This is a genomic window from Tenacibaculum sp. 190524A05c (genome assembly GCF_964036595.1).
Taxonomy (GTDB): Bacteria; Bacteroidota; Bacteroidia; order Flavobacteriales; family Flavobacteriaceae; genus Polaribacter; species Polaribacter platacis.
Window position 1 is genome coordinate 2,088,530 of record NZ_OZ038523.1, and the last position, 115,343, is coordinate 2,203,872.

Below are 115,343 nucleotides of genomic sequence, written 5' to 3' on the forward strand. Positions count from 1 at the left end.
CCTAAATTATCATTTGCATAATTTTCAAAAACCATGGCCCATATATCCGATAATCCTTCATTCAATGCACCAGACTCAAACTCATAATCTAAATTTGAAGTAGCATTATTTATTCCATGAGCAATTTCATGAGCAATCACATCTAGAGTTGTTAGTGGAGTAAATTTTCCTGCTCCATCTCCATACAACATAAAACCTGCAGTATTACTTACTGCTCCCCATGCCGCGTTTGTCCAATCCGCATCATAATGAACCATGGATAATAATGCGCTATTTGATCCATTATAACTGTTCCAGTTATGCTCATTCTTCCAGTAGTCATATAATTGTGTTGTTCCCCAGTGAACGTCGATGGCATAAATATTATCATCTGTTGCCATTTCAACAGCAGACCAATTATTATCAGCATCGGTGAAGTCGTAAATTGGTCCGTTTACATAATCAGTTCCATTACGCATATCAACGGTAATGATACCTTTTCTATTTCCTAAACCTTGATTTGTTAAGTTCCACTGACTACTAGCTGCTCTTGTTTCGTCATTCAAAATATAATTGCTTCCATCTGATTTAGTTTCGAAGTTCACCGAACCTGTGTAAGCAGCAAAACCCGATGCTGAAGCAACTAAAGACTTTCCAAACCTTTTTGTACTTTGAGTATTATTATGCGAAGAATGATCATGATTTTCAAAACATGCAAATAGTTGGTTTTTATATTTTAATATATTCCCATTGTTTGCATCTACATATAAAACACCTAATTTCATAACTGGTTTTGTAGCTCCAACAGTTACCGCGTAGGCCAAATTAATTTCATCACTTCTTCTACTTGGTAATATAAGTAACTCTATTTTCGGCTTACTTAATTTGGTCAAATTATCACCAGGCCAAAACACAGTATTCCCCATATGTTTTGCCGCAATAGAAATAATTGAACTCTCTGACAACCTTGGTGAAGTATTTAAGCTAGTTACATCGTGATATTTACCGTTATAAGCATCAATCTCTCCATTCTTTTTATGAATTTTTACTTGCCCGTATTCAACTTTTAGTCCTTGGAAGTATTGTTGAAAAGTCTCATGGCTATTCTTTTGTTTATCGATACTAGATTTTTCTCTTCTAAATTCTGTGCCAGAGGACCCTTTAAATTCTGAGCTCAAAATACTTTGTGAACTTAGTTTCTTTTTTGACTTTCCTACTTTTGTTAATGAAACTTTCTTAAACATTTTTTGTTGTCCAAAAGCACTTGTAACAGCCACTAATGAAACAACTAATAGTAGTAATTTACATCTCATATGATTAGTTATTTAGGGATCGTTATTATTAAATACATCTGAAAAAGATGAGTTAATTCATTTCTTTGATCTCATTCTCAAGCTTTCTTAATTTTTCTAATACGCTTTCCAAGTCTTTTTTTCTTTCTTCTAGTTCTTCAATTGAAATAGATTTTTTATTCACTTTGGAAATAATAGTTCTAACAAAACTGATCATGATTTTTCTCTGCTTTTTCAGAGTGCTAAATAAGTGGCTTTACAAATTTTGAGAAAGTAAACAAGGGCGACAATTAGTAGACCTATAATCTAAATTGTGGAGACAAGTGAGGAGACAAATACTTAAAAAGAACAATTAATATTCTTATACAGAAAGGAATTTCTAGAATCTTTTCTGCTAGAACAGTTTAATAATTTCAAGATTCTTAGATAGTATTAATTAAATAGATTTAAGATATTTTTCTAAATCATCTTCAACCTCTAGTTCTAATTTCTTTCGAAGTCTATATCTTGATTTTTTTACAGCAGCAACTGTTGTGTATCGTAAACGAGCAATTTCTTTTCGCTCTAGTGATAAGCGTATGTACATACAAATTTCCAAATCGGTTTTAGTAAGATTTGGATGAATTTTCTTAATTCGCTGAACGAAATCTTTGTTTATACCTTCAATATCATTTTTTATACTCACAAGCTGAGTATCTTCTAGTAATTCTGATTTCAAATCTGCGATTAAGCTTTGAATAGATACTTTTTCGTCGGAAGCGGCAACTTTTTTCAAATTATCAACCATTCTTTCCTTTGACTTTATCTGTTGAAAAGTATCCTTCTTTAACGTTTCTATTTCTTCAATTTTATAATCAATATCAGACTTTAATGTATTAATATTTGAATAGAGTTGATTTAACAAACGCTCCTTCTCTGACTGAAACTTATGATTTAAAAACACATGGAAAATAATGTAGCATAAGAAACTATAATTGATTACAAATTTAGTTTGAATCACCATCATAGCAGTAAGTATATCATTCGTAAAAACAATAACCTGAACTACAAGAATAAGTAGAACCCATTTCGCATATGGTTTTTTATTTTTAATCGCGCAACTAATAATATAAAAACCTAAAATCATTGTAGTTAATCCATATACTTGAAAAAATGGAGCAACTAAAGTTCCGTAAAAGACTGGTGTAAAAAGGACATAAAGTATTCCCAATACAGGAATTAAATAAATTGTTCTTACAAGATTTTTCTTAATATACCCAGGGTATAATGAGGTATAGTATAATATAATTAAAGATAAACCTCCAAAATAACCTACATATCTCATTCTTTGAACTATACCGAATGAAATATTTGGAAAGAAACTATAAATTAATGTTTCTCCAACAAATAGTTGTCTAGAAACACCAATCAAACAAAACAATCCAAAATAGAGAAAGTACAACTCCTTGTTAAAGGTAAAGAACCAGTAAATTTGAAATACACCAAAAATGATAATTAAAAATGTTATCACACCTTCTATCAAAGGATTTGATTTTTGGTTAGCCGTACTTAACGATTTTGTTTGAATAACATTTTGAAGTGCTGGACCACCACCCAATCTACTATTGTGACCTGAAACCACAAATAGTATTTCCAGATTTTCTTCTTGTGGTAGTTCTGTATAGATTATTTGCCCGTAAGGAATTTCGTCTGTTCCGTTTTGAGATATTTTACCTAAGGTGACATGTTTCTTTCCATTAATCCAAATCTCACCGGCACCCAAAAGTCTACCTATATTCAGGACTAAACCTTCACTATCCTTTTTTTGCTTAATATTTAATTTATAAGTACCGTATCCTCTTTTTTCAAATCCTAATTTTGTCCAAACAGGCGAAGGCCATTCTACTGACGTTCCTTCTTTTAACAATGCAATGTCAAAATCACCTTCATTATTAATCGGCCATTGCTTCCAATAAAACAAACCGTCTCCCATCAGATTTACTTCTGGATTTTCATCAAAATTCCAATTTGTAAGATCTAAAACACCATTATGAATAGTTAATTCTCCATTATTTTGATTGCAACCAACGCAAAATAACAGTAACGTAAATAACCACAAGAAAGGCTTACTTTGTAAGGAAATATGGGAGTATTTTAAGTTTAGCATATATATTTAAAAGACGCTAAACAAAGTTATTCTTTTTAAAATAATTTTACAGTATAATGCTTCACTTTACACGAATGAATTACTACAATCAAGTTTGACTAGGAAAAAAAGAAAGAGTTAAACTGAATAAACTAAGATCAATAATTAATCAAAAATAAAATCTCCATCAGAAACTAAAAACAATCCTTCTTTGTTATCTAGTTTAACCAAAAATTTAATTCTGATAGAATTATTAAGGCTGTAAAGTGGAGTTAAAATGTATAGAATTTCTGCCTTAAAATAATTTTTCAATTTAGCTGTACCTTTTAGAATACAGTCTTTATGGTATACATATTCTCTTGTATATACAATTACATTTTGAGATGAATCATTTAAAATGGCTTCTTCTTCTATAAACTCAAAATGCAATTGATCAATCCTTTCTTTGTATTGTGGAAATCGTTCAAGAAAATCATGTATCCTATTGTAGTAGTCAATATTACAAATCATACTTTTAGGATTTAGTTGGTAAGTAATCTTAAATATAATGAAGAAAGACTAGTTATTTCCATATCCACATCATTTAGGGGGAATTTCCTTTAAGTTAAATGTTTTTCACATTTTTTTAATATAAATTTTAGACTTCAACTTTTGATACTAAAAACTAATCATCTAATTTTGTTTAAGTTTTCTTATGGTTTTATTAAACAATATCATATTCAATTCTTTAGACCTTAATAAACATTTGAAAACACAGAAGTAACAAATTAAATTTTCTAGTTGAATACCTGTGTTAAACTCCCTAACGTTTAATCATTATTAAACTACGAATCTTAAAGCGTGATAAATAAATAAAAGCAAGAATTAATTATGAGAATTCAAACAATCATCATTTTGCTTTTAATTCCATTAATGGGTTTCGCCCAAAGTAAGTTTACAATTAGTGGTACATTAAAAGACAAAGCAAATGGTGAAACCTTATTCGGAGCTACTGTATTTTTAAAAGGCACGAGCTTAGGAACTACAACTAATGAATACGGATTTTACTCACTTACAGCTCCTAAAGGAACATATACTTTAAGTGTTTCTTATGTTGGGTACTCTCCTATTGAAAAAGAAATTGAACTCAATGAAAATATAAAGTTCAATGCAGACTTAACAGAAGATACCAATGTTTTAGATGAAGTTGTTATTACTTCAGAAGAAAGTAAAAAAGTCGATCTACGAAGTCCACAAATGAGTGTGACAAAAATTAACTCACAAACCATTAAACAGATCCCAGTAGTTTTAGGAGAAGTAGATGTTATTAAATCTATCCAATTACTTCCTGGAGTTACCAACGCCGGTGAAGGAGCTTCTGGGTTTAATGTACGTGGTGGTGCAGAAGATCAGAATTTAATTCTTTTAGACGAAGCAATTATTTATAATGCATCGCACTTATTTGGTTTTTTCTCTGTATTTAATAATGACGCTATTAAAGATGTAAAATTATATAAAGGAGGAATTCCTGCGAGATTTGGAGGTAGAGTTTCTTCTGTTCTTGATGTACGTCAAAAGGATGGTAACAATAAAGAATTCAAACTAACTGGTGGAATCGGATTAATCTCAAGTAGATTGACCGCTGAAGCTCCTCTATTTGGAGATAAAGGTTCGTTTCTAGTTGCAGGTAGAGCTTCATATGCTAACATATTTTTAGCTCTTGCTGATAATGAAAATAGAGTTGGGTTTTACGATTTAAATTTAAAAACAAACTATCAAATTAATGATAAAAACCGTTTGTATTTATCTGCTTATTTTGGAAATGACGATGTAAACTTTACCAATTCTTTCTTTAATTCTTATGGAAACTTATCTGCCAACTTAAGATGGAATCATATTTTTAATGATAAGTTATTCTCGAACCTATCTGCTATTTACAGTCGATATAATTATGATTTACAACTTGAATTTGTTGGATTAGATTGGTTATCTAGAATTGATAACTACAACTTAAAATACGATGTTGATTATTACTTAAATGACAAACTAAAATTTGATTTTGGTGTAAGTGGAATTTATTACAAATTCAATCCAGGTGAAATTCGTCCGTTAACTCCAGAGTCTTCAATTAACGAGGATTTTCTTGACAAGAAATTCGCCACTGAAACTGGAATTTATGCTAGTTTGGAACACAAAATATCAAATAATATAACAGCAATGTATGGTTTACGATACAGTTATTTTAATCGTTTCGGTAGTCAAACCTTAAACACGTATGCTAATGATTTACCAGTAGTTTATAATTCTACATTAGGTATTTACGAACGTGCTGTACCAACAGGTGAAGTAAATTATGGTGATAAAGAAAGTATCGCAAGTTTTGACAACTTCGAACCGAGATTCGCATTATCATATCAATTAAATGAAAAGTCATCTATTAAAACAAGTTATAATAGAATGGCGCAATACTTACATTTAATTTCAAATACAACATCAGCTACTCCATTAGATATTTGGGCACCAAGTGGTGAGTTTTTAAAACCTCAAATTGCAGATCAATATGCAGTTGGATACTTTAAAAATTTCAAAAACAATATGTATTCTATTGAAACAGAAGCATATTATAAAACCGTAGATAATCGTGTAGATTACATTAACGGTGCTGAACTAATTGCTCAAAACACAATAGAAACGGAAATTTTAAATGGTGAAGCTAGAGCTTACGGTTTAGAATTTTTACTTAGAAAAAATAAAGGAGATTTAACCGGTTGGATTGCGTATACCTTATCAAAATCTGAACAAAGAACACCTGGCGGAGCAGCTGGCGGACCTGGTTTAAATAATGGTGATTGGTACAATACTCCTTTTGATAGAACTCATGATTTATCCGTTACAGGTAATTACAAACTAAATGAAAAATGGACGTTTAACGCAAATTTTGTTTTTCAAACAGGACGACCAGTTACCTATCCAAACGGACAATTTCAATATAATGGATTATCAATTCCTACCTATTCTACGAGAAATGCAGATAGATTACCTTCGTATAACCGCTTAGATGTTTCGGCTACTTTAACGCCTAGAAAAAATAAAAACAGAAAATGGCAAGCCGAATGGGTATTTGGTATTTACAACTTATACTCAAGAAGAAACGCTGCATCAATTCGATTTGGTGTTAACGATGAAACTGGAATAAACGAAGCTGAAAGAACTTCTATTTTCGGAATAACTCCTTCTATCACTTATAACTTTAAATTTTAAAAAAATGAAAAAATTAATATTCACTCTTTGTATCGCAATCAGTACAATTTTTTCATCTTGTACAGATATTGTTGACGTTGATGTTCCTAATGGTGGCGCAAGATTAGTAATCGAAGCTTCTATTAATTGGGAAAAAGGAACAGTTGGAAATGAACAGACCATTAAACTAAGTACTTCAACGGCCTATTTTGACAATAATCCTAATGTACCAGCAACAGGTGCTACAGTTATCGTAACCAAAGAAAATGATGGTTCACAATTTGTGTTTACTGATCAAAATAACGGTAACTATACAACAAATAGTTTTGTTCCTGAAATTGGGGCCGATTACACTTTAAACATCGTTTATAACGGACAAACCTATACTGCTAGTGAGACTTTAGTCGGTTTTACTCAAATTAATAGTGTAACTCAAGAAGAAGGATTTAATGAAGGAGAATTTCGTGTGCGTGTGTTATTTGATGATCCAGCAGATGAAGAAAATTATTATTTAGGCGAATTTGTTCAAGCAAACTTAGCCGTTCCAGCTTTATCTTCTATTCGAGATGAATTTGTGAATGGAAACGAGGCTTTTGTTTTGCACTTTGATGAACTTAATGTTCCAGGGACCGAAGTTGATATTAAAGTTTATGGAATCTCAGAACGTTTCTATTTTTATATTGAAGAATTAATTCGACAATCAGGAACTCAAGGTGGCGGTGGACCATTTCAAACCACACCAGCACAGTTAAAAGGAAATTGTATAAATATTAATGACCCGAATGAAGAAGTATTAGGATATTTTCGTTTGAGTCAGTTTGGAAGAACGAGCTATACAATTCAATAAGAATACACATTTTAGACCCTTTTAAAAGCAAGCCTTTACTTTACATAGTAATTCGCTTGCTTTTATTTTCTATAGAATTCTCTATTTCTACTATATTCTCTATTAAGCTTTCAACTGGTCTGCGAACAAAACTTTCAGCTTTTAAACCAAATTTCTCTAGCTCCTCCTTAATCAGCGATTGCGTATGGTACGCTATTGATCCTACAAAATGAATAGGTGCATTTTTAAACTCATTTGAATACGTTAAAATGTGATTTTGTATGAAAGCTATAATCCCTTTTCTGAGCATTTCAATAACAAAAGGATGTTCTACATTCAAGATTAAAAACCTTGCAAAACTTGCTAAATATTTGTTGGGGTATTTTGAATTATAAATTTTATCTAAAACTTTCTGAGGTTCCAACTTAAATGATTGCTCTAAAGAAACCCTCAAATCAAACGGTAATTGATTGTAATAATAACTTCTTAGTAACTCTTTACCAAAGTAATTTCCGCTTGCTTCATCCATTATAACATAACCCAATGATGGAATTTTTGTTTGTATGGTTTTTCCATCATAATAGCAACAATTCGATCCAGTTCCTAAAATAGCTATAATAGCAGGTTCATTTGTAGTTGCTAAAACCGCAGCCATTAAATCTTCTTTAACAGTGACGGTTATTGCATTTGAAAAATGTGTATTTAGAACTTCTTTTACTTTTTCTTGGCTCTTATTAGTTCCGCATCCTGCTCCATAGAAATATACCTTTTCTACTATTTTTCTTATGGAAGACAACTCTTTATTCTTACAAAGTAACTTCGCTATTTTCTCTCCTGATAATATATTCGGGTTTAAACCTTTAGTTCTTGTTCTTGAAAGATCATTGGTAATATTATCATATAATACCCAATCGCATTTTGAAGACCCACTATCTGCAATTAAAATCATTCCTCATTTTTTTAAATCAATACTATTATTTTAAATCAAATCGTTGATTCAAACATGTAGAGAGTTCTTTTAAAGTATCAATTATTACAATCTCTACATCTACAAATGGTGTTGAAAGCTCTTCTAACAAATCAATTACGCTATCTCTATCTTTCTTAGAAAATTTCTCACTTTTAATGGCAATCTTAATTTGATGAGATACTTCAGCTAATTTTTGATAATGTAACTCTAATCCAACTAAATTTGGTGATCTCTCTAGTTTTCTAAACTCTGAATACCCAGTTTCCCAACTATTCAGAAATGATAAAACATTCTCTTTATTCTTTAAATTCCCATCTAAGGTATACGCACTTACAGCTTTCTTAAATTCATAAGCATCGGGAGCATCAGCTGAACAAGCATCCGCGAATAACGTGAAAGGCGAAAAGGTTTTATATTCTGTTCCTCCTTCATTTCTGTTATAAATTTTCAAAGGTTCTGAAATTCCTGCTAGAATTTTTAAAGATGAAATATCTTGATTATTGGAAACGTTTCTTAGGATCACATCGATATTTCTAATATGAGTTAAACCGATTCTTTCCAATTCGTGATTTACATATTTTAGTCGTTTTCTCATATTCTCAATGTTAGTAATATGCTTTGGTGACCAAAACCTTTCTGCAATAGCCGCTGTTCTTGGCCATATGCGACTATCTATAGTTAATGGAGTAACCAATTCGCTCCACATTGTAACTTCACCTCCAAGAACTCTACTTTCTTCGGCTGTTGTTAAGTCAGCATTTGCAATTGGATCACATTTGTAATAATGATCAACAGATAACATTCTATCGATATAATAATCGTTAGATAAAATTGCGTGATAACCGTTTTTAAGCGCAGGAATTAATGTTCCGTTTTCAAAACCTTCGTTCTTTCCTCTCCAAGAATGAATTATGGCACTTTTTGGCATACTTGGAGTTCTGATTTCATCCCAACCAACAAGCTTTTTCCCATATTTTCTTAAGATTTTCTCGAGCTTTATATTGAAATACGTTTGAAGGTCATGGTTAGTTTTTAATCCATTTTTCTTTTTAAACTCCTGTATTTTTGAGTTTGCATCCCAGTGCTTGCCTTCATTCTCGTCTCCACCAATATGAAAGTATTCATCCGGAAATAAAGGAGCTACTTCTTTAAACAGATTGTCTAAAAACGTATAAACTTCGGGTTTAGTAGGATTTAATGTAGGATCAAAAACTCCTGAATATCTAACTATTTTATTATCGAAATTTTCGTCACTACCTAATTCAGGATAAGCAGTTAAAATTGCTGCTGCATGTCCTGGAACATCAATTTCTGGGATAACTCGAATCCCAAGATTGTTTGCATACGCCACTACATCTTTAATCTGCTCTTGAGTATAATACTCTCCATCCGAACCTAATTCATGCAGTTTGGGATATATTTTTGACTCGATTCTAAAACCTTGATCATCTGATAAATGCCAATGAAAAACATTCATTTTCACGAAAGCCATTGCATCTAAATTTCGTTTAATCAAGTCAACAGGTTGAAAATGACGAGACACATCTATCATTAAGCCTCGCCATTTAAATCGAGGAGCATCTTTTATATAAAACCCTTCAAAAACAAAGTTACTCCCGTCACTTTTAATTAATTGTAATAGTGTAGATAAACCTCTAACAATTCCAACATCTGTTAGTGCAGTAATTTCAATTTTATTATTATTTACAACTAGTTCATAAGACTCATCTGTATTAAAAGATAAACTCGCTTCCTCTTTAAAAACTAAACTTAAAGTCGTCTTTTCTCTATTATAAAAAGGAAATCCTTCATCTATAAAAACACCAGTTTTGTTGGCTAAATTTCTAAGGAATTTTGTTGCAGCTTTATACACTCTGCTTCCTTTTCTATTCATGCTAATTGTAAAATCTCTATCTAATATGGTTTTAGCTTTATTAGATTTTATCTCTTTTGGCCAAGGCATTAAATTTAACTGATCACTTAATTTTTCTTGTGAAAAACACGGTTTAACAGCAATGGTAAAAAAGAAAAGAGAGAATATAAAAATTGAAAATACTTTCATTACTTAAAAATAATATCGTTTAAACGCTTCGATTGCGGCATAATCTGCCATTCCTAATTGATGGTACTTTTTGGCTGTAAGTCTGTTTCTATCCTCAGCTCTAACCCAAAATTCTCTTGAATCATCACCTCTAAACATTACCTTATCTTTTTGAGATTGGTGGAAGAAAATCGCGTTACGTTTTTTAATTACTTGATCTGGACTCATTGGTACTGCCATATCGATTTCATGAGAATCCCACTCGAACCAAGCGCCTCTATATAACCATACCCAACAATCTTTAATAGCATCTTCATACTTCATTCTTTCCAAAGCCATAAACAAAGCGTCTAAACATACTTTATGCGTTCCATGTGGATCTGCTAAATCACCAGCCGCATAAATTTGGTGAGGTTTAATTTCTTCAATCAAACTGCACATGATGTCTATATCTTCTTCAGAAAGATTATTTTTCTTAACTGTTCCTGTTTCATAAAACGGAAGATTTAAGAAATGAACATTAGTATCTGGAACTTCTAAATATCTTGTAGCTGCTAAAGATTCTGTTCTTCGTATTGTTCCTTTTAAAGATCTAACTTCCTTAGAATCTATTGTATTTGAAGTTTTGCTTTGGATATCTTTTAACATTCCTTCAATCTTTTTAGTATCTGAAGTTAATGTAAGAGCCGTTTCAGCAAACTTTCGAGCATCTTCATCAGTAACAGCAATATTACCTGATGTTTGATATGCAATATGAACGTCATGTCCTTGTTGCACCAAACGGTCAAAAGTTCCTCCCATAGATATTACATCATCATCTGGATGAGGACTAAAAATTATGACTCTCTTTTTTGGGGGGAATGCTCTTTCTGGTCTATTGGTATCGTCAGCATTAGGTTTACCTCCTGGCCAACCTGTAATGGTATGTTGTAATTGATTGAATATACTAATGTTTAAATCGTAAGCACTTCCTTCTTTGGCTATTAAACCAGACATTCCATACTCGTTATAATCCTTATCTGTAAGTTTTAGAATTGGTTTCTTCACCTTTTCACTCAGCCAAAACACGGCTTTCTTTTTCAACTCATCTGTCCAAATACAAGAAGTAACTAACCAAGGTGTTTTTATTCTTATTAATTCAGAACTCGATTCTTCATCTAAAATAAAAGTAGCGTTCTTATGATCTTGTAAATAGGTAGCTGGAATTTGAGATGTAACTTGGCCTTCAATTGTTTTTTGAATAACCTTCGCTTTATTCAAACCCCAAGCCAAAAGAACAATTCGTTTTGCGTTTTTAATGGTATTAATTCCCATTGTAATTGCTTTCTTAGGAACATTATCTATTCCTATAAAAGCTGAAGCTGCATCTTCTCTAGTAATATGATCTAGAGTAATAACTCTTGTTCCCGAATTATAATGCGATCCTGGCTCATTAAACCCAATATGTCCTGTTCTTCCAATTCCTAATAGTTGAAAATCTAAGCCTCCTACCGCTTTAATTTTCAATTCATAGTCTATACAATATTGGTAAATATCTTCTGGAGAAATTGTTCCATCTGGGATATTAATATTTTCTGGAAGAATGTCTACATGATTGAATAAATGCTCATGCATAAAATGATAGTAACTTTGTAAATCATCTGGTTGCATTGGAAAGTATTCATCAAGATTGAAGGTAATGACATTTGAAAAACTTAGATTATCTTCTTTATGAAAACGAACTAGTTCTTCATAGACTTTAATTGGGGATGAACCTGTTGCTAATCCTAAAACGCACATAGAACCTTCGTCAGCTTTTTGTTTTATTAGCTCAGCAATTTCTAGTGCAACAATTTTTGAAGCTTCTTCAGAATCATCAAAAATAACATTGTGAATTTTCTCAAAACGAGTTTCTTCGAATTGACCTGCAGGTTTAAAAATTAAACTTTTCGTATTGTCCATTTTTGCATTTACAATCATTACTAATATTTTTTATCAAAATTATTTTATGGAATATGCTTACTTCAATTTTTTCGACAAACAACGCATTATCACTAATAAAAAACAGGTAAGAACAAACACTCTTGTCCTTACCTGTGATACAAAAGTATAATGGAAAAATTACTAATTATTAAAAGTTATTACTGCCAGTATCCCACCATAACCTAGTTCCTCCATTATCCGAACCATTTAAAAAGGTTCTAGCTTCTTCTACGTTATCTAAATTTGTGTTTACCTCAGAATTCACGAAATTGATTCTTCTTATTTGAATATTTGTATCTATAGCTCCTCCACTATTGTTTAACACAACAGGGAAAATTCTTGGGTAGCCAGTTCTTCTGAATTCACTCCAAGCTTCTTGACCATCAGGAAACATTGCGATCCATTTTTGAGTAATAATTTGCTCTAATTGACTTTCATTAGTAGCAGAATTATCAAAGGCAATTTTCACATCACTTCCATATGCAACATTGTTTGCTGCGTCTAGCGCATCAACAAAATCGTTAGGAGTACTGGTATTATCTGCTAAATATGTTTCTACATTCGCAACACCATGTTGTGTGAATGAAGCTCTTATTCCGTTATCGTAGTTTGTTTTTACATCTCCGGCTCCAGCCCAATTTCTAAGTCCTGCTTCAGCTTTCAAAAAATAAATTTCTGCAACTGTCATCCAAGTTTTACATTCAGTATCAACCACAGCTCCAATTAATGAATGGCTTGCATATTGAGATTTTGAAGTAATATCAATTCCTTGTCTTATTCCTTTATAATCTCCTAAACTTGCATCCGCTGGAGCATTAAAATATCTCTCGGCTCTTCCATCATTGAATCCTTTTAAAATGACTTCCATTTCGGCACTCATACAGATATCATTCCACGTTCCGCTTATTGTTGCGATCGGATGTCTAAATCCTGGTGTGTTGATTACCATATCTGATGTTAAAAAACCTGCATCACTTGCTAACGCTTTTTCACCTTCTGTTTTAGCTAAATTCCCATCAACATTAGAAACTCTAATTGCTAATCTTAATCGTAAACTGTTTGCAAAAGCTCTCCAAGAAGCAATATCTCCACCTAATTGAGATTGATCAAAAGGAATAAACTGACCATTTCCTTCAAATTCTTTTAAACCGTCAATTGCTTGATCTAAATCAGCGAAGAAAGCTTTGTAAGCCGTTTCTTGGCTATCATACTTTCCTGTAGTATCAAAATCATCAAACTGAGAATAACGAATTGGACCGAATACATCAGAAACTCTGTGCATTGCCATTACTCTCATGATATTTGCTAGGTACACGAATTTTTCACCTCCAGCAGAATTTGAAATCGCTACTTGATTCTTAATTTCTCTAACAAACGGCATTACACCATTTCCTCCACTTCCATCATAAGCATCAATCCAAATAAAAGCGTTCCAACCATCAACCAAGGCATAAGTTTGATTATTTATATTTCCAGCAAATGGAGTTGGACTAGTCATATATCCAGAAAAAACATCTCCATTTAAACCATGCTGTAATTGATAATTCCAAGCAGGTTCTGTTCTTATAATATTTGCGAATATTGGGGTAAATCTTGAACCAATATGATTATTCAATTGAGTTAAACTCTCTTGAGATATTCCGTTAGGATCTGTATTTATATTTTCAAAATCTCCAGTACAAGCATTGAAAATAATTACTATTATAAAAAGCTTTATATATTTCATTTTATTCTTCATTTTGTCTAAAAATTAATATTAACATTTAACCCTAAACTTCTTGTTGATGGCTGATTAAAAATATCTACACCTTGAAGTCCTAAACCTGTACTTGCCGTAATGTTAGGATCGAAAGGAGCGTCTTTGTATAAGAAAAACAAATTGTTTGCTATTAATGATAATCTGATACTTTCAAAGAATTCTGATTCAATTGGCAACTTATATCCTATTGATAATTCTCTTAAACTAACATTTGTAGCATCATAAACATATTCACCTAACATTCCGTCACGACCTCCAATTGCATTGTAGTATTCTTGTGCTGTGATTTGAGAAGCAACTCCGTTTTCATCAACAACATTTATTTGTCCACCATTTGTATTTCGAGCATCAGCAGTAGCTTGAGAAACTCCATATTTATCATTTACAGCTTCTGTTACACTTACTACATTTCCTCCAAACTTTCCGTCAATTAAAAATGAAAAAGAAAAATCTTTATAACTGAAAGAGTTGTTCCATCCTAATGTAAAATCAGGTTGAGCATGAGCTACGGTAGTAAAATCAGTTGATTGTAGTGTTCCAGAACTATTAATTACTGGCACTCCATTTTCATCTCTAACTAAAGACCTTGCTTTAATACTTCCGAAATCTTCTCCTTCGATTAAAGAAAACTCATAACCATTTACACCTCTTCCTGTAATAATTGCTTCTCCGTTTTGTAATGAAGGATGTACTGAAACCACTTTATTTTCATTCTGTGCAAAGTTTAGCGTAGAGTTCCAAGTGAAGTTATCTGTTACAATAGGTTTTCCATCAATAACTAATTCGACACCTTTATTTGTGATTTCTCCTGCATTTACAATATTTTGAGTGTATCCTTGTGGATTTGGTGCAGCTTGTATAAAGAAAATTTGATTTAAAGTTCTTGTGTTATAATACGTAAACTCAACTCCTAAACGATTATTTAATAATCTAAATTCAGCTCCAATTTCGAAAGATTTTTGTCTTTCTGGCTCTAAAGTTTCACCAGGAATTGGTGCAAAAGGCGCATTACTAATACCTGTGTTTGTAGAGTTTATTGAATTTAAGGGTACAGTTGCATATACAGGAATATCCTTACCAACTTCGGCATAAGAAACTCTAAGTTTTGCAAAATTGAAAACTTCAGGCAATTCGAACATTTCTGAAATTATTCCGGTTAAACCAACAGATGGATAAAAGAAAGAAGTACTATTGGTATTTACTAGTGTTGAAGACCAATCCGTTCTTCCCGTAACATCTAAGTATAACATTTTCTTGTAGCCAATATTCGCAGAACCAAAAATAGATTGCACTTCTCTATTCGCTACGGACTGTGCTATGTTGTTTGTATTTTGAAAATTTGCCAATGTAAAGACATTCGGAAAATTAAGTCCATTTCCATCTCTACCTGAGTCTAAAAATAATTTATCACCAATTTTAAACTTAGTTAAACTTGTTCCTAGTAATCCAGTGAAACTAATATCATCACTAAAATCTTTTGAATAATTTGCGATAAGATCGATATATTGTTGTGTATTCTCAGTTTTTTCTAAAATATACCTACCGTTATCTCCTGAGTTTACAGGGTCAGTACCTGCATATTGACGTTTATCAAAAGTGAAGAATGTTTTATCATAACTTCCTCTTGTTTGTATTGAGAAATTATCACTGATTTGATACTTAACAGATAAGTTTGTCAATACTCTTTGAGCTTTATCAAAACTTGGATTTCTATTAATTAACCAATACGGATTTTGCTGAATGTTTTCGTCAAATGAAGAAGCAAACTGATCGTAAATATTTCTTGACGTATCGAAATATTCGAATTTATCTCTATAGATATTTCTATCAATACCTACAGGATGTAAATAAACACCAGTCAAAGGATTAGAATATAATCCGTTTGTTGGTCTATTCCATATGGTTTGATCAGATAAATTAACACTTGCGGAAACATCAATTTTATCATTTAAAAACTTTGCAGTTTCTCTTAATGTAATTGAATTTCTTATTAATCTGTTTTGTGGAATAACACCAGATCCTAATGTGTTTGCAAAAGAAAAATACGTTTGAGCTTTCGCATTACCTGCTGTTAAAGACACCGCATTTATAGAAGTATATCCTGTATTAAAAAAGCCTTCAGCATCATTCGATAATCCTGAAGCATTAGTTCCCCAAGATTTTGGATCTGAAACTCTACCATTTTCAGCGATAGGATTACCTACAGAAGCCGATTGATATTCTGATTGTAATTTAGGTAAAGACATTACTTGATCCATAGTTATACTAGAATTCACATTAACTGAAAGTTTACCTTCTTTACCTTTTTTAGTTGTAATTAAAATTACTCCATTTGCTCCTTGACTTCCATATAATGCCGAAGCCGAAGAACCTTTTAAAACTGTAATAGATTCAATATCATCTGGATTGATTAAAGACATTGCATCTCCCCCATCTCTATTACCAGTTTGACTACCAAAAATATCAGTTCCAGGTTCAGCTCCGTTAGAACCATTACCTTGATTCAACATTGGAATTCCGTCTATTACATACAACGGATCATTATTGGTAGTTGATGCATTTCCTCTTAAAACAACTTTAGCAGTTCCTCCTAATCCCGATGAACTTCTATTTACAGTAATACCTGCTGATTTACCAGATAAACTGTTTAGAGGATTGGTTTGCTTTACTTTTGTTAGTTCATCTCCGCTAACTTCTTGAGCAGAGTATGTTAATGCTTTTTTCTCTTTTTTAATTCCCAAGGCAGTTACAACAACTTCATCAAGTACATTACCTTCTTGTAATACGACATTGATAACGTTATTATTTCCTACGGTAACACTAAAAGTTTCCATTCCAATAAATGAAAATTCTAAAATGTCTCCAGATTTTGCTTCAATAGTATATTGACCGTCAAAATCGGTTTCTACGCCTTTATTTGTTCCTTTAATTACTACGTTTACTCCGGGTAATGGTTCTCCATCACTTTTAGATGTTACCTTACCTGATATTTTAGTTTGAGCTATTGCCCCCCAAAAAGACATCAAAGAAAAACATAGAAGTAATAGTATTTTTTTCATATGTAAAAAGATTTGAAATAGTTCAGATAAAACTATGGTATTGTCCTGTTTGTAGAAAAAAAAATATCTGAATGACTTCAAATAAGGAACGAACTACATTATTTTACAGATAAGAAATAATTAAGACAGATATATTGCTTTTTTAAAAAAAAAATAACAGAAATACTATAATTTTATCAACGGTAATTTAATAATAACAGCGATTAATGAGTTTAAATTTCAATAAAGAAAATTATAAATCAATTCCTTTGAAATACCATCTTTTGTTTTGGAGTTGTTACTTTACTTTTAATATTATTAGATGGGGAAGTTATTTTGATGATTATATCTATTCACTCAAATCAAATCTTGTTGAGTTCCCAATACACATCGTTTTAGTGTACATAAATATTTATTATTTCATCCCAAAGTTCTTGGTAAAAAAACAATACAAAACCTATATACTTTGTTTGTTTCTTTCTTTGGGTTTAGTTTATATAATTCGAACTGGTCTAATTTATTTTTTAGTAACCGAAAATATATGGCCAGAAGCTTCGGGTAATCAAAAGGCTTTCACGTTTAATCATATTGTTGCTGTAATTATTGGTGAGTTATATGTTGTCGCATTGGTCACCACTATTAAATTAACAGTTGTCTGGATCAATCAACGAAAATATGTAGAAGAACTTTCTAAAGTGAATTTACAAACAGAATTGAAGTTCTTGCGAATGCAAATTCAGCCTCATTTTTTCTTTAATACTTTGAATAGTTTATACTCTTTAACCTTAGATAAATCAGATGAAGCTCCAAAAGTTGTTTTGAAACTATCTAACATAATGGAATATGTTATTTATGAAGCAAAAGAAAACAAAGTAAAGCTTTCAAAAGAAGTTAATCTGGTTCAAGACTATATTGATTTACAGAAAATACGTCATTCTAATAGTGTTGATATTCAACTTGAGATCAAAGGAGATTTAGAAAACGCAGAAATCCCTCCTTTGGTGTTGTTATCTTTTATTGAAAATAGTTTTAAACATGGTAAAAAAGATGGAGATTTTTATATCCATATTTATATTAAAAGAAAAAAAGATGGAGCTATCTTTTTCTCTGTAGAAAATAATTATGTATGTTTCACACCAGAAAAAAAATTGAATGGTGTTGGAAACAACAACGTGAAAAGAAGGTTGGATTTATTGTATGGAGAAAATTATAATTTAAATATTATAAAGGATAAGGCTAAATTTAAAGTAGAGCTACTTATTTTAAATCAGGACGAATTAAAATGAATTTAAACTGTATTATAATTGACGACGAACCTTTAGCAATAAGGGTAATTGAAAATCACTTAAAAGAGTTCAAAAACTTTTCGCTTATTGGAAAATTCAACAATCCAGTTGATGCATTACCAATGATTGAGAATAATGAAGTAGATGTTATTTTCTTAGATATTAACATGTCTAAAATGAATGGCTTGGCTTTTCTTAGAAGTATTCCTATTTCGTCATATGTAATCATTACAACTGCATACAGAGAATATGCCGTGGATAGTTTTGAGTTGGATGTTTTAGATTATTTAGTAAAACCTATTCCATTCAATAGGTTTATGAAATCTATCAATAAATTAAATCAGCAGATTTATTTAAGACAAAACGCACAGCAAGCACAATCGGAACCGGAGACCTTTATTTTTTTAAAAGTTGATAAAAAATTAGTAAAAATAAAATATCAGGATATCCTTTATATAGAGAGTTTAAAAGATTACATAAAGGTTTTTACTGTTGATAACAGTTTTCTTGTACATAAATCATTAACCAGTATCACGGAAGAACTTCCGAGTAAAAAGTTTCTTCGTATTCACAGATCCTATACAATTTCTTTAGACAAAGTAGATTCTGTAGAAGGAAATCTGGTAGAAATTGGAAACAAGAAGATTAATATTGGTCGTAAATATGTTAGTTTAACCAGACATATTATCCTAAATAGAGAGTAATTCGCTTAAAATCTATTCTTGGTCGTTTAAATTATGTCGTATGTAGATTTTATTTTTCTTCTTCTGAGATAGTTTCTAGTATTATATCCATAAAGGATGAATCTAGATGAATAAAAACTATCAAACAGCAATCTTAATTATTATTGGATTATTCTTCATATTCGGTTTTGTAACCTGGATAAATGGAGCATTAATTCCATTCATGAAAACCATAAACGAACTAACAGAAGCACAATCATATCTAGTTGCTTCTGCATCTTATATCTCATTTGTAATAATGGCCTTACCTGCATCCTTTTTAATTAAAAAAACTGGATATAAAAAAAGCATGTCTGTGGGATTAATTATAATGGCTGTTGGTGCTTTATTATTTATTCCTGCCGCAAATACCAGAACATATTGGTTATTTCTTCTTGGAATTTTTATACAAGGAACAGGAATGGCAATTTTACAAACTGCGGCAAATCCGTATGTTACTATTTTAGGTCCTATTGAAAGTGGTGCAAAACGAATTGCTATTATGGGGATCTCAAATAAAATAGCTGGAGCTCTTGGTTCTTTAATTTTTGGTTCTTTACTATTATCTGAAATTGATAGTGTCGTTGTAAAGTTATCTACAGTAAGCGATTCAGAAAAAACAGAACTATTAAATATAATGGCTGGCAACATTATTATGCCTTATATAATAATGGCTATTATTTTATTTGTGCTTGGTATTCTAATTCGTTGGAGTCCTTTACCAAATATTGATACCGTTGAAAGTTCAGATAAAGCAACAGAGAACACTAACAAAACTTCAATTTTTCAATTCCCTCATTTGTGGCTAGGTGTATTAGCATTATTTGTTTACGTTGGTGCTGAAGTTATTGCTGGAGATACTATTATTGCTTATGGGATTTCTTTAGGGATTTCTGTAACAGAAGCAAAGTTTTTCACCACTTTTACGCTTACCGCCATGATTATAACTTATGCTTTAGGAGCGATATTAATTCCAAAATATATTAGTCAAGGATTGGCGTTAAAAATAAGTGCTATTCTTGGAATTATTTTCACGATTTGCATTATAAACACTTCTGGTTTTACATCGATTTTATTTGTAGCTGCCTTAGGAATTGCAAATGCTTTGGTTTGGCCAGCAATTTGGCCTTTATCTCTAAAAGGCTTAGGTAAATTTACAAAAACAGCTTCTGCTTTGTTAGTAATGGCCATTGCTGGAGGTGCAATTATTCCTCCATTATATGGTAGATTGGTTGATAGCACTAAAGAAGATTTAATTACAAGTGGAATGAATGAGGCTAATGCTTTGGCAGAAGCATCAACAAACGGATATTGGATTTTAATCCCTTGTTATGTAATTATCTTATATTATGCTACATACGGACACAAATTAGGCAATAAACAATCATAAATGAATAGAATACAATCCATAGATGTTTTTAGAGGGCTCACCGTTGCAGCCATGATTTTGGTTAATAATCCAGGAGATTGGTCAACAGTTTACCAACCTCTTTTACATGCAGAATGGCATGGATTAACGCCTACGGATTTGATATTTCCATTTTTCATTTTTATAGTTGGTGTTTCTATATCATTAGCTTACAACAATAAAAAACCATCGAAAGAAATTTATCGTAAAATACTCATCCGAAGTTTAAAATTATTCGGACTAGGATTATTCTTAAACTGGTTTATCCCTAATTATCCTTTTTTCGAAAGCTATACAACAGTTAGAATTCCGGGTGTTTTACAACGAATCGGAATTGTTTTTTTCATTACTTCTATATTGTATATCAATTTTAGTAAAAAAGCTTTAGTCATAATTTCGGTACTGATTTTAGTTACGTACAATCTATTATTGGGAGTAGTTCCATTACCTAACGGTTTACTTCCAAGTTTTGATAGAGTTCCCAATAACTGGGCTAATTATATTGATGTAAAATTACTGGGGAATCATTTATGGAAACCAGACTATGATCCAGAAGGAATTTTAAGTACAATTCCGACTATTGTCAGCTGTTTAATGGGAATATTTATCGGAGAAGTTCTTAAGATACATAACAAACAGAAGTTACTTAAACTATTATGTATTTATAGTCTTTCCTTTTTAGCTTTGGGATATATTTGGAACAGCTTTTTCCCGATCAACAAATCTTTATGGACAAGCAGTTTTGTTTTGGTTACCTCAGGTTGGGCTTCATTATTTGTACTTATTATTTACTATTTGTGCGATGTAAAACAAAAATCTTACGGAACAATATTTACGTATGTAGGAATGAATGCCATTGGTATTTATTTTTTATCCTCTTTTATTTCTAAAGCATTCTACTTAGTGAAGATTAACGAACAAGAAAACGTTCATAGTTTTTTATATAACTACTCCTATAACAACATTATTGATAATGGTAATCTTGCTTCGTTGTGTTACGCGTTAACTGTATTGTTCTTCTATCTATCTCTAAGTTATATTCTATTTAAGAGGAAAATATTTTTCAAAGTTTAAAAACATCGAATGAAGTTAGTTGCAAAAAAATCACATCAAAAAACACAGGTATTTACCAATATTGAAAATCAGTTTTTTTCAAAGTTGATTAATTGGTCAAGTGGATATTTTGATTTATTTCTTCAGGAAGATTTAAAAGATAAACTAATCATTTATTGTCCTAACGGAAGCATAACTATTCAATATTACAGAGACACTTCAGCATTAAAATTAACCGTTGAAAATAAACGAATAGAAAATTGTATTGAATACTTTTCAAGGATCTTGCAACTCTATCAAAACATGAATAAAATTGAAAATCACCCTGATGTACAACCAAGCTTCAACACAACAACAACTGCAAAAAGACATACCGTATAAAACAAAAAATCGGAACTAAAATTAGTCCCGATTTTTAAATTTGTTGTTGATTTTACTTTCTAATAAGCTTGTGATTTTTAAGAACTTTATTTCCCTGAATAATCTGTAAAATATAAACTCCTTTAGATCTTACTTTAGGGTTAATAACTATAAATTGATCACTTTCTTTTGTTGAAATTAACTCTTCATAATACAGATTTCCACTTATATCTTTCACTACTATTTTTAAAGGAAACTTCCTTTCAACAGTATTTAATGATATCTTGATCTTATCAGTAAATGGATTTTGCAATACTCTAAATTCATCTTCCATTACAAGTCCATCCTTCCATTTTTCTACCTTCTTTGTAATGGTTTGAGCTTTGCAGTCATCAATATTTTTCCAAACATCATATCTATTTGAAAATTGTAAAGGATTATCTCCTCTAGTCCACCATTTTGCTTGATACAGTTTATCCATAAATCGCACAGAATCATTAGCAATATAAATAGCCTCTTCTTTCCAAAGTGGAATGTTAACACAATTGCTATCTCCATGATCTCCACCACCATGGTCTCCACCGTGATCATGATCACCTCCTCCTTGATCTCCGTCGTCACCATGATTTCCATCATCACTACTTCCTCCACCAGAAGCAACAACCTCTATATCACTAACGGAATAAAAAGCCTCATGACTATCGCTGTAATCTCGCTGCCAAACACTGTATAAAACAGCTCTTTTTCCAATGTAAGAATCCGGGATATTTGCTTTTATTTCTGTAAAATCTTCTGCCGGTCTCTTGCCTACGTGACCAATTTCCATCAAATCATCCCATTTGAGCGGTTTTGAAGGATCCCAATCTAAAGGTGTTATGTAAACTTTATAGTATTGAGTTTTATGCGGAGCTGTGTTTTTCCACTTCACATAAATATCTCCATAATTAACCTTAGTTGTAGTCCAATCCGATTGAGTTGGCCAACTGATTAGAGCATCTAAACAACTATATTTATCTGGATTTCCTCCACTGGCTAATTGTCCATCTGAAACAAAATCTCGATGCCTTCCATAATTGGTGTCTGGTTGTAATATTGATCGCCATTCATAAATAGAACTTCCACACGGTCCACAATTATTGGAATTCGGGTTATCATGACAAGTTTTAATTCTACTCTTAGGCCAAATAACGGTTCCATGAGAATAGATATTTTCATTTAAAAAGATAAAAATCAAACAAAATAAAAAGTATTTAAATGTTTGATGTAAATCGAATACAAATTGTTTTTGAAGTTTTGATTTCATGTTTTCGGGGGTTTATTTGTTTACACATAAATTACTCATTCACTACAGGTTACTGAAATTATTTATCTCAACAACAGCAATTAAAGCACGAACAACAGTAAAGAAGACATTCCGAATACTCGCACTACATTACTATTAATCAACACTTTGAGTTATAAATAAAAAAAGCCTCACAAGTGTGAAGCTTTTTCCATTATCAAAATCAACATTATTTGACCTTAATAAATTTCCCTGAATAGCTATTTGTAGTATTACTAATCGTAAAAAAGTATAGTCCGTTTTTTAATGAAGTAGCATCTAAGCGGTTTAATTTCTTTCCTTGATTTAATTTTGATTTTAAAATTACATTTCCTCTACTATCATAAATTCTTAATGTTGAAGCATCATTATTTTGAAAATTAGACAAATCGATCGTCATAAAATCTCTTACAGGATTCGGATAGGTTTTTAAATTAGAATCCATAAGGTTAGTTGTCCTACTAGATTGATTTAAATTATCCAGATAAAACCTATGACTTGATGAAAAGTTAGAATTATTCACTAAATCCCAATTGATAGACCACGTCATTATACCTCTAAAATCAGGATACGTTGAACTTGTTGTATAGGTTCTTCCAGAATAAGAAACTCCTTTAATTAAATAATCTAAAGCCTGTTGAACAACTGCTTCTGAAGTATAACCACTTCCTGCTGCTTGGGTAGTTGAAGGTAATCCTATTGCTACTTGATTTGGATTCAATCCTGGAAAAGTGAGTCCTGTTTGTGCGACTTTGAATCCTGTTATTAACATTTCTGCCATCGCCACATGGAAATCTGCAGTAGCCGGTTGATAAATATTACCATCAGCACCAAACATTGATCCTGTATTATAATGTTGTACATGGATGTAATCCATTTCATTACGTAATGCATGAATAACTGGTAAATAAGCTCCAAAAACTCCTGAGTAAGTGCTGTAAGCTCCCTGTACATAAGCCGTTTCTGGCGCCATACTTAGAACAAACGAATTACTACCGATATTAGTTATGATCTGCTTTGTAGCATCAATAAGATTAATAATTTTTGGTGTAGTTGGATTTCTAAAGTCGGTATCACCATTATTTAAGGATAAAGAACTTCCTTCTAAATCTATATCTAAACCATCAAATCCATACGTATTAATAATATTGGTCATAGAATTGATAAATTCACTCTTTTCCGTTTGATTATTCAATTCAACTCTTGCATTTGCACCTCCAATTGAAATTAATACTTTTTGACCTCTAGCTTTTACTAAAGCAACATCGTCAATAAATTCCTGTTGATTTCCTCCATATATTTCATACGGATCAAATTGCATATCTGCTGTACTACCTACTTTTGGTTCAGCAAAAGCAATACAAATTACATCCCAATCAGTTGACACTTCTCTCAACTTAGGGATTGTAGATCCATTATTAAAATTATGCCAATATCCTACCAAGATTTTCCTTGGAATATCTCCACCAGTATCACCAGTGTTTTTTCTAATAAGGACTTCACTCGAAGTGGTTTTGTTATTGTCATTATCCGTAGCAACAGCTGTTAGCAAATAACTTGAATCCTGAGCATTACTAATCGTATACGAATAAGGTGAAGTAGTATCTTCTCCTAACTTAACTGATCCATTGAAAAACTCAACCAGCGCGATTGTTCCATCATCTGTAGCACTTGCATTTATCGTAATACTACTATTTTCATTGTAAGTTGTTCCATTTAGCGGAGCTGTAATACTTACTTCTGGTGAAGTTCCGTTTCCTCCATTACAATCACCAGTTTTAGACCATGCATCTTGCCAATGCGCTCCTACACCAGGTTCATATGCCCATGCAGCATTTGAAGAACACCAGCCAGGAATATTACATTTAAATTTTTCTCCTCCATTCTCAACCTCTTGATCTTTACCATAGGAAGTACCAACTATGTATTGTGGAATTCCATTACATCCTCCACTATTCCCAGAACTAACTAAAATTGATACAGCTTGTGAAGTTGTTTTAGCACCATCATCATCAATAGCCACTGCAGTTAAAGAATATGTTCCTTCTGAAATATTATTGATAGAAAAAGTATAAGGAGTACTTGCAACTTCTCCAAGTTTATTATTTCCGCTAAAAAATTCCACTTTTGAAATTGTTCCATCCACATCACTTGCTTCTACATTTATAGTTATTGTTGAATTCACTTCAAATGAACTATTATTATTTGGGGAAGTTATAGCAACTGATGGAGATTGATTTCCTGTACCTGAGCCTCCACAATCTTTTATTTTTTCCCAAGGTTGTCCGCTACCAGTATGCGTATCTGGAGTTTGATTTTGAGTCCACCACTTAGCTTGATAATTTACATTATTGTAAACTACATTATCTCCTCCGTTATACACATTTGAAGCCAACCATTCTGGTATTCCTTGACATTCGTTGATAGTATCTCCATCGCTTACTGTAATTGAAATAGGAGAAGAAGTGGTTTTTGCATTCTCATTATCCGTAGCAATTACAGTAATTGTGTACGTCCCTTCACTTACGTTTTGCCAGTTGTATTCATATGGAGATGAATTGTCCTCTCCTAATTTAATAGTTCCATTATAAAACTCAACTTTAGAAATTGTTCCATCAACATCTGAAGCATTTGCACTTATATTTATAATCTCACCTAGATTGAAAACAGTATTATTATTTGGAGAAGAAATACTTACTGAAGGTGCATTATTTCCACCAGTTCCACCGTTAGCAAAAACTTCATTGATTTTGTTTACCAAAGGTGATTTCACATTTGACCATCTTTTTAACTTAGTCCCAAAAGAAGTAACAGATCCACTGATTTCTAAATCTCCATAAACAGTCCAAATTATAGTTCCTCCAAGATTATTATCATTAATAAACTGCGCTTTTATTCCTATAGATTCTTCATCATCATAACTTAAAAAGAAGTTTCCTTTGGTTAGATAAGGAACCTTTGCCTCGTTATCCCATTTTCTAACCCATCCACTATTTGGCGTTAATGCTTTTTGTTTGATAAAGTGATAATTTGGTGTTCCATCATAAACTTCTTTAGGCCAATTTGTAAAATCAGAAGCCGTTTGAATTGGTCCATCAGGCTGAATATTTTCTGATCTTTTTACTGTACTTGCATTAAGATCAGCATTACCAGTTGTTACAACTCCTCTTCCATAAAATGGAGCCCCAAAACAGATTTTACTTCTAGGAACATTTAATTCAACTAATTTATCTAAAGTAGCTTTCCAATTGAAAAATGAAACTTCAGCATTTGAATACGGATACACTGGAGCATTATGCCCTGTCTTGTTTGACCAACCTCCATTATAATCGTAAGTCATCATATTAAAATAGTCCATAGAACTTGATAGCTTACTCCAATTAAATCCTTCCAGTTTTCTTGGATCAGCTGCCATGGCTGATGTTATTAATTTATCTGGACCAATAGCTGCTCTTATTTCATCAACTAGATTCTCAAAGTTTGCAAAGTCTTCTTGAGAACCGGTAAAATTCATTCCAGAAAATGGACCAGGATATTCCCAATCCAAATCAATACCATCAAAGCCAACAGCGATTAGTTTTTTACAATCTTCTATAAATCGAGCTCTTTTTACAGGATCAGCAGCCATTTCAGGAAAGTGCTTACACATACTCCATCCTCCAATTGAAGCCATAACTTTTACTCCTTTTTGATGAGCCAATTCCAATAATCCGGGCGCACCATCTTCTTTATGAAGTGGTAAAGGAAGTGTTCCGCTCAATCCCCAAGTTGGATGATTCCAAGTATTTGAATTCAATTCAACTTCAAAACCTTGTGCTTCAGCACGACGTTTAGCATCTTCATTTATAAATTGAAGTGGTTCAATTTCTCCAAACAAAATATGCATATCCCAACTGCTATATATATCTGTAAAAAATAAATCACTTGGTTCTTGTGATACGCCATCTTGATAAATTTGTTTATTTCTATAATCTCCACTGTGTAGAGATCCATCTCTCGCTACTCCAAAAAAGGAATAGTTTAAAATTGTATACTTAGCATAATCAATATTCAAGTGAGTAAAAGCTCCCTGAGAAGGAAGACCAGCTTTCTCGGACTTCCAGGCGTCCCAATTAGTTATATAACCAATTATTTGTTTTTGATGATTTGAAGTAGTGGCAGATCCACCTGTATTTACTTGTGATACTAGAATAGAAGTGATCATAAGGAATAAAAACACTATTCCTCTACGAAAAAAATTCGGGGGGTTCATAAGATTTTAATTTTAGGTTAATTACTCGATTTTAACACTATCCTTTGGTTGTGCAAAATAAAATCGACAAACAACATTAAAACAGTAACAAATGACATTGAAAAAATAACACCTTAATAACCAGTGACATAAACCTAGTATTCTTTTAAAATAAAATACAGATACTTTATTTGAAAAGTTCAATAATGAGTGTAGAAATGAAAAAACCGATTCAAATTTGAATCGGTTTCTTAGTAGCGGGAGCTGGACTCGAACCAGCGACCTTCGGGTTATGAGCCCGACGAGCTGCCTACTGCTCTATCCCGCGATATTGGACGGCAAAGATACGGACATTTTTCAGATATATCCAAATAAAATTTAACCTTTTTTAAAAAAACTATATGACTCTTTTTATAATCAGCAGAATAAAAAAGACTTACCTTTGCTTTTATGACACATAAAGCAGGATTTGTAAACATAATCGGGAACCCGAATGTTGGAAAATCAACCTTAATGAATGCTTTAGTTGGTGAAAAATTATCAATTATTACCTCTAAAGCTCAAACAACCAGACATCGAATTCTGGGTATTGTAAATGGAGAAGATTATCAAATTGTATTTTCTGATACACCAGGTATTATAAAACCAGCATATGAACTACAAGATTCTATGATGGATTTTGTAAAATCTGCCTTTGATGATGCTGACGTTTTAATTTATATGGTTGAAATTGGTGAAAAAGAATTGAAGAATGAAGCGTTTTTCAATAAAATCATCAATAGTAAAATTCCTGTAATCCTGTTATTGAATAAAATTGATTTATCAAGTCAAGATCAAGTTCAAGAAAAAATAGAATATTGGAAAAAGAAAGTTCCTAACTCTTTTGTGTACGTAATTTCTGCTTTGGAAAAATTTAATGTAGAAACTGTATTCTATAAAATTATTGAACTACTACCAGACTCTCCTCCTTTTTATCCTAAGGATCAGTTAACAGATAAACCTGAACGTTTCTTCGTTAATGAAACTATTAGAGAGAAAATATTACAACATTACAAAAAGGAAATTCCTTATTCTGTTGAAGTTGAAACCGAAAGTTTTATTGAAGAAGACAATATTATAAAAATTCGTTCTGTAATCATGGTTGAACGTGAAACACAGAAAGGTATTATTATTGGTCATAGAGGAACTGCGATTAAAAGAGTAGGTACAGAAGCAAGGAAAAGTCTTCAACATTTCTTCGACAAAAAAATATATTTAGACTTATATGTTAAGGTAAATAAAAATTGGAGATCTAACGATAAACAACTACGAAGATTCGGTTATAAAGAATAACTTAACATTTATAATTTTAAACTAACAATCCTTTTTTGTTTAGATAACTTTTAAGTAAAGTTTTAAGATAAGTTTTGCCAAAACTATCAACCATGAAAAATTTATTTAAAACTTTATCAATAGCAATTGTTGTGTCTTTGAGTAGTTGTAACGATGACAACAATGGCTCAGCTCCAATTAATACAGAAGTTAACTTTCAATATGTACATACTATTAATGTAGGTGGTGAAGGTGCAGCAGAAATTTCTGCTTACGATTCAAAAACAAAAAAACTATTTGTTGTTAATTCTGAAGCGAAAGAAATTTCTGTTTACGATTTAAAAGATGTGGATGCTCCTTCAAAAGTAGGGTCAATTCCAGTAATGTCTGGTGCTCCAAACAGTATTAGCACTTATGATGGAAAAGTTGCCGTTGCCTTAGAAGATGCTGTAAAACAAAACAATGGAAAAATTGCTGTTTACAATGCAGAAAATAATGCATTATTAAACTCTTATACTGTTGGTGCATTACCAGATATGGTAACATTCTCAAAGGACGGTAAATTACTAATCTGTGCAAACGAAGGAGAACCAAACAGCTTGTATACTAATGATCCTGAAGGGAGTGTAAGTATTATTACCCTGGAATCAGGAAATGTAACTACATTAAACTTTTCTGCTTTTAATAGCCAAGAAGCTTCTTTAGAAAGTAACGGATTTAGAGTATTCGGACCAAATGCTGACTTAGCTAAAGATGTTGAACCAGAATATATTGCTGTATCTGATGATTCAAAAACAGCTTGGGTTTCTCTTCAAGAGAACAATGGAATTGCAAAAGTGAACTTAGTAACTAAAACTATCGAAGCCATTTATCCTTTAGGTTTTAAAAACTATAATGAAGCCGGAAATGCAATTGATCCTAGTAATAAAGATGATAAAAAGGAATTAAGAAATATTCCAGTTTACGGTATCTATCAACCAGATGCAATTACTTATGTCAATATTAACGGAACTGGTTACATTATCTCAGCGAATGAAGGAGATGCCAGAGAATATATTGATGATAAAGGAACAGATGATGAAAGTGACGATGAAGATGTCTTTGTAAATGAAGAACGAATCAAGAAAATTGATTTAGATCCTACTGCATTTCCTAACGCAGCAGAATTACAAAAAGAAGAAAATTTAGGAAGATTAAAGATTGCCTTAGATTTAGGTGATACTGATAATGATGGAGACTACGACAAATTATATGCTTACGGAGGCAGATCTTTTACGATTTGGTCTGAAAATGGAGCATTAATTTATGATAGTGGAAACACTATTTCTGAAAAAACACTAGAATTAACTCCTGCTACTTTTAACGATGATGATGGAAGAAGTGATGATAAAGGAGCAGAACCTGAAGCTGTTGAAGTGCTAAATATAAATAACGAACGTTATATTTTATTTGTTGGATTAGAACGTACTGATCAGGTACTAGTTTACGACATTACAAATCCATCAGCTCCAATGTTCTTATCTATATTATCTCATAATGGTGATGAAGCTCCTGAAGGATTATTAGTAATTCCTGCTAAAGACAGTCCGAATGGAAAGGATTTAGTATTAGTTTCTAATGAAGATAGTGGTACCGTAAGTATCTATCAAAACGTTCAGTAACTCGAACATATTTTTAAAATGATAAAACAACTATTGATTTTTAAATCAATAGTTGTTTTCTTTTATATAAACGCTACCTTTGCAGCATGAATAGTATTGTTGCAATCGTAGGAAGACCTAATGTAGGTAAATCTACCCTTTTCAATAGATTAATTAAAAGAAGAGAAGCTATTGTTGACTCTGTAAGTGGAGTTACTAGAGATCGTCATTACGGTAAATCGGAATGGAACGGAAAGGAATTCTCTGTTATTGACACAGGTGGATATGTAGTTGGATCAGATGATATCTTCGAAGAGGAGATTAGAAAACAAGTGCAACTTGCTTTAGATGAGGCAGATATTATTCTTTTTGTTGTTGATGTAGAACAAGGTATCACACCAATGGATGATGCTGTAGCTAAGTTACTTCGCCAGGTTGAAAAACCTTTATTTATGGCTGTAAACAAAGTTGACAATGCCATGCGTGCTGCAGATGCTGTTGAATTTTACAACCTAGGATTAGGTGATTATCATACAATATCCTCTGTTAACGGAAGTGGAACTGGTGATTTATTAGATGCTATTGCAGAAGCAATTCCTGAACCTGTTGAGGAAGAAGTTGAAAATGAATTACCTCGTTTCGCAGTAGTGGGTCGTCCTAACGCAGGAAAATCGTCTTTTATCAATGCATTAATTGGAGAAGATAGAAACATCGTTACCAATATTGCTGGTACTACAAGAGATTCTATTGATACGAAATACAATCGATTTGGATTTGAATTCAATTTAGTAGATACTGCTGGAATTCGTAAAAAATCTAAAGTAAAAGAAGATTTAGAATTTTACTCTGTAATGAGAGCTGTTCGTGCAATTGAGCATTCTGATGTTGCAATTGTTATGGTTGACGCTACTCGAGGATTCGAAGGACAAGATGAAAAAATATTCTGGTTAGCTGAGAAAAACAGAAAAGGAATTATAATTCTTGTTAATAAATGGGATTTAGTTGAAAAGGAAACAAATACAATGCGTGATTTCGAAAGGAAAATACGTGAAACTGTTGCTCCTTTTACTGATATTCCAATTGTATTTATTTCTGCTTTAACAAAGCAAAGAATATTTAAAGCAATTGAAACTGCTGTTGAAGTTTTTGAAAATAGAAAGCGTAAAATTCAAACTAGTAAATTGAATGAAACTATGCTGGAAATTATGCAACATACACCTCCTCCAGCAATCAAAGGAAAATTCATTAAAATCAAATATTGTATGCAGTTACCAACGCATACACCTCAATTTGCTTTTTTTGCTAATTTGCCTCAATATATTAGAGATCCGTATAAACGATTTGTTGAAAATAAATTGAGAGAACATTATAACTTTAATGGTGTTCCAATTAGTATTTATTTTAGACAAAAGTAATTCTTAGAATTACTTTTGTTCTGTTTATTCATCCAACTGAAAATCAATAGGTAAAAAGTACTCTACATTTACGTATTCATTATCTTTTTTACCTGGTAAGAATTTAGGAAGAAGTGTAATTAATCTTTTCGCTTCATCCTCTAATAACTTTCCATTCTCTGGGCCAGATGCTGTAATATTCTTAACATAGCCCTCTGTATCCACAATAAACCGAACCCAAACTCTACCTTCTACACCTTCAGAAGCTGCATCAAAAGGGTAAATTAGATTTTCAAGAACATTGTTTACAAAAGTCTCTTTAATACATTCTTGTTTTACTGATTCTGCAAAATCAGAACATCCAATAAAAACAGGTGCATCGATTAATTGATCGAATCGAACATAATCTTGGATTAACCCAGAATCATTAGCTTGGTAAAAATCCTTAGCGTTTTTATTCGGAGCTTTAAAGTTTATATACACCTTATGTCTAACTTCAGTTGTAACTCCATTATGTTTAGCTGGATTTAATTTCGGCAAGTTGGTGATTAAACGTTTTGCCTCATTTTCAAACAATGGGTATTTCTTAGCACTAACAATTTTAATGTCTTTAATTTCTCCACTTTTTCCAATAGTAAAAGAAGTCAATACTTTGTCCTCTATACCATTTTTAAAAGCTTCTTCCGGATATTTCAAATTCCCATTAATGTGCTTTTTAATCTTTTCGTTGAAACAATTCATTTCATTTTCAACTCCTACTGAAACACAATCATTAAACATAGGAATATTATCAACTTGATTAATGCTGAGTTTTTGGCTTGATGAAGATTTTAGATTCTTTTTTAATTTAAGAATATTAGATGACATTCTTTTTCTAACTACTCTTCTACGAGTAGAGATTTGCACGAATTCTTTCTCATTTGATTTCTTAAATTTTTCAATCGCGCATTTTCCAATGGTATGTAAATCAGTTACTTCATTTTCTGATGATGTACATACCTCTTTTTGTGCAGTTACATTTAAACACAATGCAACCACAAATAATCTTATACAATTCTTTAGATTCATAATATTGGGGGTAAAAATTTGTTTGATGAGCTCTAAAAACTCAATCTATCTTAAGAACTTTAATAATGTAGTAATGGTTATAACTATTAAACTCTCATTTTCTTAATTTCAATTATCATATATATTTAATATTTCGGGTCCTTTTATCTGTTTATTCCACCTTTACTTTTTCGTATAAATTGGTAATTTTATTAAACAACTTCGTTAACGTATTACTTAACTTATATATTTCTTGATCTTGATATCCTTGCTTAAATAATTTATCATTATTCTCCTTAACAGATTCCCATAAAACGGTTACATCTCCAAGAGCTTCATCAATTCTATCATTATTAAAACTAGATACTAGCAAATCATTTAATGCATTATCAAGTTCTGAATATACATTACGTAAAACACTTTCAGTTTTCTTGTTTTTTAAGTCAGGTTTATTGGCAAAATAGTACAATGCTAAACGCTGAGATAACATTCGTTGTCTACCAGCTTTATTAATAATTTGTTTCAATTCTGAATCTTCTTCAGCAACATAAGAATCATCCGAACTACCACCTTTAGATTCAAGAATTATGGCGTTAACAACATTGTTCGCATACTTAAGTATTGTTGAATTTGTGTTTATAATTTTTTCGGCATCCTTCTTATTTGGTGTAGATTCTATAAACTTTTTGTACTTCTCCCAAGTATCTTTTACTTCTGCAAGCTTATTCTTAGTAATTAATAAACTCGCATTCTTATCTAGAATTGAAATCTGCTTTTCGAATATAATCTTAGTAATTTTTAAGTTTTTCTGCGCTTTAAAATCATTCGGGTTGTCTAGTAAATACAAGTAAATCTTTCCCATTCGCTGCGTAAGCATACGTTGTTTTCCTGAAATATTTACAGCCTTATTAAATGATAGCGATCCGTATTTTTTATTCTGTGCATACGTTGTTAGTTGAGTAGCAAGAAAAAAAGTACATGCAAGAGCTATTTTAGTTAGATCTTTTCTCATAATTATAAATATAAAATGTGTTTATATACTAGTATTCTTTAATAACAAAAGTCGATATCTTACCGTCTGATGTTAAATGAAGTAGCATTAAAAGTGTTCCGTTTTCAAATTCAACGAGGTAATTTCTTTCTTTTTCTTCTTCTAAAATCAATTCATAAGAAGACATTACACCTTTATTATTATGCAAACTATCAATAGTTTTCTTAAAAGGAGTTGGTTTTAATTTGCCTTTTAGAGCATCATTAAACTTTTCATGAATTAATGTAGCCTTACCTTCATTAAAGGCTTTTTTAACTAATTCTAAAGTGTTTTTGTAGTCGTCTTCCGTTTGTGAATAAATAGAAAATTGAAAAAATAGAATACACAACGAAGTAAACAAAATCTTCATAAGCGGGGGGATATTTTGTTATAAATTCTTTTCTAAAATAGTGTATTTCAAACTACTACACAAATCACACCTTCGTTATTGTTAAAATCTCAGGAAAACCACCCTTTTTTTAAATTCCCATATAAATCAGGGGGTTCAGATTATTATTTTGATAATTGCATCAAAATTTAAGCTATCAAAAAATAACATAAATTAACTTTAATTAACTTTTTGAAAAATCGTTTTTTTTGTTCTTTTGGTTCGGAATTTAAAAACGAAGATAATTTTTCTATGAAAAAGAATAAGCGACTCCCTCACAAGCTATATTCAAAACAAAGAAATCACAATTGACTACATAAAAAGGACATTTGATTACAAATTATTCTTCAGAACTAGAAGAGTTGAATACATTTGCCCGCGTAAACTGAGAACTATGAAAAACTTATTTATTGCTATTGCTCTTATTTTATCTTTTGGTGCACATGCACAGTCCTATAAATTTAGGATATCAGGTAAAATTCAAACTGAGAAAGAAAAAATGCCTGTCGAAGCTGCTACTGTTCACTTAGAAAAAGTTAAAGACAGTTCTATTGTTTCTTATACTATTTCAGATGATAAAGGATATTTTGCTTTAGAAGGGAAAGCCTTTCATAAAGATGTAAAACTTTTTATCTCTTTTATTGGAATGGACAATTATAGTAAGCTTATTTCTTTAGATAAAACACCTGACGTAAACTTAGGCACAATCAATTTAAAGGAAGAGTCTAATATGCTTAATGAAGTAGTAATTAAATCAAGAGCTCCTATTACCATTAAGAAAGACACATTAGAATTCAACGTAAAGTCTTTTAAAACTAAAAAAGATGCTAATGTTGAGGATCTTTTGAAAAAATTACCCGGAGTTGAAGTTGATGAAGAAGGAAAAATTACAGTAAACGGAAAACCTGTAAATAAGATATTAGTTAACGGAAAACCATTTTTCGGTAATGATCCGACAATCACGACTAAAAACTTATCTAAAGAAATTATAGAAAAAGTTCAGATTACAGATACAAAATCTAAATCAGAGGCTTTTTCAGGTGAAAAAGGAGATGCCAATAATCAAACCATAAATCTTACCATTAAGAAAGAAAATAATAAAGGATGGTTCGGTCGTGTTTCTGCAGGTGGTGGAACAGATGAAAGATATGAAGGTGCGACAATGATAAATAGATTTGACAATAATCAACGTTTTAGTGTCTTAGCCAGTGCAAACAACATTAACTCTCCTGGATTTAGTTTTGGTGAAATTCAAAAAATGTTTGGAAACGGTAGTGGTGTATGGTTTAGTGGTAATGGATCTTTTAGTGTTGGAGGAAGACGTTTTGGTGGAGGAAGTGGAATTATCACTTCTAAAACTGCAGGAGCAACATATGCTGATGAATATGGAAAAGGATTTGATGTAAACGCGGATTACTTCTATTCTGGGAGTAACTCTAAAGATGTTTCTAGAAACAATAGAGAATTTACATTACCAGACAGAAGGTATTTTACGAACTCAAACTCTAATTCAGATAACGAAAATCACAATCACAGCATTAACGCTGAGTTAGATATAGAGATAGACTCTACATTCTTAATTAATGTAAATCCTTCGTTTATCTTAAACCAACGAGAAAGTATTTTTAACACATTCGAAGAATCTTTGGATGAAAACCAAGTTGTAACGAATGAATTCAATAGTAGTACATTCTCTACATCTGATGCTAAAAACTTTCAAAATAGAATTGACATTACAAAGAGATTTGGTGAAAAAGGATCTTTTATTAAAGCCACTGTAGAAAATCAAATCGATCAATCTGACGGTGAAGATTTTAATAATTCAACTATTAATATTTTTGGAACTACACCAAGCTCAGAAATTAGAAATCAAAAGAGCACAATAGATAATGAACTAAATAGTATTAGATCTCGTATTTCGTATCGAATTCCTTTAATCGCTAAGAAATTATTTATTGATACAAAATATCGTTTTAGAAGAGATGAACGAACAAATGTGGAAAGTACATTCGATTTTGACAATAACACCAATGACTTTACTATCTTCAATACTGATTTAAGTTCGAATTTTACTTATAATGATATTACTAAAACTCCATCTATTGATTTAGTGTATAATGTAAAAAAATGGCGTTTTAGCTTCGAAGTTGGACAAGTAAACCGAACTTTAGAAAATATTGATTTATTACGTCCGAATTTAAGCTTAGAAAAAGACTTCAATAATATTACATTAGATGGAACATTTAGATATCGTTTTGATTCGAAAGCATCTGTTTATTTCAATTATTCGTTAGACAACAACGCTCCTAGCCTTAACCAGCTGCAACCGTTTAGTGATGTAACTAATCCATCGAATATCATTACTGGTAATCCAAACTTAAAGCCAAGTCAAACACATAGAATCTATGCCAACTTTAATAAGTATAATTGGCAAAAAAGAACAGGCTTCTTTATGTATATGGGAGGAAGTTTAACTAATAATCAAATTGTAAACAGAACGAGCATTGATGATAATTTAGTTAGAACTTCTACATATGATAATGCTGATGGAGTTTATGATTTCTGGAGTGGTGCGAACTATAATAAAAACATAAAATTAGATTCTATTACAACAATTAATTTAAGATTAGGAACTAGAGTTAATGGTAATAGAAGTGTAAATATTTTAAATGATGTAGATAATATTGCTGAGACATTATCTGTAACTCCAAATATTGGATTTTCATTTAACTGGAACAAAATTGTATCTATTGAGCCGAGATATGATCTTACATTTTCTAAAACATCATATAATGTAGATTCTTTCTTAGATCAAGAATTTACAAGTCATAGAGTTCGTATTAGAACAAAAACAAATGTTCCTAAAAAATTAGAATGGAGAAACGACGTGAATTATACCTACAACCCGAATGTAATTGGCTTTAATCAGTCTGCATGGTTTTGGAATTCGACTTTAGCCTACTCTATTTTAAATGATAAAGCAACGATTACATTGAAAGCATACGATTTATTAAATCAGAATACCAATGCAAGAAGAATTGCAACAGCTAACTATATCGAAGATTCTGAAAGTACTGTTTTACAACAATACTTCATGTTAGGATTTAGCTGGAAATTCAACAGCTTAGGTAAAAAGGGAAAAATTCGAGACTATGATTTTAGTTTCTAACCGAAAAAAGCCATCGTTTTGATGGCTTTTTTTTATGCTTTTCATGTAACTTTTTGGCTATTAACACGACTAATCTAAACATTTCGTAAATTTGCAAATACAAAAAGAAGGGAAAAATGACGATAAGAAACTTCCATAGCAGTTCAGATTTAGAATTACCTCTGCATATAAATATTAGTTTTAAAAAGGTTTACGACCTTTTTAAGAAATACACTGATAATCAATACAAAGGACATCCATATCATGTTTCAGCTATTCAAATGGTTGAAGAAATTGATAAAATTCCTGAGTTAATTGAAGGATTTTCTGATTTTTCATTATTGGAAAAACATGAAGAAATCATTGATCTTGTTTTAGATCCTTTATTTCCTGAGATCTTAACTCAGAACGAAATTAAAGCAGCTACGGTTCCTTTCTCTTTTACTTGCTTTAAGTTCACAGAACGATTTGAAAATATTTTGGATAATGCTGGAAAAGATTATCTGTTTGAAGTTAGAAATTTTGAACCCGATGCAATGTACATTTATGCATGTACATTAATTCTCGGAACTATCTACGGACGTAATGTTGATTTAAAACGTCCTTTCTATTTTGATATACCAGATGTAAACACTGGTTTTACCAGACATTACAGAGTTGCTTTCAACGGAGACTTTATGGATATTACTCCAACTGAAAATGCACCTAAAATTACTGAAGACGACATCAAGTTATTATTAGATAACTTTGACAATATTGATATTTGGAGAGAAAAATTCCCTCCGAATTCTTACATATTTAAAGGTTTTGGAATTATGAACCTTTTTGATGTAACTACCGATGAAACCATTAATTCTATACAGAACAATTTAATTGGTAGAGAAGACGAATCAATGACAGAAAAAATCAGAAATAACCTGAGAGATTTCTTTGGTATTGGTGATTTAAAAGTTGGGTATTCAGTTTATGACATCGCACATTTAGACGAAGGACATGTCAAAGTAAAAAGATCTGAAAGTATTTTACTAACTGATGAAAGACAAATTACTTGTGAAAAATATTTCTGTAATCATATCATCAATAAAATATTTGTTGAGAATGAAAGTATTGTAATTTCAGATGCAGATCATTACAAAAAACTCTCTGGAGGAAATAACTTCTCTCTAAATTTAGAAGAAAAAGGAATTAAGAGTATTATTCTTATTCCAATAAAAACAGCAACAAATCAAGATTTGTTGTTACTTGAAATGGCTTCTCCGAGAGCTTATGAGTTAAATTCTGTAAACAAACAGAAATTAAAAGATATTATTCCAATGTTTAAAGCTGCTGCTGAACGTAATTCAGAAGAGTATTTAAATATTTTAGAAGCTACAATACAAGAATTTTACACTTCTATTCATCCTTCAGTAAAATGGCGATTCTATGAAGCAGCAGAGAATTATCAAAATGCTTTATTAGATAAGGATGAAGATGCAAAAATTGAAAAGATAGCTTTCCACGATGTGTATCCTCTTTTTGGACAATCTGATATTAAAGGATCTTCAATTGCCAGAAATACTGCTATCAAACAAGATTTAACAAAACAGTTAAATTCTGCTATTCATGTGTTAAGAGAAGCATGTAAAAAAGAGAGACTTCCTATTTATGACGAATTAATGTATCGTGTAGAAGATTATTTAATTGAAGTAAATAAAGGAATGAAAGCTGGTGACGAAGTTGCTATTCTTGACTTTTTAAAGCGTGATATTTACCCTGTATTTAATCATGTTAAAGAAATCAACGATGAACTTACACAAGTTGTAAATGAATATTTAGATCAGCTAGATGATAATTTACAAGTAGTTTATGAAAAGAGAAAAGACTACGAGAATAGCGTAACTAAACTTAACGATAAGCTTGCCAAGTTTATTGATAAGAAACAAGAAGAAGCTCAAAAAATATTCCCACACTATTTCGAACGATATAAAACGGATGGTGTAGAATACAATATGTATATCGGTCAATCGATCACGAAACAACATAAGTATGATTCTTTATACTTATACAACTTACGTTTATGGCAATTACAAACCACTTACGAGATGGAAAACGTTGCGTATAAATTAAGAGATAAGCTTGACCATGATTTACGTGTTGCGTCATTAATATTGGTGCATAGTAATCCTCTTTCAATAGAGTTTAGAATGGATGAAAAGCAATTTGACGTTGATGGGGCGTATAATATCCGATACGAGATTATAAAGAAAAGAATTGACAAAGCGCATATTAAAGGTACAACAGAAAGATTAACTGTTCCTGGAAAAATAGCTATTGTATATTCTCAAGATAAAGATGCAGATGAGTATTTAAAGTATATCAAATTCTTACAATCTAAAAACCAATTGGGAAAAGTTGAGCTTTTAGAATTGGAGGATTTACAAGGCGTTTCTGGATTAAAAGCAATTCGAGTTGAAGTAATTTACGAAACAAAAGAAGACGAAAAGTCTTCAATGTCCATTGATGAACTAATCAAGGATATGAAGTAAAACTACGCGAACTATTTACTTAGATTAATTGTGCAACTACTGAAGTTACATCAGTTCTGCTTTGCATGTGAAAAGCAATTGCAAAAGCAATTACACTCACTATAATTCCTATCATAAAAACGGTGTAAGTAGTTCGTAGTAAACTATATTTTCTATTTAATACTAAACCGAGGAAGTATAAATCTTTGGTTAAGGATCCGTATAAATAGTCTCTATCTTTCATCATTTCACTCATTCCCCATTCGAATTCTTGTAAACTCATTTTGTGAAAATTTCCAAAGAAAATAAGATTCACTTTTTTGTTGGCAATATCTTCTTTTGAGAATTTCCCTTGAGTAACGTTTGGTCGAGTTGCCAAAATTGAAAGCACAATTGAAACTACTGTAAAAGCAATAAATATTACACTCGGATAGATAAGATAACTATTTGAAGGATTATCAAGCTTAGGAATTAAAGTAGATAATGCCATAGATATGATAATTGCATTTACCGATAATAAAATATTGGCTTTCGTATCTGCAATATCGCTCAATGTGATGTGGTTTCGTAAAGCAACTCTAAACATAGTTTCAATACCACGTTCTGGCAATTCCACCTTTTCCTTTTTAAACTTAAGTTCTTCTTTCTTTTGAGATAACTTTTTATTCTCTTGTTTAATTTTTTTCTCAGTTTTAATCAGCTGAGCTAAATTCTTCGATTTTTGTTTTTCCCATTTTTTAACAGCTACATCTGTATAAAATCGATGTCCATTAGTTAAGAAATCTATGTTTTTATTAATCCAATCGGTTTCCTTAATCTTTTCATCAGTCAGCAATTCCATTTCTTTTTGAAGTAACTGAGAAAACTCATTGTAATTTTTACTTCCTAAATGAGAACAATCTGCATCTTTCAATAGTTTCTCTAACTTAGAACTCGGCGTAACATCTATTTTAGTTGCTAAAATTGTCTGATTAACCTCATCTATAAAACTAGCCTCTACTCCTTCATTTTTTAAAAACTCAGATGCTATTTTCACACTCTCATCTTCATGTTCTGCTCTATTTACTGTAAATCCTGTATCATGAAACCAAGCAGCGATTAGTAAGCGCTCTTTTTCTGATTCTTCTAGTTTTGCATCTTCTGCTAACTCAGAAGCTTTTTCAACAACGCGTAAAGTATGAGATAAGCTATGATAAACTAATTTCTTATCTAACTTTTCATTCAACGTGTCCATTACAAAACTTTCTGTTTTTTCTAGAAGAGTGCTCATAAATCAGTAATTTAGTTTAGTAAAAGTAACTAAACTTTAGCAATTTTAATAACGTAAGTTTTCTTACAATCTCACGACTAACAATTATGCTTACTTGGAAAAATATTATAGACTTTACGGTTAATGGGAATCCATTACCAGACAGAAGAATTGAAAAAACAGACGAAGAGTGGAAAGCTGAGCTTACACCAGAACAATTTATGATTACAAGACTTAAAGGAACTGAACGTCCTTTTAGTGGAGAACACTGTTCTTCTTTTAGCTCAGGTAAATACAATTGTGCTTGTTGTGGAACACCTTTATTTGATTCAACAATTAAGTTTGACTCGAGTTCTGGATGGCCAAGTTTTACACAACCGATAAAAGAGAACGCGGTAAAATATCATAAAGACACTACTCATGGAATGATTAGAGTAGAGATAGTTTGTAATACTTGTGATTCTCATTTAGGACATGTGTTTCCTGATGGACCAGAACCAAGTGGATTAAGATATTGTGTTAACTCATTATCAATTGAATTAGAAGATGAAAACTAAAATAGCTACAGTTGGCGGTGGATGCTTTTGGTGTACCGAAGCTGTATTCAATCAAATTAACGGAGTAGAGAAAGTAGTTTCCGGATATGCAGGCGGAAATGTTCCTGGTTATCCAACATACAGAGAAGTTTGTTCTGGATTAACTGGACATGCAGAGGTTGTTCAAATATCGTATGATCCTGAAGTAATTTCATATCAGGAGATTTTGATAATTTTCATGACTACTCATGATCCAACAACTTTAAACAGACAAGGAGCTGATGTTGGTACGCAATACAGATCTGTGATTTATTATACTAACAGAGAAGAGAAATCAGTAATTGAAGAGGTTATAAAGCAAGTTCAACCGTATTACGATAATCCAATAGTTACAGAGGTTAGCGAATTACCAACTTTTTATCCTGCAGAAGAATATCATCAAAACTATTATGCAAATAATAAAGAACAAGGATATTGCAACTTTGTAATTACTCCGAAAATCTCGAAGTTAAGAAAGTTGTATGCTGATAAATTGAAATAATTTAACTTGAAATTAGATTTTCTAAATACCTTATAGAATCTTTATGAGCTATACCATTAACTACAACTTCACCCGTATTTTGTATGGTAATGGTTAGCTTATTTTTAATATCAAGTTTATTAGCTAATTCTTTGTATCGGTCAGTAAAAAAGAAATAGCGTTGGTTACTTGAGCCTGACCATGGACGGGATAAGTCGTGTAATTTTTCTATATAAGGGCCATCAACAAAAATATCGCATAGTTCAAGAAGCAAATGATTTGTTTTATCTTTTCTCCTTTTGATATGTTCTATTGTGTAACCACTAAAAATCATTACGGACAATTTAGTATGACTCTTGATTTTTTTAATTAATGAGTACAGCGCTTTGTGTTGATCAAATGGTTCTCCTCCAAAAACGGTTATCCCTTCAATATCCTCTTCTTTATTTGCAATAATATCATACAATTCATCAACCTTAATTTCTATTCCATTTTCTCTTTTCCAAGTTTGTGGAACAAAACAATTATCACATTGTATGCTGCATCCTTGAACCCATAAAACAAAACGTTTCCCTGGACCTTCAACCTCTGAAGAAGTGATATATTTATGAATATTTAAAACCATTTTATAACTCTAACCTTCTTCCTCTAAATCTTTTTCTGGATGTATCCTTTGGCTCTTCATTTTCTCTTTCATCACACGTAATTTTCTCTTGAATATTCTCTTGAATATTTTCAGAAATATCATTTCTAGTATAAAAATTCAATATTGAACTATAACTACCATTATCTTCTCTTTCTTTCACCAAATACTTGGCTTGTACCATTGAAATTCCTGATAATGTTGCAAAATCTTCCTCAGTTGCACTATTAACATCTAATAAACTGACTTCTTTTTCAACACTAATTACACCAGTATTTTCATCAGTTTCATTGATTACATCTTCTAACAAATTATTCGAATCCAATCTTCTTTCATTTTTTAAAAATGATGGTCTTTTTTTCGAAATATCTTTTATCGATTCCACATAAGTATGAGTAGTTTCAACTGAAAAAAACGAATAAAATACTGCCAAAATGCATAGTATATAAATAATTCTTCGAGCGTACCAAAAGAGTCCTTCTTTTCGTACTGGAAAATCAAGAATTACCTTTTTACCAGGATTATCTCTTTCATAATTGGCAACTTGTAAATGGTATAATTTATCTAAATGATTTTCTAAGGTATCTCCCGATTTATTAGTAATAAAATATGAGGTAAACACTCCTGACTCTACTTCAATTTTATGAATCGTTTCATTATTATTACTATCCTTTTTAATTTCATGATACCCATTATTTAATTCTGTAGTTACTAGAGAATATTTTGGGTTTATAGTTGAAAAATAATCGTTTCCGTAAAAAAATTTTAAATCGTCAACGTCATCCACCTTATAGAAGGATTTCATATACTCTTCGTTCGTTTTTTCATCTATTTGAACAGCATAATAGTAAGCTACAAATAATAAAATAGTCCCTAAAATTAACTTATAACTACCGCTAAATAAAGAGAAGAAAATTGCCACAATTGCATTGGCATAAGGCACAAAAGCTAGGACTAAAATGATAATAGCAATTAAACACATAACGAAAAATAATATTAAAAATCTAGTACTCTACCTCTTCGTTCATTTGAATCAGAAGCATCATCATCGTCTATATTATTTTCAACAAAAAGGAATTCTTTTAACTCATTTTGTAAATTCTGAGAAATGGAGTTTCTATCAAAGAAATTAGAAAGACTTATATATTTTCCATTTTCATCCCTTTCTTTAATAAAATACATCGCTTGAATTTTAGATATAGCTTTTAACTCAGCAAACTGTGCTTCATTTGCTTTGTTCACATCTAATAATTTTAGCTCTAAGTTTAAGTCTTTTTCACTTTTCTGAATTAAATCTTCAACCTCTATGTTTGCATTTACTTCATTCTCTACAATCGCTTCAACCTCTTTTGATGGTTCGATACTAATTTGTGGATCTTTATTTATCAATACTACTTCATCTTCTTTCTTTCTTCTCAATGTAAAAAAGCAATGAATCATAGAAATAATTATAATAAAAGGAGCTATTGTTCCATAGTAGGAACGATAAACTAAATCTGGAAAAACTACTTTTTTATTAGGGTGATCTTTCTCGTAATTCTTTAGTTGTTCCTGATATAATTTCTTTAAACGATCTTCTGTTAAACTCCCCTCTTCATCTAATATCAAATACGATTTGAACTTACCCTCTAAGACCGTTATTTTGTGGACGAAATTCTTTCCTTCTTTTTGCTTAACCTCTTCATGATAACCATCTGAAAGATCTGTTGTAGTTAAACTATATTGGGGGAAACGTATAGAAATATCATCAAAATAAAACACCTCTAAATCTTCTATTTGTTCTACTTCAAAAGTCTTAATTAAATATTTATTCGTTTCATAAGTATCTAATTCTAGAAGAACTACTGAAGCAATTAAAAATAAAGCAGCATAAATTGCCGCAGAAAATTTCTTTATAAAGATTCCGTAACCAATAGCAACAATACTATTAAAAACGGGAACTATGGAAATAGCAATTATACCTACTAATTTTAGCTTTTTCATTTTAAAAGTTACATCTATTTACTATTGTTTGACAATTTATTTTCTTTGTTTACTTCAATCTCATTTTCATGAAATTCGTGAGTAAGTTCATGTTCTAATGTTTCTCCTTCGATTAAATCTTCCAATACGCTTATATACTCTAAACATCTTTTCCCTTTTACTCCTTCAACCTTCGCTTTTACAGCTCCACTATTGGTTATTTCAATTATGATTTTCTTCATCTCTTAGCTATTATTGGTTGATGTTATAAGTCAGTACTATAGATTTATTCTCTGTTAATTCTTCTGATTCTAGAGTTAAACCTTTAGAGCCAGCATCATTTTTTAATTTCTTGTAGACCAATTCTTGAATAACATTACCATATTCCGTTTCTATTTGGGACACTAATTCTTGAGCCTTTTCTTCATTTGCTCCAATAAAAAACATATCAATAGCTTTACGAGTAGGATTAAATACACACTCTATTTGTACATCATCAATCTCTGACAAAACGTGGTTTTTAACATTCAATCTCGCATTATTTGATAGATTATTTAATGCAGATTGAACAATGCTTATCTTTCTAAAAATAGAGGGATAAATTACGGTGTTATTTATAGTTGAAGTTTTAGTTTCAAGATTAGATAATAATTTTTCAGCCACAGCTCCTACAGCGATACTACCAACAGAAACTCCCGCTGCTCCTAAAAGAGCACTTGCTCCTCCAATTACGACTACTACACTCATTATAATTACTTTTTCCTTTTAAAAATCTATTGTTCTTCCTCCTCTTCTTGGCTGGCTATTTGGTGATGGTTTAAAATCATCAAAACCATCTTTGTCAACAACTACGGCTTCTTCAATGAATTCATTGTCATTAATGGTTGTTGCTGATACAGCTCTAACATTTGCCCATTGTCGAATTGCCTCAATATTTTCTGCTTGAGTAACTTTTAAAGGAACCGTATTTTCAATAGATTTTTCAAAATCTTCAAAGGTTAATTTTCTTCGTTGATCAAAAGCTTCGAATAATGCAGAAATAACTACTTGTTCAATCTCAGCTCCTGTAAAACCTTCAGTTTTTTCTACAAGAATATCAAGATATTTCTGCTCACTAAAATCAGCTTCAAGAACTTCTTTATTCTTTAATTTCTTACGCAAATGCACTTTAAAAATTGCCGCTCTTTCAACTTTAGTTGGTAAGTCGACAAAAAAGATTTCATCAAAACGTCCTTTTCGCATTAACTCAGGAGGCAATAAATCAATTTTGTTAGCTGTTGCAACAACGAAAACAAACTTTCGTTTCTCCTGCATCCAACTTAAAAAAGTTCCAAAAATACGAGTTGAAGTACCGCTATCTCCAGAAGAACCAATTCCTGTAAATCCTTTTTCAATCTCATCAATCCATAATACACAAGGCGCAATTGCTTCGGCAGTTTGAATTACCTTTCTCATATTAGCTTCACTACTTCCTACGATTCCACCAAAAACACTTCCAACATCAAACCTCAGTAATGGTAAATTCCATTCGGAACTTAATGATTTCGCTATTAACGATTTTCCACAACCTGGAACCCCAGTAATTAAAACTCCTTTGGGCGAAGGAAGATTATATTGTTTTGCTACACTTCCCCAAGAATTAGATCTTTTATAAATCCAATTTTTAATATTATTTAAACCTCCAACGCTTTTCATATCTATTTTTGGAGATAAAAACTCAAGAATACCAGATCTTTTTATCAGTTGTTTTTTCTCTTCCTTTATCGCTTCAATATCACTCAAACTTAAAGTACCATCTCTTGTGATTGCTAATGCCAATGCATTCTCAGCCTCATGTAAAGTTAGTCCTGATGCAGCATCACTTAGTTTCTTCAAATCTTCATTATCGACTCGAAGCTTTAATTTTTCGTTGTCTTTATTCGCATCTATAATATTCTTGTATACTTTCTGAATTTCCTCATTATTTGGCAATTCAAAATCCATCAAACAAATTTGCTTTGACAAATCATCTGGAACAAAAATATCATGACCAACGATTATTATTGTCTTAGAATACTCTGACATTTTGAGCTGATAAACCAAATCTTTAATTTTTCTAATTAAGACTTGATTTGGATGATTTTCACAACATCGCTTTAAATCAAAATATAAATCTTTTAAAATGAAAACCGCATCTTCCTTGTAATTTTCAATATACTCAAGTATGCTTATTGCATTCTTAATATCTGGTTTTACAACTTTTCCATTATTCTCTATTCCTTTAGTAACACTCCATTGAAAAACTTCTTTTTTAAACTTAAAGTGATTTTTTTCATTTACCATTTGATCAATTAATTCAATAAGTCTTTCTTCTTCCCAAGTAGTAATATATAATATTGGGAATCGAGCTTTGATATGATTCACTAAAGATTGTTCAAACTGAAGATATTGTGATTTCATTGCGATTTTTTGTTGATTCTGCTATAAAACTACTTAATAAGAACTTATTTTAAAAGGAATATCAATATCTTTTTCAAACCATTTCTTTCGTAAGAATTAAAAGTGGATAACGACATAAAACTAAAATTCAGAATTTATCCATGAAAAGATCTAAACTTACTATTCCGAACGATAAAGGATATCAACTTAATGCTTTTTTAGAATTACCTGCTAATCAAAAACCAGAGTTCTATGCAATTTTTGCGCACTGTTTTACGTGTACAAGTTCTTTAAGTGCCGTAAAAAACATAAGTAGAGCTCTTACTAATTATGGTTTCGGAGTTGTACGCTTTGATTTTACAGGTTTAGGTAAAAGCGAGGGAGAATTTCATGAAAGTCATTTTTCAGCTAATGTGACAGATTTAATTGCTGTGAGCAACTACATGGAAGAGTATTTTCAAGCTCCTTCCTTGTTGGTTGGTCATTCTCTTGGTGGAGCGGCTGTAATTACCGCTGCTTCAAAGTTAACTTCTGTAAGAGCTGTTGCAACTATTGGTGCTCCTGCGGATGTTGAACATGTTACTCACTTATTCTCTCATGGAATTCATGAAGTTCAAGAAAAAGGAGAGGTTGATATTAATATTGGTGGAAGACCATTCAAAATAAATAGAGATTTCGTAGATAATTTCACCAAAACAGATTTACCTGAGATCGTTAGAAATTTGAGAAAGCCAATCCTAATCATGCATTCTCCAATCGATAGAATTGTTGGTATAAAAAATGCCGAAAAAATTTACGTAAACGCCCATCATCCAAAGAGTTTTGTAACCTTAGATAATGCAGATCATTTATTAACTAATCCTGAGGATAGTAAATATGCCGGAAATGTAATTGGAACTTGGGTACAACGATATTTCCCAAAGAAAATCATTCAAAAATTAGACACTGATCAAGATCAAGCTGTTGGACATTTGAATTTAGTAGAAGATAATTTCACCACTAAAATTCAAGCTAGTAATCATAACTTAATTGCTGATGAACCTGAAAGTGTTGGTGGAGACGATTTTGGTCCTTCTCCATTCGATCTCTTAAACGCAGCGCTTATTGCGTGTACAACAATGACTTTAAAAATGTATGCCAATAGAAAGCAATGGGATTTACAAGAAGTTTATGTTTATGTCACTCGAGTGAAGAAATCAAGTGAAGAATTAGGGATCACTTCAGAAAAATTGAATCGACACGATTTCTTTACCAAAAAGATTAAGTTAGTCGGTAATTTGGATGAAAAACAAAAAGCTCGTTTACTAGAAATTGCAGCAAAATGTCCGGTTCATAACACATTGGAAAACCAAGCGTACTTTGAATCTAGTTTAATTGATTAGGCGTATCTTTATAGTTCCTAAAAATAGTCCATGATTTTTAACCTTAACGATACGTTTAACAAAGAACTTCCAGCAGATATAACTCAGGAAAATTCAAGAAGACAAGTATATAATGCTTGTTATTCTTTTGTTACTCCAAAGCAAACTTCAAACCCTGAACTGATACATTTTTCAGATGACTTTTTAAATGAAGTTGGAATTACAAAAGAGGATGCTCAAAGTGAAGAATTCCTTAAGGTATTTTCTGGAAATAAAGTATTGAAAAATACGCATCCTTATGCCATGTGTTATGGCGGACATCAATTTGGTCATTGGGCTGGACAATTAGGAGATGGTAGGGCAATTAATCTGTTTGAAATTGATTATAACGATAAACATTGGACTTTTCAATTGAAAGGTGCAGGTGAAACTCCATATTCAAGAACTGCGGATGGATTAGCCGTTTTACGTTCTTCAATAAGAGAACATTTATGTAGTGAAGCCATGCATTATTTAGGTGTTCCCACTACTAGATCTTTAGCGCTAAGTTTAACGGGAGATCAAGTAATGAGAGACATTATGTACAATGGAAACGCAGCTTATGAAAAAGGAGCTGTAGTTTGTAGAGTCGCTCCTAGTTTTATTCGTTTTGGGAATTTTGAAATTTTTGCAGCTAGACAAGATAATGAAACGCTTAAAAAGCTTGCTGATTACACTATCGAGCATTTTTATTCGAACATTACTTCAACAGGAAAACAAAAGTATTTAGATTTTCTAACGGAAGTTCGAAATAGAACTATCGATATGATTGTTCATTGGCAACGTGTTGGGTTTGTTCATGGTGTAATGAATACGGATAATTTATCTATTCTTGGATTAACGATTGATTATGGACCTTATGGTTGGTTAGAAGGATTTGATTATGAATGGACTCCGAATACCACTGATGCTCAAAACAAAAGATATCGTTTTGGTAATCAGCCATACATTGCCATGTGGAATTTATACAAACTTGCTAATGCCTTATATCCATTAATTGAAGAAGTAGATCCGTTACAGACAATATTGAATAAATATGAAGCTCTGTATTTGAAACAGTATGAGGTTATGATGAAGCAAAAATTAGGCTTGGACACTAAATCAGATTATTCTTCCCTTATTTCCGGTATCGAGAAAACATTACAATTAATTGAAACGGACTATACTATATTCTTTAGAAAACTATCATTGGTTACTAAAAACGATACTCCAGCAAATTCAATACTGAAAATATCGGATGCATTTTATAACGAAGAAGAGCTTCGAGAAGAAAATAAAAAACAGTGGTTATCTTGGTTTGCTCAGTATATTGAAACTATTCAATCATTAGATTCAACAGATGAAGAAAGAGCTGCACGAATGAATACTGTAAATCCGAAATATGTTTTACGAAATTACATGGCGCAATTAGCTATTGATGACGCAAATAAAGGAAACTATGATTTAATTGATGAATTATATCAACTGTTAAAAAACCCATATGATGAACAACCAACTTACGAGAAATGGTTCGCCAAACGTCCAGAATGGGCTCGTCATAAAGTGGGTTGCTCAATGTTATCTTGTAGTTCTTAAACTTTTACTTAAGCAATACTTTCTTAACGATTTTTCCTTTACTCGTATCGAGTTGTAAAATGTATAATCCAGTCGCTAACTTTTTCATTGGAACACTATTGTTTCCATTTCCAATAAAACTAGAAGTAACTATTTTCTGTCCTGAAATATTGAATAAAGTTACATCAGTATTCTCATGAATTCCTTTTACCTGAATCGTGTTATGATCATCTACAAAAACCGTAACCGATTGTAAAGAAGCATCATCTACATTTAAAACAGATTGACTTGTGTGTAAATAAAAACGTCCAGTTCCTGAAACATTCTCAGTTAACTGTTTTGTGTAATTAGAAGATCCATCTAATAATGTAAAAACTCCTTCAACTCGGTCTTCCAAGTACATTTCATATCCTGTTGGTAAATTCGAAGATTCAGCAGCAATTGTTATCTCCATATTTCCTGAAGCATTAACACCCAATGGAATAACTTCACTAAATGTATCATTTGATAATGATTGAATGGCAAGCTTCTGTCCTTGGCTATTTTCAACCAATTCTGAATAGATTATTAAATCTGTACTTGCTCCATCAAAAATTGTAGAATCCCAACCATTATCCCATCCTGAAGTTGCTCCCTGAACGTATAAAATGTCTGTTTCCTTATCTGAATTGCCATCTACACTTAACATCAACTTTATACTTGAATGATTTTGGTTAATTCCTTTTGCGAATGTATCTGAAGACTGATGACTTTGTAAAGATTCAGGAAAACTAAAGTTCCCACCAGTTGTATTCGATCTTACAAAGAAACCTTGACCTGGAGCAATATAATAGATTCCATTTAAAATTGCCAATGCCTGATTTACTGTTGAATATTGACTCGTAGCTTGATTCCAGAACCAAATAGTTTCTTCCTCAAGAATTCCTGTATTTAAACTTAATAAATTATTTGAACCTGTAGGAGAAGAATGATTTGCAGTTACATAAGAAGGGAAAGGATTTCCGATCAAATTAAAGCCATTTCCTCCTACTCCACCATCAGCAATTGCTATTGTAACATCATTTAAAGGCATGGCTCCACTAAATGAAACATCATCTGCAGCAGTTAATTTTATTGAACGCCCTTCTCCACTAGCTAAACTTCCAGTTGTTGAGGCGTTAGCGTAAGTCCAACCTGGAGTTGAATTATCATAATCTCCAATACCAATATTTCCTGATGAACCTGATGCTAAGCTATGATTACCAATTATATCTTGAATTGTTTCATTCGTAACTGTTGATGAAACCAAATACCAATTTGTTGTTCCTAATGATCTGTTATAGGTCAAATCAAAACTAGTAGAGTTTTGTGCAATCAAAGAAGCTCCTGAATTCACAGTTACAGTTCCTGAAGTTGTAAGATTTGTTCCTACTGTTAAAGATGCTCCTGGATCAAGAGTTAAATTTGCCACTGAAATACTTCCACTAGCACTAACATCTTTCCCAGATCCAATCATAACATTTGTATTACTAGGAACCGTTGCAAAACTCCAGTTCGATGTTGTATTCCAATCGCTATCGGTATTTCCTGTGAAAATATTTGTAGTTCCGGCAATATGAAATCCAATATTCGTAAAAGTGTCTGAAGCGAAAGAATCCCATTCAGCAGCAGAATATGTTGTTGTTGGTCCACTAACTGTTGATTTTCTAACTAAAGTTGTATTTATTGCAAAATTCCCTGAACCTCCGTCAAAAGTTCCAATAATATCAATAAGTACGTCATTTTTAAACAATCCTACTGGATCATTTCCATTAAATGATAATTCGGAAGCATTTGAGGTTTGATTTGCTTTATTTGTAATATCTGTAGAAGCCCCAGAATTGGCAACCACGTGAACATTTCCATTTGCTAAATTCCCTGTTAAGGATAGACCACTCGACCAAGCTCCTGCTCCATTAGTTTGTCTTTTTATTGAATACACACTTAAATCAACTGTACTTCCCGTGTAATTTGCTATTTCTAGTGCTTTATTTACAGAAGATCCTTCAATATATTCCGAGAAAAATAGTTCTGAAGCAAATCCAGTTTGTACTGCAGTTGTTACCATGATTTGAGTACTGGAAACAGAAGTATTTCCTGCTGCATCATACGCTTGAACAGTAACATTATACGTTGTCGAACCTGTTAAACCTGTTGCATTGTAACTCGTTGTATTCGATGTTCCTACTTGAACATTATTTAATAGAATATTATATCCAGTTACTGCTGTATTATCTGTAGACGCTGACCAAGAAACTGTAAACGAAGTTGAAGCAATATTTGAAGAAGCTAATCCCGTTGGAACTGTTGGTGCTTCAGTATCACCTCCTCCACCTCCACCAAATAGATCTTCAGCTTGTGGTCCGCCCCAAATTTCAGTTGCAAAAGCAGGATTATCTATAAATGGATTTCTATTTCCCTGTGCATAAGTTCCTGCACTATCATGATACGTATTTCGTTGTTTTTCAAAATCAGAAACAGGATCTTCCGCATTCCAATCTAGAAATAAATCTATCATATCATCTGGAGTTGAAGCACTACTTCCAACACCTAACAAAGTTGGTAAACATTGACTTCCATATCGTAAATACATGTACATAGCAATTCTAGCAACATCACCTTTCCATTCATCTCCAGGATACCAGCCTCCAGTAACAGCTCCAGCGTTTCCAGTTCCATCCGCAAAAAGTGAATTTCCTCTAGATGAATTTGTGTTTGTATCACAAGGTCTTAAATTATGTGCATCCGCATATGGAGGGCCACTTGTACCTGAAGCATCCAAATCAGGATTGGCTAAAGAATTTGCAAACACGTGTTCTCTATTCCATAACCCTGTACAACTTCCTGGTCCACATGTTGCTGTTTTACTTCTTTCTCTATCATTATCCTGATTACCATCTGAACCATTTTCATAACCATAAATCAATAAAACTTCACTACTGTTCAATGGATTTTCATCTGTAATTTGAGAAGCATCCCAAATATTTGAATAAGACAAACTGTTCGTATGTGTATTAATAATCTTTGTTGCCAATTCATTTTTCAAACTAACTCCAGTTAGATTCAAATTAACATCATTATAATACGTAGGAATTTGTGCTGATACTTTTATTGCAACAAGTAACAGCGATAGAAGTAATAATTTCTTCATCTTTTTATTGGGGTTTTATTACCTAACAAAAGTATAATTTAAATTCAATATTTTCAATAACACACTAAAAATCAATATTCAATAAAACTTTCAAATAAGTAATTTGTATACGTCATTCGGTAAAATGTATACTTTTTACAGTAACCTCAAGACTAATTTTGTGGTGTAATTAAAACAATTATATCATGAAAAAAATAATGTCGATCATATTAATTCTTTGTTCAACAGCTTTAATCGCACAAAGAAATTGGAAAACAGAAACTTCTAAGAATGGAAAGGTTATCGTTAAAAGTGATATTGTTAATACTGACAATGGAAAAGTAATCTATTACATCGCAGAAACAACGACAGATATTTCCTTAGAAAAAGCTGAAAAATGTTTAAGAGATTCTCAAACACATAAAAACTTCCTAGAAAATACGACTGAAAGTAAACAAGTCGAGAAAAGTTCAGAATCAAAATGGATTACATACTACTTTTTTGATGCGCCTTGGCCTATGCCAAATAGCGACGCTGTTCAAGAATTTACGGTTACTAAAACATCAAATTCACTTACAGTAAGCGGAACATCAAAACCAAAAGCTTACAAAAGCACCGATGTTAAAAGAATGAATAATTATGATATCACTTATCATTTTGAAAAGTTAGAAAATCAAAAAACCAAACTTACCATAACAGCTAAATTTTCACCTGTAGGAAGAGTTCCTAAGTTTCTTTTAAAAGGATGGTTTCCTAAAGGACCAGCTGGAATTGCAACACGATTAATAAACGAAATTTCAAAAAAATAAAATCACATGAGTAAAGTAATCATAATAACCGGAGCTTCTTCAGGAATTGGAAAATCTACAGCGCTACAGCTTATTAAAGAAGGACACACAGTTTATGGAGTCGCAAGACGATTAGAAAAAATGCAAGATATTGTTAAAGCTGGTGGAAAAGCGTTAGCAATGGATGTTACCAATCAATCGCAAGTGAATTCTGTAATTCAAGAAATCTTATCTATTGAACAAAGAATTGACGTTTTAATAAACAATGCTGGTTTCGCTATTTGGGGAGCTGTTGAAGACACATCTTATGAAGATGCGAAACGACAATTTGAAGTAAACATTTTCGGTTTAGCAGAAGTTACCAAAGCTGTACTTCCAACAATGAGAAAACAAAAAAGCGGTAAAATCATAAATATTTCATCTATTGGAGGAAAAATTTACAGTCCACTTGGCGCATGGTATCACGCAACAAAACATGCTTTAGAAGGATGGAGTGATTGTTTACGTTTGGAAGTAAGTCAGTTCGGAATTGATGTTGTAATTGTTGAACCTGGTGCCATCAAAACTGAATTTGGGGATGTTCTGAATGAAAACTTTTCAAACTCAGAAAATGGACCTTATGCTGATTTAGCTTTAACTATGAAAAAAGTTACAGAAAATGCATATAAGGATGGAAATTACTCAACTCCAGATGTAATTGGAAATGTTATCTCCAAAGCGATAAAAGCTAGAAAGCCTAAAACAAGATATTCTGCAGGAAAAATGGCAGCTCAAACATTATTTTTTAGACAATGGTTTAGCGATAAAGCCTTTGATAAAACCATTATGAGAATGATTAAGAATATAGAAAAACAAGGTTAGTTTAGTTCAGTATCTCGTATACTCAAAAACTGTTAGCCATAATCTTTTTATTGGTTAGCAGTTTTCTTTAAATTTATACATCATGATTATCACTATAGATAAAATAGAAGACGGACATAAATTAATTGGAGTTCCAGCTCCAAAACATCCTTTAGTTTCTTTAGTTAACCTGAGAGACATATCGAAGTTACCAGAAGGAACCGATATTAAATTTATGCTCAACATGTATATGATTTCATTGAAAGATGGAATCTCTTGTTCTTTAAATTATGGTAGAAATTCGTACGACTTTTCAAAAGGAACTATGGTATTTTCCAAACCTAACCAGGTTTTATCTTCAGAAGATGAAACTATTGAAAATGATGCAAAAGGTTGGATTTTATTCTTTCATCCTGACTTAATCAGAAAATCATCTTTAGGTCAAACCATTAATGAATACTCATTTTTTGATTACGAAATTCATGAAGCGCTTCACATTTCAGAAGAAGAGCAAGAAACCATAACTGACATTGTAAAGAAGATAGAAAAGGAATATCAACAAAATATTGATAAACACAGTCAGAAGTTAATCATTTCGAATATCGAACTATTATTAGATTATTGCAATCGATTTTATGATCGACAATTTTATGTTCGAACAAACCTGAATCAAGATCATATCTCAGAATTTGAATTATTGCTAAAGAATTATTTTTCTTCTGAAAAACCTTACGAGCTTGGAGTTCCTTCAGTAAAATATTGTGGAGAACAATTAAACATGTCCCCAAATTATTTAAGTGATGTATTAAAAAAGGAAACCGGCAAAAGTGCTAAGGATCATATTCAAGGATTTATCGTAAATCAAGCTAAAAACCAGCTTTTAGGAAGTACCAATTCCGTGAGTGAAATTGCCTATAATTTAGGTTTTGAATACCCCCAACATTTTAGTAAACTATTTAAGAAAAGAACAGGTATAACTCCTGCAAAATTTAGGTCATTGAACTAATTCAACTAAGCGCATTGCTCTAATTTGTATATTTGTTATACATCAACTTTAATTACCATGAGAAAACTTTACGTTATCTGTATAACAATTCTTTGTTTATACGGGTGTGCTACCTATAATGCACAATACGCTTCAAAGAATTACGCTCACACTACAACTACTAAAAACCCAGTACATTCCTTTTATTTAATTGGTGATGCTGGTAATGCCAAAATGAACGAGAGTGTAGTTTTTTTAGAATACTTTCAAAAAGAAATTGATAAAGCGGATAAAAATAGTACAACACTTTTCTTAGGTGATAATGTATATCCATATGGTATTTATCCTAAAGATCATAAAGACTATGAATTGGTGAAACATCGACTTAAAATTCAAACCGATGCCGTAAAAAACAATGCAGGAAGAACAATTTTTATTCCTGGAAATCATGATTGGTATAATGGAGTTGATGGGCTAAAAAGACAAGAAAAATTAGTTGAAAAGGCTCTAGGTAAAAATACTTTTTTACCTGAAAACGGATGTGGATTGGATAAAGTTGATATTAATGATAATCTTACATTAATAATTATAGATAGTGAATGGTATATTACAAATTGGGATAAAGAACCTAAAATTAATGATAATTGTGATATTAAAACCAGAGAACGTTTTATAGAAGAACTTTGGAGCTTATTCAAAAAGAATAGGTATAAAAACGTAGTTGTTGCATTGCATCATCCGTTATACTCAAACGGTTCGCATGGTGGAAGTTACTCTATAAAAGATCATATGAGTCCTATTCCTATTTTAGGAACTTTAAAAAACATGTTAAGATCTCATGCTGGAATTCAAACGGATAACTTTCATCAACAGTATCAAGACTTTGTTCGTCAAATTGAAACTATAGCTAACGATTTTAAAAACAACATTGTTTTTGTAAGTGGACACGATCATAACTTACAATACTTAGAAAATAATGGATTCAAACAAGTGGTAAGTGGAGCTGGTTCAAAACAATCAGCTGCTTTAGCAGGTTATGGAGCTGACTTTACTTATGGTAATTATGGTTACGCTAAACTAAATTTTTATAATGATGGTTCAGCTATTATAGAATATTATTCTGCCAATGATGAGGATAAAAACAAACTACTGTTTAGCAAACAAATTATAGATCCTATAAAAAGAGAAACAAACTTCGATTTTTCCGAATTCGAAAAACATAAAAAAGAAGTAACTACTTCATTATATACCAAAGAAGCAGTTGATGTTACTGGATTTCATAAATTCATGTGGGGAGATTTAAACCGTGAGAAATATGGGAAAGAAATTACTGTTCCTGTTTTAGAATTAGATAAAATGTTTGGTGGTTTAAAACCGATTCGACGTGGAGGAGGAAATCAAACCAATTCATTGCGTTTAGAGAATCCTGATGGAAAACAATACGTACTTCGTTCTATGTATAAGGATGGAAGTAGAATTATGGGTGGAGTTTTAAAAGGAACTTTTTTAGTTGATGTTGTTCAAGATATTTTTACCATGTCACATCCATATGCTGCTTTTGTGATTCCAGATATGGCAGAAGCCGTTGAAATTTATCATACAAATCCGAAATTATATTACATGCCTAAACAACCTTCTTTAGGAATGTATAATGATGTTTTTGGAGGTGGAATGTACCTTTTAGAAGAACGACCTGCTGGCAATAGAGATGATGTAGCTTCTTTTGGTAACTCAACTAAAATTATCAGTACTTATGATGTTCTCGAGAAAATTCGAAAAAACGGAAAACATACAATTGATCAAAATTTCACTGTTCGTTCACGACTGTTTGATATGGTAATTGGAGATTGGGATCGTCATGAAGATCAATGGCGTTTTGCTTCATTTAAAACCGATAATGGAAAGACGTATTACAGACCAATTCCGAGAGATAGAGATCAACCATTCTCTAAATTTGATGGTATTTTAATTCCGTTGTTAAAACTGAATACTCCACTGATTAAAAACATGCAATCGATGGATTATGATATCAAAGACATGAAATGGTACAATAATTATCCTCGTTTCTTTGATGCTGAATTCCTAAACCAACTTACTTTAAAAGATTGGTTAAAAGAAGCTGAACATATTCAAAACAAACTTACTGACGAAGTAATTGAAAATGCAATAAAACAATTTCCTAAAAGTGTTTATGATATAGATGGAGAGGAATTGATTGCTAAGATTAAATCAAGAAGAGATAAGCTGAAAGAATTTGCTTCTAAATACTACAAAAAACAAGCTAAAAAAGTTCAAGTTGTTGGAACCGATAAAGATGATAAATTCATTATTAAACGATTAAATGATAATGAAACTAGTATTGAAATCTTTAGAAAAGACAACAAAATATTTAGTAGAATTTTCTTAACTGATGAAACAGATGAAGTTCAATTATATGGATTAAATGGAGATGATGAGTTTTACATTTCTGGTGACGTTGATGACAGTATTTTAATTCGTTTAATTGGTGGACAAAACCACGATGTTTATGAGGACTCATCTTCTGTTTCTGGATGGAGCAAGAAAACAAAAGTTTACGATTATCTTTCTAAGAAAAATACGGTTAAAGGAGGAAAAGAATTACACGATTTAAGAGAAGACAATTATTTCAAAAACACCTATAATCATAGAGATATTGAAAATAATACAACACTTATTTTCCCTAGTTTAGGATTCAACCCAGATGATGGATTCTTCTTTGGTGTGAATGCTACACATACTCGATATGGCTTTAAGAAAAGACCATTTGATAATCGTCATAATATTACCGCAAATTTCTATTCTGCTACTAGCGGTTTTGACATCAATTATACAGGTGAATTTGCAGAATTTATAGGAAATTGGATGTTAGAATTAAAAGCAAGAGCTACAAGTAGCAATTATGCATTTAACTTCTTTGGTTTTGGAAATAAAACTGTATTTCCAGAGGCTACAGATTTAGATTTTTATCGTGTAAAAAGAGAAGAGTTTACATTTTTACCATCTTTAGTTCGACAGTTTAATTGGGGAAGTACATTAAAATTTACAGGAACGTTTGAAGCTATTAAGGTTGAGAATACTCCTGGAAGAAACATCACAAACTTTACCAATGGAGTAACCAATATTTTTGATAGAAACTACTTTGTTGGTGGAGAAGTAAACTTCAATCATAACAGAACTGACAACAATAGTTTTCCTACAAAAGGAATGAATTTCGACTTAATCATGGGTGCTAAAATGAACGCAGAAAACACGGATCGTCATTTTGGGTATTTAAGAACTTCATTAGCTATTTACCAAAATTTAGTATCCAACAGAAGTTTAGTTTTTGCTTCTGAAATTGGAAGTCATTTAAATTTTAAAAACCGATTTGAAATTTATCATGCAGCAAGTTTAGGAGGAAATAGATCTTTAAGAGGTTACAACAATCAACGTTTTACTGGATCTGAAAGCTTTTATCATTCTAACGACCTGAGATTACGTTTAGGAAGCATTAAAGCTTTTATTCCTATGCGAGTAGGAATTACGGGTGGTTTCGATTACGGAAAAGTATGGAGTCCTTTTGCTCCTACAAATTCTGAATCTTGGAACTCAAGTTATGGAGGATCTTTTTGGTTAAGTGGACTCGATATGTTTACTATGAATTTAGCCATGTTTAATGGAAATGATGGTGGTCGATTTACATTTAGCGTAGGTTTTAATTTTTAAGAATGACACAACAAATCGTATTAGCAACGGCTTCAATTTTTGGAGCGTTATCAATTGTATTAGGAGCATTTGGAGCTCATGCTTTAAAGAAAAAATTAACTTCAGAACAATTGGCAAGTTTTGAAACTGGTGTTAAATATCAGATGTATCACGCCATAGTATTACTAGTTCTAGGCTTTAATTTTAATTCAAACTTTAGTAACGCAGCACTATTTATCATAATCGGAACAATACTCTTTTCTTTTAGTATTTATGGATTAGTACTATCGGATGCTTTTGGAAAAAAAATGAAATTCTTAGGTCCTATAACTCCAATAGGTGGATTGTGTTTATTAGTGGGTTGGGTTTTAGTTTTTCTTCATTGTTTAGCTTAAATCACAAGAATAAAATAGGGTAAATAAAAGAGTTTTAAATATCTTGTTTAACAATATTTAAAATAGATTAAACATTTTGTATCTTTGTAATCAAAATGCATCATTATGTTTGGTTTATTTAAAAAGAAATCCGAGAAAGAAAAACTTCAGAAATTATATGCTAAATTGTTAGCAGATGCTCATAAATTATCTACCTCAAACAGAAAATTGAGTGATGATAAAGTTTATGAAGCGGAGCAAGTGATGAAACGCATTGAAACAATAGAAAAACAGTCTCAAAATGACTAAAAAGAAGAAACCAGATGCCGTTGTTTACAACACAGAAACGGATCGTTACGATGCAGCGTTAAAACCTTACGCAACTTCAGTTGGTGCTCCAGTTATTACCCCAACAGATACAACTGCATGGAAAAACCGCAGTATAAATAAGGTTAACCATAAGATTAAAACAAAATACTTAGAGCTAAAAGCTGAATACGAACGTATGATGCAAGAGTTCGAATACAACAACTTAATTCTAAACGCTAATTTCTCTTTTGAACCTATTATTGGTGAAACCTATCACCTTTATCTGAATAAGAAAGAGGAACATTTTTTATCGTTAATCGCTCCGGAGCACTGCAATTTTAATTATGTCGGTAGTTTTCTATTAAACGCCGATCAAATCTGGGAAAAAGTTTAGTTTCATCTTAAATACCTCAAATGGCTTCTGAAAAAAGTAAAACAATCCATATCATCGGAGCAGGAATTAGTGGTTTAATTGCTGCACAAATTTTGGAAAATCACGGATATGCGCCAAAAGTAATCGAAGCTACGGACTCTGAAGGTGGAAGAGTTAAAACTGATACCGTTCATGGTTATAATTTAGATCATGGCTTTCAAGTATTACTTACATCTTACCCTGCAGCTCAAAAATATTTGAACTACAAAGATCTTGACTTACAATATTTTCTTCCAGGTGCAACAATCTTTAAGAACAATTCTATAAGTACAATCGGAGATGCTTTTCGAAACTTTGGATTATTAATTCCTACAATCTTATCAACCAAAGTTTCTATTAATGATAAGTTCAAAATTCTTAAGCTCAATAGAATTCTTAAACAGAAGTCGATAGAAGATATATTTTCAGAAAAAGAAACAACTACACTACAATATTTAGAGAAATTTGGATTCTCTCAAAAAACTATTCAAAACTTCTTTATTCCTTTTTTTAGTGGAATTTTTCTTGAAACTAAATTATCTACTTCAAGTAGAATGTTCGAGTTTGTATATAAGATGTTTGGTACAGGTTATGCTGCAATTCCGAAAGCTGGAATTGGAGAAATACCGAAACAACTAAAGAATAATTTATCCGCTACCACTTTCGTATTTAATACCAAAGTTACTTCTGTTGACAATCAAACTATAACTCTATCTAATGGTGAAACTTTAGAAAGTGATCAAATTATCATTGCAACAAATCCTGCAAAATTTATTACTTCTAAAAATTCAAAAAAGATAGCATGGAAATCTTGCCAGACTTTATATTTTGAAACTAACAAAAGTGTAATTAAAAAACCTATAATAGGTTTGGTTGCGAATGAAGATTCGTTAATTAACAATATTTTCTATTCTACTTCCTTACCTAATACACATACTGGTAAAAAACAGTTGTTATCGGTTACCGTTGTTCGCAATCATAATTTACACGAATCATTGCTAGTTAAACAGGTTGCAAAAGAACTGGAAACATTATGTGGAATAACTGATGTTAACTTTTTAAAAGCCTACGATATAGCAAAAGCTTTACCTGAGAGAGATAATTTAAGTTACGCTCCTTTTTCAGAAGAAATTAAATTAGACAACCACATCACATTAGCAGGTGATTATTTATGCAATGGATCTTTGAATGCTGCAATGTTATCTGGAGAATTAGCAGCCAAAACTGTTATTGAAAATCTAGAAAATCAAACTATTGCTTTGGAATAAACTCGTAAGATTTTAATTTTTCAAGAGTTGTATATTGCAATGCTTTTTTATCTGTTGCTTCCAAAATAACTTTTGGAGCTTTACCTTGTTTTTCAGCTTCTAGCCAACGAGAAATACATAAACACCATTTAGATCCTGCTTTTAATCCTGGGAATTTCCAATGTGGAATTGGAGTGGATAAATCGTTACCCCTTTTCCTCGTAAATTCTAAAAACTCATCCGTCATTACCGCGCATACAATATGAGTTCCATAATCGTAACTTGCAGTACGACAATAACCATCTCTAAAATATCCTGTAGCTGGTTCTGTACAACAACTTTGTAATGGTTCTCCTAATACATTTAATTCCATAATTCGCTTTTAATAATCAATCAATTTGCTTTGCTAAAGGAATTTTCATTTCATATAAATTTCCTCCATGTGTATGAGATCGTTCATCAGAAATATAAAGTGTATTATAATCTTTGAAATCAATAGCTTCCTTTTGAGAAGAAAAACCTAAATCTATTCTAGTTAATTTACCTTCTAAAAAATGATCATTTTCAAAATCACTGAACAACAATATTTCACGTGAAGTTAACAAAGCTAATTTTGAATTGTCTTTTGAAATTGCGGCTCCTGTAATCCAACAATCCATATCAGCACAGTTTTCAAAAGTTCCCATCAATTCTGCTTTATGCTTTCCTTTTGTAGCAGGAATCTTATATAAACTCGTTATACCAAATTTATGCTTCACTCGACTTTTAGTAAAAATATATAAGGATCCATTCATGTATACTATGCTTTCTGCATCGAAATAACGATGTTTCTTTTTAGGAGGAAACTTATGCTGTTCTGGATATTCGAATTTTATCTTTTCAACTTCAACTGATTTTTGAGTTAAAAGATCCTCTTCCTTTATTTTAAGGATAACCAAATCTTTACGCTTACTTTCATTATTCCCAAAATCTGCTACATAAATATTTCCTTGATCATCTGCAGTAATGTCTTCCCAATCTTTGTTTTTAGCATTTACGTGAACATTTCGAACTATCTCTCCCTTTGTATTCACCAAATATAATTCACTCTTATTTCCTCCATCATTATGCATCCATAGAAGTGAATCATTTACACGTGATAATCCTGATACTTCTTTTAACTTTTTAGGAAGCTTTCCAAGAAAATTTACTTGACTATAATTTGTGCATCCATAAAAGACAAATAAGAGGAATGCAAACTGTACTATTTTCATAATACTAAAAATAAAAAAAGCTCCTGTATACAGGAACTTTAATATTATATTTTAATGAATTTTTAAGATTACCAGCTTCCACCAGCTCCACCTCCACTGAAACCTCCGCCACCGAAACCGCCGCCAAAGCCGCCTCCGCCGAAACCTCCACCAGAGCTTCCGCCTCCAAAACCGCCGCCGAAGCCGCCTCCGAAACCACCGCTTCGTCGATAACCACCTCTACCTGCATTACTCAGAATTATGGTTTCTAGAATGTCTCGTGAATCTGAATCTGAATGATATCTTCTACCTCCATTTCCTCTTCCTCCTCGTGAGATTAAAATAAAGAAGACAATTATAATGATGATGAAAATTATAAAGGCAAAATTTCCTCCGCTCTTTTTCGATTTTTTTCGAGTTCCTTTATAGGTCCCTTTAAGTACTTCAAAAATCGCATCTGTTCCTTTATCTAGTCCGCTATAATAATCTCCCTTCTTAAACTCAGGAATAATTACATTTCGAATAAGTTGACCGTTAATTCCTGCTGTTAATTTGTGCTCAACACCATAACCAGGAGAAATCCATATTTTTCGATCATCTTTTGCTAATAAGACAAAAACACCATTATCTTTTCCTTCTTGTCCAATTCCCCATTCATGTGCCCATCTTGGAGTCAAAATCCCAATACTTTCGTTGTTAGTTGAATTTATAATTGCAACAACAATTTGTGTGGAAGTAGTATCAGAATAACGAACTAATTTATCTTCTAAATAAGACCTCTCTGATTGGGTTAATAACCCTCTACTTTCCTTATTATTAGTATTTTGTTTTTTGTAATAATCGTATACACTAGTTTGAAAATCGGGTTTCTCAGGAACCTCAAACTGTGCGTTTGTAAGTTGTATTCCAATACAGAGAAACAGAACAAAAAGTAAAAATTTTATCTTTTTCATTTATCCTTTAGATACTTCGTTTGGTAATTCATCTTCATCATCAGTAGTCCAAGGAAAATGTGCTTTCAGTTCTTTTCCTGCCTGTAAAACTCCTTCAACTATTCCTTGTTTAAACTTTCCTTCTTTAAACAAACTTTGCATAACATTTTTAGTGCTTTCCCAGAAATTACCGGGAACTACTTCATTGATGCCTTTATCTCCATAGATCACAAACTGATGATCATCAACAGCAATATAAATCAATACCGCATTCTGTTGCTTAGTATTATCCATTTTAAGCTTATGAAATACTTCTAGTGCTCTATCAAAATGTGATATTGAGGTTGTTTTCTCAATATGCACTCGAATTTCACCAGAAGTATCTCGTTCTGCTTTTATAATGGCTTGAACAATTTCTTGTTCTTCTTCTAAGGATAGAAATTTTTCTACGCTCGACATTTACTTTTTGTTTCCAAAATCAAAATTAACATCAGGTGCATTTTCTTTACCAGGATCTGCTTCAAAATATGGCTTATCTTCAAAACCAAACCATCCTGCAAAAATGTTATTTGGAAAACTCTTAACGTGATTATTATATGGTTTTACCGCTTTATTAAACCTTGTTCTTGCTGTTAAAATTTGATTTTCAGTACTTGCTAATTCATCTTGTAATTTCAAGAAGTTTTGGTTTGCTTTTAAATCAGGATATCTTTCAACAGACACTAATAATTTAGAAAGTGCTCCGCTTAATCCAGATTGAGCTTGTTGAAATTGTGCAATTTTATCTGGTGTAATGTCTCCAGCGTTAATTGTTGTTTGTGTTGCTTTTGCTCTTGCATTAATCACATCAGTTAATGTGCTTTTTTCAAAGTCTGCAGCTCCTTGAACAGTTTTTACTAAGTTCCCAATTAAATCACCTCTTCTTTGGTAAGCTGTTTGAACATTACCCCAAGCTTCCTCAATATTTTCATTTAATTTAATAGTAGAATTATAAAATCCTTTTCCTGAACTATATGCATACATAACTAATGCACCAATAACCAATAATGGCACTAACCATTTTTTCATAATTTCTCTCTTTTTGTTATTCTAATTGATTTTTTATCCTAATTAACTCGGCTTTCACCGCTTCTAATCTACTAATTATTTCCTGATTATCTACTGCCTTCTCTGGGTTTTGCTTTAGCTTTTGCTTTGCTCCATCTAACGTAAAACCTCTTTCTTTAACTAAATTATATATCAGTTTAAAGTTCTCCACATCTTGTTGAGTAAACAATCGATTCCCTTTTGCATTCTTTTTAGGTTTGATAATATCGAATTCTCCTTCCCAAAAACGAATTAGAGATGCATTTACATTAAAGGCCTTAGCCACCTCTCCTATTTTGTAGTATCTTTTCTCAGGTAAATCTACGTGCATCGGGGATTTTTATTTGCAATTTACAAATTAATCAAAAGATTGACGTAGCTCTTGAGATGCTTTTTGCATCGCTATAAATTCTTCTGGAGATAAATCTCCGTAGTAGTAGTAAATTGGATTAATTGGTCTTCCGTTTTTGTGCACTTCATAATGTAAGTGAGGAGCTGCTGAACGTCCTGTGTTTCCAACATAACCAATCAAATCTCCACGCTTTACTTTTTGCCCTTTTTTTGCGACAATTTTACTCATATGTGCATATACGGTTTTATAACCATAACCGTGTTCTATGTAAACAACTTTTCCAAAAGTTGCACTTCTGTTTGCTCTTGTGATTTGTCCATTTCCTGAGGCATAAATAGGAGTTCCTGTTGGTGCAGTAAAATCCATTCCGTTATGCATTCTCCACGACTTTAAAATTGGATGTAAACGCATTCCAAAACCTGAGGCCATTCTCGTTTCATCTTCGTTTTTAATTGGCTTAATTGCAGGAATTGATGCTAACATCTTCTCCTTCTTTTTAGCCAAATCTACAATTTCGTCTAATGATTTTGATTGAACTACTATTTGTTTAGACAAAATATCTAAATCCATAGTTACGGTCTTAATCATCTCAGAATTATCAAAACCTTCAAGGTTTTTATATCTATTAACTCCTCCGAATCCTGCTTTTCGTTGTTCATCCGGAATAGGATTAGCTTCAAAATAAGTTCGATAAATGTAATTATCTCTGTCCTGAAGATCAGTAAGAACATCCGTAGTTTCCTTCATTCTTTTACTTAAAAGCTCATAATGAAGTTTTAAGTTCTCCATTTCTCTTCGTTGCGCTTTTTCTGTAGGAGATTCTAAAAACTGACTCAATACTACGAAACCAAGAAACGCAACAAGAACAACACCAATCAAACCAATGACTGTATTCTTAAATTTATCCCTTTTCCTTACCTCAATCTGTTGGTAAGAAAGTGTCTCTGGGTCATAATAATATTTTACTTTTGCCATACGACCAAATGTAGTATTTTTGTGTCCTTTAGTAAAGAACGACTTATAAGGTTAGACGTGCAAATTTATGAAATGTTTCAATATATAAGCATTCTTTACACTCAATTAGAAATATTTTAACGAAAAACAAATGAAATCTCAAGAGATAAGAACTAAGTTTTTAGAATTTTATAAGTCTAAACAACATGAAATTGTTCCTTCTGCACCAATGGTGTTAAAAAATGATCCAACCTTAATGTTTACCAACTCAGGTATGGCTCCATTTAAAGAATATTTCTTGGGAAATGCCACGCCTAAAAGCACTCGTATTTCTGATTCGCAAAAATGTTTGCGTGTTTCTGGAAAGCATAATGATTTGGAAGAAGTAGGATATGACACCTATCACCATACGATGTTTGAAATGCTTGGAAACTGGAGTTTTGGTGATTATTTCAAAAAAGAAGCAATTGCTTGGGCTTGGGAATTACTTACTGAAGTTTATAAAATTCCGAAAGATATTTTATATGTTACTGTTTTTGAAGGAGACGAAAAAGACGGAACTAAAATGGACCAAGAAGCGTATGATATTTGGAAAGAATATATTTCTGAAGATCGTATTCTAATGGGGAATAAGAAAGATAACTTCTGGGAAATGGGAGATCAAGGACCATGCGGACCTTGTTCTGAAATTCATGTTGATATTCGTTCAGAAGAAGAAAAAAATAAAATAAACGGTAAATCTTTAGTAAACGAAGACCATCCGCAAGTTGTTGAGATATGGAACTTAGTTTTCATGCAATTCAATAGAAAAGCGAACGGTTCATTAGAAGAATTACCAGCGAAACATATTGATACAGGAATGGGATTTGAGCGTCTTTGTATGGTTTTACAAGGAGTTCAATCGAATTACGATACTGATGTATTCACTCCATTAATAAGAGAAATTGAGACGATTACTGGAATTGAATACGGAAAAGATGAAAAAATTGATATTGCAATTCGTGTAATTGCTGATCATGTAAGAGCAGTTTCTTTTGCTATTGCGGACGGTCAGTTACCTAGTAATAATGGAGCAGGATACGTAATTCGTAGAATTTTAAGAAGAGCTATTCGTTACGGATTTACTTTCTTAAACAAAAAAGAACCATTCATTTACAAGTTAGCAGAAACACTTTCTCATCAAATGGGAGATGCTTTCCCAGAAATTAGAAAGCAAGATACTCTTGTACATAATGTAATTAAGGAAGAAGAACAATCTTTCTTAAGAACTTTAGATCAAGGATTATTACTACTTGACAAAGTAATTGAAGGCACTAAAGGAAAAGAAGTTTCTGGTAGAAAAGCTTTCGAATTATATGACACCTACGGTTTCCCGTTAGATTTAACTCAGTTAATCGCTCGTGAGAAAGGGTATGAAATAAATGAAGAGGAGTTTAATGCAGGAATGAAAGCTCAAAAAGATCGATCAAGAGCGGCATCTGCAAGTGAAACTGGAGATTGGGTAGTTTTAATTGAAGATGAAACTGAAGAGTTTGTTGGTTATGACGCATTACAAGTTGATGTTAAATTGACACGCTACAGAAAAGTGACTACTAAAAAAGATGGTGATCAATATCAATTAGTATTTAACATGACACCGTTTTACCCAGAAGGTGGTGGACAAGTTGGTGATAAAGGATATTTAGAAACTTCAAATGGAGATATCATTTATATTCTTGATACTAAAAAAGAAAACAATGTGATTATCCATTTTGCTAAGAATCTTCCGAAAAACTTGAACGAAACGTTTAAGGCAGTTGTAAATGACGAATTCAGAAACTTATCTGCAAGCAATCATACAGCAACTCACTTATTACACCAAGCATTACGTACAATTTTAGGAACACATGTGGAACAAAAAGGTTCTTTAGTAAGTCCGGATTATTTACGTTTTGACTTCTCTCATTTCTCTAAAGTTGATAAAGATCAACTTGCAGAAATCGAAGAATTTGTAAATGCTAGAATTCGTGAAAACTTACCTTTAGAGGAAAAGAGAAATATTCCAATGCAACAAGCAATTGATGAAGGAGCTATTGCATTATTTGGAGAAAAATATGGAGATAGTGTAAGAGCAATTCGTTTCGGACAATCGATGGAATTATGTGGAGGAACACATGTTCAACAAACTGGAGATATTTGGTATTTCAAAATAAAATCAGAAGGAGCTGTTGCTGCAGGTATTCGTCGTATTGAAGCCATTACAAATGTTGCTGTGGGAGAATACTTTGAAAATGTAGAACGTAATTTCTCAGAAGTAAAAGCTTTACTTAAGAATCCTAAAGATGTAGCTAAGTCTGTTAGTTCATTACAGGATGAAAATGCTGCACTTAAAAAGCAAATAGAACAACTTTTAAAAGATAAAGCTAAAAACATGAAAGGTGATTTAAAAAATCAAATCACTGAAATTAATGGTGTAAACTTTTTAGCTACAAAAGTAGATTTAGATCAAGGAAGCATCAAAAACATCATGTTTGAATTAGGAGGTGAAGTTGATAATCTTTTTGTATTATTTGCAACAGCGCCATCTAACGAAAAAGCAATGTTAACATGTTATATTTCTAAAGATTTAGCCAATGAAAAAGGTTATGATGCTGGTAAGGTAGTTAGAGAATTAGGAAAACTTATCCACGGAGGTGGTGGTGGCCAAAACTTCTTCGCTACAGCTGGAGGTAAAAATCCAGGAGGAATTCCAAAAGCATTAGAACGTGCAAAAGATTATATCGTATAGAATCGAATATAAACTCATTAGGATTAAAGTCTAAAATTGAAATTTCAGTTTTAGACTTTTTTTTATTTTTGAAATATGAAAAAGAATGATCTATTTAGTAAAAGAAATTTAGGTTTCATAGCCTTTATAACTGCCAATATTTTAACTAGAATTTATAAAGAAGAATTTGATTATTACTTTGATAAAATTCCAAAACCAATTATTACTGGGGTATTAATTTTAGTCTTACTCTATTTTATTTATAAAGCTCTTACTCCAACGAAAAGAGAAAACGAAACTGTTTTCATTCCTAGCGAAAACGATTATGCGCACAAGGACACGAGCGTAGGTTTCACAGTTATTTTAATTGTTGGTTTTTTAGCATACGCTTTTCTAATTAATGAATATAGTACTAACGCTATCTTAATTCTCTTAATAATTCTCGTTGCGCTTATCAGTGGTTCATTTCTTAGTAAAACTACCTCATTTCAAATTAAAAATGAAAACATCACCTATAAAAGCGGTAAAGAAGAACGAGTTTTCAAAACTGATGAAATCATATCTTTAGAAGTCTATCCGAATCAAATTCACATTCAGAAACAAGACACAAAAGAAGTATTACTATTCTTATCCTTGGACAAAACAGATTTTCAAAACATCAAATCTTATTTCAATAAAAGAGTACCAGAAATTTCAGTTAAATTAGCTCAGAATTCCTCTAACTAAAAGAACATGGATATTTATACGGCCGATTTATGCGATGATTTTATTGATCTACTTCAAGTAGCTACTCCAATTGGTTTTAAAGATTATGGAGCTAAAAAGAACTTTCATGGTGAAATTGTAACTGTAAAATGTTTTGAAAAAAATCCATTAGTAAAACAAACTCTTAATACTGACGGAACAGGAAAAGTTTTGGTAGTAGATGGCGGAGGATCATTAAATTGTGCGCTTATGGGAGATAACTTAGCCGCAATGGGAATTAAAAACAACTGGAACGGAGTTGTGATTTTTGGTTGTATTCGCGATAGTAGAGAAATAGCCACTATGGACATCGGTGTAAAAGCACTGAATACGACACCGAGAAAAAGTATAAAAATTCCTGAAGGAGAAGTGAATGTTAAAGTCTCTTTTGCGGATATAGACTTTACTCCTGGTCATTATATTTATTGTGATGAGGACGGAATTGTAGTCTCAAAAACAAAATTAGTTTAACTTTTAGATATGAATCTACAAACTCAAATACCTCTTCAGAAAGAAGCTCATCATCAAATTGATTATACTTCTAAGTTGTTCCTTTTAGGTTCATGCTTTTCTGAAAACATTGGGAATAAACTTTCATATTATAAGTTTCAATCAGTTCAAAATCCATTAGGAATTTTGTTTCATCCAAAAGCTATTGAACGTTTAATTTTAAACTCAATTAACGCTAAAGAATATACAGAAGAAGATATATTCGAATTAAATGAACGTTGGCATTGTTTTGATGCACATTCTCAGTTAAGCAACAACGATAAAAAAGAACTGCTTCATAACTTAAATGAAGCTGTAAAAACAACAAAGGAACAACTTACCAACTCAACGCACATTATAATCACCTTAGGAACGGCTTGGGTTTACAGATATATAAGTTCTGATAAGATAGTTGCAAACTGTCATAAAGTTCCGCAAAAGCAATTTTTAAAAGAACTGCTATCGGTTGATGAAGTAACTGAAAGTTTAGAAAGTATCACAGCTTTAATTCGATCAATAAATCCTAATGCCTCTATAATTTTTACGGTTTCTCCTGTACGACATGTAAAAGATGGTTTTCTGCAAAATCAACAAAGTAAATCGCATTTAATTGCTGGAATTCATAATGTAATCGAACCTAGAAAAAATATTCATTATTTTCCTTCGTATGAAATTATGATGGATGAACTACGTGATTATCGTTTTTACAAAGAAGATATGATCCATCCTAACCAAACGGCTATTCATTATATATGGGAAAAGTTCGTGTATAGTTGGTTTAATGAATCTTCATTATCAACCATGAAAAGAGTTGAAGAAATCCAAAAAGGAATTACTCACAAACCTTTTAATCCTAATTCTGAAGCTCATCAAAAGTTCTTGGACAAACTAAAATTTAAACAAGAGCAGTTACAAAAAGAATTTTCATTTATGAGATTTTAAATTTTGATTTGCCAACCAAAAATAAAACTTAACGAATTCGTTTTTGTATACTCAAAATGAGGTTCACTCTCTATACTTACAGTTCCCAGATGATTTCTTAGCTCCATGAAACAACTGAACCTTTCACTTATATCAAAAATTTTACCTATTCCTAATGAAATACCAGAATCAAATTCAGAAAAATATTGAGATAAATCATCGCTCCACTCTCTTTCATTTATTCTTTCTCTAGCCTTTAGGAAATAAGAAGCAAAAAAACCACCTTTAACATAGAAAGGACTCTTATCACTAAAATCATACTGTATAGTTAAAGGAATCGTCACGAATTCATAAAGATCGTAAATCCTAAAACTATTTATAACCTGTCCATTCAGAACAAACTCAGGAGAAAATACACTTACTAATTTTCTTTCGTAATTGATTTCAGTTTGAAAAGACCATCTTTTACTTAGATAAATATTGGCATTTACACCAAATAAATAATCTATTTCAGAATCATGTTCAGAAACAATATCGTCTTCAAATCTCAATGATGAATAAGTTACTCCAGCGTGTAATCCAAGTTTAACCTTATTTTGACCATATAAACCTGTAAAACAAATTAAACCAAAGGTTAGGAAAAGTAGTTTTGAAAATTTCATAGCTTTTTTATTACAAAAGAAATCATAACTAACTAATAAAACAAGAAAATCAATTAATGATTCCTTTATTTTAAAAACTAATTCCTGATAACTTCCATTTTATTCCAATAAATACCTTCTTCATTCTATTTTTCATTTTCTCGTGACGATTAGTTCAGATATTTGAAGTGTTCAAGAAAGCCAAAATTGCTTTTCTAAACATACTAAATTGAAACTAACCTTAAAACTTATATAAAATGGGAAATGTAACATCAACAATTTACTCGACTACAGCTAAAGAGCCAATGACTCAATTAAACTTTTCTACTGATTTCAACGGAGAATCAGCTGTTGTAAAAGTAGATTTTTTAAAGAGTGGAAGTGTTGTAACTAGTCAGAGTTATAATTTAGATAACGCTAATCGTATTGCTAAAATTAATTTAGAAGCAACAGATATGAAATCTGAAGGAACATTAACTTTTGCTGCTGAGGGTAATGCAATTGCTTATTCAGGAGTTGGAATTTGGGGGAATGTAACTTCTTTTAGAGCAGAAAACGTTGCCGTTGCTTATAGATAAGCACTAAGCATGTTCATAGTAAGTAAATGAAAAAGAGATGCAAATTGTTGCATCTCTTTTCTATTTAAACTCTTTTCAAATCTTTATAGGTATTGATCAACATTACCCCAAGGTCCTCCATTGATAATATCAACTCCATGACCTTGCAAAAATTCCGTAGCTTGTCCACTTCTTCCTCCGCTTCTGCAAACAGCAATTACGGGTTTATCCCAAGATTTAATCTCTTCTACATTGTTAGGAATTGTATCTAAAACAATATGCTTAGCTCCTTCGCTATGTCCTTCATTCCACTCAGCTAACGTTCTAACATCTAATACAACTGCACCTTTACCTAGGTACTCTTGAATTTCATTTGCCATATTTTTCTTTCTAAATAATAAATTAAATAATTTCATTTTAAACTACTTGCTCGTTATATATTATAGATAATCCATCATTAATCAAACTAGAGTACTCTTCATCTACTTTAAGATTATCTAAATATGCTTTTATTTCGTTTTGAGTGCTATAGTTATTTTCTACAGATAACTCATACAATTCTAATGCCAACAACCAATCGTTATTAAACTTATCTTGAACAATACTAAAAATACCTAAAACGACTTCTTCCGAAATTGTATTCTCTTCTCTCATTTGTCGAACTTGATCGTATAAACCATACAATTCTCGATCAGAATCAGAGTAGTTAATTTTATGTGTTTTGGTTTCAGAAACCTTACCTAAATCCTCATAAGAATTCACATCTGCTGGGCCAGCATATGCTGAAACAATATCTACACCAACAGCCATGTCGTAAATTCCCCAATCTGGATGGAATAAAACGGTATCGAAATGAGTAACAGTACAATTCTTAAAAGAAATCAATAAGATTCTACCTCTTAAATCTCTTGTTCCTGTAATTACTTCACCTTCTACTTTAACACCACCTTCAAATTCTAAACTTACGGTTTTACCTTCATAAATTCCATAAGCTTCTAAATCTCTAGGACTCATATTCTCAATTGGAATATTAATTCCTTTCAATTTACCAATTGGACTTCCAAATCCTTCTTTATGATAATTTATTCCGTGTCCGATCAATTCTTTGTCTCGATTTGAAAGCGCAGTTCCTCCAGTAGTTTGGATATAAATTGGTTTGTTATTTGAATCTGTAATTACATTCGAAAATACTCCTGAAATTTGAATTCCTGTTGACAATTCAATAGTTCCAAGGTTTTTAGAATCTATAAGTTTCTTAACTCCACTTAATCCACCTTTACGAATTCCCATAGTATTTGCATATTGTTCTAACACTAAACTTAAATGCGCAAAATCTGGAGTTACAAATAATTGTGGTTGCGGTTTTGTAATATCGAAGGAAACATTTGAAGCATCTAATGTATATGGTAATTTCTTTACTGAATCTTGCATACACCATTTACTTTCTCCTATAGAAGATAATAAACCTGCTCCATAAATTTTAGGATTCTCCAATGTTCCGATAAGACCATATTCCACCGTCCACCAGTGTAAGTTTCTGATTTGAGCCATTTCAGAAAGTTCTCCCATATTATTCTGTAACCACTCAACCTTTTCTTGAGCTTCCTGAATTTCTTTATGAGTAGAATTAGGATTTTCTTTTAAAATAGAAAGTAAACGAATTGCTTCATACATTTCATAATCACGAGCTGAAGAAATTGCCTTTGCTCCTATTTCTCCAAATCGTCTTAAATATTCAGCGTATTCAGGGTTAGCAATAATTGGTGCATGACCAGCAGCTTCATGAATTATATCAGGTGCTGGAGTATACTTAATATGATCTATAGTTCTCATATCAGAAGCAATTACCAGTACGTTATACGCTTGAAATTCCATGAATGCATTAGGTGGAATAAATCCATCTACTGAAACTGCAGCCCAACCTATTTCTTTTAAGATTCTATTCATTCCTTCCATTCTTGGAATGGTATTCACAGAAATCCCTGTTTTATCTAATCCTTCTAGGTAAGAATTATGAGCTACTTTCCCCAAATAATCTACATTCATTCTCATCACATAACGCCATACTGCTTGGTTCTGAGGAGTATATTCATCATAAGGTTGCTGTACTACAAATTTGTGCAAATGTTTCGGCAACTTCTTAGTAACTTCATTAAGCTCAAAGTGAGTTTTCATAAGTTAAAAATCTTAGGGTTGTTTGTAAGCATAAAAATACTCATTTGAAAATAAATAAACCTTAAAATTTTGAATTTTGTATCTTTACTAGTATCACAAAAAACCATTAGAAATGAGAAGAGGAGGATTGAAATTTAGACTATTAATTGGTCTCGTAATTGTTGCATTTGCATACCTACGAAAATGCAGTCAAAGACAAGAAAACCCTTACACCGGAAAAGTACAAACAATAAGTTTAAGTACTCAACAAGAAATCGCAATTGGATTACAACAAGCACCATCTATGGCTCAACAGCATGGTGGACTGTATCCAAACAATGATTATCAAGCTTACATTGATAAAATTGGTCAGCGTTTAGTGGATAATTCTATTGCTAAACGATCTGAATATAAATACGAATTCCATTTGCTTAGAGACGAAAGAACCATTAATGCTTTTGCACTTCCTGGAGGACAAATCTTTATTACTTATGCCTTACTTTCTAGATTAACTGATAATTCCGGAAAAATAAGTGAAGATATGGTTGCTGGAGTTTTAGGTCATGAAATCGGTCATGTTTTAGGAAGACATTCGAATGAAAGAATTAGTGAGGCTAATTTCTGGAAGTTAATTACTATGGGAGCTTCTGTTGGAGCTGACTTAGGAAGTTTAGCCAATAGCGTTGGGCAAAATACTTTACTTAAAAATGGACGAGGAGACGAATTAGAAAGTGATGATTTAGGAGTAAAACTTATGTTGGACGCAGGTTATGATCCTAGATATTTAATAAATGTTATGGAAGTACTAAAAGCGGCAGCTGGACCAAATAGAGTTCCTGAATTCCAAAGTACACATCCCGATCCTGAAAATAGAATTCAAAAAATAAAAGAAGCCATACGTAAGTATAGCAGATAAAAAGTAAAAAGCTTGATTCAAACACAATATGAATCAAGCTTTTTTTTATGAATTAGTTAGTTTAAACTATTCAGTTTTTGCTTTAGTTTTTTATTCTCAGTTTCAATTTTAGATAGCCATTTTTTCGACTTTTTAATATCTGCTACTAATTGTGAAACTTCTGAAACTGATTCTCCAATATCTAATTGTTTCATTTTTTCTTTCTTTTTCTTCAATTCATTTTTTCGAAGATGAATAATTCTATCATTCAGTTTGATCTTATTTTGTAACTGAACAACTTCTTTACTTCTTCTTCTATGATTTCGAAGCTTATCAGCAGCCTCAATTTCTTCATTTTCTGCAACATCGTTCGTAATAGTCTCTACTTCTTTAGTAGTACTTACCTCTTCAGCAACTTTTGGTTTTTCTTCTATTTTCTGTTCTTGAACAGCTATTTTGGTTTGCTCTTCAAGTTGAACAGAAGCTTTAAGCTTTTTTAAATTCTCTTTCTTCTGAGCAATACTATTATCTAATACGATGAGCTTGTTTTCCAAAGTACTTATTTCAGCTTCTCTTTTTTCAATTTCTGCAATAGAGATTTCTCCTTTTCTTTTGTCTTGATCTAATTGGTCTACTAATTCTTGTAAACTCTCAAAACCAGTCATTAACTTATCTAAATCAATTTTAATTTCCGCTTCTTGTGTTTGTATCGATGTTGTTGATTTTTGGGAATAAGCGATACCACTTGACAATAATACTGCTAAACAAATAACAGTGGCTCTAAATACTTTCATAATAAAAACATTTAAATTGTAACTTACACTTATACTATTTTAAAGTTTGGATAAACTTAAACACGATATCCTTAAAAAGGATATTAAAAAGTCCTATTGGGGGAAGGAAATAAAACAACGAATTGTTTCAATACTGTTTGTTGCGGGGGAATAAGAATAAAGAAATTCGATTAGGAATTACTAGGGGGAGATAACATGTTTACTCAAACAATAAAATGTAGAAATAAACTATTTTTTGATGTATTCTTCCTCTCAAATGTAATAAAAAAAAACCAAAAACCAATTTTAACCACTGAAAATCAGACAATAAAAAAAGACTGACGCAGAACGCATCAGTCTTTTTTGGTTTTAACAAAATGTGAAAATTAAGCTCCTTTTAGCTTTTTAATAGCATCTTTTTTGCTTTCTATCTCTCTCTCTATCTTATTTAATCTCTTTTCAATTCTTTCTATAACTGAAGTTCTTCTAGCAATTGATTCTTTCGATAAAGAACCATCAATTTTTGCTGCTTCTAGTTTATCTTTCTTTCTCTTTAAACCTTCTCTTCCACTAATTAAAATCTCTTCATTAACACTGATATCATCTTCATACTCCATTATCTTCTCTCTATTCTCAGCAATTTTCTTATCCTGAATAGCTTTCTTTTCAGCTTGAATTTTATTATTCAATTTAGTTAACTCAGCATTCTTTTTACGAAGTTCTTCTTGTTGCTTCGCATAAGCTTCCTGACTTGCCTTAATCTCTTGAGCTAACTTTTCTTTAGCTAACTTTAATTTCTCTTCTTGCTCTTTTAAATCAGAAGTTTCTTCCTTAGCAACTACTTCTTTTACCTCTACTACTTCCTTCTCCTCTACTTTGATATCTAAACTTTTCTTGAATGCAACAAGTTCAGATTTTTGTTTAGTGATTTTCGATTCTAAATCTGTTAGCCTCGCCTCTACACTTCTAATAATTTTCTCTTTTCTTTCAATTTCAGTTTTTGAGATTCTCTTTTTACTCTTATCTTTTTCTAATCTGTTCTTAATTCTAGTTAATCCTTTAACCCCAGAAACTAGCATTTCTTCATTAACTTTAATTTCTTCTTCTTGAACTTTAATTTGTTTTTTGTTTTCTCTAGAAATTTCTTGAGCAAACGATAACTGCATATTTAAACACACTAATAAAAGCGCTGGGAAAATTTTAAATATTCTCATTTTGTACTGTACTTTAATTTTATTCTTTATTTACACTAATGTTTGATGCAATAATTTTAAAAAAGTCACAAACACTATCTTATTTTTTTGGGGCTGCAAATGTACAAATAAAAATGAAACACAAAAGTTTTAATTAAAAAAATCAAAACCCAAAACAAAAACGTAACGTTTTCAACAACTTAGACACTAATAAGTAAATTATTAAATCATTTGCTATGGGATTTGGAGGTACGGTATCTGCTATGATTACCACATTAAAAAACAATAAACGAGATCGAAAAAGCACTTTTGACACTTTAAAAGATCACAACAAAAAAACTAAAAATCACGATAAATTAGTCTTCGATAAAGAAGCGTCAAAAGAACAACTACAAAAAATTAGAATTTCAATTCAAAAGGAAAACAGAAAAAAATTGCTAATAAACGGAATTGGAATCTTGGTTATTGCTATTGGAATATTTGTCTTTTTAACTCAGTTGAAAATTAAATTATAAACGGATCTAAACCGATTTTAATCATTCGCAATCGGTTTCGTTAAATTTTAGCTTTAGGTTCTAAATCTTTACTACTTTTACTCTCCAAACGAAATCAATCTAATGGACAAGAAAGTAATTTTAATGATTTTAGACGGTTGGGGAATTTCACCTAACCCTGAAGTATCAGCTGTTGACAAAGCAAATACTCCTTTTATAGATTCTTTATATAATAAGTATCCACATTCTGAATTAAGAACTGACGGTGAACATGTTGGATTACCTGTTGGACAAATGGGAAACTCAGAAGTTGGTCATATCAATTTAGGAGCAGGAAGAATTGTATATCAAAATCTTGCTAAGATCAATAAGGCGATTACTGACAATACTTTAGCATCTGAAGCTACTTTGGTAAACACTTTTGAATTTGCAAAAAAAAATAATAAAACTGTTCATTTATTAGGTTTAGTTTCTGACGGAGGAATTCATTCGCACATCAATCATTTAAAAGGATTAATTACAGCAGCAGATGAGTTTGGTCTTAACGATGTATTCTTGCATGCTTTTACAGATGGTAGAGATACTGATCCAAAATCTGGAAAAGGTTTTATTCAAGATATTGAGAACTTCATGAGTTCAACTTCTACTGAATTAGCCTCTATCACCGGACGTTATTATGCAATGGATAGAGATAATAGATGGGAAAGAGTTGCTTTAGCTTATAATGCTTTAGTTAAAGGTGAGGGGGAGCATTCTACAAATGCATCAGATAGTATTGAAAAAAGTTATTCTGATAATGTAACTGATGAGTTTATAAAACCAATCATTATGGTTGATGATAACAATCAACCAAAAGCAACGATAAAGGAAGATGATGTTATCATTTTCTTCAACTTTAGAACAGATCGAGGACGTCAATTAACTCAAGCTTTAAATCAACAAGATTTCCCAGAACATAATTTGAAAAAGCTTCCATTGTATTATGTAACAATGACTAATTATGATGATACTTTTGAAGGAATTAAGGTAATCTATGATAATAAAAATATTGAGAACACTATCGGTGAAGTTTTAGCCAATGCTGGTAAAAAACAAATTCGAATTGCAGAAACCGAGAAATATCCTCACGTAACATTTTTCTTCTCAGGAGGAAGAGAAAAGGAATTTGAAGGTGAAAAGCGATTATTATGCCCTTCTCCGAAAGTAGCTACATATGATTTACAACCAGAAATGAGTGCTTTTGAAATTAAAGAGGCTATTATTCCTGAATTACAGCAAGGAGAAGTAGATTTTGTCTGTTTGAATTTCGCTAATGGAGATATGGTTGGACATACTGGTGATTTTGATGCTGCCGTTAAAGCTTGTGAAGCTGTGGATCAATGCACAAATGAAATTATAACAACTGCTTTAGAAAATAATTACACTACACTTGTTATTGCAGATCATGGAAATTGTGAGACTATGAAGAATCCTGATGGTTCTCCAAATACTGCTCACACTACGAATCCAGTTCCGTTAATTTTAGTGGACAAGGAATTAAAGTCAATTAAAAATGGTATTTTGGGAGACATTGCTCCAACTATTTTAAAATTAATTGGAGTTGAGCAACCAAAAGAAATGACACAACATCCGTTAGTTTAATTGAATAATGAAAAAAATACTTTTAGTTCTATCTCTTGTATTAGTAGCTTCTTGTGCTTCTAATCCAAAAACCAACACTTCAGTTTCTAAAATTAAAGCCGCAAAAGACGCTAGTGGAAACTTGGTAGGTTTTGCTACAAAAACAGATTTTAAACAAGAACCTTATGGTAACGAATGGTTTAATGATTATTACGAATATTATGAAACTGATAAATCTACAGTAGCAGCTATTAAACCGTTATTAAAAGATATTACTATTAAAGGTTTTATGGGAACTTGGTGTAGTGATAGTCAAAGAGAGATTCCAAATTTCTATAAAATATTAGACGAAGCAGGATTTGATTATAACAAATTAGAACTTTTAACAGTTAACAAAGACAAAGAGGCAAAAGGATTAGAAAAAGGATATCAACTTGAGAGAGTACCAACATTTATTTTCTATAAAAATGGAAAGGAAATTGGTCGTTTTGTTGAACATACTGTTGACGGAGCAACTTTAGAGCATGATTTACTGCAAATTGTATCAGAAAAAGGATACAAGCATGCGTATGAAAAATAGATTGATAACCTTATTTTTTTAAGGAATACACCCTATATTTGCATTCTCATTTTTAGGTTATGATCATACAAAAAACTAAGGAAGAAATAGAATTAATGCGCCAAAGTGCTTTGGTGGTTTCTAAAACACTAGGTATGCTTGCGAAAGAAGTAAAACCTGGAGTTACTAGTTTGTATTTAGACAAGTTAGCAGAAGAATTCATAAGAGAACAAGGTGCAATTCCTGGTTTCTTAGGTTTATACGACTTCCCGAACACACTTTGTATGAGTCCAAATTCTCAAGTAGTACATGGAATTCCTAATAACACACCATTAGTTGAAGGTGATATTATTTCTATTGACTGTGGTGCTATTTTAAATGATTACTACGGAGATCATGCCTATACATTCGCAGTAGGTGAAATTGCTCCAGAAACTCAAAAATTACTGGACGTTACCAAAGAAAGTTTATACGTTGGTATTCGCGAGTTTAAAGTTGGAAACCGAGTTGGAGATGTAGGTTACGCAATTCAACAATTTACAGAAAAACACGGTTATGGAGTAGTAAGAGAATTAGTTGGACATGGACTTGGTAAAACAATGCACGAAGATCCAGAAATGCCTAACTACGGACGTAGAGGAAGAGGAAAGAAATTCATAGAAGGAATGGTAGTTGCTATTGAGCCTATGACTAATATGGGAACTCAAAAGATTAGACATCATAAAGACGGATGGACAATTACTACTTTAGACGGAAAGCCATCTGCTCATTTTGAACATGATGTTGCAATTGTTGATGGAAAACCTGAGTTGCTATCTACTTTCCAATATATCTATGATGCCTTAGGTATAGAAAGTGATGAAGAGAATGAGTTCAGACAACAACCTTTAGTACTATAAATTGTCTATTATTCAATCCATATTAAATACAATTCCAAGACCATTACTTATAAAACTAAGTTATCCGGTAAGGTCTTTCTTAACATTTTGGCTAAAAGGAGACAATTTTACGGATCCTATTGACGGTAAGTCTTTTAGAAAAATGCTTCCATATGGATATGAAGTTCAACGTAAAAACGTATTATCTCCATCTACTCTTTCTTTAGAAAGACACCGTTTAATGTGGTTGTACTTAAAAAATGAAACGGATTTTTTTACTTCGAAAGAAAAAAGAAAGTTACTTCATATTGCACCTGAACAATGTTTTTATAATCGCTTTAGACATCAAAGTAATCTTGATTATTTAACCTCTGACATAGAATCTCCCTTAGCTGATGTAAAAGCAGATATTTGCGATTTACCCTTTGAAGATAATTCATTCGATATTATTTTTTGTAATCATGTGCTTGAACACATTACCGATGATAAAAAAGCAATGCAAGAATTATTAAGAGTAATGAAACCAGGAGGATTTGGAATTTTTCAAATACCACAAGACATTGAGAGAGAAACTACTTTTGAAGACGATACGATAATAGATCCAAAAGAGAGAGCCAAAATTTTTGGCCAATATGATCATGTTCGTATTTATGGAATGGACTACTTTGACAAACTACGAGATGTAGGGTTTGAAGTAAATGAATTAAAATACAACGAAAAAATTTCTTCTGAATTAGTTGAGAAATACGCTTTAGATAAAACAGAGATTTTACCTATTTGCTACAAACGTTAATTCGCAAACTCCAGAATTTCTCCTTCTTTATTCGCATACAAAAGCACTACTTTTAAATCAGGACGATTTGCCAAGAATACTTTTGTTTCTTCTAATCCCATCGCCATAAATGCTGTAGCGTAAGCATCTACATCCGCACAATCACCTTGAATTAAAACAGAAGCACTTAATAAATTATTCTCCTGAGCTAAACCTGTTTTTGGATTTACAGTATGTACAACTTTTTCTCCGTTACTATTCACCTTAAACTTACGGTAGTTTCCTGATGTTGCCATCGATTGGTTATTCAATTCAATTGTCCTAGACTGGCTTCTAGATCCATCAGTATTCGGATCATCAATTGCAACTTTCCATAATGTTCCCCTAGGACTATTTCCTCTTGCACGAATCTCTCCTCCTATTTCAACCAAATAATTTTTAATGCCTTTACTTTCTAAAAAACGTCCGACTACATCAACTCCTAATCCTTTGGCATATGCATTTACATTGAATTCAATTTCATTTGGTTTCAATACCTTATTCTCAACTAAAACAATTTTTTCAAAACCCATTAAATTCTTTAAAGAATCAACCTCTACTTGAGTTAAATCTTTTTTCTCTTTTCCGGACCCAAATCCATAAGCGTTAATTAACTTCCCAATTGTTGGATCAAAAAAACCATCTGTTTCCTTGTAAATTCTTTTTGCCTTATTAAAAGCCTCAATAAAATACATATCTACAACAACCGTAGAATCGTTCTGATTTACCTTAGAAACAATAGAAGTTGGAATATAAGTAGATAGAGAATTATTAAAATCATTGAAGATCGTATTGATCTCTTCTTGGAAATTTTTAGAGTCTTCGTAAATAATGGAATATGTTGTTCCAAAAATATCCCCACGAAACTTGCTATACTCTTCCTTTTCTTTAGATTTACATGAAGTAATAAGAATTGAAACTAAAAGTAATAAGCTTATATATTGTTTATACATGGTAGATTTAGGTTTATTTAACAAAAATAAAGTAATATCTACTAAAATACCGTTAAGATAACTTTTAGTTTAATCATTTTTTTAAATTTGTAATTTACCATTAACTATAAATAAGATGAAAAAAATAGTATTATTTGTATCAGCTACATTTTTGTTGGTATCATGTGGTGCTAATAAAGAGCTTGAAGCTCTTAAATTAAAGCACGAACAAACAAAAGACGAATTGCTAACTGTTAAAACCAACTTAACTAAATGTTTAGTAGAGAAGGAAAAATATGAAGACAGATCTAAAAATTTAGAAAGCAGAGTTGAAGAACTAAAGAAAGATAAAGAAAATACTATTCAACAAGTAGAAAACTTAACTGTTCTCACAAAAGGAGCTAATGATAACATCAAAGAAACATTATCTCAATTAAGTAAGAAAGATAAATACATCAATAAAATTAGAGCTGCAGCTACGAAAAAGGATTCTTTGAATTTAGTTGTTGCTTTCCATTTAAAGAAAGAATTACAAGATGGAATTGATGATCAAGACATTGAAGTAAATGTTGAAAAAACTGTAGTATTTATTTCTATCTCTGATAAGTTATTATTTAAGAGCGGAAGCTATACTATTACAGACAAAGCTTCAAAAGTTCTTCAAAAAGTAGCTACAGTTGTTAATGCTCAACCAGAAATGGATGTAATGATTGAAGGTCATACTGATGATACTCCAATTGCAAACGATGCTGTTAAGGATAACTGGGATTTAAGTGTAAAAAGATCTACAGCAATTGTTCGTGAATTACAATCTAAATACAAGGTTGCTCCACAGCGTTTAATTGCAGCAGGTAGAAGTAGTTTTGTACCATTAGTTGCAAACGACACTCCTGCTAATAAAGCGAAAAACAGACGTACAAAAATTATTATTTTACCTCGTTTAAATCAATTCTTTGATTTATTAGATCAAAAAGTAGAATAGTAAAACACATTGCATACAAATAAAAAAAACCATCAATACATGATGGTTTTTTTTATGCTAAAAAGGTAATGTAATCGTTGATATACTATTTTAGTATTTATCCGTAAACTTGCTTAATCAAAAAAATCTATGTCACCACTATTTATATGAAAGCATTTTTCACTCTACTTTTCTTATATATAACCTTATTAACCTTTGCTCAAAGTTCTAGTATACCATCTGATAGTATTACTTTAACTCAAAAAGAAATCACTTTTATTGAAACGACTCAATCTTCAAAGGAGATAAGGAAGTTTTTGAAAAGTAAACTAAAGAATGATACTCTTTCCTACATCTCTGGTTATAAATTATTTCTCAAAAGAGCCATTACAGAAAACAATCTTAAACATCAGTATTCAGCAGCCTCTCAACTAGGATATTTCTATTATCAACTTTTTGATCACAGTGAGTCTATAACTTACACCAAACAATCTTTAAAAGCCAGCAAAGCCTTAAATGATACTCTTAAGATCATAAATAGTACAATTATTCAAGCTGGAAATTACTATCAATTAGACTTAACTACTGAAGCATTAAAAAATTACATTGAGGCTAAAACTTTATCGGAGAAAATTCGCAATGAAAACTACGAATTAACCGCTCTACCTAATATAGCCAATATTAGAGTTAACCTAGATAAATATCATGATGCTCTTAATGACTATACCGAAACTCTAGAAATACTAGAACAGAAACCCATAAAATCATCAATACCTTATCAAAAGATTTATTTCTCTTCCCTAATAGGAAAAGGGATTTGTTTAAAAAAACTGGGGAAATTAGATGAAGCCATAGCTATATGTGAAAAAGGAATTGCTTTAGCCAAAGAACTGAAATTAACTAAACCTCTTATTGATTTTCGAATATGTATAGCGGATGTCTATTATTATAAAAAACAGTTTCAAATAGCTATAGACAAACTAACCGAAGAAAAAGAATCGATAAACTTAAACTACCCTAAGTACAATATCATCCATCTAAATTATTACTTAGCCAGATGCTATAATTCTCTTTCAAAAAATAAAGAAGCATTATTGTTACTCGAGCAAAACTTCAAATTATCGGAGGTAGAAAACAACACAAAGTTGTTTAATGAAATGTTTGATTTACAAATCAAAATAGCTAAAGAAGAAAAGGACTTACTTGCTGAAAACACATTTCGAAAAAAGAAATTAAACTACATAGAAACGAAGGCTAAAAAACATCAGGAAACTCTAGATTTAATTCATAAAAGCGATATTAACAATCTTCTTGGAATCAATCAAAAGTTGAGTAAGCTTAATGAAGAAAATAGCTTCAAAATGAAAACTGCATATACTCTAGCTTTTTTACTGGTCTTCGCATTGATTTTATCTTTTATTTATTTCAAAAGAAAGAATAAAATAAAATCTGAACGATTTGAAGAGATAATAGCAGGTTTGAAAAAAGAAAGAGAAACTAATGATAATAGTCAAAAAGAATCTTCACAAATTAATGATGAGCAAGCAATTCATATTTTAAGTGAATTATCTAAACTTGAAAAAACTGAATTCTTCAAATCAAAAGATTGCAATTTATACACAACTGCAAAAGCAATAAATACAAACACCACGTATTTATCTAAAACTTTAAACAAGGTAAAAAAGCAATCTTTTAGTCAATATCTAAATGAACTTCGAATTAATTATGTTCTCCTAAAATTACAAGAAGACAGTAGATTTAGATCCTATACAATCAAAGCTATTTCTGAAGAAATTGGCTATAAAAGCGTCACTACATTTTTAAGAGCGTTTAAAGCAAAAACCAACTTAAACCCATCTTATTATATTGAAAAACTGAATAATAGCTAACAAAACATTTCTTCAAATTTATAAATATGGAGATTAAACATTATTAAAAAATCAAGAATAACTCTATTTTCGAGCTTCATAATCCATAAAAAAATTACCATGTTAAAAAAAGTACTACTTAGCGTAATGTTTGCACTTTTGTTTTCTAAAACTACTATCACAGCTCAAAAATATGATCACCTTATAAAGGTTAAGATTATAAGAACAGACGAAGTAATTTATAATCCTGACAGGACTTTTGAGACGATTCAAGTACACACGTTACAACTTGAAAAACAAACTAAGTTTCAATACAAAAGATCTGATAAAGTTGGTTTCGAGATTGATATTGAAAATCGTTCTTTATCTCAAAAAAAATATAAATACGGCTTTTCATACACTCCACAATCTGAAACACAAATTAACGGTATACCTGTACCCATAGTTATACCACCAGAAGAGGACGATGAAAGCATCCATAATTTTGGCTCAGTTTCTAACTTTCCTCATATCCCAGATGGTAAAATTTTATATCTAGAACGAGATCTCGACTTAACTCGAAAAATAAAAATTTGGTTAACCTTATTGGATGAAAAAAATGAAATAATTGGAACACCAGTTCATAAAATTGAAACTCCGTATTTTTTATTTTTCTCCAATGCTACAACAAAGAATACTAGCAGAGTATCATTAAACCAAAATTATAGTAATACAAAAATAAAATACAACTCAAGTACATCTAATACTGCAAACATTAGAATTTACGACTTAAGTGGAAGATTAATTCAAACAATAAACGCGGCGCCAGTAGCAAATAAAAACTCTACGTCGTATAATTTCCCTACACCTCATTTGAAAAAAGGACTTTATTTTTATAAGATAAACATAGACGGTTTTACTGAGACCAAAAAGGTGTACAAGAAAGAATAACCAAAACGTTATCTAGTAATAATAAAAAAGCCATCAAATTTTGATGGCTTTTTTATCTCTTAAAATAATTCTTACAAGAATCTATATGTTGCTTTAATAAGAAATGTATTCTCTAAAGTATTGTCTAATATTTGAGTATTTAATCCACCTAATAACGATCTATCTGAATCTACATTTCCTGTAGTTCCTTGAGCCCAAACTAAAAATAATTCTGAACCAGGAATATACTCCCACCTTGCAACAAGATTTGAACGGAATTGTACAAATGAAAAATTAGGATTAGAAAATTCATAATCAGTCACACCATTCGCATCTTCATCCACTAAATAATCTCCACTTGATGCTTGCTGAATTTGATTATCTCCGTACCATATCACACGTTCATTCAAGTCTTTAGCTATAGAATTATTTACATAATTGAAGTTGTTATATCTTCCTCTTGAAATAAATGGTTGTCCGTAATATTGAATTGATAAATTAGGATTTATGCTATAATTCAAACGTAAAGTAGTACTCCAAGTTTTCTGATCTATATTTCCTAAGATATACCTTTTAACTGCACCAAAATCAGCCTCATTTACGTATTGAGTTTTATTCGGATTCTCCGTAAATTCAGTTGTTAAAGAAGCATTTAAAGAATCAAACGGCTGATAATTTAATCCTAAAACATATCTGGTGAAAGAGAAATTATTCTGTTCTGTTGCACTTTTGATATACCCCACTCTAAAATTAAACTTCTTACTTTGATCAGAACCAAAGAACAACACCATGAAATTCTCTTCTGAATACCTCCATCTCGGTCCACCTCTCAAAAATGTATTTAAGAATATTCTTGGTTTATGTGTTAATTCTAATTCTGTCCACCAGTTATTAATCCAATTGATGTTTCCTTGAAGACTATATTCCATTCGGTTATAATTTCCTTCAAAGTCGAATGAAGATAACTGACGTAATCGCACACTCGCATCACGATATGTTTCTGTTGGAACTTGCCATAAATATCTTAAACTAGCGAACTGTCTTATCTCATCTGCTTGTCTTAAAAAACCAACATCATTTAACTCTAACTCTGGAGAACGCCAATTAACTCCAGCCCAATAACGCCAATTTCCTCCACCTCTTTTACCTCCAAAAACTCTTCCTCCTGTTCCAGTAAGAGAAGTTCTATTAGGATCAACTTCTACGTGACTCGCATCAACTCTTTGAAATAAATGCGTTAATGATTCTTGTGTTGCTTGAATTGATTCTTTACTTCCTGTAACATGACTTGCTACAACATTACTTTGAATGAAGTAATCACGATTATGCCATTCATGACGAAAATCTAATCCTCCTGTGTATGCTGCTTTTCTCAAGAAACTTAAATCATCATTTAAATTTCTATTTGTAGAAGTAAAAATTCCACCGATATAACTATTACGATCATTAAAGTCTTTTTGAACTCTAGCTACAAAGTAATTTGTTAATGGTTCTACCAACTCTTCTCTCCTATTTCCATTATTATCAATCTCAGCATATTCATTTGAAGTCACAGTTTCTAAAACTCCAATAGACCAACCATCTCTAGTTTTACCAGAAAATTTTGCGGCTCCTAAAATTGTTGTATTAATTGGGATATCAGCAAACTCTCCATCATTAAGATCTACTCCTCCTTGCGGAGCTCTACCAATCCTTCTACTATAGAAAACATTATCTGGTCCGTTAGCAAATCTGAAATCGAAAATGTTTTTATTCTCAACAAAAAATGGTCGTTGTTCATTAAAGAAAATCTGGAATCCATCTAAAGCAATAGCTCCAGGATCTGCTTCAACTTGGCCAAAATCAGGATTAACAGTTAAATCTAAAGTTAGATCATTTGTAATTCCAATTTTCGCATCTAAACCTGCATTTACACTAAAATCACTTCCATCTCTAAAAGGATTACCCCCTTCTTTCTCATAAGTATCATATTGAAAAACAGTAAATGGTTGTATCTCTAACTGTTTCTGAGATTTTAGACCTTTTAATCCATGTAGTTCTCCGGCTTCACTTATAAAACCAGATACTTCATTAGGAATTCTTTGCCAAAGAGAACGTTCTTGTTCTCTAAAAAATGTCCTATTGATATTTAAACCCCAAACCTGTTCTTCTGCTTTACCAAATCTTAATTGAGTGAATGGTATTTTCATTTCTGCAGTCCATCCTTTATCATCAACTACTGCATCAGTATACCAAATAGGATTCCAACTCGCATCCCAATCTTGCCCGTTTTGAGTGGCTAATTCCTCTCCTTTTACACCAGCAGCAGTTACAGTGAATACGAATGCAGTTCTTTTATCATGATAACTATCTATAATTACATTGATTCTATCCCCAGCGAATCCATCTCTTCTTGACAGACGTTGTTCAATTTTTTCTGGTTCATCATCAAATGCTCTTAAAGCAACATATAGATACTTATCATCGTAACCAATTTTAAATTTTGTCTGATATGTAGGAGGCTTCCCTTCATCTGGTGCCTTCTCAACAAAGTCCGTACCCCAGTCTAAATGATCCCAAGCTTGATCTGTAATTACACCATCTATCTCAGGTAAAGTCTTCATCCTTTTAGTGACATACTTCTTTTTTGGAACCGCAACAGTTCCTGAACTCTCTTGACTATATAGATTCTGGAATAAAAATAATCCAAAAATTGGGAGTAAATATCTTGTTCTCATCAGTAGGTTTTAATCCGACATCAAAAGTACCGCAGAATTCTCTTAATAATATGTTAATTTAAAATGAGCATTTCATAATTTAAAACAAAAGCAACTTACTATTTGTCAGTAAAATAAATAATTGTAAATTTGCACTCCTTTTTGAAGGAAAAATTAAATTATTAATAGACAAAAACTATATCGTGTTATGAACACATTAAGTTACAAAACGGTATCGGCTAACAAAGCTACTGTAAACAAAGAGTGGGTTTTAGTTGATGCGGACGGGCAGTCACTAGGTCGTTTAGCTTCTAAAGTTGCAAAACTTATTAGAGGTAAACACAAGACAAACTACACTCCACACGTTGACTGTGGTGATAACGTAATTATCATCAATGCAGACAAAGTTGAATTAACTGGAAGCAAGTGGACTAACAAAACTTACTTACGTCACACTGGTTACCCAGGTGGACAAAAATCTCTTACTGCACAAGAAATTTTCGACAAAAATCCTGCGAGATTAGTAGAGAAAGCAGTAAAAGGTATGTTACCTAAAAACAAATTAGGTAGCGCATTATTTAGAAATTTATATGTATATGTTGGTACAGAGCACGGACAAGAAGCTCAAAAGCCACAAACTATTAACCTTAACGATCTTAAATAATGGAAACAGTTCACAAAATCGGTAGAAGAAAAACAGCTGTTGCACGTGTATATGTTTCTGAAGGAAGTGGAAACATCACAATCAACAAAAGAGAATTAAATAATTATTTCACTACACCAACTTTACAATATAAAGTTCAACAACCATTAATGTTAACTGAGAACTTAGCTTCTTATGACATTAAAGTAAATGTTTATGGTGGTGGTGTTACAGGACAAGCTGAAGCTATTCGTTTAGCAATTACAAGAGCTTTAGTGTCTATCAATGAAGATCACAGATCTGTGTTGAAACCAGAAGGATTATTAACTCGTGATCCAAGAATGGTTGAACGTAAGAAATTCGGTCAGAAGAAAGCACGTAAGAAATTCCAGTTCTCTAAACGTTAATATTATACTGGACTTGTTTCAGTATCCATTAATTGTTTCGAGACTGTTATTTATAAGAGTATATTATTTATTAACAGTTTAGTATCTAAATATTTCAGACTTAATAACTACTGAAATATTGCGAAAACAGAACGTAAACACATTTATTAAAATGGCAAACATTCAAGAATTATTAGAAAATGGAGTACACTTCGGTCACTTAACTAGAAAGTGGAATCCAAACATGGCTCCATACATTTATACAGAGCGTAATGGTGTTCACATCATCGATTTGTATAAAACTTCTGCTAAGATTGACGAAGCTAAAGCTGCGTTAAACAAGATTGCAAACTCAGGACGTAAAATCTTATTCGTTGCTACAAAGAAGCAAGCTAAAGATATCGTTGCTGAAAAAGCAAAATCAGTAAACATGCCTTACATTACTGAAAGATGGCCAGGTGGTATGTTAACTAACTTTGTTACTATCCGTAAAGCTGTAAAGAAAATGGCTTCTATTGATAGAATGAAGCAAGATGGTTCTTTTGATGCATTATCTAAAAGAGAAAAATTACAAATCAACCGTCAACGTGAAAAATTAGAAAAGAACTTAGGTTCTATCTCTGATATGACTCGTTTACCAGGTGCATTATTTGTAATTGATGTAAAGAAAGAGCACATTGCTATTGCAGAAGCTCAAAAATTAAACATTCCAATCTTTGCAATGGTTGATACAAACTCTGATCCAAGACCGATCGATTTTGTAATTCCTGCAAATGATGATGCTTCTAAGTCTATTGACAAAGTTTTATCTTATGTTACTGAAGCAATTTCTGAAGGATTAGCTGAAAGAAAAGCTGATAAAGAAAAAGCTAAAGCTGACAAAGAAGTTGAGACTAAGAATGAAGAAGTAAAGGCTGAAGAAGCTAAATAAATTTTAATTTAAAGGTTTCATCACATTGAAACCTTTATTTTATTTTATCATTGTAATTATTAATACAACTAATAAAAAAAAATAAAATGTCAAAAATTAGCGCTGCTGACGTAAAAAAATTAAGAGAGACTACTGGTGCAGGAATGATGGACTGTAAGAAGGCTTTAGTAGAAGCAGAAGGAGACTTCGATAAAGCAATTGAAATCTTACGTAAAAAAGGACAAAAGATTGCTGCTAAAAGAGCTGATCGTGATTCATCTGAAGGTGTAGCTATCGCTAAAGTTAGTGAAGATAACACTTATGGTGTTGCTATCGTTTTAGCTTGTGAAACTGATTTCGTTGCTAAAAATGATACATATAAAGAATTAGCTCAACAGTTTGTTGATATCGCTATTAACTTTACTAACAAAGAAGATTTCTTAGCTGCTGATTTTGGAGATGGTAATACTGTTGCTGAAAAATTAATTGAGCAAACTGGTGTAATCGGTGAGAAAATCGAAGTTCCATCTTTTGAAAGAGTTGAAGCTCCTTACGTAGGATCATATACTCACGTAGGTAAGATTGCTGCTTTAGTAGGACTTACTAATACAAATGAGAAAGCTGCTGAATTAACTAAAGATTTAGCAATGCAAGCTGCTTCTATGGGAGCAACTACTTTATCTTATAAAGATTTCTCTCCAGAGTATGTAGCTGCTGAAACTGATGCTAGAATTGCTGCTATCATCAAAGATAATGAAGAGTTAGTTCGTTTAGGTAAAACTTTAAAGAACGTACCTCAATTCGTTTCTAGATTACAGTTAACTGACGAAGCTTTAGCTCAAGCTGAAGAAGCTGCTAAAGAGCAATTAAAAGCTGAAGGTAAACCAGAGCAAATCTGGGACAAAATCTTACCAGGAAAAATGGAAAGATTTATTTCTGATAACACTACTTTAGATCAAGAGCAGTGTTTATTAGATCAAAAATTCATCAAGGATGAGAAGAAAACTGTTGCAGAATATGTTTCTTCTTATGGTGATGTAGAAGTTAAAAACTTCGTAAGAGTTACTTTAGGGTAATTTCTTTCTAACATATTTTATAAAAGACCTTTGAATATTCAAAGGTCTTTTTATTTTTACAATAAAAATTTTATGAAAAAAATTATCGCTATTCTGTTTATCATAATTTCGATTTTTTTATCGATCGGATTCCTGATTCAAATTCCAGAAATAATCACTAATCTTTCTAGAGCAAACAATTCATACGGAATTGGCTACTTGATTGGCTCTTTGTTGCCTTTAGTTTTTACCTTTGGACTTTTTAGGATCGGTTTAAAATGGTTAAAATCAAAACCAAAAAATAATAATGAAATTCAAAACATAGGCATCGATTAATAAAAAGATTAACTAATTTTTATTTCTTAATGAACTTCATTTTTTTCTCACCATTATTTATTGACAACACATAAACCCCACTGTTTAATCCTCCTACTTCAACCTCTAAAGTATCTTGATTAAGTTCTTTTCTAATCAATTCCTCACCCAGCAAACTGTAAATAATCACATTTTTAGTTCTTTCAGTAAAATCCATTTGAATCTTTAGGACTTCATCTACTGGATTCGGAAATAATCTCACCAAATCATTCTCATAACTCAAATCATCAGTACTTAAAACTGACGACTCACAATCTTCACCAGGCAAATTGTAGCATCTATTCGCTGGACCCAATTTTGGATTCCAATCTATTCCAGCTAACCATAGCTCTCCATTATATTCATAAGCCCCAACATCCGGTGCAGCTCCTTTAAATCCATCTGTAATACCCGTAATCTCGATTCCTTTGTCAATAGCACTTGCCCCATTCGTTAAGTTAAATTTTCCATTAGCTATGTTATTGAAATCAGTATTCTGTGCAATAAGATTGTTTTTTTTATCTGACTGAGGTTCCCACTCTCCTTTAAAACCAAGGTTATTCCAAACTCTTACATTTGTAAATGCCGTACCTGCTTTATGCCAAGCTCCCATTTCATCAGAATTATTCCAAAACGTATTATTAAAAACATCAATATCTTTACCGTCCCAATTGATTTGAACACCTGTCCATTCTGTATTCCAAACCACATTATGATGAACTGAAAAGGCCTCCGCATCATTATCTAAATAAATGCCAGCAGCCTTCTTTTTATCACCTCTTGATGCTGTATCATGAAACCAATTATGATGAATTTCTGTATTCTGTGGACCACCAACAGTATAAAAAGTGGCACAATCATCTGCAATTAAATTACTTTTATACACATCATTATAAGCAATTTCACAACGATTACCATTGAAGTTTATTCCATCTCTTCCACCGTTAAAAATAGTATTATTCAGAATTTTATTATCAGTTCCTCCTCTGGCAACTAATGGCGCGTCATAGGAACCTAAATAATTAAAATCATGGATGTAACAGTTTTTCAACAAATTAAAACTACCTCCTAATCGAACTCCAGTTGCAGCACTAAATCCAATTTCACACTTGTCAACTACATTGTTTGTTCCGTTAACTTCAATGCTCGGTTTTCCAGCATTGAAACCTTTAAATATTCCCTGAGTATGATTTCCGTAAAACGAGGAAACACCAAAGAGCTTATTATTATTTGAATTGGATTTCAACTCGATCCCTCCACCAAATACAGCGATATTTCTAATCTCTATATGACTCCTTTGATTCAAATCGATAGTTAAACTTCTTCTTCTCATTTGAACTAAACCATCATTCGGTTTATTCCCACCAGGTAGAATCACGAATAATTCTTTGGTTGAACTATCAAACCACCATTCGTTTTCATAATCCAATGCTCCTTTAACACCTTCCAAATAAAAATCTCCTTTATCTGCCGGAGCATGAAAAGTTCTAATCCATGTTGGGTTCTTATCTAGTACAAAATTCACTCTTCCTGCCGCACTCGAAGTAATGAATGATTTCCAGGCAATCCATCCAGATCCAGGCTTGTCACCATAGAAAAAAACCGAACCACCAGTCCAATTTATATTTGGAATTTTAGAAGAAGTTAAATACGCTCCATTCACGACATCTGAAGGACTTCCTCCGTCATTTCTTAAAGAATTAAGAGTAAATGGGTTTCCATCAGTATTATTCGGCCATCTCGCTAAGTCCATGGCAGTACTTCCATTCATGACAAAATTATCCTGTCCCAAATCCCAATCAACTTTTATCTTGTAGATATTTCCTGTATCATTAATCCAGCCACTTAGACTTTCCATTGCACTAATAATAACTTTTTCATTGTCTTTTGATGTGTAAATAATCGGGTTCCCAGAAACTCCTGATCTATCTGGACGTAGAATTTCTTCATAGACTCCTTCTCCAATTATAATTACATCTCCAGGTTGAGCAATAGAAGAAGCTTTGGCTATAGTTTTAAAGGGCTTAGTTATTGTTCCCGTGTAGGTATCATCACCCGATTTGGAAACATAAATATCTTTACTATAGGTTAGAGAACAACAAAAAAGGAACACTAATAACAGTGCTTTTGCGTAATAAGTTTTCATGATGATTGTAGTTTGATTGTTTAATAGTATGTATAGGTTAATTACTTATTTCAACTAAACTAAGAAACCACTTAATTAGTATTTTGAATCTCTTTAAAATTCAAATTTTATAAAAACATCCTAAAACTTACATTCTTTTTTTTCTTACTAATACTTTGGTATATTTGCACAACTTTCAACAGAACTATGCAATACAAACGAATACTTCTAAAATTAAGCGGAGAAGCCCTTATGGGGGAACGCGACTATGGAATTGACCCAAAAAGATTAAAAGAATATGCCTTACAAATAAAACAAGTTGTTGAAAAAGGTATTGAAGTTGCCATTGTTATTGGTGGTGGTAATATATTTAGAGGTGTTGCTGGAGCAGCTAACGGAATGGACAGAGTTCAAGGAGATCACATGGGAATGTTAGCAACATGTATTAACGGTTTAGCTTTACAAAGTGCTTTAGAAGATGAAGGTGTTTACACAAGAATGCAAACTGCCTTAGAAATCAAAGAAGTTGCTGAACCTTACATTAAAAGAAAAGCTATAAGACACTTAGAAAAAGGTAGAGTTGTTATATTTGGTGCAGGAACAGGAAATCCATACTTTACAACGGATACTGCTGCTGTATTAAGAGCAATTGAAATAGATGCAGATGCAATTTTAAAAGGAACTCGTGTAGATGGAATCTATAATGACGATCCTGAGAAAAATAAAGATGCAATTAAATTCGAAACTATTACGTTTAAAGATGTAATAGAAAAAGGATTAAAAGTAATGGATATGACTGCTTTTACCCTTAGTGAAGAAAATAAATTACCTATTATTGTTTTTGATATGAACAAAAACGGGAACTTAATGAAATTAGTTTCTGGTGAACCAATTGGAACAATAGTTGATTACAAATAAAATCATATTGAAATTCAATACTGATTTATAAATATTATAGTGAGATGACTGAAGAAATAGATTTTATATTAGATAGCACAAAAGAAGCAATGGATAGCGCAATTTCTCATTTAGAGAAAGAATTACGTAGTATTAGAGCTGGTAAAGCTTCTCCAGCAATGTTAGCAAATGTACAAGTTGATTATTATGGATCTGCAACACCATTAAGTCAAGTAGCTAATGTAAATACTCCAGATGCAAGAACAATTTCTATTCAACCATGGGAAAAAAATATGTTACAAGAAATTGAAAAAGCTATTATGATTGCTAATTTAGGTTTCAACCCTATGAACAATGGTGAAAGTATTATAATTAATGTTCCACCATTAACAGAGGAGCGTCGTCGTGATCTTGCAAAACAAGCTAAAGCTGAGGCTGAAAATGCTAAAGTGGGAGTTAGAAATGCAAGAAAAGATGCAAATAATGAGATCAAAAAGTTAGACGTTTCTGACGATATGAAGAAAAATACAGAAGCTGATATCCAAACTTTAACAGATAATTACGTGAAGCAAATTGACGAGAAATATGCTGTTAAGGAAAAAGAAATCATGACTGTATAATCAAAAAATAACATGCAGAAAAAGAGTGTTTTTAGAACACTCTTTTTTTTGTTCTATTACCTCTTTTTAACCTACCTTTGCACAAACTTTTTTGAATGACTTTTTGGACTAAAATCGCAGGATTTATTTTACGTAATCGCTATCTAGTATTAGCACTCATTATTGGTATCACTGCTTATTTAGTTACCCAAACTAATAAAATTAGGTTTTCTTACTCTGAAGCGAACTTACTTCCAGAGAATCATGAAGTAAATTTAGAATACAACAAGTTTTTAGAAATTTTCGGTGAAGAAGGAAATTTAATCATCCTTGGATTAAAAGACAGCACCGTTTTTGAAGTAGAAAAATTCAATGCTTGGAATGAATTAGCGAGACAATTAGACTCTACTCCACAGGTTGAGTTAACCGTTTCTATAACTGATATTAAAAAGTTAGAAGCTGACCGAAAGAAAAGAAAATTTGTTATTACTCCTCTTTTTGAAAAAACTCCAAGTAAACAGGAAGATATTGAAAGTATAAAGAAACAATTATTCGAAAAACTTCCTTTTTATGACAATATTTTATATAACGGTGAAGGAACTATCCAAACTGCCATTTATTTAAAAAAGGATATTGTAAATACTCCTGAAAGAGCAGATTTCATAGAGCAAAAGTTAATTCCGCTTGTAGAGAAATTCGAAAAAGATAATAATTTACAAGTTCGAATGTCTGGAATGCCATACATTAGAACTTTAAATTCAAAAAATATTGCTGAAGAAATGCTGCTTTTTGTTGGAGGAGCATTATTGATTACAGCAATTATATTCTTCTTTTTCTTTAGATCTTTTAGAGCTACATTCATCACGTTATTAGTAGTAGGTGTTGGTGTAACTTGGGCGTTCGGATTTATTGGTTTATTAGGTTATGAATTGACCGTTTTAACTGCTCTAATCCCTCCGTTAATTATTGTTATTGGAGTTCCTAATGCAGTTTTCCTTATAAACAAATATCAGCAAGAAGTAAAAAAACATGGTAATCAAGCAAAATCATTACAGCGTGTAATTTCTAAGATTGGTAATGCAACGTTAATGACTAACATTACTACTGCATCTGGATTTGCCACGTTCGTTTTTGTTAAAAGTCAATTATTACGTGAGTTCGGTATACTTGCATCAATTAATATTATCAGTATTTTCATTTTAGCTTTATTAATCATCCCGATTTTATATAGCTTCATGCCTTTACCACAGAAAAAACATTTAAATCACTTAGAAAAAAAGTGGATGGAAAATGTGGTTAATTGGATGGAACGTACTGTAAGACATCACAGAATAGCAATATATATAACTACCGTTGTAATTATCATTTTAAGTATGTCTGGCCTTGCGCTAATTAGAGTTTCAGGTAGTTTAATTGAAGACATGCCAAAAGGGAAACAATTCTACAAAGACATTAAGTTCTTCGAAACTGAATTTGGTGGAATTATGCCTTTAGAAATATTAATTGATACCAAAAAGAAAAAGGGTGTAATGAAGCTTTCTACTTTAAAGAAAATGGAAAAGCTAATTGAAACTATTGAAACTTTCCCGGAGTTATCAAAACCAATTTCGGTAAACAATCTTGTAAAATATTCTAAGCAAGCTTTCTATAAAGGAAACCCAAAATATTATCAATTACCAACTAGTCAAGAGCAAAGTTCAATTTTTGCATACACCAGAAATTCTGATGGAAACTCTGGTATGTTGAAAAACTTCGTTGATAGCACTGGAAGATACGCACGTATTACTACTTTCATGAAAGATGTTGGAACTGATAAAATGGATATTATTCAGGAAAGATTAAATGCTGTAATTCATAAGCAATTTCCAGATAATAAGTTCGAGGTTTCAATGACAGGAAAAGCTCTTGTTTTCTTAAAAGGAACAAATTACTTGATTAGAAATCTTGTCATATCATTATCACTAGCAATCTTCTTGATTTCTATTTTTATGGCCTGGATGTTTAGATCATTAGAAATGATTTTAATCTCGTTGATTCCAAATATGCTGCCATTATTAATGACTGCTGGATTAATGGGATTCTTCGATATTCCAATAAAACCATCAACAATTCTTGTATTTAGTATTGCATTTGGTATATCCGTCGATGATACAATTCACTTCTTAGCCAAATATCGTCAAGAACTTTTAGCCAACAATTGGAGAATTAAGCCTGCTGTATATTCTGCTTTAAAAGAAACTGGTGTAAGTATGTTCTATACTTCTATTGTATTATTCTTTGGTTTCTTAGTATTTACTGTTTCAAGTTTTGGAGGAACTATAGCACTTGGAGGTTTAGTTTCAGTAACCCTTTTATTAGCAATGGTTTCAAATTTATTACTATTACCTTCTCTTCTATTATCTTTTGAGAAAAAAATAGCCAATAAGAAAGTATTAAAGGAAACTAATTTCAAGATTTTACCTCCTAAAGAAAAAACTGAAAAATAAAAGTACTTTTATTTAAAATCCCGCTATTCATAAGATAAATCCGTTGTTAATTTCTCTTTAAAAAATTATATTTGTCGCTCAATTTTTTAAAGAATATGAAAACAAGTAGCGTAAAAGAATTATTAGCTTCGGAAAAACTTCTTCAAGAAGTAAATGTTAAAGGTTGGGTAAGAGCATTTAGAAGTAATCGTTTTATTCAATTAAATGATGGTTCTACTATTAATAATATTCAATGTGTTGTAGATTTCGAAAATACAGATGAAGCTTTATTAAAGAGAATTACTATTGGCGCTGCTGTTTCTATTAATGGAACTTTAGTTGAAAGTCAAGGTAAAGGACAATCAGTAGAGATTCAAGTAACAAATGTTGAAATTTTAGGAGATGCTGATCCAGATGAAGTTTCTAAAACAATTTTACAACCGAAAAGACACTCATTAGAATTTTTAAGGCAACAAGCTCACTTACGTGTTAGAACTAATACTTTTAGTGCGGTTATGAGAGTTCGTTCAGCTCTTTCATTTGCTGTGCACCAGTATTTCCAACAAAACGGATTTTACTATGTGAACACTCCAATAATTACTGGATCTGATGCTGAAGGAGCTGGTGAAATGTTTAGAGTAACAAACTTTGAAGCAAATAAAGCTCCGTTAAACGAAGAAGGAGAAATTGATTATACTCAAGACTTCTTTGGTAAGCAAACGAACTTAACAGTATCTGGGCAATTAGAAGCGGAGACCTACGCAATGGGATTAGGTAAAGTATATACATTCGGACCTACATTTAGAGCTGAAAATTCAAATACAACTCGTCACCTAGCAGAATTCTGGATGATTGAACCTGAAGTTGCATTTAACGATTTAGATGCAAACATGGATTTATCTGAAGATTTCATCAAATACGTTCTACAATACGTATTAGATAACTGTCCAGATGATTTAAATTTCTTAGAAAACAGATTACTTCAAGAAGAAAAGACAAAACCACAAGCTGAGCGTAGTGAAATGTCTTTAATTGAAAAAATCAAGTTTGTAGTAGATAATAATTTCAAAAGAGTTTCTTATACAGAAGCTATTGATATTTTACGTAACAGTAAGCCTAACAAAAAGAAGAAATTCCAATTTCCAATTGATGAATGGGGAGCTGATTTACAATCTGAACACGAACGTTATTTAGTAGAAAAACACTTTAAGTGTCCAGTAATTTTATTTGATTATCCAGCGAAAATTAAAGCATTCTATATGCGTTTAAATGACGATGGTAAAACAGTAAGAGCCATGGACGTTTTATTCCCAGGAATTGGAGAAATGGTTGGTGGATCTCAAAGAGAAGAACGTTTAGATGTTTTAAAAGAGAAAATGGCTGCTTTAGATATTGAAGAAGACGAATTATGGTGGTATTTAGACACTCGTAAATTCGGAACTGCAGTACATTCTGGATTTGGTTTAGGTTTTGAGCGCTTAGTATTATTTACAACAGGAATGGGTAATATTAGAGACGTTATTCCTTTCCCTAGAACACCACAAAACGCAGAATTCTAAAAAGAATTATAAAATACATGCAACAATCGCCATTCCTAACTCGAATGGCGATTTTATTTTTACTGAATTCATATATTTGTATTTATGTTAAAACAAAGTTTACATCAAAAATTACTTCAAAAACTTTCGCCTCAACAAATTCAGTTGATGAAGCTAATTCAATTGCCAACACAGGCATTTGAAGAACGATTGAAACAAGAAATTGAAGAAAATCCAGCTTTAGATACAGGAAAGGAAGAAAGCGATAGTTTTGAAGATGATTTTTCAAATGAAAGTGATTATGATGATTCTGGAAATGAGAAAATTGATGCAGAAGACATTAACATTGACGAATATTTAAGTGATGATGAATACCCGAGTTATAAAACTCAGGCCAACAATTATTCATCAGACGATGAGGAAAAACAAGTTCCTTATGCTGCTGGAACAACATTTCATCAATCTTTAAAGAATCAACTTAACACGTTCAGAATAGATGATGAAGAAAAATCTATTGCAGAATTTTTAGTTGGAAGTATAGATGAAAGCGGATATATTCGTCGTGAATTAATTGACTTAATTGATGATTTAGCATTTACACAAAATGTGTTTACAACGGAAGAAAAAGTAGCTCATGTTTTAGTAAATGTTGTCCAAAAACTTGACCCAATCGGAGTTGGTGCGAGAGATTTAAAAGAATGTTTAATTATTCAGTTAAAATCAAAATCCGAAAACAAAACTCGCTCATTAGCCATTCAAATTTTAGACAGTGCTTTTGATCATTTTGTAAAGAAACACTACAAGAAGCTTTTAGATAAGTTTGATATATCAGAGGAAGAATTAAAAGCTGTAAATACAGAGATTTCTAAGTTAAATCCAAAGCCAGGAAGTTCTTATGCCGGTAATAATAAAATTGCTGAGCAGATAGTTCCTGATTTTACAATTAGGATTATTGAAGGTAAATTGGAGCTAACATTAAATTCAAGAAACGCTCCAGAATTGCACGTATCTAAAGAATACAACAATATGTTGAAAGGCTACCAAGATTCTAAGGATAAAACTAAGTCTCAAAAGGATGCTGTAATGTTTATCAAGCAAAAACTTGATGCGGCTAAATGGTTTATTGATGCGATTAAACAGCGTCAACAAACCTTATTGGTAACAATGAATTCTATCATGCATTATCAATATGATTATTTCTTAACTGGAGATGAGCGTAAACTAAAACCTATGATTCTAAAAGATATTGCAGATACTATCAATATGGATGTATCAACAGTATCAAGAGTTGCAAATAGCAAGTACGTCTCTACACCTTACGGAACTAAATTGATTAAGGATTTCTTCTCAGAATCTATGAAAAATGATCAAGGTGAGGATGTTTCAACTAAAGAAATAAAAAAGATCTTGGAAACGGTTATTGCCGAAGAGAATAAAAGAAAACCTTTAACTGATGAAAAACTATCGGGTATTTTAAAGGAGAAAGGTTACCCAATCGCGAGAAGAACAGTAGCGAAATATAGAGAGCAATTGGATATTCCTGTTGCTAGACTTAGAAAAGAAATATAATGCGCTGGCACAAGTTTTTATCAACCATTTTGCATCCAATTGTAATGCCTACAATTGGTTTACTTTTGTATTTCTTCTTGTGCCCAATACAGATTAGTTTAAGAGAACAGCTATATTTCTTGACTTTGGCGTTTTCGGCAACATACGTAATCCCGTTACTTATTCTCATATTTTTAAGACTATCGAATAAAGTAAGTTCAATGGATTTACCGTCCATAAAGGAAAGAAAAGTACCACTATTTATTATGATGTGTATATTCTTAATACTAGCCAAATACTTTAGTTTATTCAGAAATGTACAAGACTTAGCATATTTGTTTTATGGAACCTTATTAGGTTTAATTGCGATGTACCTAATTTTCTTTAGTGGAATTAAAACGAGTATCCATTTACTTTCTATGGGAAGTGCTGTTGGTTTCTTTATCGTTTTTCAACTAATCTATAATATTTCTGTACTACCCTTATTAGTCATTTTAATACTACTTTCAGGTCTTTTAGCTTCTTCAAGGTTATATTTAAAGGCACACACACCTAAAGAGGTTTATTTAGGCTTTATTTTAGGTTTAGGATGTCAATTACTTACGTACTACATTTTATAGTAAATAAAAGATTAAACCAAACTTTGTAATCTTGGAAGATACAGTTTCTCCATTAATGGTAGCGTTTTTATATACCGGACTTAATCCGTAGTACATATAGAAATTAAACGCTCCGTATCCTGCAGATAACTCTAAACCTGACTGAAACTTATTAAAAATTGGAACGTTAGAGAACTCAATAGTTTGATTATTACTATTAAGCTGATAAGAGAATTTGTTACTTAAATTATAATTTAGTTTCACACCCGCATACACTCTCCAAAAAGAATAAGTAACAGCATCAGATGTTCTCCAACGTAATTGAATAGGAAATTCTATATTATGTAATCTAAGTTTATTGGTTGATATATCCGATCCTAATTGAATGGTACTTTCATCCGTAAGTTGTAGATCATGATTAAAAGAATTATATCCGTAACCTAGACCTATTCCTGCAGAAAAGTCTCCCTGTTTTGTAAAAGGAATATCCTTTATATACCCTACAGATAAACTGTAAGAAAAACCAGATGTTTCAGCTCCCTGAGGTTGACTTCTCATAATATCATAGGAAATACTCATATACAATTGATCTTCCCAATACTTGTCACCTAATTTTAAAGAATCAGCTTGTGCAAAGGAATCTAAATTTAAACTAACCAGTAGCATCAAAATTAATAACCGCAAATTCATATCTTATTTTTAATACCTATAAAAATAAAAAAGAGCAATTGTATAATTGCTCTTTTTCTATATAATAAATCAAAATGAAATTTATTCACTAATAGTACCTGCTTTGTGAGTAGACAAACTTAATTTAAGAGCATTAACATCTCTTAATCTTTGTCTGATATCAGTTAAGGTACCTACACTCATTTGCTTATCTGCCTTAATTGAAGTAGTCATTCTTGGATGATTCTCTTCTTTAATATTTAATCTAGCATTAATAATAAACGCTGGAATATCATCAGCAGTTGCAATCTTGTCATTCAATTGAATACTGTTGTACTTCTTACCATATTTAGCATCCTTTGCTTGTCCAACATAAATCGTAGTAACTAAACTCTTTTGTTCAAGTTTTTTTACTTCCGACGCACTTGGTAAACTAGGGCTATTAATCTGTAAGTCTGTTTCTCTCATCACGGTTGTTACCATGAAGAAGAAAAGTAACATAAAAACAATATCAGGTAACGACGCCGTTGAAATGGCTGGTGAACCTTTTTTCTTCTTTCCAAATTTAGACATATCTAATTGTTTTTATAGTTAAGTTTATTCAGATTCAGTAGGATCTAAATCAGTAATAATTTGTGGGTAAGAATTCTTAATCTCTTTAACTTTCGCCTCAAGATTTTTATCCTTATTTCCACTCTTCTTATAAGCTGACTCTATTTCCGCAAAAGACATATTATATTTCTTCATTGCTAGTCCGTTTCTTAATTCAGTATAAGCTCTTCTTAACTCATTCTGAATACTAACGTAAACCTCGTAATCTGAAGCTCTATCACTCTCGATAGAAATAATTGCTTTATTTGGGTGATCCGACGATTCAGGATTTCTATCTCCTGTACAATAATCACATTCTTTACCCTTCTCTTCTCCTGGCATTGGGTTTCCAACACCACCACCATTATCAATAAATTTCTTAGCAGCTTCTTTAAGATCTTTTAATTCCATAACGTCTCCATCTACGAATAAGTCGTTATTTCTGTTGATACTAATCTCAAAGATATTCTTCTCTTTAATTTTTGGTGGATCGTAATTCGCTGGCGGTTTTTCTGGTAACTTCATAGAAATACCTGAATCAACATCCATCGTAGTTGTTACAAGGAAAAAGATAAGTAGCAAGAAGGCGATATCTGCCATCGAACCTGCATTAATTTCTGGGTTTTCTCTTCTTGCCATGGTAAATTATTTAATTAATCCTTTTAATAAATCAAATATAAAGAAAGCTCCTCCTACTACTAATAAGAATAAACTTCCCCATATACCTGTACTTGTCATTTTAGAAACAGAACTTCCTGCTGCTGCGATTTCTTTTGCATTAGCATCAACTACTGCATTAGAATCTGCGATTAAATAAGCAATCAAAATTACTACTCCTAAACTAAGAACTCCTAATAACGCTTTCTTTAAAGCTGCTGGATTCTTAAGAACCCCCATTAATGAAGCTAATACTGTAATTACAATAGAAGCAATTAATAACACTATAGAGAAAGTTACCATCGGAGACGCAGCGACATCCTGTCCTGCTTTGTCTTCTCCATCAACCATCATGATGTTGATATATAGGGCGAAACCTATAACACCAATAATGGCGATTAATATTGTTAAAAATCTTTTATTCATGCTAGTCGTATTATTTTTTATACTTAGCTAATAAATCGATTAAAGAAATAGAAGCATCTTCCATGTTGTTTACGATACTATCTACTTTTGATACGATGTAGTTATAGAAAATTTGTAAGATAATCGCTACAACAAGACCGAATACTGTTGTTAAAAGTGCAATCTTAATACCACCTGCTACTACCGCTGGAGAGATATCATTTGCTACAGCAATTCTATCGAAGGCATCAATCATACCAATTACAGTTCCCATGAATCCTAACATTGGTGCAAGAGCGATAAATAAAGATAACCAAGAAATGTTTTTCTCTAATAATCCCATTTGAACTCCACCATATCCTACTACTGCTTTCTCAGCTGCATCTAAACCTTCGTCAGCTCTTTCTAACCCTTGGTAAAAGATAGAAGCAACAGGTCCTTTAGTATTTCTACAAACCTCTTTAGCTGCCTCAACACCACCTGAACTTAATGCATCATCAACACTTGCTACTAATTTCTTAGTATTTGTAGTTGCCATGTTTAAGTAGATAATTCTTTCAATTGCAATAGCTAAACCTAAAATTAAGGTAACTAATACAATACCCATAAACTTTGGATCTCCTTCAATAAAACGTTGTTTTAACTCTTGGTGAAAAGTTTTTTCCGCTTCTTGTGCAAAAGTTGATTGAATAGCCCCAAAGAACATAAATCCTGTAAGAGTTAGGACATTTACTGCTTTTTTCATTTTGTTATAATTAATTTAAAATAGTTAACGTGTTAAAAATACAAATTTTTATATAGCTAACCAGCCTGATTACTAGTAACCTATTCGTGAAATTTGGCACAAATAGAGTAACCCCGCCAGTTTTCAGAGAGCCAAGTAACAAAAAAATGTTGGTACATTAAAAAAAATTAACGCTAATTGTTAAAAAACTTTTCCTTTTTGTTACTTTAAATTTAAAAAAACTCAACTATGGTTGCAAACTTATTTCCCCACGTAGTGGTTTTTCAAAATAATATTTAAAATCTTCCTTTGATAAATCCTCTCCCAATAGGTACATCATTTTAGCAACAGCCGTTTCTGTAGTGATATCTTTACCATCAATAATACCTATTCGTTTTAAATCTGTACTAGTTTCATAAAGACCTAAAATTACACTACCTCCTGTACATTGAGTAACATTTACAATCTTTACTCCTTTTGCTATAACTTCCTCTAATAAATCAATAAACCAAGGTTCTGTTGGTGCATTCCCTGATCCATATGTTTCTAGCACAACTCCTTTTAAATTTTCGATATTCAAAATTGTTTCAACAACTATTGGAGTTATTCCTGGGAACAATTTTAAAACTACAATATCGTCTATAAGATTCTTTCTAAATATAAGTTTCTCATCCGACTTTTCATTTTTAAAAAGTAAATGATTATTAAAGTGTAAATGCACTCCACTTTCAGCTAACGGTGGATAGTTCATTGAAGCAAAGGCTTCAAATTGTTCCGCATTGATTTTAGTTGTTCTATTCGCGCGATACAACTTGTATTCAAAATACAAACCTACTTCCTTTATGATAGGTTCATTATTTTCTCTAGCACAAGCAATTTCAATTGAAGTAATTAAATTCTCTTTTGCATCCGTTCGTAAATCACCAATTGGTAATTGAGATCCCGTGAAAATTACAGGCTTTTGCAGGTTTTCAAACATAAAACTAATCGCAGATGATGTATATGACATTGTATCTGAACCTGTAAGCACAACAAAGCCGTCATAATCATTATAATTGGCTTCAATGATTTCCGCTATTTTAACATAGTATTTCCTATTCATATTAGAAGAGTCAATAGGTTCTTCAAAAGAAATAGTAGAAATCTCACAATTCAAATGTTGTAATTCCGGAATCTTATTTTGTATTTGATTGAAATCAAAAGCACGTAATGCTCCTGTATTATAATCTTTGATCATACCGATAGTTCCTCCGGTATAAACTAGTAATATCTTTGGTTTGTTTGCCATTTTGTCAACTTTAACCTCTATTTTTTAAAATGGAATAATTTATGTTGTAAATTTATCAAAGAAAACAATATTTGAAAATTAATTAGAAACGATTATGATAGGATTTTATATTCTTATTGGTATTATAAGTTTAATAAGCTCAGCTGTAAGTAATACCTTAAAAAGAAAATTCAAAAAATACTCAAGAGTTCATTTAAGAAATGGCATGAGCGGAGCTGAAATCGCTGAGAAAATGCTTGCAGATCATGGAATTTATGATGTAAAAGTTATTTCTACACCCGGAATGCTAACTGATCATTATAATCCACAAAATAAAACTGTGAATTTAAGTGAAGGTGTTTATAACCAAAGAAACGCCGCTGCAGCTGCTGTAGCAGCTCATGAAGTTGGGCATGCTGTTCAACACGCACAAGCTTACGAATGGTTGCAAATGAGATCTAAACTAGTACCAATGGTAAGTATTACATCAAGATTTTCACAATGGATGATTTTTGGTGGAATTGCATTTGGTGCAGCTTCTGGAAATACAGGAATAGGATTTTATATAGCAATTGCTGGTTTGATTTTTATGGCTTTAGGAACGTTATTCAGTTTTGTTACGCTTCCTGTTGAATATGATGCAAGTAATAGAGCTTTAGCTTGGCTTGAAAATAAAAACATGGTTACACGTGAAGAATTAGCTGGATCTAAAGACGCTTTGAAATGGGCAGCAAGAACATATTTAGTTGCAGCTCTAGGTTCCTTAGCAATGTTAGCGTATTGGGCTCTTCAAATTTTAGGTAGTAGAGACTAAAATTTTTAACATAACAATTAAATAAAGGCTTCCTTTTTTGGAAGCCTTTGTTATTTTTAAAAATAGCTTACGTCTAACTGTAAAATTTACACCATGAAAAAAGCGACTTTTATTCTTCTTCTAACTGCCTTTACGACTATCAATAGTTACAGCCAACAAATGACTCCGACAAAACTTGGAGAAATGTTAGAAGCAATAAGTGATAGCATTATCAGTACTAAAACACAATGGAGATTTATTATAAAAAACACTCCTTTTATTACTATTGCCGACTCAACCCACAATAGAATGAGAATTATGTCTCCAATTGCAGATAGCAATAAACTTAATGAAGAATTAAAAACAGCCTCTCTTATGGCTAACTTTCATACAGCTCTAGATGTTAAATATGCAATTTCAGACAATGTGCTTTGGTCAGTTTACATTCATCCTTTAAAAGAGTTAACTGAGGATCAACTTCTCGACGCTGTAAGTCAGGTGTATTACGCGAAAGTTAATTTTGGAACTACATTTTCTAGTACATCTTTAGTTTTTCCCGGTAAAAAACCTAAGAGAAAGGAAGAACAACCAAAAAAATCTAAACAGCTAATAGATAAGATGTAGTTTGGAAAAACCAGTTCGACCGAAATTTAACCCGTTTTGTCGGTTTTCTATTTTTTAAGGCCTGTAACAAATATAGATTTGTCTTGTCTTTAGAAAAATGAAAATCAATATGAAAACAAACTTTACCAAGTCGCTTCTACTATTTTTACTAACATTATCAATAGGACAAATAGCCGCGCAACATTCTATTGCTGGAAAAATTACTGATGCTCAAAAACAACCTTTACCATTTGCGAATGTTATTTTATTGAGCGAAAAAGAAAACTCAACTCCTAAAGGTGTCGTATCTGATGATAATGGAAATTTCCGATTCGAAAATATTTCCGAAGGAAAATATAGTATCGAAATTTCTATGCTAGGATTCAAAACCAAAACCTCTGAGAAATTTCAATTAACAGCGAACAAAACCATAGATTTTACTTTAAAAGAAGAAAATGAATCTTTAGATGAAGTTGTCATTCAAAGTAAACGACCAGTTATTCGTCAGACTGCCGAGAAATTGGTTGTAGACTTAGAAAATTCTGAAATGTTAAATAGCAGTTTACAAGATGTTGTAAAACGTGTTCCTGGTGTTATTGTTACTAATAACGGAATCAATTTCGCTGGAAGATCTGATATCAGAATATTAATCAATGGAAAAACCACTGATTACATGGATATGGATACGTTGTTACAAGATTTACCTGCTGATAATATTGCTAAGGTGGAATTAATTGAACAACCCGGAGCAGAATTTGACGCAGAAGGATCTGGACCAATAATCAATATCATATTAAAGAAAAATGTAAAACTAGGAACTCATGGTAATGTTGGTGCATGGATTGGTGAAGATGAAGGAATTGAATATGGAACGAATGCCTCAATAGCAAGTTATAAAAACAAATTAAACTGGCAGTTAAATTCTGGCTATTCTGCTCCAACGTGGAGAGATGATTTATTCATAAAGAGAACTGTAGGAACTACTGTATATGATCAGGCTACAATTGAACCTTACGACCCGAAGCGTATCTGGATTGGTGGAAGTATCGATTATTACATTAATGACAAAAATACAATCGGACTTGGAACTCGTTATAACAATACAACGTCAGATAGAATTTCAAAGAGTAATACAGATATTACAACTCCTACCACATTAGAACGTTTTGTAACTGAGAATACTTTTGATAGAGATAGAAATACATTCAGTTTTAACCCATACTACGAATACAAATCTGAGACTGACAAATTACTTGTTGATTTTAATTATATCGACTTTAAAAACGAGAACACCAATGATATTTATGCAGTGACTGGAAATACAGTTCCTTTTACGAATCAACGATATTTACAAGATGGAAAATACACCATTAACACTTATAGAATTGATTACGTTAAATCATTTACGGATGAATTTAAATTAAGTGTAGGAACTAAATATTCAGATGTAGATACTGATAGCGACTTGAAACTATTTACTCAAAATAATACTGGAGGTTTTGATTTCCAAGCTGCAGATAGTAATCGATTTTTAATTGATGAAAATATCTTTGCAGTATACTCTAAAGTAAATGCTTCTTTTGGAGACTGGTCTCTTTCTGGAGGATTACGATATGAAAATAGTGATACTAAAGGAACTTCTACTAATACAAATACTACAAGAACAAGAATAATTTCTGAGTTGTTCCCAAGTGCATCTGTAAGTAGAAAATTAACAGAACAATTAGGTGTTAATGTAGCTTACAGTTATAGAATTAGAAGACCAAATTATAATAGCTTAAATTCATTTGTAACTGTTTATGATCCGTTAACTTCAGAAGTTGGAAACCCAAATTTAAAACCTGCTTTCACAAATAATTATCAATTCAATTTAACTTTTGATAATCAACCTTTCTTTACAGTGGCGTATAGTGAAACTAGAGATAATTTATTTCTATTCATTGCACAGGATGATGCAACCGCACAAATCTCTAGAACAACTATTAACCTAGAAGATCGTAAAAACTGGAACTTTAGATTATTCGGACCATTAGATTTTATTCCAGGTGTAGAAGGTTTCACAGGTTTTATTGTTGATTACAACAAATTTGCTTCAACAGAATTGGTTCCTAACTTATTATTAGAAAAATGGAATTACGGTTGGTACACACAAGCGAGTTACAAATTACCTTGGGATGTAAATGCAGAAATGTCGAGCTACTTTGGTTCGGGTGCCTTAGAAGGTCAAATTAATGTAGGATGGATTGGAAACTTAAGTTTTTCTTTCGGAAAGAAATTTATGGACGACCGATTAAAAGTGAATCTTGGAATAAACAAAGTATTAGACAGAGGATTTGTAGGACGTGTAAACTATGATAATATTAATGCTAATATTGAAAGTAACGGATCTAGACAAAATGTTCAATTAAGATTCACCTATAGTTTTGGTTCTAAATTCGGTAAGAAAAAGAATAAGAGAAACGCTTCTAATGACGAACAAAACAGAATCGATGACAATGACTAAATCTGTATCTCAAATAAACTATAAACCTTTATTTGTAATTGGGCTTCTTTTTGAAGCCCTTGGTCAAATTTTACTAGCTCAAGGAATTGAATTTGTATATGCATTACGACCTATAGACTTTGCACATTGGAGTTTATTAATTGGAGTGGCTTTATTAATTCCACAGTTAGGTCAATTTCCTAAGAGTATTTTTTCCTTTATTGGAGTTCCAATTCTAATGATTGGTATTGTATGTATTATAGGAATGTGTGTTTTAGATTTCATTTGGTGGAGTCAATCTACTCAAGAAATTCGAAACGAATTTGCCGGCCATTTATCACAATTTCCAGTCATATGGAAACCATTTATTAAAATTGGACCTAATTTTCTGAATATAGGTTTGCTATTGTTAGCCCTTAACTATCTCAAAGAACACAAAATTGGGGTTTATTTAATTATACTTGCTACATTACTTGTATATTTTGGAAATTTTATTCCTTCTAAACTCATTTACGTTTATCTATTAACAGCATTAGGTTATGCTCTAATTTTTATTAAAAACCCAACAAAAACGACATCTTAATACTTTAAAAATTACTATGAAAAAAGATAATATTCCATTAAAAATCGCATTATTCTTTCTATTCTTTTTGGTCTTACTAATTGCCAATCAAATTGTAAAGAACATTCTAATAGATGAAGAAATTACCAACTATAATATTCACTTATTAATTGGAATAGGAAGTAATATCATATTGTCTTTAGTTTCTTTATACTTTATTAAAAAGAATGAATTATTACAATTGAGTGGACTACATACGTTCAAAGCTGAAAAAGTACATCTACTACTTTTCCCTTTAGTATTTCTTGTAGGGATCAATTTAGTATTCGGTGGAGATATTCCAGAATTTACGCCGTTACAATTAATTGTACTGGCCACATATTGTTTGAGCATTGGATTTTCGGAAGAATTCAGCATTAGAGGAGTATTATTACCATTATTAATTAAACATGGTGGTGGAACTAAAAAATCAATCACACGAGCAATTTTTATATCATCATTAATTTTCGGTTTGCTTCATCTTATTAAGTTTGACAAAGGTCTTTATGGAGAAATCTCTCAAGTATTCTTTGCCACGTTCATAGGTGTATTATTTGGAGCGCTTTTAATTGCGACAAAAAGTATTTATCCCTTAATTATAATTCATGCTTTAATTGATTTTGCTGCAAAAATAGATAGTATTGGTGTTCCTTTTGAGAAAACGATTGCAAGTGAAACTGATATTACTGGTGCTATTTTTCTAATTATCCTTACATTACCTTGTTTATTATTTGGAATGTATATCATTAGGAAACATATTCCAGAAAAAATTCAACTGAATGAATACCAAGCTTAACAAATCTGATTGGATAATTTTATCAATCATATTCGGTGTAACTGTTCTCCTAAATGGGGTGGATTACTACAGAGAAGGAAATGAATTGATAGAATATCTTATAGATTTTCCTAGTACAACAATTATATCTATAATTATAATACTTGCCTTTATCCAAATATTGGTTCCTAAACTACTTACTAAAAAGAAACAGTACTTAAAGTTTTTTATCATTGCTGTTTTATTATTAACTGTATTTGGAACCTTAGATAAATTAATTGGTCGGTTTACTGCTGGAAAAGACTTATCGGGTATAAAAAGCGTTTGGTTATTACTTCAAAGCGGATTGTATAACGCTACTGACATGGTAGGTTTTCCGTTAGGAATCTTGTTAATGAAAAAGTTCTATGAAGGTCAATCTCAATTTTTAGAAATGGAGAAACAACAAAAAGAAAACGAATTAAAACTATTACGTTCACAAATTGATCCTCATTTCTTATTTAACAACTTGAATACTTTAGATAGTTTAATTGATTCTGACACTGAAAAAGCGAAAGAATACATCAACCGTTTATCGCTGATTTATCGATATCTTATAAAAACAAAGGATTCTGAAGTCATGGAATTGGTTGAAGAGTTACAGCTAGCGGAAAACTATATATTCCTTATCCAAACTCGTTTTGGAAATGATTATGTATTTGAGATAGAGAAAAACGAAACCATAGAAGATAAATACATACCAACTGGAGCTTTACAAACGCTCCTTGAAAATGTTGTAAAACACAATAAACCTGATACATCATCAATTAAAACGAAGATTATAATTGAGAAAAACAGATTGAAAATCATTAATTCAAAATCTACGTTAAAAAGTAAAAAAGAATCTTTTGGAACAGGTTTACAAAACTTAAAAACTCGTTATCAATTATTATCTGATCAAGTAATCTCAATAATTAATACTGAAGATGAGTTTAAAGTATCAATCCCAATTATCAATTTAATTGAATAGGCTATGAAAATACTGATTTTAGAGGATGAAATTCCAGCTTATCAAAAACTTGTCACTTATTTAACAGACTATTTAAAAAGTGAACCAGAACATGATTGGGCTCGAACTATAAAAGATGGAAAGCAATTTTTAGATGACAACACCTATGATGTTATTCTATCAGACATTCAATTATTAGATGGTATATCTTTTGATTTATTTGATGAAGTTTCACTCAATACTCCAATTATTTTTTGTTCTGCTCACGATGAATATTTATTCAAAGCATTCCATACAAATGGTATTGCTTACATTTTAAAACCTTATACTAAAAAAGAGTTTAATGGTGCTTTAGAAAAATATCAATCTTTGTTCAGCAAAGGAGATTATGGCAATCTAAACACAGATGTAATTGTTGAACTAAAATCTGCTTTAAAAGAAGAAAATACCACATATAAAAAACGATTTGTTATAAAGAAGAGCAAAGGAATTCAACTCTTAAATGTAAGTGACATTTCTTTAATTGAAGCTTCTGGTGATTTTTGTATTGCAACAGATAAAGATGGAAAAAGACATACTATTTCTCAGAACTTAGGTAGTATTTCTAAACAATTAAATCCGAATAAATTCTTTAAGATCAATCGAAGTGAAATAATAAACATCGATTATATTGTTACCATTGAAAGTCATTTTAAAAACAGATTGTTATTAACCATTACGGGATGTAAAGAAAAACCAATGACGAGTTCTTCTACAACATCTGAATTTAGAAAATGGTTAGAACAATAAATAATATTAAGCAAACAAAAAAGACTCGAAATTCGAGTCTTTTATGATATATATAAACGTTTTTAATTTCTTCTTAATCTCTATCTAAAAAGATCTGGATTACGTACCAGAATAATAACATTAGTGATGCAAATAAACCTAATGCTGCAGGTATATAATCTTCTGTAGTAAACTTATGTACTAGATTAGACGTTTGGTATAAAATAGATCCTCCAGCTAAAGCACACATTCCAACTGAAAACCATAATCCTAAGTTAAATCCGAATAATGTTCCTGCTACAATTAATCCAATTGCAATAAAGAATCCTATCGTCATAGCTGATCTCAAAAAAGAGAAATCTTTCTTCGTAATTAATACAATTGATGATAATCCTGCGAATAAAGTCAGTGTAACAATTCCTGCTTGCTGTAAAAGAGCCATTCCTTCTCTACCCATAAACTTAGTTACAATTGCAATTAACGGAACAAAAATAATTGCCTCAGCAAAAATATATCCCGCATAAGCCATGTACTGTAAGTTCTTATCAGTAGTTCTTAAAGCTGTACTCTCCGCATAATTCGTAATTAACATAAAACCACCAAGTAATAATAACCACTTATAACCTTGAGTCATAGATAACATAAAGTTCACAAGTGCATCACTTTGAAGTAATAAAAATTCGAAAATGATAAATAGTAAAACACCACCAGCTACGTGAGCATAAGTTTTCTTGTAAAACTCTACTCTTTCCGCCTCTGTTGATTGAGCAATCAATACTCGATCATTGTCAAATTGATTGAATGAATTTTCCATATAATTTTTTTAATTGATTTTTGAATTGTAAAAATAGAATTAATTTTTAAATAAAAAACCCTAACAACTGCTGTGCTAGGGTTAAATATATCTTAATCATTTAATTTCAATACTGCCATAAACGCTTGCTGTGGAATTTCTACGTTTCCAACCTGACGCATACGTTTCTTACCTTTCTTTTGCTTTTCTAAAAGTTTACGTTTACGAGAAATATCTCCTCCATAACATTTAGCAGTTACATCTTTACGTAAAGCTTTTACAGTTTCACGAGCAATAATCTTAGCTCCAATTGCAGCTTGAATAGGAATATCGAATTGCTGACGTGGAATTAACTCCTTTAATTTCTCACAAATCCTTTTCCCTATAGAATATGCATTACTATCGTGTAATAAAGATGAAAGTGCATCAACCGATTGTCCGTTTAATAACATATCTACACGAACAAGTTTTGATTTCTTCATTCCAATTGGGTGATAATCAAAAGATGCATATCCTTTAGAAACTGTTTTTAATCTATCATAGAAATCGAATACAATTTCTGCTAAT

At 31.7% G+C, this 115,343-nt stretch carries 100 protein-coding genes and 1 tRNA gene (2 of these 101 running past the window's edge); 55 read left to right on the forward strand and 46 right to left on the reverse strand.

The features are described from left to right. From ABNT61_RS09075 to ABNT61_RS09090, 4 genes are all read right to left on the reverse strand, one after another. Positions 1-1,292, reverse strand: the 5' portion of a protein-coding gene (locus tag ABNT61_RS09075; protein ID WP_348742965.1) for a M4 family metallopeptidase. The gene continues 3,442 nt to the left of window position 1, outside the view; 1,292 of the gene's 4,734 nt are visible here — the first part of the coding sequence; its start codon is at positions 1,290-1,292; the stop codon falls past the left edge of the window. Between the two features lie 52 nt (positions 1,293-1,344). Next, entirely contained in the window at positions 1,345-1,488 is a 144-nt protein-coding gene (locus tag ABNT61_RS09080) for a hypothetical protein (RefSeq protein WP_348712708.1), read from the reverse strand. Between the two features lie 219 nt (positions 1,489-1,707). Continuing rightward, on the reverse strand, positions 1,708-3,417 hold the full coding sequence (locus ABNT61_RS09085; RefSeq protein ID WP_348742966.1) for a 7TM-DISM domain-containing protein: 1,710 nt from the start codon (positions 3,415-3,417) through the stop codon (positions 1,708-1,710). A gap of 144 nt (positions 3,418-3,561) precedes the next feature. Further along, complete coding sequence (locus tag ABNT61_RS09090; RefSeq protein ID WP_348742967.1) at positions 3,562-3,906, reverse strand: hypothetical protein; 345 nt, start codon at positions 3,904-3,906, stop codon at positions 3,562-3,564. 360 nt (positions 3,907-4,266) lie between these two features. On the opposite strand from ABNT61_RS09090, the gene ABNT61_RS09095 reads away from it, so the two are divergent. Next, positions 4,267-6,636, forward strand: a complete 2,370-nt coding sequence (locus tag ABNT61_RS09095; protein WP_348742968.1) for a TonB-dependent receptor — start codon at positions 4,267-4,269, stop codon at positions 6,634-6,636. 4 nt (positions 6,637-6,640) lie between these two features. Continuing rightward, positions 6,641-7,462, forward strand: a complete 822-nt coding sequence (locus tag ABNT61_RS09100; protein ID WP_348742969.1) for a DUF4249 domain-containing protein — start codon at positions 6,641-6,643, stop codon at positions 7,460-7,462. Between the two features lie 40 nt (positions 7,463-7,502). Here the strand turns inward: ABNT61_RS09100 and ABNT61_RS09105 are convergent, their stop codons facing one another. From ABNT61_RS09105 to ABNT61_RS09125, 5 genes are all read right to left on the reverse strand, one after another. Then, positions 7,503-8,390 carry an N-acetylglucosamine kinase gene (locus ABNT61_RS09105; protein ID WP_348742970.1) on the reverse strand — a complete coding sequence of 296 codons (888 nt, stop codon included), beginning with the start codon at positions 8,388-8,390 and terminating at the stop codon, positions 7,503-7,505. A gap of 25 nt (positions 8,391-8,415) precedes the next feature. After that, positions 8,416-10,473, reverse strand: a complete 2,058-nt coding sequence (locus tag ABNT61_RS09110; RefSeq protein ID WP_348742971.1) for a beta-N-acetylhexosaminidase — start codon at positions 10,471-10,473, stop codon at positions 8,416-8,418. A gap of 3 nt (positions 10,474-10,476) precedes the next feature. Next, a complete protein-coding gene (nagB, locus tag ABNT61_RS09115) occupies positions 10,477-12,411 on the reverse strand; it encodes a glucosamine-6-phosphate deaminase (RefSeq protein ID WP_348742972.1) in 1,935 nt (644 codons plus the stop codon). A gap of 151 nt (positions 12,412-12,562) precedes the next feature. After that, positions 12,563-14,140 (reverse strand): SusD/RagB family nutrient-binding outer membrane lipoprotein, encoded by a 1,578-nt coding sequence (locus ABNT61_RS09120; protein ID WP_348742973.1) that lies wholly within the window; start codon positions 14,138-14,140, stop codon positions 12,563-12,565. Between the two features lie 17 nt (positions 14,141-14,157). After that, positions 14,158-17,232, reverse strand: a complete 3,075-nt coding sequence (locus tag ABNT61_RS09125) for a SusC/RagA family TonB-linked outer membrane protein (protein ID WP_348742974.1) — start codon at positions 17,230-17,232, stop codon at positions 14,158-14,160. 206 nt (positions 17,233-17,438) lie between these two features. On the opposite strand from ABNT61_RS09125, the gene ABNT61_RS09130 reads away from it, so the two are divergent. The 5 genes from ABNT61_RS09130 to ABNT61_RS09150 all read left to right on the forward strand — a co-directional run bounded on the left by ABNT61_RS09130 (position 17,439) and on the right by ABNT61_RS09150 (position 22,061). Continuing rightward, positions 17,439-18,497 (forward strand): sensor histidine kinase, encoded by a 1,059-nt coding sequence (locus ABNT61_RS09130; RefSeq protein WP_348742975.1) that lies wholly within the window; start codon positions 17,439-17,441, stop codon positions 18,495-18,497. Continuing rightward, a complete protein-coding gene (locus tag ABNT61_RS09135; RefSeq protein WP_348723872.1) occupies positions 18,494-19,201 on the forward strand; it encodes a LytTR family DNA-binding domain-containing protein in 708 nt (235 codons plus the stop codon). Before ABNT61_RS09130 ends, ABNT61_RS09135 begins: the two co-directional genes overlap by 4 nt. 106 nt (positions 19,202-19,307) lie before the next feature. Beyond that, a complete protein-coding gene (locus ABNT61_RS09140; protein ID WP_348742976.1) occupies positions 19,308-20,609 on the forward strand; it encodes a sugar MFS transporter in 1,302 nt (433 codons plus the stop codon). Beyond that, positions 20,610-21,701: an acyltransferase family protein gene (locus ABNT61_RS09145; RefSeq protein ID WP_348742977.1), complete on the forward strand. Its 1,092-nt coding sequence runs from the start codon at positions 20,610-20,612 to the stop codon at positions 21,699-21,701. It abuts the gene before it with no gap. 9 nt (positions 21,702-21,710) lie between these two features. Continuing rightward, a complete protein-coding gene (locus tag ABNT61_RS09150) occupies positions 21,711-22,061 on the forward strand; it encodes a hypothetical protein (RefSeq protein WP_348742978.1) in 351 nt (116 codons plus the stop codon). Positions 22,062-22,113: 52 nt separating this feature from the next. Here the strand turns inward: ABNT61_RS09150 and ABNT61_RS09155 are convergent, their stop codons facing one another. The 3 genes from ABNT61_RS09155 to ABNT61_RS09165 form a co-directional block, all read right to left on the reverse strand. Continuing rightward, a complete protein-coding gene (locus ABNT61_RS09155) occupies positions 22,114-23,343 on the reverse strand; it encodes a lytic polysaccharide monooxygenase (RefSeq protein WP_348742979.1) in 1,230 nt (409 codons plus the stop codon). A 208-nt stretch (positions 23,344-23,551) separates the two neighbouring features. Further along, complete coding sequence (locus ABNT61_RS09160) at positions 23,552-27,613, reverse strand: glycosyl hydrolase family 18 protein (RefSeq protein ID WP_348742980.1); 4,062 nt, start codon at positions 27,611-27,613, stop codon at positions 23,552-23,554. Between the two features lie 234 nt (positions 27,614-27,847). Then, positions 27,848-27,920: transfer RNA gene (locus tag ABNT61_RS09165), tRNA-Met, on the reverse strand. A 122-nt stretch (positions 27,921-28,042) separates the two neighbouring features. Here ABNT61_RS09165 and era point away from each other — a divergent pair. From era to der, 3 genes are all read left to right on the forward strand, one after another. Next, entirely contained in the window at positions 28,043-28,924 is an 882-nt protein-coding gene (gene era, locus ABNT61_RS09170) for a GTPase Era (RefSeq protein WP_348712758.1), read from the forward strand. A gap of 92 nt (positions 28,925-29,016) precedes the next feature. Further along, entirely contained in the window at positions 29,017-30,564 is a 1,548-nt protein-coding gene (locus ABNT61_RS09175; RefSeq protein WP_348742981.1) for a choice-of-anchor I family protein, read from the forward strand. A gap of 86 nt (positions 30,565-30,650) precedes the next feature. After that, a complete protein-coding gene (gene der / locus ABNT61_RS09180; protein ID WP_348742982.1) occupies positions 30,651-31,958 on the forward strand; it encodes a ribosome biogenesis GTPase Der in 1,308 nt (435 codons plus the stop codon). A 24-nt stretch (positions 31,959-31,982) separates the two neighbouring features. Here the strand turns inward: der and ABNT61_RS09185 are convergent, their stop codons facing one another. The 3 genes from ABNT61_RS09185 to ABNT61_RS09195 form a co-directional block, all read right to left on the reverse strand. Beyond that, positions 31,983-33,005, reverse strand: a complete 1,023-nt coding sequence (locus tag ABNT61_RS09185; RefSeq protein ID WP_348742983.1) for an energy transducer TonB — start codon at positions 33,003-33,005, stop codon at positions 31,983-31,985. A 151-nt stretch (positions 33,006-33,156) separates the two neighbouring features. Continuing rightward, positions 33,157-33,996: a type IV pili methyl-accepting chemotaxis transducer N-terminal domain-containing protein gene (locus tag ABNT61_RS09190; RefSeq protein WP_348742298.1), complete on the reverse strand. Its 840-nt coding sequence runs from the start codon at positions 33,994-33,996 to the stop codon at positions 33,157-33,159. 28 nt (positions 33,997-34,024) lie between these two features. Continuing rightward, positions 34,025-34,384: a hypothetical protein gene (locus tag ABNT61_RS09195; RefSeq protein ID WP_348742984.1), complete on the reverse strand. Its 360-nt coding sequence runs from the start codon at positions 34,382-34,384 to the stop codon at positions 34,025-34,027. Positions 34,385-34,796: 412 nt separating this feature from the next. Here ABNT61_RS09195 and ABNT61_RS09200 point away from each other — a divergent pair, with 412 nt between their 5' ends. Then, positions 34,797-37,571, forward strand: a complete 2,775-nt coding sequence (locus tag ABNT61_RS09200) for an outer membrane beta-barrel protein (RefSeq protein WP_348742985.1) — start codon at positions 34,797-34,799, stop codon at positions 37,569-37,571. A gap of 116 nt (positions 37,572-37,687) precedes the next feature. Beyond that, positions 37,688-40,075 carry a GAF domain-containing protein gene (locus tag ABNT61_RS09205; RefSeq protein WP_348742986.1) on the forward strand — a complete coding sequence of 796 codons (2,388 nt, stop codon included), beginning with the start codon at positions 37,688-37,690 and terminating at the stop codon, positions 40,073-40,075. Positions 40,076-40,094: 19 nt separating this feature from the next. Here the strand turns inward: ABNT61_RS09205 and ABNT61_RS09210 are convergent, their stop codons facing one another. After that, entirely contained in the window at positions 40,095-41,324 is a 1,230-nt protein-coding gene (locus ABNT61_RS09210) for a Pycsar system effector family protein (protein ID WP_348742987.1), read from the reverse strand. Positions 41,325-41,410: 86 nt separating this feature from the next. Between ABNT61_RS09210 and msrB the strand changes: the two genes are divergently transcribed. Both msrB and msrA read left to right on the forward strand, forming a co-directional pair. Next, positions 41,411-41,860 (forward strand): peptide-methionine (R)-S-oxide reductase MsrB, encoded by a 450-nt coding sequence (gene msrB / locus ABNT61_RS09215; RefSeq protein WP_348742988.1) that lies wholly within the window; start codon positions 41,411-41,413, stop codon positions 41,858-41,860. After that, complete coding sequence (msrA, locus tag ABNT61_RS09220; RefSeq protein WP_348742989.1) at positions 41,850-42,380, forward strand: peptide-methionine (S)-S-oxide reductase MsrA; 531 nt, start codon at positions 41,850-41,852, stop codon at positions 42,378-42,380. Before msrB ends, msrA begins: the two co-directional genes overlap by 11 nt. A 1-nt stretch (position 42,381) precedes the next feature. Here the strand turns inward: msrA and nrdG are convergent, their stop codons facing one another. Genes nrdG through ABNT61_RS09250 form a run of 6 tightly spaced genes read right to left on the reverse strand, consistent with a single transcriptional unit; the run spans position 42,382 to position 47,403 of the window. Beyond that, entirely contained in the window at positions 42,382-42,984 is a 603-nt protein-coding gene (gene nrdG, locus ABNT61_RS09225; RefSeq protein WP_348742990.1) for an anaerobic ribonucleoside-triphosphate reductase activating protein, read from the reverse strand. Between the two features lies 1 nt (position 42,985). Next, positions 42,986-43,984 (reverse strand): ComEA family DNA-binding protein, encoded by a 999-nt coding sequence (locus tag ABNT61_RS09230; RefSeq protein ID WP_348742991.1) that lies wholly within the window; start codon positions 43,982-43,984, stop codon positions 42,986-42,988. A 14-nt stretch (positions 43,985-43,998) separates the two neighbouring features. Next, positions 43,999-44,985 (reverse strand): hypothetical protein, encoded by a 987-nt coding sequence (locus ABNT61_RS09235; protein WP_348742992.1) that lies wholly within the window; start codon positions 44,983-44,985, stop codon positions 43,999-44,001. 14 nt (positions 44,986-44,999) lie between these two features. Next, complete coding sequence (locus ABNT61_RS09240) at positions 45,000-45,206, reverse strand: DUF2997 domain-containing protein (RefSeq protein WP_348742993.1); 207 nt, start codon at positions 45,204-45,206, stop codon at positions 45,000-45,002. A 10-nt stretch (positions 45,207-45,216) separates the two neighbouring features. Next, positions 45,217-45,711, reverse strand: coding sequence for a hypothetical protein (locus ABNT61_RS09245; RefSeq protein WP_348742994.1), 495 nt, complete (start codon positions 45,709-45,711; stop codon positions 45,217-45,219). Positions 45,712-45,729: 18 nt separating this feature from the next. Continuing rightward, positions 45,730-47,403: an AAA family ATPase gene (locus ABNT61_RS09250; protein WP_348742995.1), complete on the reverse strand. Its 1,674-nt coding sequence runs from the start codon at positions 47,401-47,403 to the stop codon at positions 45,730-45,732. Between the two features lie 140 nt (positions 47,404-47,543). Between ABNT61_RS09250 and ABNT61_RS09255 the strand changes: the two genes are divergently transcribed. Both ABNT61_RS09255 and ABNT61_RS09260 read left to right on the forward strand, forming a co-directional pair. Beyond that, positions 47,544-48,764: an alpha/beta fold hydrolase gene (locus ABNT61_RS09255; protein ID WP_348742996.1), complete on the forward strand. Its 1,221-nt coding sequence runs from the start codon at positions 47,544-47,546 to the stop codon at positions 48,762-48,764. Positions 48,765-48,794: 30 nt separating this feature from the next. After that, entirely contained in the window at positions 48,795-50,357 is a 1,563-nt protein-coding gene (locus tag ABNT61_RS09260) for a protein adenylyltransferase SelO (RefSeq protein WP_348742997.1), read from the forward strand. A gap of 4 nt (positions 50,358-50,361) precedes the next feature. Here the strand turns inward: ABNT61_RS09260 and ABNT61_RS09265 are convergent, their stop codons facing one another. Continuing rightward, on the reverse strand, positions 50,362-53,505 hold the full coding sequence (locus tag ABNT61_RS09265) for an endonuclease (protein ID WP_348742998.1): 3,144 nt from the start codon (positions 53,503-53,505) through the stop codon (positions 50,362-50,364). 185 nt (positions 53,506-53,690) lie between these two features. Between ABNT61_RS09265 and ABNT61_RS09270 the strand changes: the two genes are divergently transcribed. The 8 genes from ABNT61_RS09270 to ABNT61_RS09305 all read left to right on the forward strand — a co-directional run bounded on the left by ABNT61_RS09270 (position 53,691) and on the right by ABNT61_RS09305 (position 62,165). Continuing rightward, positions 53,691-54,293: a hypothetical protein gene (locus ABNT61_RS09270; RefSeq protein ID WP_348742999.1), complete on the forward strand. Its 603-nt coding sequence runs from the start codon at positions 53,691-53,693 to the stop codon at positions 54,291-54,293. 6 nt (positions 54,294-54,299) lie between these two features. Continuing rightward, positions 54,300-55,133 (forward strand): oxidoreductase, encoded by an 834-nt coding sequence (locus tag ABNT61_RS09275; protein ID WP_348743000.1) that lies wholly within the window; start codon positions 54,300-54,302, stop codon positions 55,131-55,133. Positions 55,134-55,215: 82 nt separating this feature from the next. Beyond that, positions 55,216-56,118 carry a helix-turn-helix domain-containing protein gene (locus ABNT61_RS09280; protein ID WP_348742289.1) on the forward strand — a complete coding sequence of 301 codons (903 nt, stop codon included), beginning with the start codon at positions 55,216-55,218 and terminating at the stop codon, positions 56,116-56,118. Positions 56,119-56,175: 57 nt separating this feature from the next. Then, positions 56,176-59,823 (forward strand): metallophosphoesterase, encoded by a 3,648-nt coding sequence (locus tag ABNT61_RS09285; RefSeq protein WP_348743001.1) that lies wholly within the window; start codon positions 56,176-56,178, stop codon positions 59,821-59,823. Positions 59,824-59,825: 2 nt separating this feature from the next. Then, on the forward strand, positions 59,826-60,197 hold the full coding sequence (locus ABNT61_RS09290; RefSeq protein WP_348743002.1) for a DUF423 domain-containing protein: 372 nt from the start codon (positions 59,826-59,828) through the stop codon (positions 60,195-60,197). 105 nt (positions 60,198-60,302) lie between these two features. Next, positions 60,303-60,485, forward strand: a complete 183-nt coding sequence (locus ABNT61_RS09295; protein WP_348743003.1) for a Lacal_2735 family protein — start codon at positions 60,303-60,305, stop codon at positions 60,483-60,485. Then, on the forward strand, positions 60,478-60,879 hold the full coding sequence (locus tag ABNT61_RS09300) for a DUF2452 domain-containing protein (RefSeq protein WP_348723919.1): 402 nt from the start codon (positions 60,478-60,480) through the stop codon (positions 60,877-60,879). Before ABNT61_RS09295 ends, ABNT61_RS09300 begins: the two co-directional genes overlap by 8 nt. Before the next feature lie 20 nt (positions 60,880-60,899). After that, a complete protein-coding gene (locus tag ABNT61_RS09305; RefSeq protein ID WP_348743004.1) occupies positions 60,900-62,165 on the forward strand; it encodes an NAD(P)/FAD-dependent oxidoreductase in 1,266 nt (421 codons plus the stop codon). Here ABNT61_RS09305 and ABNT61_RS09310 read toward each other — a convergent pair. The 7 genes from ABNT61_RS09310 to ABNT61_RS09340 all read right to left on the reverse strand — a co-directional run bounded on the left by ABNT61_RS09310 (position 62,149) and on the right by ABNT61_RS09340 (position 66,721). Then, on the reverse strand, positions 62,149-62,517 hold the full coding sequence (locus ABNT61_RS09310) for a DUF2237 domain-containing protein (protein ID WP_348743005.1): 369 nt from the start codon (positions 62,515-62,517) through the stop codon (positions 62,149-62,151). The two genes, ABNT61_RS09305 and ABNT61_RS09310, sit on opposite strands and share 17 nt — an antisense overlap. A 16-nt stretch (positions 62,518-62,533) precedes the next feature. Further along, the gene (locus ABNT61_RS09315; RefSeq protein WP_348743006.1) at positions 62,534-63,397 is read right to left on the reverse strand and encodes a hypothetical protein; all 864 of its coding nucleotides are present in this window, start codon (positions 63,395-63,397) and stop codon (positions 62,534-62,536) included. Between the two features lie 68 nt (positions 63,398-63,465). Further along, entirely contained in the window at positions 63,466-64,329 is an 864-nt protein-coding gene (locus tag ABNT61_RS09320) for a TPM domain-containing protein (protein WP_348723924.1), read from the reverse strand. After that, positions 64,330-64,767, reverse strand: a complete 438-nt coding sequence (locus tag ABNT61_RS09325; RefSeq protein ID WP_348743007.1) for a TPM domain-containing protein — start codon at positions 64,765-64,767, stop codon at positions 64,330-64,332. Beyond that, a complete protein-coding gene (locus ABNT61_RS09330) occupies positions 64,768-65,376 on the reverse strand; it encodes a LemA family protein (protein ID WP_348723926.1) in 609 nt (202 codons plus the stop codon). It lies immediately after the preceding gene. 16 nt (positions 65,377-65,392) lie between these two features. Further along, positions 65,393-65,725, reverse strand: a complete 333-nt coding sequence (locus ABNT61_RS09335; RefSeq protein WP_348743008.1) for a MerR family transcriptional regulator — start codon at positions 65,723-65,725, stop codon at positions 65,393-65,395. A 27-nt stretch (positions 65,726-65,752) separates the two neighbouring features. After that, positions 65,753-66,721 (reverse strand): M23 family metallopeptidase, encoded by a 969-nt coding sequence (locus ABNT61_RS09340; protein ID WP_348743009.1) that lies wholly within the window; start codon positions 66,719-66,721, stop codon positions 65,753-65,755. A 130-nt stretch (positions 66,722-66,851) separates the two neighbouring features. Between ABNT61_RS09340 and alaS the strand changes: the two genes are divergently transcribed. The 4 genes from alaS to ABNT61_RS09360 all read left to right on the forward strand — a co-directional run bounded on the left by alaS (position 66,852) and on the right by ABNT61_RS09360 (position 71,621). Then, positions 66,852-69,467: an alanine--tRNA ligase gene (gene alaS, locus ABNT61_RS09345; RefSeq protein WP_348743010.1), complete on the forward strand. Its 2,616-nt coding sequence runs from the start codon at positions 66,852-66,854 to the stop codon at positions 69,465-69,467. Between the two features lie 75 nt (positions 69,468-69,542). Continuing rightward, positions 69,543-70,172, forward strand: a complete 630-nt coding sequence (locus ABNT61_RS09350) for a hypothetical protein (protein ID WP_348743011.1) — start codon at positions 69,543-69,545, stop codon at positions 70,170-70,172. Between the two features lie 6 nt (positions 70,173-70,178). After that, positions 70,179-70,661, forward strand: coding sequence for a ribonuclease E activity regulator RraA (rraA, locus tag ABNT61_RS09355; RefSeq protein WP_348742276.1), 483 nt, complete (start codon positions 70,179-70,181; stop codon positions 70,659-70,661). Between the two features lie 9 nt (positions 70,662-70,670). Then, entirely contained in the window at positions 70,671-71,621 is a 951-nt protein-coding gene (locus ABNT61_RS09360) for a GSCFA domain-containing protein (RefSeq protein WP_348743012.1), read from the forward strand. On the opposite strand, the gene ABNT61_RS09365 is transcribed toward ABNT61_RS09360, so the two are convergent. Further along, the gene (locus ABNT61_RS09365) at positions 71,618-72,262 is read right to left on the reverse strand and encodes a porin family protein (protein ID WP_348743013.1); all 645 of its coding nucleotides are present in this window, start codon (positions 72,260-72,262) and stop codon (positions 71,618-71,620) included. The genes ABNT61_RS09360 and ABNT61_RS09365 overlap by 4 nt on opposite strands. A 236-nt stretch (positions 72,263-72,498) precedes the next feature. Here ABNT61_RS09365 and ABNT61_RS09370 point away from each other — a divergent pair, with 236 nt between their 5' ends. After that, positions 72,499-72,819 carry a hypothetical protein gene (locus ABNT61_RS09370; RefSeq protein ID WP_348743014.1) on the forward strand — a complete coding sequence of 107 codons (321 nt, stop codon included), beginning with the start codon at positions 72,499-72,501 and terminating at the stop codon, positions 72,817-72,819. Positions 72,820-72,902: 83 nt separating this feature from the next. Here ABNT61_RS09370 and ABNT61_RS09375 read toward each other — a convergent pair whose 3' ends face one another. Next, positions 72,903-73,214: a rhodanese-like domain-containing protein gene (locus ABNT61_RS09375; protein ID WP_348712802.1), complete on the reverse strand. Its 312-nt coding sequence runs from the start codon at positions 73,212-73,214 to the stop codon at positions 72,903-72,905. A 1-nt stretch (position 73,215) separates the two neighbouring features. Beyond that, positions 73,216-74,973, reverse strand: coding sequence for an aromatic amino acid hydroxylase (locus ABNT61_RS09380; protein ID WP_348743015.1), 1,758 nt, complete (start codon positions 74,971-74,973; stop codon positions 73,216-73,218). 112 nt (positions 74,974-75,085) lie between these two features. On the opposite strand from ABNT61_RS09380, the gene ABNT61_RS09385 reads away from it, so the two are divergent. Further along, positions 75,086-75,868: a M48 family metalloprotease gene (locus ABNT61_RS09385; RefSeq protein WP_348723936.1), complete on the forward strand. Its 783-nt coding sequence runs from the start codon at positions 75,086-75,088 to the stop codon at positions 75,866-75,868. Between the two features lie 56 nt (positions 75,869-75,924). Here the strand turns inward: ABNT61_RS09385 and ABNT61_RS09390 are convergent, their stop codons facing one another. Both ABNT61_RS09390 and ABNT61_RS09395 read right to left on the reverse strand, forming a co-directional pair. Continuing rightward, the gene (locus tag ABNT61_RS09390; RefSeq protein WP_348743016.1) at positions 75,925-76,641 is read right to left on the reverse strand and encodes a hypothetical protein; all 717 of its coding nucleotides are present in this window, start codon (positions 76,639-76,641) and stop codon (positions 75,925-75,927) included. 365 nt (positions 76,642-77,006) lie between these two features. After that, positions 77,007-77,786, reverse strand: coding sequence for a hypothetical protein (locus ABNT61_RS09395; protein ID WP_348723939.1), 780 nt, complete (start codon positions 77,784-77,786; stop codon positions 77,007-77,009). A gap of 263 nt (positions 77,787-78,049) precedes the next feature. On the opposite strand from ABNT61_RS09395, the gene ABNT61_RS09400 reads away from it, so the two are divergent. From ABNT61_RS09400 to ABNT61_RS09420, 5 genes are all read left to right on the forward strand, one after another. Continuing rightward, a complete protein-coding gene (locus ABNT61_RS09400) occupies positions 78,050-78,328 on the forward strand; it encodes a hypothetical protein (RefSeq protein ID WP_348712809.1) in 279 nt (92 codons plus the stop codon). A 102-nt stretch (positions 78,329-78,430) separates the two neighbouring features. Next, the gene (gpmI, locus tag ABNT61_RS09405; RefSeq protein ID WP_348743017.1) at positions 78,431-79,948 is read left to right on the forward strand and encodes a 2,3-bisphosphoglycerate-independent phosphoglycerate mutase; all 1,518 of its coding nucleotides are present in this window, start codon (positions 78,431-78,433) and stop codon (positions 79,946-79,948) included. A 7-nt stretch (positions 79,949-79,955) separates the two neighbouring features. After that, the gene (locus ABNT61_RS09410; RefSeq protein ID WP_348743018.1) at positions 79,956-80,507 is read left to right on the forward strand and encodes a thioredoxin family protein; all 552 of its coding nucleotides are present in this window, start codon (positions 79,956-79,958) and stop codon (positions 80,505-80,507) included. A 59-nt stretch (positions 80,508-80,566) separates the two neighbouring features. Beyond that, positions 80,567-81,385 carry a type I methionyl aminopeptidase gene (gene map / locus ABNT61_RS09415; RefSeq protein WP_348712812.1) on the forward strand — a complete coding sequence of 273 codons (819 nt, stop codon included), beginning with the start codon at positions 80,567-80,569 and terminating at the stop codon, positions 81,383-81,385. A 1-nt stretch (position 81,386) separates the two neighbouring features. Continuing rightward, complete coding sequence (locus ABNT61_RS09420) at positions 81,387-82,157, forward strand: class I SAM-dependent methyltransferase (RefSeq protein ID WP_348743019.1); 771 nt, start codon at positions 81,387-81,389, stop codon at positions 82,155-82,157. On the opposite strand, the gene ABNT61_RS09425 is transcribed toward ABNT61_RS09420, so the two are convergent. Further along, positions 82,154-83,128, reverse strand: a complete 975-nt coding sequence (locus ABNT61_RS09425) for an FAD:protein FMN transferase (RefSeq protein ID WP_348743020.1) — start codon at positions 83,126-83,128, stop codon at positions 82,154-82,156. The genes ABNT61_RS09420 and ABNT61_RS09425 overlap by 4 nt on opposite strands. A 115-nt stretch (positions 83,129-83,243) precedes the next feature. Between ABNT61_RS09425 and ABNT61_RS09430 the strand changes: the two genes are divergently transcribed. The 3 genes from ABNT61_RS09430 to ABNT61_RS09440 all read left to right on the forward strand — a co-directional run bounded on the left by ABNT61_RS09430 (position 83,244) and on the right by ABNT61_RS09440 (position 86,866). Beyond that, positions 83,244-84,089: a flagellar motor protein MotB gene (locus ABNT61_RS09430; protein ID WP_348712816.1), complete on the forward strand. Its 846-nt coding sequence runs from the start codon at positions 83,244-83,246 to the stop codon at positions 84,087-84,089. Between the two features lie 146 nt (positions 84,090-84,235). Continuing rightward, the gene (locus ABNT61_RS09435) at positions 84,236-85,957 is read left to right on the forward strand and encodes an AraC family transcriptional regulator (RefSeq protein WP_348743021.1); all 1,722 of its coding nucleotides are present in this window, start codon (positions 84,236-84,238) and stop codon (positions 85,955-85,957) included. Between the two features lie 99 nt (positions 85,958-86,056). Continuing rightward, positions 86,057-86,866 (forward strand): T9SS type A sorting domain-containing protein, encoded by an 810-nt coding sequence (locus tag ABNT61_RS09440; protein WP_348743022.1) that lies wholly within the window; start codon positions 86,057-86,059, stop codon positions 86,864-86,866. A gap of 71 nt (positions 86,867-86,937) precedes the next feature. On the opposite strand, the gene ABNT61_RS09445 is transcribed toward ABNT61_RS09440, so the two are convergent. Next, positions 86,938-89,562, reverse strand: a complete 2,625-nt coding sequence (locus ABNT61_RS09445; protein WP_348743023.1) for a DUF5916 domain-containing protein — start codon at positions 89,560-89,562, stop codon at positions 86,938-86,940. A 187-nt stretch (positions 89,563-89,749) separates the two neighbouring features. On the opposite strand from ABNT61_RS09445, the gene rplM reads away from it, so the two are divergent. The 4 genes from rplM (at position 89,750) to tsf (ending at position 92,556) form a co-directional block, all read left to right on the forward strand. Beyond that, on the forward strand, positions 89,750-90,205 hold the full coding sequence (gene rplM / locus ABNT61_RS09450; protein WP_348712822.1) for a 50S ribosomal protein L13: 456 nt from the start codon (positions 89,750-89,752) through the stop codon (positions 90,203-90,205). After that, on the forward strand, positions 90,205-90,591 hold the full coding sequence (rpsI, locus tag ABNT61_RS09455) for a 30S ribosomal protein S9 (RefSeq protein ID WP_348712823.1): 387 nt from the start codon (positions 90,205-90,207) through the stop codon (positions 90,589-90,591). Before rplM ends, rpsI begins: the two co-directional genes overlap by 1 nt. Positions 90,592-90,742: 151 nt before the next feature. Continuing rightward, entirely contained in the window at positions 90,743-91,501 is a 759-nt protein-coding gene (gene rpsB / locus ABNT61_RS09460; RefSeq protein ID WP_348712825.1) for a 30S ribosomal protein S2, read from the forward strand. 86 nt (positions 91,502-91,587) lie between these two features. Further along, complete coding sequence (gene tsf, locus ABNT61_RS09465; RefSeq protein WP_348712826.1) at positions 91,588-92,556, forward strand: translation elongation factor Ts; 969 nt, start codon at positions 91,588-91,590, stop codon at positions 92,554-92,556. A gap of 334 nt (positions 92,557-92,890) precedes the next feature. On the opposite strand, the gene ABNT61_RS09470 is transcribed toward tsf, so the two are convergent. Next, complete coding sequence (locus tag ABNT61_RS09470) at positions 92,891-95,035, reverse strand: T9SS type A sorting domain-containing protein (protein WP_348743024.1); 2,145 nt, start codon at positions 95,033-95,035, stop codon at positions 92,891-92,893. 186 nt (positions 95,036-95,221) lie between these two features. Between ABNT61_RS09470 and pyrH the strand changes: the two genes are divergently transcribed. The 6 genes from pyrH to ABNT61_RS09500 all read left to right on the forward strand — a co-directional run bounded on the left by pyrH (position 95,222) and on the right by ABNT61_RS09500 (position 102,681). Further along, positions 95,222-95,932, forward strand: a complete 711-nt coding sequence (pyrH, locus tag ABNT61_RS09475) for a UMP kinase (RefSeq protein ID WP_348743025.1) — start codon at positions 95,222-95,224, stop codon at positions 95,930-95,932. Between the two features lie 44 nt (positions 95,933-95,976). Beyond that, positions 95,977-96,531, forward strand: a complete 555-nt coding sequence (frr, locus tag ABNT61_RS09480) for a ribosome recycling factor (RefSeq protein WP_348723948.1) — start codon at positions 95,977-95,979, stop codon at positions 96,529-96,531. A gap of 95 nt (positions 96,532-96,626) precedes the next feature. Continuing rightward, on the forward strand, positions 96,627-98,996 hold the full coding sequence (locus tag ABNT61_RS09485; protein ID WP_348743026.1) for an efflux RND transporter permease subunit: 2,370 nt from the start codon (positions 96,627-96,629) through the stop codon (positions 98,994-98,996). A 95-nt stretch (positions 98,997-99,091) separates the two neighbouring features. After that, entirely contained in the window at positions 99,092-100,534 is a 1,443-nt protein-coding gene (gene asnS / locus ABNT61_RS09490) for an asparagine--tRNA ligase (RefSeq protein ID WP_348712832.1), read from the forward strand. Positions 100,535-100,618: 84 nt separating this feature from the next. Further along, positions 100,619-102,082 carry an RNA polymerase factor sigma-54 gene (gene rpoN / locus ABNT61_RS09495; protein WP_348712833.1) on the forward strand — a complete coding sequence of 488 codons (1,464 nt, stop codon included), beginning with the start codon at positions 100,619-100,621 and terminating at the stop codon, positions 102,080-102,082. Further along, on the forward strand, positions 102,082-102,681 hold the full coding sequence (locus ABNT61_RS09500) for a hypothetical protein (RefSeq protein WP_348723952.1): 600 nt from the start codon (positions 102,082-102,084) through the stop codon (positions 102,679-102,681). The genes rpoN and ABNT61_RS09500 overlap by 1 nt, the downstream gene beginning before the upstream one ends. On the opposite strand, the gene ABNT61_RS09505 is transcribed toward ABNT61_RS09500, so the two are convergent. The 6 genes from ABNT61_RS09505 to ABNT61_RS09530 form a co-directional block, all read right to left on the reverse strand. Continuing rightward, a complete protein-coding gene (locus ABNT61_RS09505; protein ID WP_348743027.1) occupies positions 102,676-103,350 on the reverse strand; it encodes a porin family protein in 675 nt (224 codons plus the stop codon). The two genes, ABNT61_RS09500 and ABNT61_RS09505, sit on opposite strands and share 6 nt — an antisense overlap. Positions 103,351-103,431: 81 nt before the next feature. Further along, positions 103,432-103,902 (reverse strand): biopolymer transporter ExbD, encoded by a 471-nt coding sequence (locus ABNT61_RS09510; RefSeq protein ID WP_348743028.1) that lies wholly within the window; start codon positions 103,900-103,902, stop codon positions 103,432-103,434. A gap of 24 nt (positions 103,903-103,926) precedes the next feature. Next, positions 103,927-104,559 carry a biopolymer transporter ExbD gene (locus ABNT61_RS09515; protein WP_348723954.1) on the reverse strand — a complete coding sequence of 211 codons (633 nt, stop codon included), beginning with the start codon at positions 104,557-104,559 and terminating at the stop codon, positions 103,927-103,929. Positions 104,560-104,565: 6 nt separating this feature from the next. Beyond that, entirely contained in the window at positions 104,566-105,003 is a 438-nt protein-coding gene (locus ABNT61_RS09520; protein WP_348712839.1) for a hypothetical protein, read from the reverse strand. Positions 105,004-105,013: 10 nt separating this feature from the next. Beyond that, positions 105,014-105,727, reverse strand: coding sequence for a MotA/TolQ/ExbB proton channel family protein (locus tag ABNT61_RS09525; protein ID WP_348712840.1), 714 nt, complete (start codon positions 105,725-105,727; stop codon positions 105,014-105,016). A gap of 226 nt (positions 105,728-105,953) precedes the next feature. Next, positions 105,954-106,994, reverse strand: coding sequence for an asparaginase (locus tag ABNT61_RS09530; RefSeq protein WP_348743029.1), 1,041 nt, complete (start codon positions 106,992-106,994; stop codon positions 105,954-105,956). Positions 106,995-107,088: 94 nt separating this feature from the next. On the opposite strand from ABNT61_RS09530, the gene ABNT61_RS09535 reads away from it, so the two are divergent. The 7 genes from ABNT61_RS09535 to ABNT61_RS09565 all read left to right on the forward strand — a co-directional run bounded on the left by ABNT61_RS09535 (position 107,089) and on the right by ABNT61_RS09565 (position 114,004). Next, on the forward strand, positions 107,089-107,787 hold the full coding sequence (locus ABNT61_RS09535) for a zinc metallopeptidase (RefSeq protein WP_348743030.1): 699 nt from the start codon (positions 107,089-107,091) through the stop codon (positions 107,785-107,787). 93 nt (positions 107,788-107,880) lie between these two features. Continuing rightward, positions 107,881-108,390, forward strand: a complete 510-nt coding sequence (locus tag ABNT61_RS09540; RefSeq protein WP_348743031.1) for a hypothetical protein — start codon at positions 107,881-107,883, stop codon at positions 108,388-108,390. A 109-nt stretch (positions 108,391-108,499) separates the two neighbouring features. After that, positions 108,500-110,872 (forward strand): TonB-dependent receptor domain-containing protein, encoded by a 2,373-nt coding sequence (locus tag ABNT61_RS09545; RefSeq protein WP_348743032.1) that lies wholly within the window; start codon positions 108,500-108,502, stop codon positions 110,870-110,872. Beyond that, on the forward strand, positions 110,838-111,434 hold the full coding sequence (locus ABNT61_RS09550) for a hypothetical protein (protein ID WP_348743033.1): 597 nt from the start codon (positions 110,838-110,840) through the stop codon (positions 111,432-111,434). The genes ABNT61_RS09545 and ABNT61_RS09550 overlap by 35 nt, the downstream gene beginning before the upstream one ends. Positions 111,435-111,450: 16 nt before the next feature. Then, the gene (locus tag ABNT61_RS09555; protein ID WP_348743034.1) at positions 111,451-112,248 is read left to right on the forward strand and encodes a CPBP family intramembrane glutamic endopeptidase; all 798 of its coding nucleotides are present in this window, start codon (positions 111,451-111,453) and stop codon (positions 112,246-112,248) included. Then, positions 112,232-113,236: a sensor histidine kinase gene (locus ABNT61_RS09560; protein ID WP_348743035.1), complete on the forward strand. Its 1,005-nt coding sequence runs from the start codon at positions 112,232-112,234 to the stop codon at positions 113,234-113,236. Before ABNT61_RS09555 ends, ABNT61_RS09560 begins: the two co-directional genes overlap by 17 nt. A 3-nt stretch (positions 113,237-113,239) precedes the next feature. Further along, the gene (locus tag ABNT61_RS09565) at positions 113,240-114,004 is read left to right on the forward strand and encodes a LytTR family DNA-binding domain-containing protein (protein WP_348743036.1); all 765 of its coding nucleotides are present in this window, start codon (positions 113,240-113,242) and stop codon (positions 114,002-114,004) included. Between the two features lie 73 nt (positions 114,005-114,077). Here ABNT61_RS09565 and ABNT61_RS09570 read toward each other — a convergent pair whose 3' ends face one another. Continuing rightward, positions 114,078-114,797: a Bax inhibitor-1 family protein gene (locus ABNT61_RS09570; protein WP_348743037.1), complete on the reverse strand. Its 720-nt coding sequence runs from the start codon at positions 114,795-114,797 to the stop codon at positions 114,078-114,080. A 92-nt stretch (positions 114,798-114,889) separates the two neighbouring features. Further along, positions 114,890-115,343: the final stretch of a translation elongation factor 4 gene (gene lepA, locus ABNT61_RS09575; RefSeq protein WP_348712850.1), read on the reverse strand. 1,343 nt of this gene lie beyond the right edge of the window; 454 of the gene's 1,797 nt are visible here — the last part of the coding sequence; its start codon lies beyond the right edge, outside the window — the gene reads right to left on this strand; its stop codon occupies positions 114,890-114,892.

What these genes read in the sequence shown, in the direction of transcription:
- ABNT61_RS09080 (WP_348712708.1), bottom strand. Translation starts at nt 1,488, where the DNA reads ATGATCAGTTTTGTTAGAACTATTATTTCCAAAGTGAATAAAAAATCT.
- ABNT61_RS09085 (WP_348742966.1), bottom strand. Translation starts at nt 3,417, where the DNA reads ATGCTAAACTTAAAATACTCCCATATTTCCTTACAAAGTAAGCCTTTC.
- ABNT61_RS09090 (WP_348742967.1), bottom strand. Translation starts at nt 3,906, where the DNA reads ATGATTTGTAATATTGACTACTACAATAGGATACATGATTTTCTTGAA.
- ABNT61_RS09095 (WP_348742968.1), top strand. Translation starts at nt 4,267, where the DNA reads ATGAGAATTCAAACAATCATCATTTTGCTTTTAATTCCATTAATGGGT.
- ABNT61_RS09100 (WP_348742969.1), top strand. Translation starts at nt 6,641, where the DNA reads ATGAAAAAATTAATATTCACTCTTTGTATCGCAATCAGTACAATTTTT.
- ABNT61_RS09105 (WP_348742970.1), bottom strand. Translation starts at nt 8,390, where the DNA reads ATGATTTTAATTGCAGATAGTGGGTCTTCAAAATGCGATTGGGTATTA.
- ABNT61_RS09110 (WP_348742971.1), bottom strand. Translation starts at nt 10,473, where the DNA reads ATGAAAGTATTTTCAATTTTTATATTCTCTCTTTTCTTTTTTACCATT.
- nagB (WP_348742972.1), bottom strand. Translation starts at nt 12,411, where the DNA reads ATGATTGTAAATGCAAAAATGGACAATACGAAAAGTTTAATTTTTAAA.
- ABNT61_RS09120 (WP_348742973.1), bottom strand. Translation starts at nt 14,140, where the DNA reads ATGAAATATATAAAGCTTTTTATAATAGTAATTATTTTCAATGCTTGT.
- ABNT61_RS09125 (WP_348742974.1), bottom strand. Translation starts at nt 17,232, where the DNA reads ATGAAAAAAATACTATTACTTCTATGTTTTTCTTTGATGTCTTTTTGG.
- ABNT61_RS09130 (WP_348742975.1), top strand. Translation starts at nt 17,439, where the DNA reads ATGAGTTTAAATTTCAATAAAGAAAATTATAAATCAATTCCTTTGAAA.
- ABNT61_RS09135 (WP_348723872.1), top strand. Translation starts at nt 18,494, where the DNA reads ATGAATTTAAACTGTATTATAATTGACGACGAACCTTTAGCAATAAGG.
- ABNT61_RS09140 (WP_348742976.1), top strand. Translation starts at nt 19,308, where the DNA reads ATGAATAAAAACTATCAAACAGCAATCTTAATTATTATTGGATTATTC.
- ABNT61_RS09145 (WP_348742977.1), top strand. Translation starts at nt 20,610, where the DNA reads ATGAATAGAATACAATCCATAGATGTTTTTAGAGGGCTCACCGTTGCA.
- ABNT61_RS09150 (WP_348742978.1), top strand. Translation starts at nt 21,711, where the DNA reads ATGAAGTTAGTTGCAAAAAAATCACATCAAAAAACACAGGTATTTACC.
- ABNT61_RS09155 (WP_348742979.1), bottom strand. Translation starts at nt 23,343, where the DNA reads ATGAAATCAAAACTTCAAAAACAATTTGTATTCGATTTACATCAAACA.
- ABNT61_RS09160 (WP_348742980.1), bottom strand. Translation starts at nt 27,613, where the DNA reads ATGAACCCCCCGAATTTTTTTCGTAGAGGAATAGTGTTTTTATTCCTT.
- era (WP_348712758.1), top strand. Translation starts at nt 28,043, where the DNA reads ATGACACATAAAGCAGGATTTGTAAACATAATCGGGAACCCGAATGTT.
- ABNT61_RS09175 (WP_348742981.1), top strand. Translation starts at nt 29,017, where the DNA reads ATGAAAAATTTATTTAAAACTTTATCAATAGCAATTGTTGTGTCTTTG.
- der (WP_348742982.1), top strand. Translation starts at nt 30,651, where the DNA reads ATGAATAGTATTGTTGCAATCGTAGGAAGACCTAATGTAGGTAAATCT.
- ABNT61_RS09185 (WP_348742983.1), bottom strand. Translation starts at nt 33,005, where the DNA reads ATGAATCTAAAGAATTGTATAAGATTATTTGTGGTTGCATTGTGTTTA.
- ABNT61_RS09190 (WP_348742298.1), bottom strand. Translation starts at nt 33,996, where the DNA reads ATGAGAAAAGATCTAACTAAAATAGCTCTTGCATGTACTTTTTTTCTT.
- ABNT61_RS09195 (WP_348742984.1), bottom strand. Translation starts at nt 34,384, where the DNA reads ATGAAGATTTTGTTTACTTCGTTGTGTATTCTATTTTTTCAATTTTCT.
- ABNT61_RS09200 (WP_348742985.1), top strand. Translation starts at nt 34,797, where the DNA reads ATGAAAAACTTATTTATTGCTATTGCTCTTATTTTATCTTTTGGTGCA.
- ABNT61_RS09205 (WP_348742986.1), top strand. Translation starts at nt 37,688, where the DNA reads ATGACGATAAGAAACTTCCATAGCAGTTCAGATTTAGAATTACCTCTG.
- ABNT61_RS09210 (WP_348742987.1), bottom strand. Translation starts at nt 41,324, where the DNA reads ATGAGCACTCTTCTAGAAAAAACAGAAAGTTTTGTAATGGACACGTTG.
- msrB (WP_348742988.1), top strand. Translation starts at nt 41,411, where the DNA reads ATGCTTACTTGGAAAAATATTATAGACTTTACGGTTAATGGGAATCCA.
- msrA (WP_348742989.1), top strand. Translation starts at nt 41,850, where the DNA reads ATGAAAACTAAAATAGCTACAGTTGGCGGTGGATGCTTTTGGTGTACC.
- nrdG (WP_348742990.1), bottom strand. Translation starts at nt 42,984, where the DNA reads ATGGTTTTAAATATTCATAAATATATCACTTCTTCAGAGGTTGAAGGT.
- ABNT61_RS09230 (WP_348742991.1), bottom strand. Translation starts at nt 43,984, where the DNA reads ATGTGTTTAATTGCTATTATCATTTTAGTCCTAGCTTTTGTGCCTTAT.
- ABNT61_RS09235 (WP_348742992.1), bottom strand. Translation starts at nt 44,985, where the DNA reads ATGAAAAAGCTAAAATTAGTAGGTATAATTGCTATTTCCATAGTTCCC.
- ABNT61_RS09240 (WP_348742993.1), bottom strand. Translation starts at nt 45,206, where the DNA reads ATGAAGAAAATCATAATTGAAATAACCAATAGTGGAGCTGTAAAAGCG.
- ABNT61_RS09245 (WP_348742994.1), bottom strand. Translation starts at nt 45,711, where the DNA reads ATGAGTGTAGTAGTCGTAATTGGAGGAGCAAGTGCTCTTTTAGGAGCA.
- ABNT61_RS09250 (WP_348742995.1), bottom strand. Translation starts at nt 47,403, where the DNA reads ATGAAATCACAATATCTTCAGTTTGAACAATCTTTAGTGAATCATATC.
- ABNT61_RS09255 (WP_348742996.1), top strand. Translation starts at nt 47,544, where the DNA reads ATGAAAAGATCTAAACTTACTATTCCGAACGATAAAGGATATCAACTT.
- ABNT61_RS09260 (WP_348742997.1), top strand. Translation starts at nt 48,795, where the DNA reads ATGATTTTTAACCTTAACGATACGTTTAACAAAGAACTTCCAGCAGAT.
- ABNT61_RS09265 (WP_348742998.1), bottom strand. Translation starts at nt 53,505, where the DNA reads ATGAAGAAATTATTACTTCTATCGCTGTTACTTGTTGCAATAAAAGTA.
- ABNT61_RS09270 (WP_348742999.1), top strand. Translation starts at nt 53,691, where the DNA reads ATGAAAAAAATAATGTCGATCATATTAATTCTTTGTTCAACAGCTTTA.
- ABNT61_RS09275 (WP_348743000.1), top strand. Translation starts at nt 54,300, where the DNA reads ATGAGTAAAGTAATCATAATAACCGGAGCTTCTTCAGGAATTGGAAAA.
- ABNT61_RS09280 (WP_348742289.1), top strand. Translation starts at nt 55,216, where the DNA reads ATGATTATCACTATAGATAAAATAGAAGACGGACATAAATTAATTGGA.
- ABNT61_RS09285 (WP_348743001.1), top strand. Translation starts at nt 56,176, where the DNA reads ATGAGAAAACTTTACGTTATCTGTATAACAATTCTTTGTTTATACGGG.
- ABNT61_RS09290 (WP_348743002.1), top strand. Translation starts at nt 59,826, where the DNA reads ATGACACAACAAATCGTATTAGCAACGGCTTCAATTTTTGGAGCGTTA.
- ABNT61_RS09295 (WP_348743003.1), top strand. Translation starts at nt 60,303, where the DNA reads ATGTTTGGTTTATTTAAAAAGAAATCCGAGAAAGAAAAACTTCAGAAA.
- ABNT61_RS09300 (WP_348723919.1), top strand. Translation starts at nt 60,478, where the DNA reads ATGACTAAAAAGAAGAAACCAGATGCCGTTGTTTACAACACAGAAACG.
- ABNT61_RS09305 (WP_348743004.1), top strand. Translation starts at nt 60,900, where the DNA reads ATGGCTTCTGAAAAAAGTAAAACAATCCATATCATCGGAGCAGGAATT.
- ABNT61_RS09310 (WP_348743005.1), bottom strand. Translation starts at nt 62,517, where the DNA reads ATGGAATTAAATGTATTAGGAGAACCATTACAAAGTTGTTGTACAGAA.
- ABNT61_RS09315 (WP_348743006.1), bottom strand. Translation starts at nt 63,397, where the DNA reads ATGAAAATAGTACAGTTTGCATTCCTCTTATTTGTCTTTTATGGATGC.
- ABNT61_RS09320 (WP_348723924.1), bottom strand. Translation starts at nt 64,329, where the DNA reads ATGAAAAAGATAAAATTTTTACTTTTTGTTCTGTTTCTCTGTATTGGA.
- ABNT61_RS09325 (WP_348743007.1), bottom strand. Translation starts at nt 64,767, where the DNA reads ATGTCGAGCGTAGAAAAATTTCTATCCTTAGAAGAAGAACAAGAAATT.
- ABNT61_RS09330 (WP_348723926.1), bottom strand. Translation starts at nt 65,376, where the DNA reads ATGAAAAAATGGTTAGTGCCATTATTGGTTATTGGTGCATTAGTTATG.
- ABNT61_RS09335 (WP_348743008.1), bottom strand. Translation starts at nt 65,725, where the DNA reads ATGCACGTAGATTTACCTGAGAAAAGATACTACAAAATAGGAGAGGTG.
- ABNT61_RS09340 (WP_348743009.1), bottom strand. Translation starts at nt 66,721, where the DNA reads ATGGCAAAAGTAAAATATTATTATGACCCAGAGACACTTTCTTACCAA.
- alaS (WP_348743010.1), top strand. Translation starts at nt 66,852, where the DNA reads ATGAAATCTCAAGAGATAAGAACTAAGTTTTTAGAATTTTATAAGTCT.
- ABNT61_RS09350 (WP_348743011.1), top strand. Translation starts at nt 69,543, where the DNA reads ATGAAAAAGAATGATCTATTTAGTAAAAGAAATTTAGGTTTCATAGCC.
- rraA (WP_348742276.1), top strand. Translation starts at nt 70,179, where the DNA reads ATGGATATTTATACGGCCGATTTATGCGATGATTTTATTGATCTACTT.
- ABNT61_RS09360 (WP_348743012.1), top strand. Translation starts at nt 70,671, where the DNA reads ATGAATCTACAAACTCAAATACCTCTTCAGAAAGAAGCTCATCATCAA.
- ABNT61_RS09365 (WP_348743013.1), bottom strand. Translation starts at nt 72,262, where the DNA reads ATGAAATTTTCAAAACTACTTTTCCTAACCTTTGGTTTAATTTGTTTT.
- ABNT61_RS09370 (WP_348743014.1), top strand. Translation starts at nt 72,499, where the DNA reads ATGGGAAATGTAACATCAACAATTTACTCGACTACAGCTAAAGAGCCA.
- ABNT61_RS09375 (WP_348712802.1), bottom strand. Translation starts at nt 73,214, where the DNA reads ATGAAATTATTTAATTTATTATTTAGAAAGAAAAATATGGCAAATGAA.
- ABNT61_RS09380 (WP_348743015.1), bottom strand. Translation starts at nt 74,973, where the DNA reads ATGAAAACTCACTTTGAGCTTAATGAAGTTACTAAGAAGTTGCCGAAA.
- ABNT61_RS09385 (WP_348723936.1), top strand. Translation starts at nt 75,086, where the DNA reads ATGAGAAGAGGAGGATTGAAATTTAGACTATTAATTGGTCTCGTAATT.
- ABNT61_RS09390 (WP_348743016.1), bottom strand. Translation starts at nt 76,641, where the DNA reads ATGAAAGTATTTAGAGCCACTGTTATTTGTTTAGCAGTATTATTGTCA.
- ABNT61_RS09395 (WP_348723939.1), bottom strand. Translation starts at nt 77,786, where the DNA reads ATGCAGTTATCGTTTGCTCAAGAAATTTCTAGAGAAAACAAAAAACAA.
- ABNT61_RS09400 (WP_348712809.1), top strand. Translation starts at nt 78,050, where the DNA reads ATGGGATTTGGAGGTACGGTATCTGCTATGATTACCACATTAAAAAAC.
- gpmI (WP_348743017.1), top strand. Translation starts at nt 78,431, where the DNA reads ATGGACAAGAAAGTAATTTTAATGATTTTAGACGGTTGGGGAATTTCA.
- ABNT61_RS09410 (WP_348743018.1), top strand. Translation starts at nt 79,956, where the DNA reads ATGAAAAAAATACTTTTAGTTCTATCTCTTGTATTAGTAGCTTCTTGT.
- map (WP_348712812.1), top strand. Translation starts at nt 80,567, where the DNA reads ATGATCATACAAAAAACTAAGGAAGAAATAGAATTAATGCGCCAAAGT.
- ABNT61_RS09425 (WP_348743020.1), bottom strand. Translation starts at nt 83,128, where the DNA reads ATGTATAAACAATATATAAGCTTATTACTTTTAGTTTCAATTCTTATT.
- ABNT61_RS09430 (WP_348712816.1), top strand. Translation starts at nt 83,244, where the DNA reads ATGAAAAAAATAGTATTATTTGTATCAGCTACATTTTTGTTGGTATCA.
- ABNT61_RS09435 (WP_348743021.1), top strand. Translation starts at nt 84,236, where the DNA reads ATGAAAGCATTTTTCACTCTACTTTTCTTATATATAACCTTATTAACC.
- ABNT61_RS09440 (WP_348743022.1), top strand. Translation starts at nt 86,057, where the DNA reads ATGTTAAAAAAAGTACTACTTAGCGTAATGTTTGCACTTTTGTTTTCT.
- ABNT61_RS09445 (WP_348743023.1), bottom strand. Translation starts at nt 89,562, where the DNA reads ATGAGAACAAGATATTTACTCCCAATTTTTGGATTATTTTTATTCCAG.
- rplM (WP_348712822.1), top strand. Translation starts at nt 89,750, where the DNA reads ATGAACACATTAAGTTACAAAACGGTATCGGCTAACAAAGCTACTGTA.
- rpsI (WP_348712823.1), top strand. Translation starts at nt 90,205, where the DNA reads ATGGAAACAGTTCACAAAATCGGTAGAAGAAAAACAGCTGTTGCACGT.
- rpsB (WP_348712825.1), top strand. Translation starts at nt 90,743, where the DNA reads ATGGCAAACATTCAAGAATTATTAGAAAATGGAGTACACTTCGGTCAC.
- tsf (WP_348712826.1), top strand. Translation starts at nt 91,588, where the DNA reads ATGTCAAAAATTAGCGCTGCTGACGTAAAAAAATTAAGAGAGACTACT.
- ABNT61_RS09470 (WP_348743024.1), bottom strand. Translation starts at nt 95,035, where the DNA reads ATGAAAACTTATTACGCAAAAGCACTGTTATTAGTGTTCCTTTTTTGT.
- pyrH (WP_348743025.1), top strand. Translation starts at nt 95,222, where the DNA reads ATGCAATACAAACGAATACTTCTAAAATTAAGCGGAGAAGCCCTTATG.
- frr (WP_348723948.1), top strand. Translation starts at nt 95,977, where the DNA reads ATGACTGAAGAAATAGATTTTATATTAGATAGCACAAAAGAAGCAATG.
- ABNT61_RS09485 (WP_348743026.1), top strand. Translation starts at nt 96,627, where the DNA reads ATGACTTTTTGGACTAAAATCGCAGGATTTATTTTACGTAATCGCTAT.
- asnS (WP_348712832.1), top strand. Translation starts at nt 99,092, where the DNA reads ATGAAAACAAGTAGCGTAAAAGAATTATTAGCTTCGGAAAAACTTCTT.
- rpoN (WP_348712833.1), top strand. Translation starts at nt 100,619, where the DNA reads ATGTTAAAACAAAGTTTACATCAAAAATTACTTCAAAAACTTTCGCCT.
- ABNT61_RS09500 (WP_348723952.1), top strand. Translation starts at nt 102,082, where the DNA reads ATGCGCTGGCACAAGTTTTTATCAACCATTTTGCATCCAATTGTAATG.
- ABNT61_RS09505 (WP_348743027.1), bottom strand. Translation starts at nt 103,350, where the DNA reads ATGAATTTGCGGTTATTAATTTTGATGCTACTGGTTAGTTTAAATTTA.
- ABNT61_RS09510 (WP_348743028.1), bottom strand. Translation starts at nt 103,902, where the DNA reads ATGTCTAAATTTGGAAAGAAGAAAAAAGGTTCACCAGCCATTTCAACG.
- ABNT61_RS09515 (WP_348723954.1), bottom strand. Translation starts at nt 104,559, where the DNA reads ATGGCAAGAAGAGAAAACCCAGAAATTAATGCAGGTTCGATGGCAGAT.
- ABNT61_RS09520 (WP_348712839.1), bottom strand. Translation starts at nt 105,003, where the DNA reads ATGAATAAAAGATTTTTAACAATATTAATCGCCATTATTGGTGTTATA.
- ABNT61_RS09525 (WP_348712840.1), bottom strand. Translation starts at nt 105,727, where the DNA reads ATGAAAAAAGCAGTAAATGTCCTAACTCTTACAGGATTTATGTTCTTT.
- ABNT61_RS09530 (WP_348743029.1), bottom strand. Translation starts at nt 106,994, where the DNA reads ATGGCAAACAAACCAAAGATATTACTAGTTTATACCGGAGGAACTATC.
- ABNT61_RS09535 (WP_348743030.1), top strand. Translation starts at nt 107,089, where the DNA reads ATGATAGGATTTTATATTCTTATTGGTATTATAAGTTTAATAAGCTCA.
- ABNT61_RS09540 (WP_348743031.1), top strand. Translation starts at nt 107,881, where the DNA reads ATGAAAAAAGCGACTTTTATTCTTCTTCTAACTGCCTTTACGACTATC.
- ABNT61_RS09545 (WP_348743032.1), top strand. Translation starts at nt 108,500, where the DNA reads ATGAAAACAAACTTTACCAAGTCGCTTCTACTATTTTTACTAACATTA.
- ABNT61_RS09550 (WP_348743033.1), top strand. Translation starts at nt 110,838, where the DNA reads ATGACGAACAAAACAGAATCGATGACAATGACTAAATCTGTATCTCAA.
- ABNT61_RS09555 (WP_348743034.1), top strand. Translation starts at nt 111,451, where the DNA reads ATGAAAAAAGATAATATTCCATTAAAAATCGCATTATTCTTTCTATTC.
- ABNT61_RS09560 (WP_348743035.1), top strand. Translation starts at nt 112,232, where the DNA reads ATGAATACCAAGCTTAACAAATCTGATTGGATAATTTTATCAATCATA.
- ABNT61_RS09565 (WP_348743036.1), top strand. Translation starts at nt 113,240, where the DNA reads ATGAAAATACTGATTTTAGAGGATGAAATTCCAGCTTATCAAAAACTT.
- ABNT61_RS09570 (WP_348743037.1), bottom strand. Translation starts at nt 114,797, where the DNA reads ATGGAAAATTCATTCAATCAATTTGACAATGATCGAGTATTGATTGCT.